The 98,190-nt window shown below is 65.7% G+C and carries 89 protein-coding genes (1 of these 89 only partly in view); 39 read left to right on the top strand and 50 right to left on the bottom strand.

Annotated features, from left to right (window positions below):
* Window positions 1-119: 119 nt before the first annotated feature.
* Window positions 120-1,676 carry an MFS transporter gene (locus tag AC25ND_RS20265; RefSeq protein ID WP_486976553.1) on the bottom strand — a complete coding sequence of 519 codons (1,557 nt, stop codon included), beginning with the start codon at window positions 1,674-1,676 and terminating at the stop codon, window positions 120-122.
* A 149-nt stretch (window positions 1,677-1,825) separates the two neighbouring features.
* Here AC25ND_RS20265 and AC25ND_RS20260 point away from each other — a divergent pair, with 149 nt between their 5' ends.
* The 3 genes from AC25ND_RS20260 to cysC are packed head-to-tail and all read left to right on the top strand — an operon-like array spanning window position 1,826 to window position 4,336.
* Window positions 1,826-2,698 carry a LysR family transcriptional regulator gene (locus tag AC25ND_RS20260; protein WP_486971348.1) on the top strand — a complete coding sequence of 291 codons (873 nt, stop codon included), beginning with the start codon at window positions 1,826-1,828 and terminating at the stop codon, window positions 2,696-2,698.
* The gene (locus AC25ND_RS20255) at window positions 2,688-3,704 is read left to right on the top strand and encodes a hypothetical protein (RefSeq protein ID WP_486971347.1); all 1,017 of its coding nucleotides are present in this window, start codon (window positions 2,688-2,690) and stop codon (window positions 3,702-3,704) included. The genes AC25ND_RS20260 and AC25ND_RS20255 overlap by 11 nt, the downstream gene beginning before the upstream one ends.
* A 56-nt stretch (window positions 3,705-3,760) precedes the next feature.
* On the top strand, window positions 3,761-4,336 hold the full coding sequence (gene cysC, locus AC25ND_RS20250) for an adenylyl-sulfate kinase (RefSeq protein WP_486971346.1): 576 nt from the start codon (window positions 3,761-3,763) through the stop codon (window positions 4,334-4,336).
* A gap of 32 nt (window positions 4,337-4,368) precedes the next feature.
* Here the strand turns inward: cysC and AC25ND_RS20245 are convergent, their stop codons facing one another.
* From AC25ND_RS20245 to AC25ND_RS20185, 13 genes are all read right to left on the bottom strand, one after another.
* Window positions 4,369-5,865, bottom strand: coding sequence for a TolC family protein (locus AC25ND_RS20245; protein ID WP_028692044.1), 1,497 nt, complete (start codon window positions 5,863-5,865; stop codon window positions 4,369-4,371).
* Between the two features lie 62 nt (window positions 5,866-5,927).
* A complete protein-coding gene (locus AC25ND_RS20240) occupies window positions 5,928-13,310 on the bottom strand; it encodes an Ig-like domain-containing protein (protein ID WP_486976552.1) in 7,383 nt (2,460 codons plus the stop codon).
* Window positions 13,311-13,447: 137 nt separating this feature from the next.
* Window positions 13,448-14,038: a phage tail protein gene (locus AC25ND_RS20235; RefSeq protein ID WP_062362022.1), complete on the bottom strand. Its 591-nt coding sequence runs from the start codon at window positions 14,036-14,038 to the stop codon at window positions 13,448-13,450.
* Between the two features lie 73 nt (window positions 14,039-14,111).
* On the bottom strand, window positions 14,112-14,420 hold the full coding sequence (locus tag AC25ND_RS20230; RefSeq protein WP_062362019.1) for a DUF6916 family protein: 309 nt from the start codon (window positions 14,418-14,420) through the stop codon (window positions 14,112-14,114).
* 13 nt (window positions 14,421-14,433) lie between these two features.
* Window positions 14,434-14,928 carry a GNAT family N-acetyltransferase gene (locus AC25ND_RS20225; RefSeq protein ID WP_062362016.1) on the bottom strand — a complete coding sequence of 165 codons (495 nt, stop codon included), beginning with the start codon at window positions 14,926-14,928 and terminating at the stop codon, window positions 14,434-14,436.
* Window positions 14,929-15,103: 175 nt separating this feature from the next.
* Complete coding sequence (locus AC25ND_RS20220) at window positions 15,104-16,087, bottom strand: sulfotransferase (protein WP_028692048.1); 984 nt, start codon at window positions 16,085-16,087, stop codon at window positions 15,104-15,106.
* Entirely contained in the window at window positions 16,075-16,875 is an 801-nt protein-coding gene (locus AC25ND_RS20215) for an aspartyl/asparaginyl beta-hydroxylase domain-containing protein (protein WP_028692049.1), read from the bottom strand. Before AC25ND_RS20215 ends, AC25ND_RS20220 begins: the two co-directional genes overlap by 13 nt.
* 25 nt (window positions 16,876-16,900) lie before the next feature.
* Window positions 16,901-18,997 (bottom strand): site-2 protease family protein, encoded by a 2,097-nt coding sequence (locus tag AC25ND_RS20210; RefSeq protein WP_486976551.1) that lies wholly within the window; start codon window positions 18,995-18,997, stop codon window positions 16,901-16,903.
* Window positions 18,994-20,313, bottom strand: coding sequence for an efflux RND transporter periplasmic adaptor subunit (locus AC25ND_RS20205; RefSeq protein ID WP_028692051.1), 1,320 nt, complete (start codon window positions 20,311-20,313; stop codon window positions 18,994-18,996). Before AC25ND_RS20205 ends, AC25ND_RS20210 begins: the two co-directional genes overlap by 4 nt.
* Window positions 20,310-21,086 carry an efflux RND transporter periplasmic adaptor subunit gene (locus AC25ND_RS20200; protein WP_207851889.1) on the bottom strand — a complete coding sequence of 259 codons (777 nt, stop codon included), beginning with the start codon at window positions 21,084-21,086 and terminating at the stop codon, window positions 20,310-20,312. Before AC25ND_RS20200 ends, AC25ND_RS20205 begins: the two co-directional genes overlap by 4 nt.
* A gap of 141 nt (window positions 21,087-21,227) precedes the next feature.
* Window positions 21,228-22,622, bottom strand: a complete 1,395-nt coding sequence (gene gabP, locus AC25ND_RS20195) for a GABA permease (RefSeq protein WP_028692053.1) — start codon at window positions 22,620-22,622, stop codon at window positions 21,228-21,230.
* Between the two features lie 352 nt (window positions 22,623-22,974).
* Window positions 22,975-23,991 (bottom strand): magnesium transporter CorA family protein, encoded by a 1,017-nt coding sequence (locus AC25ND_RS20190; protein ID WP_486976550.1) that lies wholly within the window; start codon window positions 23,989-23,991, stop codon window positions 22,975-22,977.
* A gap of 12 nt (window positions 23,992-24,003) precedes the next feature.
* Window positions 24,004-25,590 carry a RimK family protein gene (locus AC25ND_RS20185; protein WP_028692055.1) on the bottom strand — a complete coding sequence of 529 codons (1,587 nt, stop codon included), beginning with the start codon at window positions 25,588-25,590 and terminating at the stop codon, window positions 24,004-24,006.
* Between the two features lie 92 nt (window positions 25,591-25,682).
* Here AC25ND_RS20185 and rimI point away from each other — a divergent pair, with 92 nt between their 5' ends.
* Window positions 25,683-26,789, top strand: coding sequence for a ribosomal protein S18-alanine N-acetyltransferase (gene rimI / locus AC25ND_RS20180; protein ID WP_028692056.1), 1,107 nt, complete (start codon window positions 25,683-25,685; stop codon window positions 26,787-26,789).
* 141 nt (window positions 26,790-26,930) lie between these two features.
* Window positions 26,931-27,824 carry a GNAT family N-acetyltransferase gene (locus tag AC25ND_RS20175; protein ID WP_486976549.1) on the top strand — a complete coding sequence of 298 codons (894 nt, stop codon included), beginning with the start codon at window positions 26,931-26,933 and terminating at the stop codon, window positions 27,822-27,824.
* Window positions 27,825-27,920: 96 nt separating this feature from the next.
* Here AC25ND_RS20175 and AC25ND_RS20170 read toward each other — a convergent pair whose 3' ends face one another.
* The 4 genes from AC25ND_RS20170 to AC25ND_RS20155 all read right to left on the bottom strand — a co-directional run bounded on the left by AC25ND_RS20170 (window position 27,921) and on the right by AC25ND_RS20155 (window position 31,143).
* Window positions 27,921-28,931, bottom strand: coding sequence for a zinc-dependent alcohol dehydrogenase family protein (locus AC25ND_RS20170; protein ID WP_028692058.1), 1,011 nt, complete (start codon window positions 28,929-28,931; stop codon window positions 27,921-27,923).
* Window positions 28,932-29,025: 94 nt separating this feature from the next.
* Window positions 29,026-29,616, bottom strand: a complete 591-nt coding sequence (locus tag AC25ND_RS20165) for an HAD family hydrolase (protein ID WP_028692059.1) — start codon at window positions 29,614-29,616, stop codon at window positions 29,026-29,028.
* On the bottom strand, window positions 29,613-30,482 hold the full coding sequence (gene tesB, locus AC25ND_RS20160; RefSeq protein ID WP_062361994.1) for an acyl-CoA thioesterase II: 870 nt from the start codon (window positions 30,480-30,482) through the stop codon (window positions 29,613-29,615). The genes AC25ND_RS20165 and tesB overlap by 4 nt, the downstream gene beginning before the upstream one ends.
* Before the next feature lie 91 nt (window positions 30,483-30,573).
* Entirely contained in the window at window positions 30,574-31,143 is a 570-nt protein-coding gene (locus tag AC25ND_RS20155) for a GNAT family N-acetyltransferase (RefSeq protein ID WP_028692061.1), read from the bottom strand.
* 167 nt (window positions 31,144-31,310) lie between these two features.
* On the opposite strand from AC25ND_RS20155, the gene pmrG reads away from it, so the two are divergent.
* The 3 genes from pmrG (at window position 31,311) to AC25ND_RS20140 (ending at window position 34,385) form a co-directional block, all read left to right on the top strand.
* Window positions 31,311-31,997, top strand: a complete 687-nt coding sequence (gene pmrG / locus AC25ND_RS20150; RefSeq protein WP_062361992.1) for a lipopolysaccharide core heptose(II)-phosphate phosphatase PmrG — start codon at window positions 31,311-31,313, stop codon at window positions 31,995-31,997.
* 82 nt (window positions 31,998-32,079) lie between these two features.
* Window positions 32,080-32,994, top strand: coding sequence for a histone deacetylase family protein (locus AC25ND_RS20145; protein ID WP_486976548.1), 915 nt, complete (start codon window positions 32,080-32,082; stop codon window positions 32,992-32,994).
* 149 nt (window positions 32,995-33,143) lie between these two features.
* Window positions 33,144-34,385: a TIGR03862 family flavoprotein gene (locus tag AC25ND_RS20140; protein ID WP_028692064.1), complete on the top strand. Its 1,242-nt coding sequence runs from the start codon at window positions 33,144-33,146 to the stop codon at window positions 34,383-34,385.
* Between the two features lie 34 nt (window positions 34,386-34,419).
* Here the strand turns inward: AC25ND_RS20140 and rhlE1 are convergent, their stop codons facing one another.
* Window positions 34,420-35,751: an RNA helicase RhlE1 gene (gene rhlE1, locus AC25ND_RS20135; protein ID WP_028692065.1), complete on the bottom strand. Its 1,332-nt coding sequence runs from the start codon at window positions 35,749-35,751 to the stop codon at window positions 34,420-34,422.
* A 64-nt stretch (window positions 35,752-35,815) separates the two neighbouring features.
* Window positions 35,816-36,736, bottom strand: coding sequence for a drug/metabolite exporter YedA (yedA, locus tag AC25ND_RS20130; protein ID WP_028692066.1), 921 nt, complete (start codon window positions 36,734-36,736; stop codon window positions 35,816-35,818).
* 153 nt (window positions 36,737-36,889) lie between these two features.
* Between yedA and AC25ND_RS20125 the strand changes: the two genes are divergently transcribed.
* Window positions 36,890-37,348: an Lrp/AsnC family transcriptional regulator gene (locus tag AC25ND_RS20125; protein ID WP_028692067.1), complete on the top strand. Its 459-nt coding sequence runs from the start codon at window positions 36,890-36,892 to the stop codon at window positions 37,346-37,348.
* A 41-nt stretch (window positions 37,349-37,389) separates the two neighbouring features.
* Here AC25ND_RS20125 and AC25ND_RS20120 read toward each other — a convergent pair whose 3' ends face one another.
* Together AC25ND_RS20120 and AC25ND_RS20115 are read right to left on the bottom strand one after the other, a co-directional pair.
* Entirely contained in the window at window positions 37,390-37,869 is a 480-nt protein-coding gene (locus AC25ND_RS20120; RefSeq protein WP_028692068.1) for an NYN domain-containing protein, read from the bottom strand.
* A 108-nt stretch (window positions 37,870-37,977) separates the two neighbouring features.
* A complete protein-coding gene (locus AC25ND_RS20115; RefSeq protein WP_028692069.1) occupies window positions 37,978-38,703 on the bottom strand; it encodes a DUF2076 domain-containing protein in 726 nt (241 codons plus the stop codon).
* Between the two features lie 157 nt (window positions 38,704-38,860).
* Between AC25ND_RS20115 and AC25ND_RS20110 the strand changes: the two genes are divergently transcribed.
* Window positions 38,861-39,517: a YciC family protein gene (locus AC25ND_RS20110; RefSeq protein WP_028692070.1), complete on the top strand. Its 657-nt coding sequence runs from the start codon at window positions 38,861-38,863 to the stop codon at window positions 39,515-39,517.
* 19 nt (window positions 39,518-39,536) lie between these two features.
* On the opposite strand, the gene hrpB is transcribed toward AC25ND_RS20110, so the two are convergent.
* The gene (hrpB, locus tag AC25ND_RS20105) at window positions 39,537-42,065 is read right to left on the bottom strand and encodes an ATP-dependent helicase HrpB (RefSeq protein WP_486976547.1); all 2,529 of its coding nucleotides are present in this window, start codon (window positions 42,063-42,065) and stop codon (window positions 39,537-39,539) included.
* A gap of 119 nt (window positions 42,066-42,184) precedes the next feature.
* On the opposite strand from hrpB, the gene AC25ND_RS20100 reads away from it, so the two are divergent.
* Entirely contained in the window at window positions 42,185-42,604 is a 420-nt protein-coding gene (locus AC25ND_RS20100) for a hypothetical protein (protein ID WP_028690416.1), read from the top strand.
* A 24-nt stretch (window positions 42,605-42,628) separates the two neighbouring features.
* A complete protein-coding gene (locus AC25ND_RS20095; RefSeq protein WP_486976546.1) occupies window positions 42,629-43,498 on the top strand; it encodes a cation diffusion facilitator family transporter in 870 nt (289 codons plus the stop codon).
* Window positions 43,499-43,519: 21 nt separating this feature from the next.
* Here AC25ND_RS20095 and AC25ND_RS20090 read toward each other — a convergent pair whose 3' ends face one another.
* Window positions 43,520-44,356: a DUF6515 family protein gene (locus AC25ND_RS20090; RefSeq protein WP_028690414.1), complete on the bottom strand. Its 837-nt coding sequence runs from the start codon at window positions 44,354-44,356 to the stop codon at window positions 43,520-43,522.
* Between the two features lie 470 nt (window positions 44,357-44,826).
* Here AC25ND_RS20090 and AC25ND_RS20085 point away from each other — a divergent pair, with 470 nt between their 5' ends.
* The gene (locus AC25ND_RS20085) at window positions 44,827-45,303 is read left to right on the top strand and encodes an Lrp/AsnC family transcriptional regulator (protein ID WP_011535815.1); all 477 of its coding nucleotides are present in this window, start codon (window positions 44,827-44,829) and stop codon (window positions 45,301-45,303) included.
* Window positions 45,304-45,356: 53 nt separating this feature from the next.
* Complete coding sequence (locus AC25ND_RS20080) at window positions 45,357-45,560, top strand: DUF2788 domain-containing protein (protein ID WP_028690413.1); 204 nt, start codon at window positions 45,357-45,359, stop codon at window positions 45,558-45,560.
* 59 nt (window positions 45,561-45,619) lie between these two features.
* On the opposite strand, the gene AC25ND_RS20075 is transcribed toward AC25ND_RS20080, so the two are convergent.
* From AC25ND_RS20075 to AC25ND_RS20060, 4 genes are all read right to left on the bottom strand, one after another.
* Window positions 45,620-46,249: a pseudouridine synthase gene (locus AC25ND_RS20075; protein ID WP_028690412.1), complete on the bottom strand. Its 630-nt coding sequence runs from the start codon at window positions 46,247-46,249 to the stop codon at window positions 45,620-45,622.
* 6 nt (window positions 46,250-46,255) lie between these two features.
* A complete protein-coding gene (gene amn / locus AC25ND_RS20070; protein ID WP_028690411.1) occupies window positions 46,256-47,719 on the bottom strand; it encodes an AMP nucleosidase in 1,464 nt (487 codons plus the stop codon).
* Window positions 47,720-47,796: 77 nt separating this feature from the next.
* Window positions 47,797-49,449: an acyl-CoA dehydrogenase family protein gene (locus tag AC25ND_RS20065; RefSeq protein WP_062361975.1), complete on the bottom strand. Its 1,653-nt coding sequence runs from the start codon at window positions 49,447-49,449 to the stop codon at window positions 47,797-47,799.
* Window positions 49,450-49,587: 138 nt separating this feature from the next.
* Window positions 49,588-51,579, bottom strand: coding sequence for a sensor histidine kinase (locus tag AC25ND_RS20060; protein ID WP_486976545.1), 1,992 nt, complete (start codon window positions 51,577-51,579; stop codon window positions 49,588-49,590).
* 265 nt (window positions 51,580-51,844) lie between these two features.
* Here AC25ND_RS20060 and AC25ND_RS20055 point away from each other — a divergent pair, with 265 nt between their 5' ends.
* The 8 genes from AC25ND_RS20055 (at window position 51,845) to lnt (ending at window position 59,360) form a co-directional block, all read left to right on the top strand.
* On the top strand, window positions 51,845-52,642 hold the full coding sequence (locus AC25ND_RS20055; RefSeq protein WP_028690408.1) for a hydroxymethylpyrimidine/phosphomethylpyrimidine kinase: 798 nt from the start codon (window positions 51,845-51,847) through the stop codon (window positions 52,640-52,642).
* A 14-nt stretch (window positions 52,643-52,656) separates the two neighbouring features.
* A complete protein-coding gene (gene thiE / locus AC25ND_RS20050) occupies window positions 52,657-53,280 on the top strand; it encodes a thiamine phosphate synthase (protein ID WP_028690407.1) in 624 nt (207 codons plus the stop codon).
* 17 nt (window positions 53,281-53,297) lie between these two features.
* Window positions 53,298-54,581, top strand: coding sequence for a glutamate-1-semialdehyde 2,1-aminomutase (gene hemL, locus AC25ND_RS20045; RefSeq protein WP_028690406.1), 1,284 nt, complete (start codon window positions 53,298-53,300; stop codon window positions 54,579-54,581).
* A gap of 197 nt (window positions 54,582-54,778) precedes the next feature.
* Window positions 54,779-55,324, top strand: a complete 546-nt coding sequence (locus tag AC25ND_RS20040) for a tetratricopeptide repeat protein (protein WP_050707046.1) — start codon at window positions 54,779-54,781, stop codon at window positions 55,322-55,324.
* A gap of 179 nt (window positions 55,325-55,503) precedes the next feature.
* A complete protein-coding gene (locus AC25ND_RS20035) occupies window positions 55,504-56,502 on the top strand; it encodes a PhoH family protein (protein ID WP_028690404.1) in 999 nt (332 codons plus the stop codon).
* Window positions 56,495-56,968, top strand: a complete 474-nt coding sequence (gene ybeY / locus AC25ND_RS20030; RefSeq protein ID WP_069016282.1) for an rRNA maturation RNase YbeY — start codon at window positions 56,495-56,497, stop codon at window positions 56,966-56,968. Before AC25ND_RS20035 ends, ybeY begins: the two co-directional genes overlap by 8 nt.
* Before the next feature lie 26 nt (window positions 56,969-56,994).
* The gene (locus tag AC25ND_RS20025) at window positions 56,995-57,834 is read left to right on the top strand and encodes a CorC family transporter (protein ID WP_028690402.1); all 840 of its coding nucleotides are present in this window, start codon (window positions 56,995-56,997) and stop codon (window positions 57,832-57,834) included.
* 8 nt (window positions 57,835-57,842) lie between these two features.
* Window positions 57,843-59,360 carry an apolipoprotein N-acyltransferase gene (gene lnt, locus AC25ND_RS20020; RefSeq protein ID WP_486976544.1) on the top strand — a complete coding sequence of 506 codons (1,518 nt, stop codon included), beginning with the start codon at window positions 57,843-57,845 and terminating at the stop codon, window positions 59,358-59,360.
* Between the two features lie 145 nt (window positions 59,361-59,505).
* Here the strand turns inward: lnt and AC25ND_RS20015 are convergent, their stop codons facing one another.
* Together AC25ND_RS20015 and AC25ND_RS20010 are read right to left on the bottom strand one after the other, a co-directional pair.
* Entirely contained in the window at window positions 59,506-60,267 is a 762-nt protein-coding gene (locus AC25ND_RS20015; protein ID WP_062361959.1) for a YdcF family protein, read from the bottom strand.
* Window positions 60,268-60,393: 126 nt separating this feature from the next.
* Window positions 60,394-60,708, bottom strand: a complete 315-nt coding sequence (locus AC25ND_RS20010) for a hypothetical protein (RefSeq protein ID WP_028690399.1) — start codon at window positions 60,706-60,708, stop codon at window positions 60,394-60,396.
* A 240-nt stretch (window positions 60,709-60,948) separates the two neighbouring features.
* On the opposite strand from AC25ND_RS20010, the gene leuS reads away from it, so the two are divergent.
* From leuS to AC25ND_RS19985, 5 genes are all read left to right on the top strand, one after another.
* The gene (gene leuS, locus AC25ND_RS20005) at window positions 60,949-63,555 is read left to right on the top strand and encodes a leucine--tRNA ligase (protein WP_486976543.1); all 2,607 of its coding nucleotides are present in this window, start codon (window positions 60,949-60,951) and stop codon (window positions 63,553-63,555) included.
* 62 nt (window positions 63,556-63,617) lie between these two features.
* Window positions 63,618-64,223: an LPS-assembly lipoprotein LptE gene (locus AC25ND_RS20000; RefSeq protein ID WP_028690397.1), complete on the top strand. Its 606-nt coding sequence runs from the start codon at window positions 63,618-63,620 to the stop codon at window positions 64,221-64,223.
* Between the two features lie 37 nt (window positions 64,224-64,260).
* Complete coding sequence (gene holA, locus AC25ND_RS19995) at window positions 64,261-65,298, top strand: DNA polymerase III subunit delta (protein ID WP_486976542.1); 1,038 nt, start codon at window positions 64,261-64,263, stop codon at window positions 65,296-65,298.
* A gap of 102 nt (window positions 65,299-65,400) precedes the next feature.
* The gene (arfA, locus tag AC25ND_RS19990) at window positions 65,401-65,565 is read left to right on the top strand and encodes an alternative ribosome rescue factor ArfA (RefSeq protein ID WP_028690395.1); all 165 of its coding nucleotides are present in this window, start codon (window positions 65,401-65,403) and stop codon (window positions 65,563-65,565) included.
* 61 nt (window positions 65,566-65,626) lie between these two features.
* Complete coding sequence (locus tag AC25ND_RS19985) at window positions 65,627-66,940, top strand: lytic murein transglycosylase (protein ID WP_028690394.1); 1,314 nt, start codon at window positions 65,627-65,629, stop codon at window positions 66,938-66,940.
* Between the two features lie 72 nt (window positions 66,941-67,012).
* Here AC25ND_RS19985 and AC25ND_RS19980 read toward each other — a convergent pair whose 3' ends face one another.
* From AC25ND_RS19980 to AC25ND_RS19920, 13 genes are all read right to left on the bottom strand, one after another.
* Window positions 67,013-67,951, bottom strand: a complete 939-nt coding sequence (locus AC25ND_RS19980) for a S66 peptidase family protein (protein WP_028690393.1) — start codon at window positions 67,949-67,951, stop codon at window positions 67,013-67,015.
* A gap of 102 nt (window positions 67,952-68,053) precedes the next feature.
* Window positions 68,054-69,070, bottom strand: a complete 1,017-nt coding sequence (gene lipA / locus AC25ND_RS19975; RefSeq protein WP_028690392.1) for a lipoyl synthase — start codon at window positions 69,068-69,070, stop codon at window positions 68,054-68,056.
* Window positions 69,071-69,072: 2 nt separating this feature from the next.
* On the bottom strand, window positions 69,073-69,720 hold the full coding sequence (gene lipB, locus AC25ND_RS19970) for a lipoyl(octanoyl) transferase LipB (RefSeq protein WP_028690391.1): 648 nt from the start codon (window positions 69,718-69,720) through the stop codon (window positions 69,073-69,075).
* A complete protein-coding gene (locus tag AC25ND_RS19965) occupies window positions 69,720-69,995 on the bottom strand; it encodes a DUF493 domain-containing protein (RefSeq protein ID WP_011535839.1) in 276 nt (91 codons plus the stop codon). The genes lipB and AC25ND_RS19965 overlap by 1 nt, the downstream gene beginning before the upstream one ends.
* A gap of 73 nt (window positions 69,996-70,068) precedes the next feature.
* On the bottom strand, window positions 70,069-71,229 hold the full coding sequence (locus AC25ND_RS19960; protein WP_062361950.1) for a D-alanyl-D-alanine carboxypeptidase family protein: 1,161 nt from the start codon (window positions 71,227-71,229) through the stop codon (window positions 70,069-70,071).
* Window positions 71,230-71,494: 265 nt separating this feature from the next.
* A complete protein-coding gene (locus tag AC25ND_RS19955; RefSeq protein WP_028690389.1) occupies window positions 71,495-72,493 on the bottom strand; it encodes a septal ring lytic transglycosylase RlpA family protein in 999 nt (332 codons plus the stop codon).
* Window positions 72,494-73,504 (bottom strand): lytic murein transglycosylase B, encoded by a 1,011-nt coding sequence (gene mltB / locus AC25ND_RS19950; protein ID WP_028690388.1) that lies wholly within the window; start codon window positions 73,502-73,504, stop codon window positions 72,494-72,496. It abuts the gene before it with no gap.
* A gap of 17 nt (window positions 73,505-73,521) precedes the next feature.
* Window positions 73,522-74,625: a rod shape-determining protein RodA gene (gene rodA / locus AC25ND_RS19945; RefSeq protein WP_051555660.1), complete on the bottom strand. Its 1,104-nt coding sequence runs from the start codon at window positions 74,623-74,625 to the stop codon at window positions 73,522-73,524.
* 38 nt (window positions 74,626-74,663) lie between these two features.
* A complete protein-coding gene (gene mrdA / locus AC25ND_RS19940) occupies window positions 74,664-76,562 on the bottom strand; it encodes a penicillin-binding protein 2 (RefSeq protein WP_046857281.1) in 1,899 nt (632 codons plus the stop codon).
* A gap of 17 nt (window positions 76,563-76,579) precedes the next feature.
* Window positions 76,580-77,047: a 23S rRNA (pseudouridine(1915)-N(3))-methyltransferase RlmH gene (rlmH, locus tag AC25ND_RS19935; protein WP_023631106.1), complete on the bottom strand. Its 468-nt coding sequence runs from the start codon at window positions 77,045-77,047 to the stop codon at window positions 76,580-76,582.
* 9 nt (window positions 77,048-77,056) lie between these two features.
* Window positions 77,057-77,476, bottom strand: a complete 420-nt coding sequence (gene rsfS / locus AC25ND_RS19930) for a ribosome silencing factor (protein WP_028690385.1) — start codon at window positions 77,474-77,476, stop codon at window positions 77,057-77,059.
* 44 nt (window positions 77,477-77,520) lie between these two features.
* Window positions 77,521-78,180 (bottom strand): nicotinate-nucleotide adenylyltransferase, encoded by a 660-nt coding sequence (gene nadD / locus AC25ND_RS19925; protein ID WP_028690384.1) that lies wholly within the window; start codon window positions 78,178-78,180, stop codon window positions 77,521-77,523.
* 1 nt (window position 78,181) lies between these two features.
* Complete coding sequence (locus AC25ND_RS19920; RefSeq protein ID WP_028690383.1) at window positions 78,182-79,453, bottom strand: glutamate-5-semialdehyde dehydrogenase; 1,272 nt, start codon at window positions 79,451-79,453, stop codon at window positions 78,182-78,184.
* 295 nt (window positions 79,454-79,748) lie between these two features.
* Here AC25ND_RS19920 and AC25ND_RS19915 point away from each other — a divergent pair, with 295 nt between their 5' ends.
* Together AC25ND_RS19915 and AC25ND_RS19910 are read left to right on the top strand one after the other, a co-directional pair.
* A complete protein-coding gene (locus AC25ND_RS19915; protein ID WP_069016293.1) occupies window positions 79,749-80,441 on the top strand; it encodes a DNA-3-methyladenine glycosylase in 693 nt (230 codons plus the stop codon).
* A 3-nt stretch (window positions 80,442-80,444) separates the two neighbouring features.
* The gene (locus AC25ND_RS19910) at window positions 80,445-81,761 is read left to right on the top strand and encodes a bifunctional DedA family/phosphatase PAP2 family protein (RefSeq protein WP_028690381.1); all 1,317 of its coding nucleotides are present in this window, start codon (window positions 80,445-80,447) and stop codon (window positions 81,759-81,761) included.
* Between the two features lie 35 nt (window positions 81,762-81,796).
* On the opposite strand, the gene AC25ND_RS19905 is transcribed toward AC25ND_RS19910, so the two are convergent.
* The 3 genes from AC25ND_RS19905 to AC25ND_RS19895 are packed head-to-tail and all read right to left on the bottom strand — an operon-like array spanning window position 81,797 to window position 83,472.
* On the bottom strand, window positions 81,797-82,387 hold the full coding sequence (locus AC25ND_RS19905; protein ID WP_028690380.1) for an LON peptidase substrate-binding domain-containing protein: 591 nt from the start codon (window positions 82,385-82,387) through the stop codon (window positions 81,797-81,799).
* 9 nt (window positions 82,388-82,396) lie between these two features.
* A complete protein-coding gene (locus AC25ND_RS19900; protein ID WP_028690379.1) occupies window positions 82,397-83,113 on the bottom strand; it encodes an LrgB family protein in 717 nt (238 codons plus the stop codon).
* Window positions 83,110-83,472 (bottom strand): CidA/LrgA family protein, encoded by a 363-nt coding sequence (locus AC25ND_RS19895; protein WP_028690378.1) that lies wholly within the window; start codon window positions 83,470-83,472, stop codon window positions 83,110-83,112. The genes AC25ND_RS19900 and AC25ND_RS19895 overlap by 4 nt, the downstream gene beginning before the upstream one ends.
* Window positions 83,473-83,623: 151 nt before the next feature.
* On the opposite strand from AC25ND_RS19895, the gene AC25ND_RS19890 reads away from it, so the two are divergent.
* The 3 genes from AC25ND_RS19890 to AC25ND_RS19880 all read left to right on the top strand — a co-directional run bounded on the left by AC25ND_RS19890 (window position 83,624) and on the right by AC25ND_RS19880 (window position 86,573).
* On the top strand, window positions 83,624-84,079 hold the full coding sequence (locus AC25ND_RS19890; RefSeq protein ID WP_028690377.1) for a MaoC family dehydratase: 456 nt from the start codon (window positions 83,624-83,626) through the stop codon (window positions 84,077-84,079).
* A gap of 88 nt (window positions 84,080-84,167) precedes the next feature.
* Window positions 84,168-85,901 carry a C13 family peptidase gene (locus tag AC25ND_RS19885; RefSeq protein WP_028690376.1) on the top strand — a complete coding sequence of 578 codons (1,734 nt, stop codon included), beginning with the start codon at window positions 84,168-84,170 and terminating at the stop codon, window positions 85,899-85,901.
* A 27-nt stretch (window positions 85,902-85,928) separates the two neighbouring features.
* On the top strand, window positions 85,929-86,573 hold the full coding sequence (locus AC25ND_RS19880) for an oxidoreductase (protein WP_028690375.1): 645 nt from the start codon (window positions 85,929-85,931) through the stop codon (window positions 86,571-86,573).
* Window positions 86,574-86,637: 64 nt separating this feature from the next.
* Here AC25ND_RS19880 and AC25ND_RS19875 read toward each other — a convergent pair whose 3' ends face one another.
* The 4 genes from AC25ND_RS19875 to AC25ND_RS19860 all read right to left on the bottom strand — a co-directional run bounded on the left by AC25ND_RS19875 (window position 86,638) and on the right by AC25ND_RS19860 (window position 90,928).
* Entirely contained in the window at window positions 86,638-86,925 is a 288-nt protein-coding gene (locus AC25ND_RS19875) for a YceK/YidQ family lipoprotein (protein WP_028690374.1), read from the bottom strand.
* Entirely contained in the window at window positions 86,922-87,551 is a 630-nt protein-coding gene (ubiX, locus tag AC25ND_RS19870; RefSeq protein WP_028690373.1) for a flavin prenyltransferase UbiX, read from the bottom strand. Before ubiX ends, AC25ND_RS19875 begins: the two co-directional genes overlap by 4 nt.
* Entirely contained in the window at window positions 87,548-88,897 is a 1,350-nt protein-coding gene (mpl, locus tag AC25ND_RS19865) for a UDP-N-acetylmuramate:L-alanyl-gamma-D-glutamyl-meso-diaminopimelate ligase (protein WP_486976541.1), read from the bottom strand. The genes ubiX and mpl overlap by 4 nt, the downstream gene beginning before the upstream one ends.
* A gap of 66 nt (window positions 88,898-88,963) precedes the next feature.
* On the bottom strand, window positions 88,964-90,928 hold the full coding sequence (locus AC25ND_RS19860) for a sigma-54-dependent Fis family transcriptional regulator (RefSeq protein WP_486976540.1): 1,965 nt from the start codon (window positions 90,926-90,928) through the stop codon (window positions 88,964-88,966).
* A 267-nt stretch (window positions 90,929-91,195) separates the two neighbouring features.
* Between AC25ND_RS19860 and exaC the strand changes: the two genes are divergently transcribed.
* From exaC to AC25ND_RS19825, 7 genes are all read left to right on the top strand, one after another.
* Window positions 91,196-92,716: an acetaldehyde dehydrogenase ExaC gene (gene exaC, locus AC25ND_RS19855; RefSeq protein WP_028690370.1), complete on the top strand. Its 1,521-nt coding sequence runs from the start codon at window positions 91,196-91,198 to the stop codon at window positions 92,714-92,716.
* 180 nt (window positions 92,717-92,896) lie between these two features.
* The gene (eat, locus tag AC25ND_RS19850; RefSeq protein ID WP_028690369.1) at window positions 92,897-94,345 is read left to right on the top strand and encodes an ethanolamine permease; all 1,449 of its coding nucleotides are present in this window, start codon (window positions 92,897-92,899) and stop codon (window positions 94,343-94,345) included.
* Window positions 94,346-94,394: 49 nt separating this feature from the next.
* Window positions 94,395-95,789 (top strand): ethanolamine ammonia-lyase subunit EutB, encoded by a 1,395-nt coding sequence (locus tag AC25ND_RS19845; RefSeq protein ID WP_028690368.1) that lies wholly within the window; start codon window positions 94,395-94,397, stop codon window positions 95,787-95,789.
* Window positions 95,790-95,797: 8 nt separating this feature from the next.
* Window positions 95,798-96,616 carry an ethanolamine ammonia-lyase subunit EutC gene (gene eutC, locus AC25ND_RS19840; RefSeq protein WP_028690318.1) on the top strand — a complete coding sequence of 273 codons (819 nt, stop codon included), beginning with the start codon at window positions 95,798-95,800 and terminating at the stop codon, window positions 96,614-96,616.
* A 107-nt stretch (window positions 96,617-96,723) separates the two neighbouring features.
* Window positions 96,724-97,182: a GNAT family N-acetyltransferase gene (locus tag AC25ND_RS19835; RefSeq protein ID WP_028690317.1), complete on the top strand. Its 459-nt coding sequence runs from the start codon at window positions 96,724-96,726 to the stop codon at window positions 97,180-97,182.
* Between the two features lie 289 nt (window positions 97,183-97,471).
* Window positions 97,472-98,119, top strand: coding sequence for a DedA family protein (locus tag AC25ND_RS19830; RefSeq protein WP_028690316.1), 648 nt, complete (start codon window positions 97,472-97,474; stop codon window positions 98,117-98,119).
* A 7-nt stretch (window positions 98,120-98,126) separates the two neighbouring features.
* Window positions 98,127-98,190 carry the 5' portion of a M90 family metallopeptidase gene (locus AC25ND_RS19825; RefSeq protein ID WP_186596806.1) on the top strand. Its footprint extends 752 nt past the window's final position, so 64 of the gene's 816 nt are visible here — the first part of the coding sequence; it begins with the start codon at window positions 98,127-98,129; its stop codon lies beyond the right edge, outside the window.

The following is a 98,190-nucleotide window of genomic DNA, read 5'->3' as shown; positions in this document are numbered from 1 at the left end:
AGCACCTCCGCCACCCTCTTCAACAATCAACTCTTTGATATTCAAGGAGTTTTTCGTCCCGATGTCGCTGGAAGTGGGGCGCATTATAAGGGGATCTGAAAGCCCGTCAACCGTTTATTTCATATATTTGCAATGTCCGGCGCTGTCTGATGAGGAGCCTCCCCGATCGGCAAGGGCTTGTTCAGCAATACCCCCACCAGCACCGCAAAAATCAGCGCCGCGACACCCGCGCTGCACAGCACCGCCTCGAAGCCGCCGATGAACGCCTGGCGCGCCAGTGGTGCCGCCACCTCTCTCAGCCTTGGGTCGAGCAACGCCAACGCGGCATGCAGATCCCCCGCTGCCACCCGCGTAGCCATCTCCCCCGCCACACCCAACGCCTCGGGTCCCTGGACCGTCAGGGCATCGCGCAGCAGTTGCCCACTGCGCGCCGCAAGGATGCCGCCAAGAATGCCTATGGCAAGGACGATGGCCCCGAAGCGCGTGGTGGTGCTCAGCCCCGAAGCCATACCGGTGCGCTCACGCGGCACGCAGGCCATGATGTTCTTCTGCGTATCACCATTGAGCAGCCCGGCTCCGGCGCCCAGCACGACACTGGCCAGGGCGAACGCGGCATAGCCACTCTGGCCGGTGGCCCAGGCGCAGGCCAGGTTGCCCACCCCGACCAGGACCAACCCCAATGCGAACACCTGGGCCGGCGACAGGCGCGCAGCCATGCGCATGCCCAACCGAGGCGTGAGCAGCATGGCCACGGCGAACGGCAGCATGCCCGCGCCCGCGACCAGGGCCGAGAGCTGCAAGCCGCTCTGCAGGTACAGCGGCAGCAAGGTCATCATCACCTGCGCACAGGCGGCATAGGCGAGCATCCCCAGCAAGGCCCCGATGAAACGCCCGCTGCGCATCAGGCCGAGGTCGACCATCGGCCGCGCCTGGCTGCGCTCGACCATCACGAACAAGCCAAGCAGGAACACGCCGATCAGCAGACGCCCCAACGTGGGGGCGCTATCCCAACCAACCCGATTGGCGTCGATCAAGGCCCAGGTCAGGTAGCCCAGGCCTCCGGCGAAAGTCAGGCTGCCCAGTGGATCGAACCGCGCCGCCGAACCGTCGCGGGACTCCTCGATACTGCTTGCGACCATGAACGCCAGCACGATCACCAGCGGCAGGTTGATATAGAAGATCCAGCGCCAGCCCAAGGTACTGGCGATCAGCCCACCGAGCAGCGGTGCGAAGGTGATGGTCGCGCCCATGCAGGCGCCCCAGAAGGCCCAGGCCCGCATGCGTTCCTGCGGTGCGTGGAAACGGTGGCCGATGGCGGCCAGCGCGGCAGTCAGCAACAACGCGGCACCGATGCCCTTGGCTGCGCGGGCCAGATCAAGGAACAACAGGCTGGGCGCGGCGCCGCACGCCAGCGAGGCAGCGCCGAACAGCGCCAGGCCGAGCAGCAGCATGCGCCGCCTGCCGAAGCGGTCGGCCAGGCTGCCAGCGGGTAGCAGACAGGCAGCGAACGCCAGCAAATACGCACTGACCACCCATTCGATGTTGCTGAACGAGCCGGACAGATCACGGGCAATGCTGGGCAGGCTAACCGCGACGATGTTGGTGTCGAGGATGATCAAGGCGCACACCGCCGAGGCGGTGAACAGGGTGAAGCGCGGTGAGGCGGCGGCAGGCATGAAGGCTCCGTTACAAAGAGCAGGCGGGTCGTCGCCGCTTTACCGCCACGACGCCAGCCTTGTAGTGTTGCCTTCACCATAACGCCGCCGGGCACCTGGCTTGTTAGCCAGCACGTCCCGCGTCATTAGCGCCTGGCTAACGAGGCCCCATGGAGATACGTCACTTCCGCTACTTCCTTGCCGTCGCCCGTCACGGCCACTTCACCCGCGCCGCCGAGCAACTGGGCATCGCCCCGCCGACCCTGAGCCGGCAGATCCAGGACATGGAGCGTGAGCTGGGAGTGCGGCTGTTCGAACGCAGCCAACGCGAGGTAAGCCTCACCGCCGCCGGCCATGCCTTGCTTACCGAGGCCGAACAGGCGGTGCAGCAGTTCGACGCAGCACAGTTGGGTGCGCAGCGTGCAGGTCGCGGCGACAGTGGGAGGATCGAACTCGGCTACGTTGCCTCGGCAGCTTACTCCGGTACCCTGCAGCAACAGGTCAGTCGGTTTGTCCAGGCCTATCCCGACGTACAGCTGAACATTCGCGAAGTGCCCATGCTCGAGCTCCCCTCTCTTGTCGACGAGGGGCAACTCGACCTCGCCTACTTGCGTTCACCGATGGAGCTGCCGCAGCCCCTGAAAGCCGTCGCCTTGCATCAGGAAGGTTTCGTCCTGGCGCTACCGGCCAGCTCGCGCCTCAACGAACTGAAGACCATCCCGGCCTCACGCCTGGCCGACGAAACCTTCATCTTGCCCGAGCAGGTCTCCGGCACACTGGCAATTGCCACCCAGGGCAACTTCACCCCGCGCCTGGGGCCGCAACCGGGCAGCCTGGTGGCGGTACTCACCCTGGTGTCACTGGGCCAGGGCGTGGCCGTGGTACCGGCGTCGGTGTTCCAGCGTATCAGTTTGCCCCAGGTCAACTACCGGCCCATCGCCGACGCCCAGGCAAGTTCATGGCTGAGCCTGGTGCACCGCCGCTTCGAAAAGTCGCCCGCAGTGCTGCGCTATATAGAAGGAGTGCGCCAAGGTGCCAAATGATCAACTACGTACCGGTTATCGAGTGCTGCTGGCGTTGCTCGCCTGCCTGGCCTGGCCCGCGTGGGCCGGCGACGCCATGCAGACGATGGCGCTGGGCAAGCCTGCGCCCTACCCTTTCTTCACCTATGCCAATGTCAGGCTCGACATCCGCCTGCCGGTCCAACACGCAGTGATCGTGCTCCATGGCGTGCACCGTGATGCCGACCACTACTATCGCAACGGCCTGATCCTGCTCGGCAATGCGGGACTCACCCAGGACGACACGCTGCTGCTGGCCCCCCGCTTCTTCAGCGAAGACGATCCCCAGACAACGCCCACTGCGCCCTTGTGGGTAAAAAACCAATGGCTGCAGGGCCACGAGTCCGTGGCCGGACGCACCGGCATCTCAGCATTCGCGGTGCTCGACGACCTTCTCGCCTACCTTGGCGATCGTCATCGATTTCCACACCTTGAAGACATCACGTTGATCGGTCATTCCGCCGGCGGCCAACTGTTGCAGCGCTACACGCTGCTCGGCACGGGCGACCAGGCGCTGCGAGCCCTTGGGATCCACGTGCGCTACATTGTCGCCAGCCCCTCCACCTACCTGTACCTGGATGCCAACCGCCCCCTTGGCGAAGGCTTCGCCCCTTTAGCTGCCGCGCAGTGCCCCGACTACGACCGTTACCGCTATGGCCTGCCGGGCGCACCGGACTACTTCGCCACGCAGCATCTCGATGCCCGCCAGGTGCTCAGCCGCTACGCCGCACGCGACGTGACCTACCTGGTCGGCGAGCGCGACCGTCACCCGCACAGCCGGATCATGGACCGCAGCTGTGCAGCCCAGGCCCAGGGCCGTGACCGGGTCGAGCGGCAACTCAACTACCTGCGCTACGAGGCTTTACTTTCCCAGCGCTGGTCGATAGCGCTCGCGCATAGCCAGTACGTACTGCCGGGCATTGGCCATGACCCCGCCCACCTGCTGACCGATCCAAGCGTTGCCCAACTGCTGTTTTCCGGCCACTGACATACCACCACGCCGCGCAGTACACTGGGCCCCTCCCCCTTTCGGAGACGCCCAAGGTGCATCACGCAGGAAGCGATGAACATCCACCGGCACGTGCCCGATCTGGCGCGGTCATCTGGCTTACCGGACTCTCAGGCGCGGGAAAGTCGACACTGGCCCAGGCCCTGGCCCGAGAGCTCCATGAGCTGGGACATGGCTGCTACGTGCTCGACGGTGATGTATTACGCACAGGGCTAAATGCCGACTTGGGATTCTCACCCGAGGATCGCCATGAAAACATCCGCCGCACAGCCGAGGTGGCGGCGCTGTTCGCCGATGCCGGGCTGATATGCATCGCCGCGTTGATCTCACCTTATCGCGCGGGGCGCGCCGCCGCACGCCAGGCCTGCAAGGCGGGCTTCCACGAGGTGCACGTCAACGCTGATCTGGCCATCTGCGAGGCCCGCGATCCCAAAGGCCTGTATCGCCGCGCCCGAGCGGGAGAGCTGGCGGCCTTTACCGGGATCGATGCGCCCTACGAAGTACCGGAGCGGCCGGAGCTGGTGGTGGAGACGGCACACGTGCCGCTGTCGATAGCAACGGCGCAACTGCTGGCGTACGTACAGCAGCGGGTACTGTACCAACCGCAGTAGGCGCGGGCTGGCCCCGCGCCTGCTGGTTGCGCTCAGCTGCCCGGGGCGATATCGCCACGCTGCCAGCGCGCCTCATTGTTGCTCAAGGCCTGGGCAATATCGGCCAGCTCATTGGACGGCAGGCTCTGCGGCAACGGGTCGAGGCCGGCGCTGGCGAACAGCTGGCCATAACTGTTGCGCAGCTCGGCATAAGCCAAATCGCGACGCAGGTCGGCCTGCAGCGCGTTCAACTCGCCCTGGATCAGCTCGAGCTCGCCGATCCCTTGTGCCTGGTGGCGGTTACGCAGTTGCTCGACGATCTGCTGGTCGAGGCTCACCAGTTGCTGGCTGGTGGTGAACTGGCGACGGGCTTCATTGTAGTTGGCGTTGGCCACGTACAACTGTGCAAGGATAGCCATGGACATGGCCTGGCGCCGTGCCTCGACCACCTGCTCGCCGGCCTTGGCCACATCTATGGAGGCAGGCCCCGACAGCACGTTGAACAGGTTCCAGGTGACCTTCACGCCATAATCGGCCCAATGCTGGTTGATCAGGAAGCTGTTGCTGTCGTAGTGACCGCCGGCCGAAAACTCCAACCCCGGCAACATGCGCAGCATCGACTTGCGCACCTCGGCGGCACTGATACGTGCCTGATAGTCCTGCTCACGCAGCTCGGGACGGGTCGCCAAGGCCTGCTGCTCCAGCGCTTCGAGGCCCACCTTGAGCTCCGGCACGCTGTAGTCATCGGTGGCGGCGAGGGTCAGCTCGGTGCCGGGCGGCAGGTTGATCAACGCGCCCAGCTCGGTCTTGGCCAGCGACAAGGCCCGACGTTGCTCTTCCAACTGGCGGGTGGCCTCGATCAGCGCGCGCTGGTAGCCAAGCGCCTGGATCGGATCGCCGATGCGTTGCTCGCCCAGACGCTGGCTGTTGTCCCTGGCCTGGTCGACGCGCACCATCAGCGCATCGATCTGCTTGAGCAGGCGTTCGGCAGCCACGGCCCGCCAATAGGCCGAGCGCACGTCCTGGATGATGGTCTGCACCACCTTGCGCCGACGCTCCTGCACGATCAGGCGCTGGTCGCCCTGCTGCTTGGCGCTGACGTAGCTGACGCCGAAGTCGAGAACGTTCCAGACCATGGTCAGGTCGGCCACGTCGCGGTCACGGTCCTGGGAGGTCGACGGCTCCAGGGACTGGGTGTTGGTCAGCACGCTACGGCTGCTCGACGCGCTGACGTTACTGCGCCCGGCATAACCGGCCGACAGGGCCATGCGTGGCAGCATGTCGAAGCTGGCCAGGTCAACCTGGCGCTGGGCCAGGGCCTCCTCCATGACTTTCAGGCGGGCTTCCAGGTTGTACTTGACCGCCCTGGCCATGGCCTGGTGCAACGTCAGCGGCCCGTGCAGCGCCTCCTGGCCTTTGAACATACTGGCCAGGTCGGCCTTTGCCCGCTGCTCGCTGACGCTGCGGTCAATGGGCTGGGTCTTGACCGCGCACCCCGTCACCGCCAACGCCAGCACGCTTACCGCGAAAATCCTCGATGCTCTGCTCATCCCTGTCCGCCCCCTTGGTACGGCACTGCTGTTCTTCTAATGGATAGCTTGCGTCCGCTGGCTCATGCCTGCGGCGCGGGTACCTCTACCTGCCCCAACGCCTGCGCCAGTTGCCTGGCCTGACGTTGCTCCCCCTCCCGGAAGGCCTGCAGTTGCTGCCCCAGGGTTGGAGCCCCGGTCAAACCCTTCTCTGCCTCCGCTCCCTGGCGGAACGGCTTGCCGCCGCTGAGCTCGAACTGGCCACCGTCATCCGGCAGCGTCTTGTCGAAGATGTTGGCCAGGCTGCTGGCCCCGAAGACATTGGCGTCCCCACCGCCAAAGCCGAGGAAGCCGGCCCCAGAACCATTGCCGATGGCACTGTCACCCTGGTGACCGGCGAATACCTGGGCCAGATAGCTCGGCGCCAGCGCGCCGTTGTGGATGAACAGGTTGCCCAAGGTCGGCAGCCCGCCACCCGATGTCGGAACCTCGAACAACGGTTGTGGCAACAGCGGTGACTGGTATGGCGCGGTCACCGGTAGGGGCGAGACCGACACAGGCATGCCCGGGCTGACCTGCACCGGCTGCGCGGGCGGATAGGCCCGGAACTCCGGATCACCATCGTTCGACTGCAGGGCCACGCCTTGCCCGATAAAGCCGCCGACCAGCGCGTTGCCCGCAGCATCGGTAATGCCGGTACCACTGGATCTGAGCGCCAGGGCCAGGCTACCGGCGCCGGCCACACCGCCGACGTTGATTTGCCAGGTGCGACCGTCGAGACGCACCAGCGATTGCAGGGTGCCGCTGGCGTTGCCATTGCCCACCAGCTCGAAGTCTGCCAGGTCGACACCGCTGACATCCTCACTGAAGGTCACGGTAAACGACTGGCCACCTGGTGTCGGCGAGGGGTTGGCCACGATCGACACCACGGTGGGTGGCGTACCATCGACGACCACACCATGGGTGTCACCGACATTTTCAAGAGCCGGTGTCAGCGCGTTGCCGGCGGCGTCCCTCAGGCTCGCCCCGTTGGCCGACAGCCCCAGCACCTGGATGCCGTCGGCATCGTTGTCACCGGCCTGGACTTGATATTGGAACACCAGTGTCGGCGTGCCCGAGCCGGCCACGAAGTCGGCGTACACCGTGCGCCCGCCCACATCCAAGGCAAGACGGGGTACCCCGTCGACCACCACCGCTTCGCTGGTGTTGACCACGAAGGTGAGCACATCGCCGGTGTTGTAGAGGACGCCGACCGGCACACTGACACTGCCCACCGTGGGGGCATCGCGGTCGATGCTGTACACGGCACCGGTGAGCCCCCCGACCAACGCGTTGCCAGCCACATCGGTGATGCCGGTCGCACTGCCATTGAGGTTCAGGCCCAAGGTACCGGTCCCGCTCACACCGCTGACGGTGATCACATAGACACCGCCGCCCAGCGCTTGCAGGCCACTGAGCGTGCCGGATGCCGAGCCACTGCCGACCAGCGTGAAGTCGGCCAGGTCGACACCGCTGACTTGTTCACTGAAAGTCACCGTGAAACGCACACTCTGTGCATTGCTCGGCGACGGGTCGAGGGTGACGATACCGACCGCTGTCGGCGCCTGGGTGTCGACCAGCACCTGATGGGTGTCGGACACACCATTGAGGGTCAGGTTCATGGCGTTGCCCGCAGCGTCGGTGAGGGTCGCGCCATTGGCGGTGAGACCGGTGACGGTGACACCATCGCTGTCGTTGTCGCCGGGCTGGATGGTGTACTGGAACACCAGGGTCGTGGTGCCGGCCCCAGCCACCAGGTCGGCGAACACCGTGTGGCCGCCGATGTCCAGGGCCAGGCGCGGCGAACCCGCCACCTGCACAGCTTCGCTGGCGTTGACCACGAACACCAGAGCGTCGCCTGCGTTGTAGGAAACCCCGGCCGGGCCTCCGACGCTGGTCACGCTGGGCGCTCGGGTGTCGATGGCATAGTTGTTGGAGTCGGTGCTGCCTATCCCGGCGTTGCCGGAGCTCGCACCCACGACGCCGGTATTGTCCAGGGTGATCAGGTTGCTGGTGTCCTCGACATTGCTGGTTGGGGTCAGGGTCGCGGTCCAGGTGATGCCGCCATCGCTGCTGCTCAACCCGCTCAAGGTACCGTTGGCCACGCTCAGGTCGGCCAGGGTAAAACCGCTGACCGTTTCGCTGAAGGTGATGGTCACCAGTGATGTCTCGCCAACGCGCAGGGCCGTGTCGGCGACCACGACGGTGGCCGTGGGGACGACGGTGTCGACTGTGTAGTTGGCCGACGAGGTAGTGCCGACACCGGCGTTGCCGGCCAGGTCGCTGACACCGGTATTGTTCAGGGTGATCACATTGCTGAGGTCCCTCACCCCATTGCTCGGGGTGAAGGTGGCAGTCCAGGTGATACCGCCGTCGCTGCTGCTCACGGCGCTCAGGGTGCCATTGGCCACCGAGAGGTCGGCGTTGGTGAAACCGGTCACCGCTTCGCTGAAGGTGAAGGTTACCGTGGTGGTCTCCCCCGCTGTCAGATTGGGGTCGGCGATCACGATAGTGGCTGTCGGGCGCTGGCTGTCGATGGCGTAGTTGTTCGAATCGGTGCTGCCGGTGCCGGCGTTGCCCGCGATATCCGTCACACCTGTGTTGTCCAGGGTGATCAGGTTGCTGGTGTCGGTGATACCGGCGGCCGGGGTCAGGGTCGCGGTCCAGGTCACGCCGCCGTCGCTGCTGCTCACCGCGCTCAGGGTGCCGTTGGCGATCGTCAGGTCGGCATTGGTGAAGCCGGTCACCGCCTCGCTGAAGGTGATGGTCACCAGTGACGTCTGGCCGATGGTCAGGTTGCTGTCGGCCACCACGATGGTGGCGGTCGGGCGCTGGGTGTCGATGGCGTAGTTGTTCGAGCTGGTGGTGCCGGAGCCAGCGTTGCCGCTGCTCGCGCCGACCACGCCGCTGTTGTCGAGGACGATCAGGTTGGTGCTGTCGGTGATGTTGCCGGTCGGGGTGAAGGTGGCGGTCCACGTGATGCCGCCGTCGCTGCTGGACACCGCGCTCAAGGTGCCGTTGGCCACCGTCAGGTCGGCATTGGTGAAACCGGTCACCGCCTCGCTGAAGGTGAAGGTCACCTGGCTGGTGTCGCCCACGCGCAGGGCCGGGTTGCTCACCACCACCGTCGCCGTGGGCTGCAGGGTACTGACTGTGTAGTTGGCGGAGCTGGTGGTACCGGCACCGGCATTGCCGGCCAAGTCGGCCACCCCGGTGTTGTTCAAGGTGATGACGTTGGTGGTGTCCTGCACGTTGACCGTCGGGGTAAAGGTGGCCGTCCAGGTGATGCCGCCGTCGCTGCTGGACAGCCCGCTCAAGGTGCCGTTGGGCGCCGTCAGGTCGGCCAGGGTGAAGCCGCTCACCGCTTCGCTGAAGGTGATGGTCACCGTGGTGGTCTCACCCACGGTCAGGTTGCTGTCGGCCAACACGATGGTCGCGGTCGGGCGCTGGGTGTCGATGGCGTAGTTGTTCGAGTCGGTGGTCCCGGCGCCAGCGTTGCCGGCGGCATCGGTCACCCCAGTGTTGTCCAGGGTGATGACGTTGGTCGCGTCGGTGATGGCGCTGGTCGGGGTAAAGGTCGCCGTCCAGGTGATGCCACCATCGCTACTGGACACCGCGCTCAGGGTGCCGTTGGCCACGCTCAGGTCGGCATTGCTGAAGCCGGTCACCGCCTCGCTGAAGGTGATGGTTACCAGCGACGTCTGGCCGATGGCCAGGTTGCTGTCGGCCACCGCGATGGTCGCGGTCGGGCGCTGGGTGTCGATGGCGAAGTTGTTCGAGTCGGTGGTACCGGCCCCAGCGTTGCCGGCGGCATCGGTCACCCCAGTGTTGTCCAGGGTGATGACGTTGGTCGCGTCGGTGATGGCGCTGGTCGGCGTGAAGGTCGCCGTCCAGGTGATGCCGCCATCACTGCTGGACACCGCGCTCAAGGTACCGTTGGCCACGTTCAGGTCGGCATTGGTGAAGCCGGTCACCGCTTCGCTGAAGGTGATGGTCACCAGCGAGGTTTCACCGATCCTCAGGCTGCTGTCGGCCACCACGATGGTCGCGGTCGGGCGCACGGTATCGATGGCGTAGTTGTTCGAGTTGGTGGTGCCGCTGCCGGCGTTACCCGCCAGGTCGGTCACGCCGGTGTTGTCCAGGGTGATGACGTTGGTCGCGTCGGTGATGGCGCTGGTCGGGGTAAACGTCGCCGTCCAGGTGATGCCGCCATCACTGCTGGACACCGCGCTCAAGGTGCCGTTGGCCACGTTCAGGTCGGCATTGGTGAAGCCGGTCACCGCCTCGCTGAAGGTGATGGTCACCAGCGAAGTTTCACCGATGGTCAGGTTGCTGTCGGTGACCACGATGGTCGCGGTCGGGCGCACGGTATCGATGCTGTAGTTGGCCGAGCTGGTGGTGCCGGCGCCAGCATTGCCGGCCAGATCGGTGACGCCTGCGTTGTTCAGGGTAATGACGTTGCTGGCATTGGTGAGGTTGTTGGTCGGGGTGAAGGTGGCGGTCCAGGTCTTGCCGCCATCGCTGCTGGACACCGCGCTCAAGGTGCCGTTGGCCACCGTCAGGTCGGTATTGGTGAAGCCGGTCACCACCTCGCTGAAGGTGATCGTCACCGTGGCGGTCTCGCCCACTTTGAGGGCCGTGTCGCTGAGTGTGATGGTGGCGGTGGGCGGGACGGTCTCGTGGATGGCCACCGACACCGATGCCGCGCTCGAAGTGCCACCATCGCCATCGTTGACCGTGACCGACAAGGTACGGGTGGCCTGGCCGATGCTGTTGGCGGCATTGCTGTTGTCGTAGGTGAGGTTGCGCACCACCGCCTGGACCGCCGCCGCCGTGGCATTGCCGTTGAATGTCAGCACCAGGTTTGCGCCCCCCGTGCCTCCGGTATAGGTGCCGATGGCCACGCCGCCGTAGCTGACCGTGTTGCCGCTGACGCCGATCTGCCCGGCGCCATTGCCCTGGTTGCGAATGCCCAGCACATCTTCGCCGGCTACGCCGTTGGCGCTCACCGCCACGGTCAGGTTGCCGCCGGCGAAGTCGACCGAGTCGCTGTCGGTGACGGTGGCATTGCCGCCGCTGTCGAGCAGCACCGAGCCTGCGCCTTGGGTGAAGGTCTGACTGTCGCCGTTGAGGTTGGCGATCACCGGCGCGGCGTTGAGTGGCTGGACCACCACCGAAGCGGTGCGGGTGGTGCTGCCCATGTCGTCATTGACGCTGACCGTTACGCTGCGCGTGCCGCTGGTGTATGCCCCGGTGCTGTTGCCGTAGGCGACCACGGCGAGGATCGAGCGGTACTGGGCCAGGGTGGCCACACCGCTGAGCGACAGCACCGTGGTGCCGGAGCCGCTGATGGTGATGCCGTAGCTGGCCGCGGTGGCGATCTGCCCGGCGCTGAGCGACAAGGTTTCGTTGCCGCCGTCGAGCACGCCACCGAGGGTCAAGGTCGCACCGCTGACCTGGGTGTCGCCGTCGGTCTGGGTGAGGCTGATGTTCGGCACGATGGCCACCGGGCTGCCGGTGAAGTTGACCGTGCTGTCGTTGCCCCCGGTGCCGGTGTCCAGGTCGACCACCGGCGGCGCCGAATACAGCACCTCGTAGGCGCCGATATCAACGCCACCGCCACGGGGCCGGTCGAAGCCGCGCAGGTCGGTGAGCGGTGCGCCGGCGAGGGTGCCCTGGTCGATGGCGTTGCTGGCGGTGCTGGCCAAGCGGTAGTCACCGGTGGCGGTGTTGACGAAGTTGACCGCGGTACCGATCAAGTTGGTGGTGCTGGTGTAGCCGCCGCCAACGCCACCATTGGTGGCCGCATCGAGCTGGGTGCCGTTCACGGTATTGCCGGTGAAAATGCTGTTCTGCACCGTCACCGTGCCGGCCTGGCCGCTGACCCAGCCGAGGCCGCCCGAGGCGATGCTACCGGTACTGGTGTTGAGGAACACGTTGTTGGCGATGGTGCTGTTGGTGATGCGCACCGTGCCCCCGCTGTTGCTCAGCACGATGATCGAGCCGGCCGCCACCGTGCCGGTGGCGCCGTAGGTGCCGGTGTTGTTGTAGATGGCGACGTTTTCCAGCACGTGGTTGTTGGCGCCGCCCAGGCGCACGAGCGTCGACATGGCGGTGCCGCCGACAATGCTGGCGCTGTTGTCGTGGATCGTCGTGTTGCGCACCACCACGGTGGATCCTGCGGTGGTCGCCGAGTTGATCACCGTGCCGGCGTTGCTCTCGAAGTTGGAGTCCTCGACGGTGATCGAGCCGCCGTTGGCGCGGATCGCGCCGCCAGCGATGTTGCTGGAGAAATGACGGAAATCCAGGTTGCGCACGGTCAGCACGCCCCCGCCGTTGCTTTGCAGGCCCGAGGCTTCGAGGGTATCGCGGGTACCGTTGTTGTTGACGTCACCGCTCAAGATGATGTCGCCCTTGCCGTCGCCGTCGACATCACCGTTGATGGTGATGTTGCTGGTCACCGCCAGTGCCGTGGCCGAGGACCAGCGGATGGTCTGCCCTTTCAGGTTCTGGTGGAACACGATGATGTCGCTGCCGCTGCCTGCGGCCGAGCCGTCCACCGAGGTGTCGGTGTTCGCGGCCTGGATGGCCTCGGCCAGGGACACCTGGCCATCGTTGGTGATGGCCGACGCATCGGTGGTGGTGACGGTGATGGTCGCAAGCGAAGTGTTGAAAGCCGACAGGTTGCCACGCTGCACGCCGACGTCCGTTGCAACCACCCCGGAGACGGTCTCCAGCGCCCAGTCCTCGCCGGCGCGGTTACCGGTGGCGTCGGACGAAGCGCCTACATCCGCACCGCTGAGCCGCGCCACTTCGTTGACGAACAGCTGGCCGTCGCTGCCGGCCCCGGTGTTGCAGGCAAAGAACCGGATGTCACCGCCCGGCGCCAGGCTGCTGCCAATACGCGCAAGGTCCGCGCCATGGCTGGCCAGCTGGTTGGCCCAGATGGCGTTGCCGGCCAGGTAGACATAGCCCTTGTCACCGTGGCTGATGATATCGATCGAGGTCACGTCGTTGCGGCCATCGAGGTAATCGGCGATCTGCTTGAAACCATCCTTGCCGTTCTCCAGCACCACCACTTCGACCCCGGCGGGCAGGCCGGCAATGAGCTTCTGGTAGTCGCTGACGGCGGAGTCGACGAACACGACTTCGTGGTTGCCCGAGGCTGCCGTGACCGGCGCGGTGGCGGGCGCCGCCTCGTGGACGGGCTCGTGGGTGGCGCTGTCGCGGGTGCTGGCCGCATCGCTGGCGGCGCTGGTGTCCTTGGCTGCGGCAGCCGCCGTCTCGACTGCCTGAGCCCCCTGGTCGGCGACCACGCCCACCGAGGCGTCGAACATCATGCGTGGCTCCAGGGCCTGGATAAGGCTCGGGCGGCTTGTGGAAACAGTGGTTGTGTGGGTGGCCTTGCCGCGTTTCCAGAATGCCATGATGCCCTCGCTCAGCCCTGGGGCTGGTTATGCTTGCCATCCTTGCGAATGAGGACGGCCTGTCCTTGTTGGGAAATCCTGAACAGACGGCGGGGCGCCGATGTGCGCCCCGCAGTCCTCCTGCTACCTGCCCGACATCAGTTGCGCGACGGGAAGATACCGCTGGTGGCGATGATGAAGTTGATGCCCAGGTAAGGGCTCTGGATCGAGAACGGCTGGTTACCGCCGCTGGTCACGCCCGTGGAGGCCGGGATGGTGACGTTGAATGGCTTGAGCGTCGTGTTGCTGGTGGTCGAGGCGTAGATGTCGATTGCGGCGCCGGAACCGGTGGTGTCCTTGGGTTTGGCCAACACGCCAGTGGTCGAAGGCGCGGGCAGATCGGCATCACCTTCGGCGGCCGGAATGGCGACCGACACGGTACTGGCCGGAATGTTCACCGCCTGCGGCACCATGTTCAGCGATGTCAGGGTGACCGTTGGCGTACCGGCCGCCTCGCCGAGGTCGACAATCGGCAATCCGGGGCCCTGTCCCTGCTGGACCGGCGCACGACCACGCAGATCAGGCAGCGCGAACGTGGTCTGACCGTTGCCACCGTAGGTGGTGCCCAGGATCGAGAACAACGCAGTGTTCTGGGCAATGCTCAGAATCTGCCCTTGGCAAAAGGCCCAGCCCCGTGGGGCGAAGTTGCCCGCGAACAAGGTGATCTGACCGAGATACGGCTCACTCATTTGCTGCACTCCTCTGACAACACCGCAAGAGCGGGCCCCATGGCCCGCGGGAAATCACGCATGACAGCCGCCCTCAGAGCGGCCGCTCGACGTGGAAAATCGCTTCAAGCACCGGTCGCCCATCGCTGTCGGGGCCTACCGGGGTCATCATCAGTAGCCAGCCCTCCTCGCCCGGTGGCGACAGGCGAAACAGCGCTTGCGGCAGCACCGTGCCGGCCGGCAGGGCGAACTCCGCGGCATAACGCTGGTGACGCGGCGACATGGCCGGTCCTTCGGTCACGGCCAGCAGTTGCGCCTGGAGCGCCTGTTCGTCGCTGATCCACAGCTGGAAGTGGCTGCCGGTGGCCTGATGCAAATCGGCGAAGCTGGGCATGGCATGCATGGCGGCTGATCCTTCAGGCACGAATGGCAAGGGCGGACGCCGGGCGGCGCATCTTCAGAGACAGGCCGGTCTCGCCGACCACCTCGAACCCGCAGCGCTGGTAAAGCCGCAAGGCCGGGTTATGAGGGGTGACATGCAGGCCGGCGCTGAGGCCGTCGGCATCGGCGTGTGCCAGCCACTGCCCGAGTAACCGGCTGCCGATGCCGCGCCCGCACCAGGCGGGCAGCAGGGCCATGTCGATGAACTGCACGTGGCTGTCGGTCCAGTGCAGGTAGACGCGGCCAATGGGCTCGCCCGCCACTTCGATGATGAAGAAGTCGGCGTCGGCGAACTGGACTTGGTAATAGTCGTGCTGGGCTTGGAACTGCTGGTCGAGGAACACATCGATGGCGGCCTGGGGCCACGGCAGCAGGGCCATTTCGGCGGCACGGGTGGTGCCGTAGAGGGTGCGCAGGAACGCCCGGTCGACGTCCACGATGGGACGGAGGCTCACCTCGGAAATGGACATCGGGTATGGCTTCCCTGCATAAGGTTACCCCATGGTGAGGGGCGCACATCCAAGTGAATTGTCCTACACAATCTGCAGCAGCGTAGCCGAAGAGCAAGGCAAATAGCCACTACCCAAACAGGGTCTTTTCAACTTTTTTCTCAAACACCCGTTCGAGGTCGTTTGACGCCATTTCCTAGACGTTTCGCAACCGTATGGATTCCAACGCGTTGTAAGGCGCCTGGGCCCAACGGATGACCGCAGCCCGTATTTCGTCGTCGGCCTCCTCGCGCTTGCGCTGGCTGTCGGCGCTGAAGTTCATGGCCGGCTGCTTGGCGTCGAAGGCCGCGACGGCGCGCAGGTCAGCCACATCGCCTGGCTGGATGCCGAACAGTGGCCCGAGGCGTCCCCAGACGGCGTCGGGCAATTCGCTGTAGTTCACGGCGATGGCGCCGTGGCGTTCGCACAACGTTAGGCCAGCCGCGAGAATTTCGCCAATCATCCGGCAGGTGTATTCCACCGTGCCCATGGCTTGGGGGGCTGGCAGCAGGCTGTCGAGGCCCGAAGCACCAAGCAGCCCCGGCACCCGGTGCATGCCCGCCTGGCGCAGTTGCGAGACAACGATTTCCAGTGGGTCGCGGTAGAGGAATACCCGGGCCGCATCGGGATACAGCGCCGTCAGCAGCGGTGCGTCGAAGATGTTCCAGGCGTCGAGCTTGATCAGCAGTTGCTGCTCGTCACCCTGGCGGCGCTGGCCATAGGCCGAGCACAGTGCGCGCAGGGCCTCGGCTTGCCAGCTTGCAGCGGCTGGATCCTGGCGCGCGGCGCGCAGCAGGTTGTCCAGCGGCGCAGGTTCGGACAGCACGATGTTACGGGGCTGGCTGGCCAGCAACTGAGCGACCAGGGTCGAACCACAACGTGAAGCGTGGAACAGCAGGGCCGTGGGGCTCAGGCCCGGACTGCGTGCATACCCGTCGAGCAGCGCCTGGACATCGGTTTCACGGCGCATCGCCTGGTTGAACGGCAGGCGCAGCGCCAGGTCGACATCGTCGCGGAAGAATGGCCGGGTCAGGCGCCGCTCGCCAAACCAGCACCAGTCCACCCGCCAGCCGGCGTCGCCTTGCCAGAGGCGAATGGGCAGCCAGCCCTGGAAGTCCAGCGGAGTATTCATACGCGCCATTGATCGCTCCATGCCTGCTTGCCCCGGCGCATGGCGGCCAAGACCTCTGCGTCGGAAAAAAACTGCCCATGCTCGGCGCCCAATCGCACGGCCTCGGCGACGAATGCTCGAGGGTCCTCAAGTGCCTGCAGGCGTGCGGCCAACGCCGCAGACTCGGCCACCTGCTGACGGAACCGTTCGAATGCCTGCCCCGCCCTGCCCACCTGCAACGTTGGCGTGCGCGCCAGCCCCTCCTCGATCAGTGCCAGCAGCCAAGGGGCTGGCGTGCAGTCGAGCACCAGGTGGATGCGTTCGCCGGGCCCGGGGTTGTTGACTCGGTGAGGTCGCGACAGGTCGATGAACCAGCATTCGCCGGGGCACATCGGCACCTGCAGGTCGTCCACCAGAAATTCAACGCCGGGCGGGCTGATCAAAGGAATGTGCAGGCGCAGGCAGCCGCCGGGGCGCCCCAGGTCGGGGTCGCGGTGCTCGTGGATCCTGGCACCCTCCCCCAGGCGCAGCAGACGGGCGGCGCGCAGCGAGGACTGGAACGGCGCCAGCACTGCTTGCCAGGCTGCTTCGCCCTGCCACCAGATCAGGTCTTTGGGAGCGCCCAGGCCAGGAGCCAGTGGCACCGAGGCATCCTCGGCGGTGACCAAGGCCACACCACTCCAGTCCCCCTCGTGATACCCCCTGTTGAAATGCGCCTGCCAGGCCTCGGCCCGTACCCGGGCCAATGCCTGCAGCAATGCCGGTAAGTCCGTGGCCAAAGCCAGTCGGGAACAACGCGGCAACGTGACCTCACTCATGCAGCGCCCTCGCAGTGAATGCTTACTAGAAACCGCTCTCGCGCACGCCCAATGCCGCCAGCCGACGCCAGGCGCTGCCCAGCAGCGACTCCCGGGCCCCATCGAGCACCACCACCCCGCGCAGTGGCTGGTTCACGTCGGGCATCTCGGCCAGCGGGCTCAAGCGTACGCCGTATTGCGCCTGCACCGGCTCCGCGCGCTGCTGGGCATCGCGACGCACGGCCACCGGCCCATGGCGATCGGACGCCAGCGCCTCGAGCTCCAGCACCGCCACGCCAGTGGCATCGACCTGCTCGACGCGCACCGGCAACGCCGGCCGCCCCGGGTCATCGGCGATGAAACGTCCCTCGCTGCCAACCGCCACGCGCCACAGATCGGCCTCGGCCAGATAGCCCCGCAGGCGCAGGCCTGGCTCGACCACACGGCCGAGTGTCTGTGCCGGGCTGACCCATTGTCCTGGGGCCAGGTCGGTCGGCAGGTCACGCAGTACCCCCGCACGCGGCGCCCGCAGCTGTAGGCGCTCACGCTGGGCCGCCAGCCCGCGGTATTCGGCTACGGCCTCGGCCAACTGCTGCTCAAGCACGCCGGCATCGCCCGCCGTCTCGCTGCGGCCGGCCTGACGCCGCAACAGCAACTGCAGGATGTCGATCTCGCGACGCACGATGGACTGGCGCGAAGCCAGGTCGGGTGACTCCAGCTCCAGTAGTAACTCCCCCTGGGCGACCACCTGCCCTTCACGCACCGGCAGACGCTTCACCCGAGCCGCCACGGGCGCGTGCAAGGCGCTGACCCGGGACGCCTCGAGCATCGCCGGCACGTCCACCGCGCCGCGCCAGGGCACCACCAGCACGGCCAGCAGCAGCGCCAGCACGGCTGCGCCCCGCAATGCCTTGCCCGGCGCCGCCTGACCACGGCGCAGCCACCACTGCTGCAGCTCCTTCCACACTGGCAGGCCGATGAACCACACCAGTTCCACCAGCATCAGGAAGATGCCCAACACCTTGAAGAACAGGTGATACACCGCCAGGGCGATACCGAAGAACAAGACCGCGCGCCATAGCCAGGCGCCATACCCCCAGACCAGCAATCGCCGGCGCATCACCGGCGGCCAGGCTTCTGGAGCCGGCTCGCCATAGCCGAACAGGGCCTCGCGCAGACGCCAGCGACACAGGGCGAAGGCGCGCTGCTGCAGGTTCTCGACACCCCACAGGTCACTCACCAGGAAGTAGCCATCGAAGCGCATGAACGGGTTGAGGTTGACCAGCAAGGTGGTGATCCAGGTGGCACTGGCCAGCATGAATGCCGCCGTGCGCGCCGGGCCATCGGGCAACAGCGACCAGGCCAGCAGCGCCAAAACCGCCAGCACCAGCTCGGCGAACACCCCGCCGGCGTCGATCAGCAGCCGCGAACGGCGGTCACGCACCCGCCAGGCATCGCTGACATCGGTATAGAACATCGGCAGCAGCACCATGAACGCCAGCCCCATGCTCTGCACCCGGCAGCCGGCACGCTTGGCCATGAACGCATGGCCGAACTCGTGGCAGAGCTTGGCGAACCCCAGCGCCACGCCGAAGGCGAGGATGCCGCCCAGGCTGAACAGGTGCGGGAAGGTGGCGATGAAGCGCGACCAGTCGCGCGCCACCAGGAACACGCCCAACGCCAGCAGCAGCGGCAGGGCCACGCGCACCATCCAGCCGCCATAACGTTCGAGTACCGGCCAGGCACGATTGAGGAAAGCGTCCGGACGCCACAACGGAATCCGGAAGAACAGGTACTGGTGCAGCACGCGCGTCCACAGGCTCTGACGGCTCGCGGCGGCCTTGGTCGCATAGCTGTCGCGCTGGCGGGCGTCCTCGGCGCTGATCAGATCGTGCTGGCCGAGGAACAGCAACAGTTCTTCCAGCGCCTGCTGGTCGACGGCCAGGCCGGGTTCGGCATTGGCCGCCGCCAGCACATGCTGCGGGTCGCCCAGGCGCCAGTGTTGCAGCAAGCGCACGGCAATGGCACCGAGTTTGAAGTAGCGCCCGCGCAACGGGTCGGCGAGGGTCCACTGGGGCGCGCCATCGTGGCCAGGCGCCGCCGCGGACAGTTGCAGGTCGGCCCGCAGCGGCGGCAGGTTCATAGCCCTAGCCCCTGGCGCAATGCCGCCAGTGGTCGACGCAGCAGGTAGTAGACCAGCGGCGCGCGCTCGCCATACAGCTTGGCGGTCCCGCGCAGGCCGATCCGCGGCGGCGCCTCCTCGAAACCGGCATCAAGCCGGTAGGCGAGCTGCCCGGCGGCAGTCGCCTGGGCCTCGTAGGCGGCGCGCTGCAGACGAGCACCATGGCGATGCAGCGGATCGCTGTCGAGAAACAGCGCCACCTCGGCGCCAGGCTGCAAGGCGATGGCATCGCCCACCGGCAGTTCCAGGCGCAGCTCGGCCTGCTGCGGATCAGCCAGTTGCATCAGCCGCTCGCCGGTCTGCACCGGCTTGCCGGTCCAGCGCTCGGCATCGGCGAACACCGCGATCCCCGCGCGCTCGGCGCGGATCTCGCTGCGGCCGAGGAGCTGGCGGGCGTAATCCAGCTCGGCACGCTTCTGCTCCACACGAGCAGCCAGCAGATCAAGGCGTGCGTTGGACTCGGCGTCGCTGAAGGCGCGCTGGGTGCTGGCCTTGAGCTCAGCCTCGGCCACGCCAAGGGCGCGCCCGGCGACGTCGGCCTGGGCCTTGAGCGTGGTGGCATCGAAGCGCACCAGCACGTCGCCAACGGCGACCGTCTGGTTGGGCTTGACCAGAAATTCGGCGATCACCCCGTCCAGCGGCGCGGCGACCACCCGTCCCGCCCGTGGCACGACCTCGGCCGGTGCCAGCACCGACTGGCGCACCGGCACCAGCAATACCAGCAACAGTGCTGCGGCCACCGTCAGCAGACGCCGCCGTGGCCAGCGCAGGCGCCAGGGGCGGACCGGGTGCAGGGCCAGCCAGGCATGGGCGTAGGTATCGCCCAACTGGTTGAGCAGGGCCTGCTCGGCGGGGGTGAAGGCTTGATCACGGGCCAGCCACAGGCCACCGAACACGTCGCCGTTGCGGTCGAGCAGCGGCAACCAATAGGCATGAGCGGCCGACAATGATTGCCAGTCGGCCAGTGCCTGGTCATCCAGCCTGGCCGGGTCTACCACGGCGGCCTGAGCAGCCAATCCAGCCCTTTGCAAACGGTGAGCGGCGCGCTCGACGAACGCCACGAACGGCGCATGGGGCTCCACCACGCTGATGCCGGTCAGCGCCCGAACCTTGCCAGCGATCAGCAGCGCGGCATGACGAAAGCCGAACAACGCCTGGCCGTCATTGACCATGCTGTAAGCCAACTGCTCGGTGCTGGCGGCCTGGCGCGCCTGGCGCTGCAAACCGAGAAAGTGGGCGAAGGCATGCTCGGCCACACCTGCGGCAGCGGCGGTCATGGCTGTTGCGCGAAGTGGGCGGTACCGCTCATGCCGGCCAGCAGCCCTTGGCTGTCGCTGGGCAGTTCACCGATCAGTTGCAGGGTCTGGCTGCCTTCGTCGATCCGCGCGCCGACACGCTTGACCTGCGCCTGCAGCGGGCTGCCGGTTTCATCCGGAACGAATTCGAACGGCTGACCGGGCTTGAGCCGCCCCAACCAGCGTGAGGGTACCAGCAGATGGATTTCCAGCGAGCGATTGTCCACCACCTCGATCAACGGCGCACCGCTGGGCACGCTTTCATGGGGCTGGGCTCGGCGCTGCACAACCCGCCCGTCGAACGGCGCGCTGACCACGCAGCGTTTGATCTGCACCTGGTACACCTGAGCTTCGGCCTGGGCCTGGGCCTGCTTGGCCTCGGCCAGCGACACTTCGAACTGGCCGACTGACTTCAGGGCAGCCAACTGGCGGTTGTGCCTGAGTTCCTCACTGGCGGCACGCACGGCGGCCTGGGCGGCGTTGAGCTGGGCTTGATAGGCGCTGCAATCGAAGCGGGCCAGGGTGCTGCCCTTTTTGAAGTCCTGGCCATCGGCGAAAGGCATTTCGACGATGCGCCCGGCCAGTTCACTGGACAACACGGCCTGGTCACGGGCCCGCAGCACGCCACGGGGATTCTGTTCGGCGCTGCTGCTGGAGGCGGTGTCGAGCAAGGGGTCGGCAGGCGACTCGTCGGCATGCGCCAGCGGCAGGTGCAACACACACAAGATCAAAGCCAGACGGATACCGTGAAGCATGTTGCGCACTCCCTTGCGAGCTGGTTGCCGGGAGTGTAAGGCAAAAAATGATGGCACGGATACATCACCTGGATGAAGAACCGGGCGACTCGAAGGATCCGGCAAATCCTCCGAGTGGCGGTCAACGCCGTCGCAATGACCTCAACCCAGCGAACGCGCTCCCACGGCCCTGCGGGAATGTCCACGGGTGGTGACGATCCCCAGGAACGAGATCACGATCGCCAGGCTCAAGGTGGCGGTCACCTCGGCGCGGTGCTCCTCGGTGAACATCATCACGGCCAGGGCACCGCTGATGAACAGGATCACCGCCCAGGTCAGCCAGGGGAACAGCCACATGCGGAACTTGAGGTTGGCGTTCTCGCGCTCCAGCCGACCACGCATGCGCAGTTGCGAAATGGCGATCACCAGGTACACCAGCAGCGCGATGGCGCCGGAGCTGGCGAGCAGGAACTCGAACACGCCCTTGGGTGCAAAGTAGTTGAGGATGGCGATGGCTGCGCCGATCAGGGTGCTGCCGAATACCGCGGCGCGCGGTACACCCACCTTGGATGTGTGCTTCAGCAAGGCCGGGGCATCGCCACGCTTGGCCAGCGAGTACATCATCCGCGAAGCGATATAGATCGATGAGTTCATGCAGCTGGTCACCGCGATCAATACCACGATGTCGACCATCAGCGCCGCGTTCGGGATGTTCATGATTTCCAGCGCACGCTGGTAGGAACCCACTACCGCCAGTTGCGGGTCATTCCACGGCACCACCGAGATGATCACGAAGATCGACAATATATAGAACGTACTGATACGCCAGATCACCGAACGGGTGGCCTTGGCGATGTTGCGTGCCGGATCGCTGGACTCGGAGGCGGCGATGGTCACCGCCTCGGTGCCGATGAAGCTGAACATCACGGTGATGAAGGCACCGACCACCGCGGACCAGCCCTTGGGCGCGAAACCGCCGTGCTCGTCCATCAGCGTGCTCAGCCCACTGACCTCGCGCTCAGGCAACCAGCCCAGCAGCGCGGCGAAGCCCAGGCCGATGAAGCCGAGGATGGCGGTGACCTTGAGAATGGCGAACCAGAACTCGAACTCACCGTACTTGGCCACGCTGAACAGGTTGGTGCAGGCCAGCAGCAGCACCGAGGCCAGGGCGAAGATCCAGCTGTCCACCTGGGGGAACCAGGCGTTGAGCACATGCCCGGCGGCCAGCGCCTCGATGGGGATCACCAGTACCCAGAACCACCAGTACAGCCAGCCGATGGTGTAGCCGGCCCAACGACCGATGGCCTGGTCGGCGTAGGTGGAAAACGAGCCGGTGTCGGGGTGGGCCACGGCCATTTCGCCGAGCATGCGCATGACCAGCACCACCAGGGTGCCGGCCACGAAATAGGAGAGGATGGTGGCCGGGCCGGCCGCCGCGATGGCGTGCCCGGAGCCGACGAAGAGCCCCGCGCCGATGATGCCGGCGATGGACAGCATCGTTACGTGACGTGGCTTGAAACCTTGAGCAAGGTTGCCATCAGTTCCCACGGTGTTCATTGGTCTTGTTCTCTTTTTGCTGACACAAGGAAGGGACGGGCAGGGGCAGGCGAAACGGTCTCCTCGGCAAAGGGCGGAGTACGTTGCGCACGCTCTGTTACGGCCTTCTCACGCGCCCGGGCAACGCACCGTGGGGATGCGGGCTTCACTTTAAGCCGGGCGCGGCGCGAGCAAAATGCTCGAAAACGTCAGACAACTGTTCGATCACGACACCGCGTGCCCACGCACGTCAGTCAAGCCCCCGGACGTGCCTGTTTGCGTCAGTCGCGGTCACGCCGGTAGTGCCAGTAGAAGTTCACCACCGCGAACACCACGATCACCGTGACGATCATCAGGCCGATCTGCAGATTGCTCATGGTGTTCTCCAACTGGCGATTCCAGGGAATGAAGGGGTGGGCCGCACAGCAGGGCGCTCGGTTTGCGCAGGGGACGCGACAGGGCGACGCCCCCGGGCCAGACGCTTGAGCGCCAGCACCATGAGCACGCCCAGCAGCACCATCGCCAGCACCAGCAAGGCATAGGCCAGCCACCAGGGCACGCCCGCGGTCATCATGCTGAACTCGGACATGCCGCCAATGCTGGCGATCAGGTTCAGCGGCAGGAACACCACGTTGATCAGGGTGAGCTTGCGCAGAGTCTCGTTCATCGCATTGTTGGCCAGGTTGCCACGGGCGTCCATCAAGCCCGCGAACACCGTCGAGTAGATCTCGGCCTGCTTGTGGCACTGGTCGTTCTCGATGACCAGGTCGTCGATCAGCGCCAGCACCTCAGGGTTGAAATGGCGCTTCTCACCATGGGCGCGCAGGCGCGAGAGCACCGCGCCATTGCTGTGGATGGCGTTGATGTAGTGAATCAGGCTCTCGCTGAGGTTGAACATCTGCATCAGGTGGTGGTTCTCCAGCGACTGCTCGAAGCGTTGCTGCAGCTCGCGGGCGACCATCTTGATCACCTTCAGGTGCCCCAGGTAGTGATGCAGGTTGTCCAGCAGGATGGCCAACAGCACATCCATCGGATCGTGCAGCGCATGGCGCTGCCCGAGGCCGTCGAGTAAAGAGGCATCCGGGGCGATCAGCACCAGGTGGCCGTCGACCATCAGCATGCCGAACGAGGACACCTGGAAGACGAAGCTGTCGCCACCGGTGTAGCTCTGCGGACGCTTCCAGATCAGGAACAGGCCATCGCGATGCAATTCGATGCGCGACACCTCGTCCGGATCCAGCGCCGAAGCCAGGGCATGGGCATCCAGGTGGAACCAGGCCTGCAGCAGCTCACGCTCGGCACTGTCCGGTTCGACGAACAGCAGCACCTCGCGATCGAGCCCCTCGCGCTTGCGCAACTGACCATGGGCCAGGCTGTAGCTTTCGATCATGCCAGCACCTCGTTACCAGGCTTGCCCCCGGCGCTTCTGCTCCAGGCGGCGGATGAATTCCTCCAGCACCAGGGTGTAGAGGTCGTCGTGCAGGTAGGCGTCCTCGATGCCGGCGTCGAGGTTGGGGTTGTCGTTGACCTCGATCACCACCACCCGGTCACCGACCTGCTTGAGGTCGACGCCGTACAGGCCATCGCCGATCAGATTGGCGGCCTTCACCGCCAAATCCACCACCGCGCGTGGCGCTTCGTGCACAGCCAGAGTGCGGCATTCGCCGTTGACCTCGTCGCGCTGGGCCTGATGGTTGAAGATCTGCCAGTGGCCCTTGGACATGAAGTACTGGCAGGCGAAGATCGGCTTGCGGTTGAGCACGCCGATGCGCCAGTCGTATTCGGTGTAGAGGTATTCCTGGGCCAGTAGCAGCACCGAGTGCTCGAACAGTTCGGCGGTGGCGGCCTGGAGTTCGGCGGCGTCCTTGACCTTGATCACGCCCCGCGAGAAACAGCCGTCAGGGATCTTCAGCACCAGTGGAAAGCCCAGCCGCTCGCCAATACCTTCCAGCGCCTGGGGGTTGTCGCGGTAGAGGATTTCGCTGGCCGGCATGGCCAGGCGATGACTGCGCAACAGGTCGGTCAGGTAGACCTTGTTGGTGCAGCGCAGGATCGACGCCGGGTCGTCCATCACCACCAGCCCTTCGCTCTCGGCCTTCTTGGCAAAGCGATAGGTGTGGTTGTCGACGCTGGTGGTCTCGCGGATCAGCAGCGCGTCGTATTCGGCCAGGCGGGCGTAGTCCTTCTTGCCGATCAGCTCGACGTCGACCCCGAGCTGGCGACCGGCACGAATGAAGTGCTCCAGCGCCTTGGGGTTCGACGGCGGCAGCGCCTCATCAGGGTCGTGGAGGATCGCCAGGTCGTAGCGCGCCACCCGCCGCGAGCGCGGTTGACGCCAGATCCGCCGGCTGAAGCCATCGAGGGCATTGGCGAAGGGGTCCTGCTGGTCTTCACGCAACTTGTGCAGCGCGCCGACCTTGACCCCGGCGATATGCCAGGTGCTGGTCTTGCGGAACTCCACCAGCAGGATCGGGCACGGGAAGCTTTCGAACAGCTGGCGGGCAATGTCTTGCAGCGGTTCCAGATCGGTACGGCCGAAATACAGGGTCAGGGTGAACCCTTCGGTTTCGCCGTAGGGGTGATTGGCCAGGGCACTTTCCAAGCTGCGCGCCATGTCGTCCAGGGCCAATCCATATAACGACTTGCGGGTCAATTCACTGATACTTCTGACCGAAGGAATGACTTTGTGTCCGCGCGCCTCGGCCAACAACGAACAATAATAACCGTGGCCTAGATACTTATAATTACGACATAGGTTTATTACCTGGACACGCTTGCCGTTATCGGCTTCGCGTGGCGCCTCCAGGTATTCCTGGGCCGTCACGACATCCTCGCTGGGCAGGTACGAAGCCCAGTCCTCACGCCGCTCCACGATGATAACCAGCTGACTTGACTTGTTATCCAGGGTCAGTGGATAAATAACACCAGCCGTACGTGAGTGTGAACTTTCCCCGGGCCAGCCAGGTAAGGGTTCCTGAAACGATGACATATTTGAAGCCCTGTGTTGGGTAGACACGGTTTCTATTAAGCACGAAGTTTTTCGAATGTCCCGTTTCATTACGCAACTTTTACGGCGGCCCTATGCACATCGAATTTCGCCTGGCAACTGTTGACGACCTGCCGGCCCTGCTGGCGCTGGAGAACCAGTGCTTCGCGCTCGACCGGCTGACCCCGCGCAGCTTTCGCTGGATGCTGTCCCACGCCAACGCCAGCCTGCTGGTGGCGCAACGCGACGGCCAGTTGATGGGTTATGCGCTGTTACTCTTCCACCGTGGCACCTCGCTGGCCCGGCTGTATTCCATCGCCATTGCCGAACAGGCGCGTGGCCATGGCCTTGGTGCCAGGCTGCTGGAACAGGCCGAGCGCTGCGCCCTGGAGCATGACCGTGCCTACCTGCGTCTTGAGGTACGCACCGACAACCCCAAGGCCATCGCCCTGTATGAACGCCATGGCTATCGCCGCTTTGCCCTGGTCGATGACTACTACGAGGACCACACCAGCGCCCTGCGTTACGAGAAGCGCATCCTCCCACACCCGGCGGGCGAGACGCGCTTGGTCCCCTACTACGCCCAGACCACCGACTTCACCTGCGGCCCGGCCTGCCTGCTGATGGCCATGGCCGCCCTGCAACCGCTGCGCCCGCCAAGCCGGCGCGAGGAACTGCGCCTGTGGCGCGAGGCGACCACCGTGTTCATGACCTCCGGCCACGGCGGTTGCAGCCCCCATGGCCTGGCCCTGGCCGCCTGGCGCCGGGGCTTTCGCGTACGGCTGCTGCTCAATACCGAAGGGCCGCTGTTTCTCGACGGTGTGCGCCAGCCCGGCAAGAAGGAGGTCATGCGCCTGGTCCATGAGGACTTCTGCGCCGAGTTGCAGGACAGCGACGTGGTCATCGCGCGGCAGGCGCCCAACCTGCCTCGGGTGCTGGCCGAAGGCGGCCTGGCGCTGGTGCTGATCAGCAACTACCGGCTGACCGGCAGCAAGGCACCGCACTGGGTGCTGGTCACCGCCTGCGACGACGACTTCGTCTACCTGCACGATCCCGACACCGACCACGCTCGTCACCGCCAGGCCCTGGACTGCCAGCACCTGCCGGTCAGCCACCAGGCGTTCCAGCGCATGAGCCTGTTCGGCGGGCGCAAGTTGCGGGCGGCGGTGGTGGTGTATGCAGGGGGTGAAACTGCGGTGTAAACAGAGACCCCCCCCCTTGACCTCGGTGCGGGCGGCCACCTTTCTGCGCCTGCCCCCGACCGCGATAGCACAAACCCTTACAACTTTTCATCCGCGCAACGGTTAACGTTCACCCTCAAATTACGGACAGGTATGGACGCCATGGCACTCCTCGCCGACGACCCCTCCCTCGCGCAAGTCGAGCACTATCGCGACGACCCGCACCTGCGCGCCGAACTCAATGCCCTCACCCGTCAGACCTACGGCTTCGACTTCGAAGATTGGTACCAGGCTGGCTTCTGGCAAGAAGACAACCAGCCGTGCTCACTGGTTCGCAGCGGTAAAATGCTGGCCGACGCCTCGGCCAACCTGCTCGACTTCACCCTCGATGGCCAGCCTCTGCGTTGTGTCCAGATCGGCACGGTGATGACAGCGCCTGCGGCACAAGGCCGTGGCTACAGCCGCTACCTGATGGAAGTGCTTGTAGAGCGTTGGGCAGGTAAATGTGACCTGTTGTACCTGTTCGCCAATAGCACCGTGCTGGATCTCTATCCCCGGTTCGGCTTCCGCCGGGTGATCGAACACGAATATTTCCAAGCCAGGTCGACGCCCCCTGAGGTCAGCACGTTCCATCCTGTGGATCTTGGCGACAGCACACAACGTGAACACTTCATGGCAGCGGTAATGAAGAGTTGCCCACAGGCACGGTTGAGCCTCGTGCCGAATGTACCGTTGACAATGTTCTACTGTGACGGCCCCTACCGAGAAGCCTTGTTCCATTCCTCAAGACACGAGGCATACGTGGTGGTGGAGCACGACGGCGAGCGGATGGTGCTGGTGGATGTATTCTGCGAGCGCGAACTGGTGCTGGCCGATGTGGTGGCCGAACTGGTCAGGGCAACGACCCGGGAGGTGCTGCTGGGGTTTGCGCCGCTGAGCAGCGAGGGCTTCGCGGCGCGGGTTGTGGATAACGATGATGCACTGTTCGTCTGGGGTGCATCGAAAACCTATGTCGATGGACAGGTGCTGATGTTTCCGCTGCTGTCCCACACCTGAATGGGTACTGGGGCTGCGTGGGAGCATCGGCGCGCCCCCGCCCCCGCCCCCACACCAAACCAGGCGCTTGCTCACTCCAACACCTTGGGGAGAGCGTCACCAGGTCAGGCAGATCTTGCCGAAATGCCTGTTGCTCTCCTGGTACTTGAAGGCCTCGACCATCTGCTCCAGCTCGAAATGCTTGTCCACCACCGGCCGCAGGCCATTGGCGTCGATAGCGCGAACCATCGCCTGCTGCTGAGCGCGGCTGCCTACCAGCACGCCCTGCAGGCGAATCTGCCGCACCAGCGCCTGCACCAGCGGCAACTGCCCGGCCACGCCAGTGAGGATGCCGATCAGCGACACATGTCCGCCGATCCGGGCGGCAACCATCGACTGCTCCAGCGTGGCCGGGCCGCCGACTTCGATCACATGATCCACACCGCGTCCGCCGGTCAGCGCACGAACCTTCTCGCCCCAGGCGGGCGTGGTCTTGTAGTTGATCAGGTGATCCGCGCCCAGTGCCTTGAGACGCTCCAGCTTGGCATCGCTGGACGAGGTGGCGATCACCATGGCGCCGGCCAGCTTGGCGAATTGCAGGGCGAAGATCGACACGCCGCCGGTACCCTGCACCAGCACGCTATCGCCGGGCTTGAGGTGGTCATCGCCCATCAAGGCGCGCCAGGCGGTGAGGCCGGCGGTGGTCAGGGTCGCCGACTCGGCATGGCTGTAGCCCCTGGGCGCCAGGGTGAAGGAGCTGGCCCGGGCGGTCACCTGTTCACGGGCATAGCCGTCGATGCCGTCGCCCGGCACGCTGGCAAAACCCTCGACCAGTGCCTGACCATCGAGCCAGTCGGGGAAGAAGGTGCTGACCACCGCATCGCCGACCTGAAACTCGCTGACCCCGGCGCCCACCGCGACCACTTCGCCGGCACCGTCAGCCATGGGGATGCGCCGCTCGCTCGGCCCCCACATGCCGCTGACCACGGCGAAATCGTGATAGTTGAGGGAGCTGGCATGCAGGCGCACGGTGATCTCGCCGGCCTTGGGCGCGGCGGTTTCGCAAGTGCCGACCTGGACCTTGTCGTAGCCGCCGCCGGGCAGGACATAAAGGGCCTTGGTGTTCATGGGTGAGGTCTCCATCGTGGCAAAAGGTGCAGTGCAGCTTAGCCCTTTCGCGGCACAAGGCCGCTCAGAGGGAGCGCGCAGGGCATGAGGGATGTCAGCCGAGCAACGCCCTCAGCGCCCGGCAATCGGCCGCATGCCAGTCGGCCAACTGCGGCCATGGGTTGTCCGGCAGGTTGACCAATACAGTGCGGGTGCCTGCGGCCCGGCCGCAGTCCAGGTCGAAGCGGTAGTCACCGACCATCACCATCTCAGCGGGGCTCACGCCCCAGGCCCGGGCGATCTGCAGCAGCCCGTCAGGGCTGGGCTTGGGCGCCGCCTCGTCGCGCCCCAGAATATGCTCGACCGGGAAGCAGTCAGCCAGGCCGATGGCCTCGAGGGTGACATGGGCCAGTTCGCGGGCATTGCGGGTGAGGATGGCCAGCCGGCAGTCACGCCCGGCCAACTCACGCACCAACTCCACCGCGCCGTGCGCGGCCTTGGAGGCGATCGCCAGGTCGCGTTCGTGCTCCAGTAGCCAGGCATGCTTGGCCGCCGCCTCCTCCGCCGGCAAGGCGGCCAGGTGGGTGAGGATGTCGTGGTCGGACGGAATGTCGAGCGCCTCGCGGATGGCCGCGAAGTCATGCACGGCGACCGTCAGGGTGCCATCCATGTCGAATACCCAGTGGCGAATATCCCGGAGGCTCATGCCCAGTCCTTGCGATGGCGGATCAGGCCTTCCTGGGTGGACGAGGCCACCAGTTGCCCGGCGCGGTTGAAGATGCTGCCACGGCAGAAACCACGGGCATTGCCGGCCCAAGGGCTGTCGGTGGCGTACAGCAGCCACTCGTCGGCGCGCAGGTTGCGGTGGAACCACAGCGAATGGTCGAGGCTGGCGATCTGCATGTCCTTGCGCCACACCGACTTGCCATGGGGCAGCAGGGAGGTGGTCAGCAGGCCGAAGTCCGAGGCGTAGGCCAGCAGGTACTTGTGCAGCGCCGGGATGTCCGGGAGGTTGCCGTCGGCACGGAACCAGGCGTACTTGATCGGCTCGCCGGGCTTGGGATCGAACGGATCGCGCTCGGTGACCGGGCGGATCTCGATGGGCTTCGCGCACAGCACCTTTTCGCGGATGCGCTCGGGCAGCTTGTCGGCCATGGCGCTGGCCAGCTCGACTTCGCTGGGCAGGTTTTCCGGGCCGACAACGTCCGGCATCTGCGCCTGATGCTCGAAACCCTCCTCGTCGTACTGGAACGACGCGCTGCAGGTGAAGATCGGCTGGCCCTTCTGGATCGCCGTGACCCGCCGGGTGCTGAAGCTGCCGCCGTCGCGCACACGGTCCACCGAATAGACCACCGGCATGCTGGCATCGCCCGGGCGCAGGAAGTAACCGTGCAGCGAATGCACATGGCGGGCGTCCTCGACCGTCTGGCTGGCCGCCGACAGCGACTGGCCGAGCACCTGGCCACCGTACAGCTGGCGGAAGCCCAGGTCCTGGCTGCGTCCGCGGAACAGGTTCTCCTCGATGGACTCGAGGCTCAGCAAGTCGACCAGATCGTCGAGTACATGGCTCATGGGGTTCTCCTGGCAAGGCAATACGGCGCGGTTATACCGGCGAATGATACAGGGTTTTGCCGTTCGTCCCGTCGTACGAATGGCGACCTATTCAGCCGCGCAGGTTCTGTTGCCAGCGATCACGGTCGATGCGGTACAGCACATGGGGGCGCAGTGGATCGCCGACGGGCAGGCGCGGATGCTCGAAGCTGCCCGCCAGGTCCTGGACCATGCCAATGGCTTGCATCACCTTCTGCGACGGCAGATTGCCCTCGGTGGTGAACGACACCACCTCGTCCAGGTGCAACTGGGCGAAGGCACAGCGCAGGCAGGCCCAGGCCGCCTCGCTGGCGAAGCCCAGCCCCCAGTGGCGGCGGGCCAGGCGCCAGCCGATCTCGACCGCCGGGCCGAACGGGGCGTCGAAGTTGACGTGGAGCAGGCCGGTCATGCCGATGAAGGCGCCGCTGTCCTTGCGCTCCAGGGCCCACAGGCCAAAGCCGTACTCGTTGAAATGGCCACGGATCCGGCCAATCAGCGCCGCCGCCTCGACCCGGGTCATCGGCGCGGGGAAGTAGCGCATCACCTGCGGGTCGGCGCACAGGGCAGCGAACTCGCGCAGGTCGTCGTCCTGCCATTGGCGCAACACCAGGCGCGGACTTTCCAGTTCGAGAAGGGGGGTCATGGGCACGGCTCCGAAATCACGGTCTGGCAGTGTACAGCGTAGGCCGCGCGCATCAGTCAACCGATGCTTTTTTCACATCGGCTTCACCGCCCCCCGACAGGCCGCTTCGCACAATGCCGGCACATACCGCGGCCTTCGTCGACGCCGCACTGCCATCGGAGTGACGCATGCACCCCAGCAACACCCTGCACAATCCGGCCCTGCTGGCCCCCCGCAAACGCCGCCGCTCGCGCACCGCGGTCGGCGCCGCCATCGGCCTGCTCCTGGCACTGGCCGGGGCCAGCACCTGGCTAGCGACGAGGACGCACATCGTGAACCTTGGCAACGAGCAACAGTTGAGCGACAGCGGCCTGCTGCAGGATTGGAAGGAAGGTGCGGTGATCGTGATGATCCGCCACGCCGAACGCTGCGACAGTGCCCCTGGGCCGTGCCTGGACGATCCGACCGGCATCACCGTGTCCGGCAGCCAGGCGGCGCAACGGGTCGGCCAGGGCCTGCAGCAACTGGGGTTGGCCGGCGCCGACCTGCTTAGCAGCCCGAAGCTGCGCACCCGCCAGACCGCGCACTTCATCCTCGGCCAGGCCGTGACCAGCGAAGACTGGCTGGAGCGCTGCGAGCACCCGTTCCCGGCCGAGGCCATGGCCCGCAAACGGCCCGGGCACAACCTGGTGCTGGTGACTCACAACGGTTGCATCGATCACTTCGCCCGCCAGCAGCATGTACCGGGCGGCGAACGGGAGAGCGGCTACGTCAGTGCGCTGTTCGTGTCGGTGGATGGCAACGGCAAGGCGCGGATCCTCGGGCGGATGAACGAGCCGGACTGGCAGAGGGTGCTGGCATCGGCAGGTCAATGAGCGAATAGCAGGCCCAGATTCGGTTGGCATCGGAGCCACCAAAGCTGGCAAGATCGGTGCTCGCCCCCATCGCGTCGACACCATGCCCCTGCCGCTGATCTACCACGACGACTACAGCCCGGAGTTCCCGCCGGACCATCGCTTCCCGATGGACAAGTTCCGCCTGTTGCGCGACCACTTGGTGGACAGCGGCCTGACCACCGACGCCGCCTTGCTGCGCCCGGAGATCTGCCCCAACGACATCCTCGCCCTGGCCCATGACCGCGACTACATCGAGCGCTACATGAACGGCGAATTGTCCCGCGAGGACCAGCGCCGCCTCGGCCTGCCCTGGAGCGAAGCCCTGGCCCGGCGCACCGTGCGCGCCGTGGGCGGTTCGCTGTTGACCGCCGAGCAGGCGCTGCAACACGGCATCGCCTGCCACCTGGCCGGCGGCACCCATCACGCCCACTATGACCACCCGGCCGGTTTCTGCATCTTCAACGACCTGGCGGTGATCAGCCGTTATTTGCTGGAGGCCGGTCGCGTGCACCGGGTGCTGATCTTCGACTGCGACGTGCACCAGGGCGACGGTACCGCGCGCATACTCCAGGACACTCCGGAAGCGATCACCGTGTCACTGCACTGCGAGCAGAACTTCCCGGCACGCAAGGCCCAGAGCGACTGGGACATCCCCCTGCCCCGCGGCATGCACGACAGCGCCTACCTCAAGGTGGTCGAGGACGCGCTGAACTACCTGCTGCCGCTGTACCAGCCCGACCTGGTGCTGTACGACGCCGGCGTCGATGTGCACAAGGACGACGCCCTGGGCTATCTGAACCTGACCGACGCAGGCCTGGCCGCCCGCGACGAACACGTGTTGCGCCAGTGCCTGGGCCGCGACATCCCGGTGGTGGGCGTGATCGGCGGCGGCTACAGCAAGGACCGCGAAGCCCTCGCCCGGCGCCACGGTATCCTCCACCACAGCGCGGCGCGGGTGCTCGGTTGTTCACAATGACTGTGGAACCGCTTGTGGATAACCTGCGGGAAAGCCGCTCCAGCCCTCTAGCTTCCTGAGCTGCAGAAAATTGATCGTTTTTTGAGCTGTGTCGTGGCAGGCCCCGCTGAGGTAGAATGCGCGGCCTTTTCCACAGCCTGTCGCCCGCCATGAACGATCCCCGCCCCGCTTCCAGCCCCCTTGTCGCCGTGATCGGCGGCGGCCCTGCCGGCCTGATGGCCGCCGAGACCCTGGCCCGGCGCGGGATGGCGGTGCAAGTGTTCGACGCCATGCCCTCGGTGGGCCGCAAGTTCCTGCTGGCCGGCGTCGGTGGCATGAACATCACCCATTCCGAGCCCTACCCCGCCTTCGTCGGCCGCTACGGCGCGCGCCAGGGCGAGATCGACACCCTCCTGCGCGACTTCGATGGCCAGGCCCTGCGCCAGTGGATTCACGGCCTGGGCATCGAAACCTTCGTCGGCACCTCGGGCCGCGTGTTCCCTCGCGACATGAAGGCCGCGCCACTGCTGCGCGCCTGGCTCAAGCGCCTGCGCGAGTCCGGCGTGGTTATCCACACCCGGCACCGCTGGCTGGGCTGGACAGCCGAAGGCGCCCTGCGGATGAGTTATCCACAAGGCGAGCTGCAGGTACGGGCCGATGCCGTGATACTGGCCCTGGGTGGCGGCAGCTGGGCGCGCCTGGGCTCGGACGGCGCCTGGGTGCCGCTGCTGGCTGAGCGGGGTGTGGATATCTCTGCGCTGCGGGCGAGCAACTGCGGTTTCGAGGTCGAGGGTTGGAGCGATCTGCTCAAGGACAAGTTCGCCGGCGCCCCGCTGAAAAACATCGCCCTCGGCATGCCCGGCACCGCCTCGCGCAAGGGCGAATTCATCCTCACCGCCCAAGGGGTGGAGGGCAGCCTGGTGTATGCCTGGTCGGCGGCGCTGCGCGAAGCGATCGAACGCGACGGGCGGGCGACGCTGCTGCTCGACCTGCTGCCGGACCGGCCTGTGGACAAGATTGCACAGGCCCTGGCCAAGCCCAGGGGATCGCGCTCGATGGCCAAGCACCTGCACGGCCAGCTGGGGATCGACGGGGTGAAGGCGGCCTTGTTGCGCGAGCTGACCGACCAGGCGACCTTTGCCGACCCCGAGCGCCTGGCGGCGGCGATCAAGGCGTTGCCGATCATGCTGGTGCGGACCCGGCCATTGGACGAGGCGATCAGCAGTGCCGGTGGCGTGCGCTTCGAAGGGTTGGATGAAGGGCTGATGGTGCGCAACCTGCCTGGGGTCTTCTGCGCGGGCGAGATGCTGGATTGGGAAGCGCCGACGGGGGGCTACCTGCTGACGGCGTGTTTCGCCAGTGGTTTGCGGGCGGGAAATGCGGCGGCGGATTGGCTGGCGCGCCTGGCCTGAGCAATGCCGGGGCTGCTACGCAGCCCCGGTGACTTCAAGGTTTGCGCTTGCCAGGCTTGCCGCCAAAGCTCGGCACCTTGCGCACCGCCTTGACCGCCGGTGCCGAAGCCCCCGCCTCCTCGCTGTCCATCCAACGCCCCAGGCCGCGCTTGGCACTGTTCTCTTTCGGCTTCTTGGGTTTCTTCGGTTTCTTCAGCACCTGACCACTGGCGTCGGTCACCGGCACCCGGTGATCGGGGATGAAGTCCGGCTCCTCATGGCGCGGCAGCACCTGGCGGATCAGGGTCTCTATCGACGCCAGCAGTTGCACCTCGTCGGCGCACACCAGCGAGATCGCCTCGCCCTTGTTGCCCGCGCGGCCGGTGCGGCCGATACGGTGCACATAGTCCTCGGCGACGATCGGCAGGTCGAGGTTGACCACCAGTGGCAAGTCATCGATATCCAGGCCGCGGGCGGCCACGTCGGTGGCCACCAGCACCTGGACCTCACGGGCCTTGAAGCTGTCCAGGGCGCGCTGGCGGGTAGCCTGCGGGCGATCGCCGTGGATGCCGTCGGCGTTCACGCCTTCGGCTAGCAGGCGCTCGACCAGTTGGTCCACGCCATTGCGGGTCTTGGCGAACACCAGCACCTGCTTCCAGCGCTGCTTGCGCAGCAGGTGGCAGAACAAGTCGGCCTTGCGCTTCTTGTCCACCGGCACCAGCCATTGCTTGACCGTGTTGGCAGCGGCATTTCGCGGGCTGACTTCGATGCTCAGCGGGTCGTTCAGCGCCAGGCCCGCGAGCAGGCGGATCTGGTCGGAGAAAGTGGCGGAGAACAGCAGCGTCTGGCGCTTGCGCGGCAACGCCGCATACACCGCCTGCAGCTCCTCGGCGAAGCCCAGGTCGAGCATGCGGTCGGCTTCGTCGAGCACCAGGGTCCGCACCTGGCCGAACTTGATGGCGTTCTGGCGGAACAGGTCGAGCAGACGGCCCGGGGTGGCCACCAGCAGGTCGACGCCGCGGCGCAGGCGCATCATCTGCGGGTTGATGCTGACGCCGCCGTACACCGCGTAGGTGGACAGTGGCAGGTTCTCGGCGTACTCACGCACGTTGGCGTGGACCTGCTCGGCCAGTTCGCGGGTCGGCACCAGCACCAGCGCACGCACCGAGTTGCTGGCGACCTTCTCCCCTTCCAGCGCCAGGCGCTGCAGCACCGGCAGGGCGAAGCCGGCGGTCTTGCCGGTGCCGGTCTGGGCGGCGGCCATCAGGTCGCGGCCGGCGAGCACGGCGGGGATGGCCTTGGCCTGGACCGGGGTGGGCGTGGTGTAGTCCAGCGTCTGCAGGGTGCGCAGCAGCGGTTCAATCAGGCCGAGTTGGGCGAAATTCATGGCAATACCGTCAGGGGGTTCAGCGAAGGCGGCAAGTTTACCCCAGTGCCACGGTGGCCGGTATTTACTTGCACACCCCTTCTTTAAGCGGCACGGGCGACTCCGGCGCCTTGCGCCACTGCGGCAGGCCGATCAGCACTACCGCGCCGATGATCACCGCCATCGCCACGCATTCCTCGGCGCCGATCTGCTCGCCGGCGAAGACGATCCCCAGCAGCACCGCCACCGCAGGGTTGACGTAGGCATAGCTGGTGGCCGCCGCCGGACGCACGTGCTTGAGCAGGTACATGTAGGAACTGAACGCCAGGATCGAGCCAAAGAACACCAGGTAGGCCAGCGCGCCCCAGCCAGCGGCGGTGGGCATCTGAGTCAGGCGCTCGCCGCTGACGGCGCTGCCGATCAGCAGCGCGGCACCGCCCACCAGCATTTCAGCGGCGCTGGCCATCGGGCCCTGGGGCAGTGGCAGGCTCTTGCTCCACACCGAACCGAAGGCCCAGGCCGCCGCGGCGAACAGGATCAGCGCCGCGCCCATGGGGCTGGCCTGCAGGTTCGAACCCATGTTGAGCATGCCGATGCCGACCAGCCCAAGAGCGATCCCCGCCCACTCCAGGCGCGAGTTGCGATGGCCGAAGAACAGGCCGAACACCAGGGTGAACAGCGGCACCGTGGCCACCGCCAGTGCCGCCACGCCCGAGGCGACCCCGGCGTGCTCGGCCAGGGTCACCCCGCCGTTGCCGCAACTGAGCAGCAGGAAACCGATCGCTCCGGCCGCACGCCACTGAGGCCAGGTCGGCGCAGGCGCGCCGCGCCAGCGCAGAAAGCCGTACAACAGGCTGCCGGCAATCAGGAAACGCACCCCGGCCATCAACATTGGCGGCCAGGATTCCACGCCGATGCGGATAAACAGATAGGTCGAGCCCCAGACCAGGTACAGGGCGAGAAAGGCGCCGACAAGCAACAACGGGAAGCGACGGGAGGAGGACATGGCAAGGGCTCGAAATCCGTTTACGGGTGGATTAGTTTAGAAAGGCCCAGGCGCAAACTTAAGTTACAAAACACGTTTAAAATACCGAAACACTTTGTAATGCATGGTTATGTGGCGCCTTTCCAATCGATTACAAAGTCAGCAGGAGTCCCCATGGACAAGTACGACCGCATGCTCCTCGCCGCCCTGCTGGAAAACGGGCGGGCCACATACGCGCAGTTGGCGCGCCAGGTCAATCTCTCGGCCCCGGCAGTGGCCGAGCGGGTGGCCAAGCTTGAGGCCTGCGGCGTGATCAGCGGCTACACGGCCAAGGTCGACCTGGAGAAGATCGGCCTGCCGATCCAGTGCGTGATGGAACTGCGCCTGGCCAGCCATGGCAATCAGCAGGCCTACGAGGCCCTGGAGAAAATCCCCGAACTCACCGAATGCCATCGGGTGACCGGCGACCCGTGCGTGATCATGCAGGCGGCCGTCACCTCGATGGGCGAGCTGGAGGCGCTGATCAACCGCGTATCTCAGTTGGGCTTCACAAAGACGTCGATCATCCTGTCGAGCGCGGTGGCGCGACGGGTGCCGCTGGGGCATCTGGACAGCAACGGCAAGAAAGGCTGAAGCCCACTCCCTTATACGTGCGCGGCTCGCAGCATCACAGATCAGTGGCGCAGCAGTAGCCGGCCTTCGATAGGCACGTAACGGTTTGCGGCGCGGATCACCGACAACGCGGTCAAGCCCGGCACACCGTATACGACGGTTTCCACGCCATGGCGTTGCATCGCTCGCTCCAGCAACAAGTCAAAATCACCGTCGCCCGAGGCCAGCACCACTTGGTCGACCCGCGCCGCCGCCTCGATGACATCGAGGGTGATGCCCACGTCCCAATCGCCCTTGGCCGAGCCATCGGCGCGTTGGATGAAGGGTTTCAGGCGCACCTCGAACCCCAGGTTGCGCAGGATCTGCTGGAACTGCTGCTGCTTGCTGTCGCCACGGTCGATGGCATAGGCCACGGCTTCGACAATCTGCCCTTCGCGGCTGACCTCGGCCCACAGCGCGGCGTAGTTGAAGTGGCAGCCATGACCTTGGCGAACCGTGTAGTAGAGGTTCTGCACATCGGCGAACAGCGCGATTTTCTTCACCTGGAGCCTCTCACTGGCAGTGGTAAACGCTCGCGGGGCAAGCCCGCTCCCACGCCATGGTGGGAGCGGGCTTGCCCCGCGATAGGAAGCAGCAGTATGCCAGAGCCCTCAGACGTAATCGTCGTCCGAGAAGAAGCCGCCATCGTCACCGCTGTAATCGGCATCGGCATAACCACCCTGGTCATTGCCCCAGCCACCGTTGTCCGCCACCTGACGCTGGCTGTCCTGGTCGTTCCAGCCGCCAGCGTCGCTGGCTGGCGCCGGCTCCTCCTTGATCACCTCGACGATTTCTTCAGGCTGCGAGTGATGGTTGAACAGGCTGCTGATGCCCTGGGCCAGCAACACGCCACCGGCCACGCCCGCGGCGGTCTGCATGGCGCCACCGAGAAAGCTGCTGGCGCCGCTGCGCGCCGGCGCGGGTGGCGCACCGAAACCCTGCTGCTGCGGTGGCGGGGCATACGCCTGGGGCGCCGGTTCACGCCAGCCTCCCGAGGAAGTAGGCGGCGCGGCCGGGCGCTGCGGCTCTGGATTGCGGGCTCCCGCGCCGAAGATACTGGAGAGGAAACCACCGCCACTGCTGGGGCGGCTCGCATCCACTTGCGCACGCGCCTGGCGCAGCTCGGCCTCGAGCTGCTTGTTCTGCTCGTCCAGGCGCTTGATCGCCGCCTCCTGGACCAGGATCGCCTGGGCCATGTAGTAAGGCGCCGCCGGCTGCTGGCGCAGGTGCTCCTCGATGCGCGCCTGGGCCTGGGCATCGCGCGGCTGGGCCGGGTCCTCGGCTTGCTTGAGACGGCCGAACAGGCCGTCGATCAGGGTTTGTTCTTCAGTGTTCATCGGGGCAACCTCGTGCGCTGAACAGGACATCGGACAGCGTCAAAGATGGAGGCCCGGATGTCGCGATTCAATTGTCCGGGCCATGAAACTTTTTTCAGCAAGCGGGCCGACTGGGCTAAAGTTACGCCCTGCTTTTTCTGCCATGCGATGTTGACCGATGAATCCGCTGAGCGTTCTGCGCGACTCCTTGTACTTCTTCCGCCGTCACCTGACGAGCATCCTGCAACTGTGCCTGCCGTTGGTCGTGCTTGAGGCCCTCGGCACCCAATTGCTCTACAGCCAGCTGGGCGAGCAGGCCTCGCCGGTCTACGGCATGCTTGTCAGCCTGCTGTTCTACCCGCTGTATAGCGCCGCACTGATCCTTTACCTCGACACCCGCAGCAACGGCCAGGACACCGCCAAGCGCGACCTGTTCGCCCGCGCGCTGCAGCTTTGGCCGATGCTGGCCCTGCTGATCGTGATCAGCTCGCTGCTGATCATGGCGGGCCTGGCGCTGCTGATCTTCCCCGGCGTGTGGATCATGGTGAACCTGGTGTTCGCCGAGTACCTGCTGGTGCTGCGCGGCCTGCCGGTGATCGAGTCGATGCGCACCAGCGCGCGCATGACCACTGGGCATTTCCTGCGCATCATGGTCTGCATGCTTTCGGTGCTGGCGCCATTGTGGTTGATCGACGGTCTGCTGCTGCAGTTGTTCCCCGAGCCGCAGCCCGGCGTGCAACTGGCCCTGGACAGTCTCAGCGGCTTCCTGCAGCTGTTCAGCACCGTGGTGCTGTACCGCCTGTTCATGCTGCTCGAAGGTGAAGCCGGCGCTTGAGACCGGCATTCACCAAGCGTCAGGCTTTCCTTGGCTTGGCCCTGGCCGTGGCTTCCGCCACCAGTGGATCGTCCGGCCAGTAGTGCTTGGGATAGCGCCCTTTCAGGTCCTTCTTCACTTCGGCATAGGTGGTCCGCCAGAAGTTGGCCAGGTCCTGGGTCACCTGCACCGGCCGGCGCGCCGGTGACAGCAGGTGCAGTTTGACCTGCTGGCGGCCATTGGCAATGCGCGGGGTGTCGGCCAGGCCGAACAGCTCCTGCAGGCGCACGGCAAGGATCGGTGGCTGCTCGCTGTAGTCCAGGCGAATGCTGGAGCCCGAGGGCACGGCCAGGTGCGATGGCGCCAGCTCGTCCAGGCGCTGGGGCAGCGGCCAGGGCAGCAGGTTGCGCAGCATCGAGGGCAGGTCCAGGTTGGCGAAGTGGCTCAGCCGGGACACCTTGCCCAGATAAGGTTGCAACCAGTCTTCCAGGCTGGCGAGCAAGGCGTCGTCGCCCAGATCCGGCCACTCGCTGTGGCCGTCCTTTTCCAGATCCAGCTGACGCAGCAGCGCGACGCGGGCCTGCCACTGGCGAAGTTCCGGGGTCCAGGTCAGCAGGTTCAGGCCCTTGCGCCGCACCAGCCCCAGCAATGCCCTGGCCCGTGCGTCGTCATCCAGCCCCGGCAACGGTTCACGGCTGAGCACCAGCTCACCGACCTTGCGCTGGCGCTCGGCGCGCAGCACCTGTTCACGTTCGTCCCAGTCGAGCAGGTCGAGTTGCTCCACCTGCTCGGCCAGCACACCGTCGAACAGCGCCGGATCGAATTCGGCGGCCAGGTAGATGCGTTCCTCACGCTGTCCCTGGCGGCTGCCCAGGTCGGCAATCACCAACCACGGGCTTTTCATCAGCGCATCGGCTTCGGCGAACAACGCCGCCCGGCCATTGGCCAGGCGGTACTCGGCGCCGCCTTCGCGACGCTGCTGCGCCACCCGGTCGGGGTAGGCCAGCGCCAGCACGGCGCCCAGCCAGCGGGGATGGTCGGGGTCGGCGACCGGGCTGCGCGGTTTGCCACGCAACTGGCCGCGGTACTGCCGAGCCAGTTGCCGGGCGCGCTGCACGCCGCCCTGCCCGCCACGGGAGGCGCGGCTTTCACCGCTGAGCAGCGCCAGCCGGCTGTGCAGGTCGGCACCGCCGCCGCGCAGGATGTCGCGCTCGCCCAGCAGCGCGGCGACATCGCAGGCCATGTCGGTCAATCCGAGATCCTGCCCGCGCAGCAGCAGATGGGCGATGCGCGGATGCGCAGGCAGCTCGGCCATGGCCTGGCCATGTGAACTCAAGTTGTCGCGGCAACCGGGTTTGAAGGCACCGAGCCGGGCCAGCAGGTCCTGGGCCTGGCCGTAAGCAGCGGCCGGTGGCTGGTCGAGCCAGCTGAGCTGCTCCGGTGGCACACCCCAGCGCGCCAGCTGCAGGGCCAGCCCGGCCAAGTCGGCCTGGAGGATCTCGGCGCTGCCATGGGCCGCCAACTGATCGTGCTGCGCCTCAGACCACAGTCGATAGCACACGCCGGGCTCGAGGCGACCGGCACGCCCAGCACGCTGGGTGGCACTGGCGCGGGAAATGCGCTGGGTGTCCAGGCGGGTCATGCCGCGGCCGGGATCGAAGCGCGGCACCCGCGCCAGACCTGCGTCGATCACCACGCGCACACCGTCGATGGTCAGGCTGGTTTCCGCGATATTGGTGGCCAGCACCACCTTGCGTTGGCCCTTGGGCGCCGGCTCGATGGCGGCGCGCTGGGCGCTCAGCTCAAGCTCGCCGTGCAACGGGCAGAGCAGCATGTCCGGGCGCTCGCCCACGGCCTCCTGCAGGGCCTGGTGCACGCGGCGGATCTCGGCCTGCCCGGGGAGGAACACCAGCAGGCTGCCGGACTCGTCGGCCAAGGCCTGGAGCACGCAGTCGACCACCCGCGGCTCGACGAACTCGCCAGGCTGCCAGGGCCGGCTCCAGCGGATCTCCACCGGATGCATGCGTCCCTGGCTGCTGATGATCGGCGCGTCGTCGAGCAGGCGCGAGAGCCGCTCGCCCTCCAGCGTCGCCGACATCAGCAGGATCTTCAGCGGCGGCTCGTCGCGCAGCAGCGCCCGGCCGTTGAGGCTCAGGGCCAGGGCCAGGTCGGCATCCAGGCTGCGTTCGTGGAACTCGTCGAAGATCAGCAGCCCCACCCCCTCCAGCGCAGGATCCGCCTGCAGGCGGCGGGTGAGGATGCCCTCGGTGACCACTTCGATGCGCGTGTTCGGGCCGACCTTGCTGTCCAGGCGGATGCGGTAGCCCACGGTTTCGCCGACCTTCTCGCCCAATTCGCTGGCCAGGCGCTCGGCAGCGGCACGGGCGGCCAGGCGCCGGGGCTCGAGCATGAGGATGCTCTGTCCTTGCAGCCAGGGCTCATCAAGCAGGGCCAGGGGCACGCGGGTGGTCTTGCCAGCGCCGGGAGGCGCCTCGAGCACCGCTTCGTCACGTTGGGCCAGGGCCTGGCGCAGGTCGGACAGTACGGCATCGATCGGTAATGAAATCATGGTGGTCCTCGAACAATCGACCGAGTATAACGGCGAACCGAGGCTGCCCTATCATGGTCTTAACCTCAGGCGTGCACGATTGCCGCGCCCTTGTTTGTCGTTATCTTCCGGAGATTCACATGCGCATCCCTTCCCGCGTCATCGGTGGCGCCCTGATCGCCACCTTGCTGACCCAGCTGACGGCCTGCGGCACCCTGTTCTACCCTGACCGTCGCGGCCAGATCGAAGGCAAGATCGACCCCGTGGTCGCGGCCATGGACGCCATCGGTATCCTGTTCTATGTGATTCCCGGCCTGATCGCCTTCGGCATCGATTTTGCCACCGGCGCCATCTACTACCCTGGCGGCAAGAGCGCGCAGATCGACCCGGCCAAGCTCAAGCCGGCGATCAATGCCGACGGGCAGGTCGACAGGACCAAGCTGCAGGCTATCCTGGAGAGCGAACTGGGCCAGCGCCTGCCGCTGAACGACCCGCGGCTGATCCAGCACCGCGGCAGTGTCGAGCAACTGGCCAGCTACGGCCTGGTACCCGCGGCCTGACCTGATCCGGATGATCCCCTGCGCATGACCGCCACCGCCGAACACCAACGCCTGCTGCGCCTGGCCACCCGCGCCTCGCTGAGCGTCGCCTGTATCCTGGTGCTGAGCAAGGCCGTGGCCTGGTGGCTGAGCGGCTCGGTCAGCCTGCTGGCCGGGCTGACCGACTCGGCGCTGGATGCCGCCGCCTCCTTCCTCAACCTGCTGGCGGTGCATTACGCGCTGCGCCCGGCCGATGACGACCACCGTTTCGGCCATGGTAAGGCCGAAGCCCTGGCCGGCATGGCCCAGGCGCTGTTCATCGGGGTCAGCGCGGTGCTGATCGGGGCGCAGGCGGTGGAGCGGCTGAAGTCGCCGGAGCCCCTGGGCGATACCGCGGTCGGCATCGCGGTGATGTTGCTTTCCCTGGCGCTGACCGTGGCGCTGCTGGCGCTCCAGCGCAAGGTCATCCGCCTGACCGGCTCCACCGCCGTGCGCGCGGACTCGCTGCACTACCGCTCCGACCTGCTGCTCAATGCCAGCATCCTGTTGGCGCTGCTCCTGGCCCGCTACGGCTGGCCTCAGCTCGACGCCCTGTTCGGCCTGGGGATCGCCCTGTACATCCTGTGGAGCGCGCTGCAGATCGCCCGCGAGAGCACGGCGATCCTGATGGACAAGGAACTGCCCGCCGATATCGGCGAGCGCATGCTCGAAGTGGTGCTGGCGATCCCCGGGGTAAGGGGGGTGCATGACCTGCGCACACGGGTCTCCGGCAGCCAGTGGTTCGTGCAACTGCATCTGGAGCTGCCCGGCGACATGCCGCTGCATGCCGCTCATGAACTGTGCATGCAGGCCTCGCAGGTCATTCGCCAGCGCTATCCACGGGCCGATGTGATGGTCCACGCCGACCCGGTGTAGCCGGTTATCGCAAAAGCGCCATCAATTGATGCTGTAGCCACGCCCGCTCAGGCACGCCCCCAAGGCCCGTCGATAGTTGTCCGCCACATTGGCCGGCGGCGCATAGGTGGCGGTCGCCGGATCGAATCCCGACTGGCTCACCGCCCAGCGATGGCATTGATAGCGGTCCTGCTCCTGCTGCTCCGGCCCCTGGCCATACATCGGATAGGCGATCACATCGTAGCCGCCGCCCTGCTGCGGTATTGGCGCAGGCGCCACAGCGGGCGGGTTGACCACCACGTACTCGCGGCTGTCGGCCAGGTACTGGTAGTAGGTGTCGGCCACCAGGAAGAACAGCGCACCGCTCAGCCACACTTCACGGGCGTAGGGCGGCAGGTAGCCGACCCGCACGCCGTAGGGCGGTGTGACCACCACGTAGCCGCCGCCATGGGGGCGGTACCAGTAGCCGCCGGAGTAGAAGTAGTCCTGTCCGCGGTACGGCACCTTCCAATAGCGATCCGGGAAGCGGTCGACGGTATGCCCGGGATGGTACTGCGGCCCTGGCCCCCAGCCATTGCCATGACCATCGGGCCGACCTGACCAGTCGCCACCGGGGCGCTGACCCGGACCGCCCGCTTCCCAGTGACGGTTATCGCCGTAGCGACGGGGAATGTCCTGGTAATAGCCCTGGCGTGGCGGTTGCGTCTGACGCACTTCGTCACGCGAATTGAGCGGCGAGCCACGCCGTTCGCCACCGCCCTGCTCCTGCTGGCCACCATGACCGTCATGCCCTTCTCCAGGCCCTTCGGCCAAGGCGCCCAGGCTGATGCCCAGGCCCAGCAAACCAACACCTGCCAACCGCCAGATGCGCGAACTCATGTTGTTCCTCTCGATGCAAACACCCGCCATTATCGTCGGCAGTCTACTCCGCAGAACGCGACCGGCAGATTAAATTAGCCGACATTCTGGTGCGCCAATTGCTCAAAGGCCTGAATGGGTTGCTCGCTGGCCTGGCAAGCGTAGCCTGCGGCGCAATAAAAAAGGGAGGCCTGCGGCCTCCCTTCGGGAATTGTCGTCCGTGCTCGGCGCTTGTGGCACCGGCTCACCTCGCGCCGTCTTCTGGACAGTGCGTAGCCCGGGGGCCTGGCGGATCCTGTTGGATGGCTGGCCGCGACCGCCCGCCTAGGGCGCGTCGCCGTGGACTGATGTCCGGGCAGTGATTCTGGTGATAAAGATAGGCCAGACGCCGGGGCAGAGGATTGCGAAGATTGCTCTGATAAATAGCGCTTGCGCAATTTTTCACTCAGGATCGATAATTCGCAGCAATCCGAACAGAAAAGGCCTTTTCCATGAGCAAGCTCGACCGCTACGACCTGAGCATCCTCGCCGAATTGCAGCGCGATGCGCGCATCTCCAACCAGGAACTGGCCGAACGCATCGGCCTGTCGCCTTCCCCGTGCTCACGTCGGGTCAAGCAGCTCGAGGACGACGGCTACATCTCGCGCCAGGTGGCCCTGCTGGACCGCAAGAAGCTCGGCCTGAGCCTGACCGCCTATGTGCTGATCGGCATGGACCGGCACACGCCCGAGCGCTTCGAGACCTTCGAGGCGGCGATTCGCAGCCTGCCTCAGGTACTCGAGTGCAGCCTGGTCACCGGGATGGACGCCGACTACCAGCTCAAGGTAGTGGTGCCGGACATGGACCACTACCAAAAGCTGCTGCTGGGCAGCCTGACCCGTATCGAAGGGGTGACCAGCGTGCGCTCGAGCTTCGTGCTCAACCAGGTGCTGGCCAGCACCGAACTGCCATTGACCCACCTGCGTTGAATCCTCGCGCGTGCAGCGTATGATCGGGGGCTCAACCTGCCTGGAGTGAACCGATGGATCCCGCAGTATTCGAAGAATGGATGATGATCGTCCTGGTCACCGTGCTGATCGGTTTCATGGGCTTCATCGTCTGGGACCTGGCGAAGAAGTCCAAGGCCGGGCGCTTTGGCACGCTGATCCTGTTCTTTGTGCTGGGCCTTGGCGTGCTGGCGTTCATCATCAAGAGCGTGGTGGTGGGGTTTATCGAAGGGGTGTAGCGGCGTTGAGGGGGCCTCGCGAAGCAAGCCTGCTCCCGCGACATGCCCCCCAATTGCAGTTACAGCTGCGCCGGCACCTCGCGCCAGCAGCCCTGCTCCAGTCCCTCGATCGTCCAGTCGCCAATCCGCACTCGCACCAGGCGCAAGGTGGGCAATCCCACCGCCGCCGTCATCCGCCGCACCTGGCGATTGCGTCCTTCACGAATCACCAGCTCCAGCCAGGCGGTCGGCACACTCTTGCGAAAACGCACCGGCGGATTGCGCGGCCACAGCTCGGGCTCCTCGAGCAGACGCGCCTGGGCCGGCAACGTGGGCCCGTCGTTGAGCTCGACGCCATCACGCAGGCGCTTTAGCTGCTCCTCGCTCGGCTCACCCTCAACCTGCACCCAGTAGGTCTTGGCCAGCTTGTGCTTCGGATCGGCGATGCGCGCCTGCAGGCGCCCGTCGTTGGTCAGCAGCAGCAGGCCTTCGCTGTCCCGGTCCAGGCGCCCGGCCGGATAGATGCCGGGGATGTCGATGAAGTCCTTGAGCGTGGCCCGCCCCTCGCCGTCGCTGAACTGGGTGAGCACATCGAACGGTTTGTTGAACAGGATCAAGCGCGGCTCGGCCGGCGGCGCCTTGGGCTGGCGACGCGGGCCGGTGGGCCGCGCCGCAGGGCGGCGCGGTGTGCTACGGGGTGGCAGGGACATGGATCCTCAGCGGAACGGCGGCTCATCGAAGCTGCGCAGTTTACGCGAGTGCAGCGAGTTGAGCTCGGTACGCAGCAGATCAAGGGCGGCGATGCCGATCTTCAGGTGCTGGCTGACCGCGCGGTTGTAGAAGGCGTTGGCCGACCCCGGCAGCTTGATCTCGCTGTGCAGCGGCTTGTCGGAGACACACAGCAAGGTGCCGTACGGCACGCGCAGGCGGTAGCCCTGGGCCGCGATGGTGCCGCTTTCCATGTCCACCGCCACGGCGCGGGACAGGTTGATCAACGGACGTTCCTGGGCCCAGCGCAGTTCCCAGTTGCGGTCGTCATAGGTGAGCACGGTGCCGGTGCGCAGGCGCTTCTTGAGCTGCTCGCCACGCTCGCCGGTGACCTGCGCGGCCGCCTCCTGCAACGCCAGCTGCACCTCGGCCAGGGCCGGAATCGGGATGTTCGGCGGCACCACGCGGTCGAGGATGCCGTCGCGACGCATGTAGGCGTGGGCCAACACGTAGTCGCCGATGGTCTGCGACTGGCGCAGGCCGCCGCAGTGGCCGATCATCAGCCAGCAGTGCGGGCGCAGCACCGCCAAGTGGTCGGTGATGTTCTTGGCGTTGGACGGGCCGACGCCGATGTTGACCAGGGTCACGCCATCGCCGTCGGCGGCGATCAGGTGGTAGGCCGGCATCTGGTAGCGGTGCCAGACCACGCTGGCGACCAGGGCCTGGGCCTCGCCGTTGTCCATGCCCTTCTCGATGACCACGTTGCCCGGCAGGACCATGCGCACGAAGCGTGGGTCCTCGCGCAACTGCTCAAGGCCATGGGCGATGAACTGGTCGACGTAGCGGTGGTAGTTGGTCAGCAGGATCCACGGCTGCATGTGCCGCCAGTCGCTGCCGGTGTAGTGCACCAGGCGGCGCAGGGAGAAGTCCACGCGGGCGGCGTCGAACAGCGCCAGCGGCAGGGTCTCGGCGCTTTCCCAGTCGTACAGGCCATCGGCGATGTTGTCGGTGGCAGCCGACAGGTCGGTGCTGGGGAACACCCGCGCCAGTTGCGCGGCGGTGATACCGCTGCCGGCCAGTTCGTCGCCCTGGTCGACCACGTAGGGGTACGGGATGTTCTGCTCGCTGACGCCGACTTCCACGGTCACGGTGTAGTCGTGCATCAGCGGGCGCAGTTGCTCGAGCAGGTAGCCACGGAACGCCGCGGGCTGGGTGACGGTGACGCTGTAGGTGCCGTCCACCTGGACCTTGGCGTAGGCGCGGGTGGTGGCGGCGACTTCGCCCTGGCTGGAGTAGGTCAGGCGCAGTGCCGGGTAGCGGAACAACGCACGCTCCTCGTCGCCCGGCTCGGTGCGGTCCTTGAGGTAGCGCTTGAGGGCCTGGCTCAAGGCCCCGGTGGCCTGTTCATGCAGGGCCGCCAGACGGTCGACGGCCTGTTCGGGGGTATCAACGACTACAAACGCTTGGCTCACACTGGGCTTCCTGTCTTAGGGGATGCATGACAGCCATCTTGCCTGCGTTGCCGGGCAAATACACCCCCACGAGGGCGTTACCCGGCCCACGCAGGCGTGGCCCTGGCCACCAGCGCCTCGGCGTCCACGCCGCGTGGCAACGCGCCATACACCCGCCCGCCGCCGCCCAGGCGACTGCCGATGAACGCATCGCTCACCGTGGCATTGCCCGCCTCGAGCAGCAGCTTGGCCTGCAGCGCCACGGCGATGTCCTCGGTCAGTTGCCGGGCGCGGTACTGGATATCACCGGTATCGGCGAAGGCACCCTTGAGGTTGCCGATGAACGCCGCCAGCCGCGGATCGCCATGGCCGTCGCCCAACTCACAGAACAGCGCCTCGAGCACGCCCGGCTCCTTCGACAAGGCCCGCAGCACGTCCAGGCACTGCACGTTGCCCGAACCCTCCCAGGTCGAGTTGACCGGCGCCTCGCGGTACAGCCGCGGCAGGATGCTGTCCTCGACATAGCCGGCGCCGCCCAGGCACTCGGCGGCCTCGTTGATCATCCCGGGGGCGCGCTTGCAGATCCAGTACTTGCCCACGGCCGTGACCAGGCGGGCAAAGTGCGCCTGCTGCGGGTCGTCGAGGCGGTCCAGGGCCTGGCCCATGCGCAGGCTCAGGGCCAGGGCGGCCTCGCTCTCCAGGGCCAAGTCAGCGAGCACGTTCTGCATCAGCGGCTGCTCGGCCAGCACGCGCCCGCCGACCTTGCGGTGGGCGCAGTGGTGCGCGGCCTGGGTCAGGGCCTGGCGCATCAGGGCGCTGGAGCCGACCATGCAGTCGAAGCGGGTCATGGCCACCATCTCGATGATGGTCGGCACGCCGCGCCCCTCCTCGCCGATCATCCAGGCCAGGGCACCGCGGAACTCCACCTCGCTGGAGGCGTTGGAACAGTTGCCCAGCTTGTTCTTCAGGCGCTGGATGTAGAACTGGTTGCGGTTGTCGTCGGGCCGGTGGCGCGGCAGCAGGAAGCAGCTCAGGCCCTTGTCGGTCTGGGCCAGGGTGAGGAAGGCGTCGCACATGGGCGCCGAACAGAACCACTTGTGCCCCACCAGCTCATAGGGCTGGCCCGGGCCGGGCGTGCCCACCGGGTAGGCGCGGGTGGTGTTGGCGCGAACATCGGTGCCGCCCTGTTTCTCTGTCATCGCCATGCCGATGGTGACACCGGCCTTGTGCCGGTCGCCGACGTTGCGCGGGTCGTATTCACGGGCCAGGACCTTCGGCAGCCAGTAGCCGGCAAGCTCGGGTTGCAAGCGCAGGGCCGGCACGGCGGCGAAGGTCATGGTCAGCGGACAGCCGGTACCGGCTTCGGCCTGGCTGTGCAGGTAGGTCATCGAGGCCCGCGCCACATGGGCGCCGTCCCTTGGCTCGGCCCAGGGTAGCGAGGGCAGGCCGTGCTCGACGGCGGTGCGCATCAGCTGATGATAGGCGGGATGAAACTCCACCAGGTCGATACGGTGGCCATAGCGGTCATGGCTGCTGAACTCGGGTTTGTGGGCATTGGCCAGGAAACCCGCAGCCATCAGCGGACCACCGGCCAGGGCGCCGTAGGCGTCGATCCGCGATTCGGCCCAGCCGGCGCCGAACCGGCGCGACCACTCCTGCAGGGGCTGATCGAGGCGATACAGGTTGGCGCCGTCCAGGGACGGCGGCTGGTTGGTGACTTCGTGGGTTTCAGCGAACTGGTGCAGGTTCATCGGCGGCCTCCTGGATCGGGTCATGCCTGGATAACCCAGTGAAGCACCGCAGGCCCTCGAGTCAAAGTGACAAAACGGACTACATGGGGGCGCTTCGCGCCCTCAAACCCTGCGCAGTCACTGTAACCAACGGACTCGTCAGAAGCGCTCCATCCCCGAAACGGCACGCGTCGGCGGTATCTGCACCTGCGCCACCGCGAGGGCCAGGGTCAGCTCGAAGCGGCTGCCCAGCCCCGGCGTCGACTCATGGGACAGCTGCGCACCGATCAACTCGCCCAGTTGCCGGCAGATCGACAGGCCGATGCCCAGCCCGCCGTAACACCGGGTCATCGAGCCGTCCACCTGCGAAAAGCGCTGGTACAGCACCGCCTGGTCCAGGTCGTCGAAGCCGATGCCGCTGTCGCTGACCGTGAGGCTCAGGACCAAGCTGTCCGGCCCGGTGCGCCGGCCACGGGCCTGCACGGTGACACCGCCCTGATGGGTGAACTTCAGCCCGTTATCCACCAGGCAGACGAGGCAGCGGGCGAGCTTCTGCGCATCGCCGACGAGGCTGTCGGGCAGGTCGGCGGGGATGTCCAGGCTCAGGTACAGGCCCTTGGCCAGCGCCTGGCTGGCATAGCCGGCGCGCAGCTCCTGGAGCAGGCGTCGCAGGCTGAACGCCATGCCCTGGTTGCGCAGGCGCCCGGCCTGCAGTTCGGTGAGGATCAGGATGTCATCGACCATCGCCATCATGTCCTGGGCGGAACCTGTGGCGGTGCGATGGTACTGGGCCTGCTCGGCGCTCATGGGCAAGGTATGCAGCAGCTCCAGCGATCCAATCACGCCGTTCATCGGCGTGCGCAGTTCATGGGTCACGGTGGCCAGGAACTCGTCCTTGAGCCGGTTGCTACGCGCCAGTTGCAGGTTCAGTTGTTCCAGGGTGCGCCCGGTCTCGCGCAGGGTCTGTGCCTGCTGCTCGCGCAGGCTGTTGATGCGGTCGGCCAGGGCCAGCGACAGCAGCGCTACCTCCAGTGCCGAGCCGAGCTGGCTGGCGTACATGGTAATGAACACGTTGGGCAGGTAGCCCAACACCATCAGGGTGTTGACCAACCCGCCAACGAGGAAGGCGGTCCAGGCGATGATGAACCAGCGCGCCACGCGCAAACCGCGCCACCAGGCATAGAGCCCGGCGCTGAAGATACTGACGGTGAACAGCAGCGCCAACACCGTGGCCATGCGCAGCGCCACACCGTAGCGCAAGCTCACTGCCAGCACCATGACCAGCGCGCCGCCGGCCATCAACCCCTTGAGCAGGCGGTCGAAGCCCCGGCTGAGGCTGCCAAGTTGCAGGAAGTGGCGGGCGAACTGGCAGCCGAACAGCCCGGCGGCACCGATGAACAACGGAGTGGCGGCGTTGGCCCACCACGGGCTGTCGGGCCAGAAATAGGCGATGCCAGCGCCGTTGACCGACACCTGGTAGAGACCGAACGAAGCGATATAAAGGATGTAGTACAGGTAGCTGACATCACGCACGCTGAGGTAGATGAACAGGTTGTACACCAGCATCACCAGCAGCACGCCGTAAATCATGCCCAGCACGTAAAGGCGTGTGGGCTGGTCTTCCAGGTAGGCCTCGGCCGACCACAAAGTCAGCGGCGCCTGGATCGAGCCCTGGCTGTGCAGGCGCAGGTAGGCGGTGGTCGCCTGGCCGGGCTGCAGCGGCAATTCGAACAGGTAGTTGTTCTGGCGAATCTCCCGGCTGGCATAGGGCAGCGCGTCACCGGTGCGCCGGGCCAGGCGATAGGTGCCCTGAGCATCCGGCAGGTAGAGTTCCAGGTGATCCAGCGGCGGATAGGCGAGTTCCAGCAGCCACTGGCGTGGCGCAGCCGAAGGGGCGGCGGCATAGGCAAGATCGACCCGCAGCCAGAACACCGACGTGGAGTAGCCCGCATTGAGCACGTCGTCCTGATGCGCCTGGAAGCGCCCGGCGAACGCCGCGGAACTGACCTGGGCGATGCTGGCGCTGCCATCGTGGTCTTCATAGACCTGCATGTACCGACCCAGCGGCAGGCGTCCGGTGGCGTCGTCGAATTCGACCGCTCCGGCCAGCACGGGCAAGCAGCCCAGAAGCACAATCAGCAAATAGCGCATACAGCCCCAGCATGGCCTGTCCGGTCGCGTCGCGGTTGCCTCCCATCCCTTTGAGACGACGTGATCCAGCAGAACCCATTTATCGAGTTATCCGAGCACTCTAGCATAGCCTCCAGCACTGGCAATGAGCCACCCAGAATTTGAATGCAGAGGCTCTAGAATGCATATTTCAGAATATACAGCCAGGCCAAACTGACCACTTGATCAGCAATTCTCTCGCCGCGAGCGAACCGCAGAAAAAGGTTTGGTGATAAGCTCGCCGACCATGAATACCTACAGCTCCCGCCCCGTTGTCCTCTGTCTCTCCGGCCACGACCCCAGTGGTGGCGCCGGGCTGCAGGCAGATATCGAAGCCCTGATCGCCCAGGGCTGTCACGCCGCGCCCGCCGTGACAGCCCTGACCGTGCAGGATACCGTCAACGTTTCCGACTTCCGCGTGCTCGACCGCGAGTGGGTCTTGGCCCAGGCCAACGCCGTGCTGGCCGATTCCACGGTGGCCGCGGTGAAGCTGGGCATGCTCGGCTCGATCGAGATGGTCGACACCGTCGCCGAACTGCTCGGCGCCCATCCGCACCTGCCACTGGTCTGCGACCCGGTGCTGCGCGCCGGCGGCGGCGGTCGCCTGGGCAAGGACGAGGTCGGCTACGCGCTGCGCGAACGCCTGCTGCCGCTGGCCACCATTGCCACGCCGAACCTGCCGGAGGCGCGTATCCTGGCGGAACTGCCTGAAGGCACCGCGGACGAATGCGCCGAAAAGCTGCTGCCGTTCTGTAGACACCTGCTGATCACCGGCGGTCACGGCGACGAAGTGGAAATTCACAACCGCCTGTATAGCCGCGACGACCAGCAGCACACCTGGACTTGCCAGCGCCTGCCTGGCAGCTACCACGGCTCGGGCTGCACCCTGGCCAGCGCCCTGGCCGGCCGCCTGGCCCTGGGCGAAAATTTGACCAGCGCCGTGCGCAGCGCCCTGGACTACACCTGGCGGACCCTGCGCGACGCCGAACAACTGGGCAAGGGCCAGTACGTGCCGCGCCGCCTGCCCCTGGATTTCTGTTCCTGACTCGAGGCTACCCGATGACGCTCCGCGGTCTGTATGCCATCACCGACAGCCAGCTGCTCGCCGGCCGTTTTCTGAGCCATGTCGAGGCAGCACTCGAAGGCGGTGTCTGCCTGCTGCAGTACCGCGACAAGAGCGAAGACGCCGGACGTCGCCTGCGCGAAGCTGAAGCGCTGACCAAGCTTTGCGAACGCTACGGCACCCAGTTGATCATCAACGACGACGCCGAACTGGCCGCGCGCCTGGGCGTCGGCGTGCACCTGGGCCAGACCGACGGCCCGCTCACCCCGGCACGCGCCCTGCTCGGCCGCCAGGCGATCATCGGCTCGACCTGCCACGCCAGCCTCGACCTCGCGCAGCAGGCCGCCAGCGAAGGCGCCAGCTATGTCGCCTTCGGTCGCTTCTTCAATTCCGTCACCAAACCGGGCGCGCCCGCCGCCAGCGTCGAACTGCTGGAACAAGCCCGCGCCCAGGTCAAGCTGCCGATCGCCGTCATCGGCGGCATCACCCTCGACAACGCCGCCCCGCTGGTCGCCCATGGCGCCGACCTGCTGGCGGTGATCCACGGCCTGTTCGGTGCCGACAGCGCGCAGGAAGTCACCCGCCGCGCCCGCGCCTTCAACGCCCTGTTCGTTTCCTGATTTCGAGAGAAGACTCCATGTCCCGTTCCGAAGCCCTGTTCGCCCAAGCCCAGAAACACATCCCCGGCGGCGTCAACTCGCCGGTGCGCGCCTTCAAGAGCGTCGGCGGCACCCCGTTGTTCTTCAAGCACGCCGAAGGCGCCTACGTCATCGACGAGGACGACAAGCGTTATGTCGACTATGTCGGTTCCTGGGGCCCGATGATTCTCGGCCACGGCCACCCCGACGTGCTGGATGCCGTGCGCAGACAACTCGAGCACGGCCTGTCCTACGGCGCGCCGACCGCCATGGAAACCGAGATGGCCGACCTGGTCTGCTCGATCGTGCCGTCGATGGAGATGGTGCGCATGGTCAGCTCCGGCACCGAGGCGACCATGAGCGCCATCCGCCTGGCCCGTGGCTACACCGGCCGCGACGCCATCATCAAGTTCGAGGGCTGCTACCACGGTCACTCCGACAGCCTGCTGGTCAAGGCCGGTTCCGGCCTGCTGACCCAAGGCGTGCCAAGCTCGGCCGGGGTGCCGGCGGACTTCGCCAAGCACACCCTGACCCTGCCGTTCAACGACATCGCCGCCGTCGAGAAGACCCTGGCCGACGTCGGCCAGAGCGTCGCCTGCATCATCGTCGAGCCCGTGGCCGGCAACATGAACTGCGTCCCCCCGGCGCCGGGCTTCCTCGAAGGCCTGCGTACGCTGTGCGACCAGCACGGCGTGGTCCTGATCTTCGATGAAGTGATGACCGGCTTCCGTGTGTCGCTGGGTGGCGCCCAGGGCCACTACGGCATCACCCCGGACCTGTCGACCTTCGGCAAGATCGTCGGCGGCGGCATGCCGGTCGGCTGCTTCGGCGGCAAGCGTGAAATCATGGGTTGCATCGCCCCGCTGGGTCCGGTCTACCAGGCCGGCACCCTGTCGGGCAACCCGCTGGCGATGGCCGCGGGCCTGACCACCCTGAAGCTGATCAGCCGCCCGGGCTTCCATGACGAGCTGAGCGCCTTCACCAGCCGCATGCTCGATGGCCTGCAACAACGCGCCGATGCCGCCGGCATCCCATTCGTCACCACCCAGGCGGGCGCCATGTTCGGCCTGTACTTCAGCGGTGCCGACGACATCGTCACCTTCGACGACGTGATGGCCAGCGATGCCGAGCGTTTCAAGCGTTTCTTCCACCTGATGCTCGACGGCGGCGTGTACCTGGCGCCAAGCGCCTTCGAGGCGGGCTTCACCTCCATCGCCCATGGCGACAAGGAACTGCAGATCACCCTGGACGCCGCCGAAAAGGCCTTCGCTGCGCTGAAGTAAATAGCGGCCCCCCCTTTGTGGGAGCTGCCTTGCCGCTCCCGCAAAGGTCAGTACCATCAATAAATCCCCATGCGCAATCAGTTGGCTCCCCCAACCCAGTAGAAATCTGAGTAAAACTTTGTAAGGTAGGCGCTGCTTATCCCATAATGTGCCACCAGAGACATTGGCCGTAGCTTTGCAGAGGTAAGTCGATCCCCATGAACCGCACCGGCCGCGCCCTGACCCTGGGCTGCCTGTTGCTTCTTCAGCCTCTGCTGGCCTTGGCGGAGGGCGGAAACTCGTTGCTGATTCCAACGACGGGCCGCTGCACGCTCGATACCGCACCCGAAGACCTGCAGAACGCCCTGAAGGCCTGCGAGCAGACGGCGGAATCCGGGGATGCCGAAGCGCAGTACGAGCTGGGCGAGTTCTACTACAGCGGCACGCCGCGCCATCTCGACAAGGCGCTCAAGTGGTTCGAAAAGGCCTCGCTGCAGGGCCAGGGCCAGGCCCAGTACCGCCTGGGCTCGATGTTCTTCCATGGCGAAGGGGTCAAGGCCAATAACGTGCAGGCCTACATCCTGCTCAAGATCGCCGCGGTCAACGGCGCCGAAGACGCCCTGGACATGGCCGACGAAGTTACCGAGCAGATGCCCCGCGACGAGCTCGAGCACGCCACCCAGGTGCTCGGCCAGATCTTCCGCAAATACCTGCTGGAACTGCAGAACGCCGAAGGTCGCACGCCTTTCTCGCCCCTGCCCTAAGCCGCCCCGGCCCCTGCACGGCCCACCGGCATCACCGTTTCGTCAACTTGCCCTGCCATGATCGGCACGCGGATCGGAAGCGTCGCACCGACCCTTGATCGTTTCAGTGCTTTCGCCACTGCCACTCAAGGGTTATTCTTGAGTTCACATTCATTGCCGTCGAGCGGCTAAAAACGACCTTGAACGCACCCATACAACCCCATCGTTTCATCCTCGAACCCTTCGAGGCCCATCGTTTCGCCAACCTGTGCGGCCAGTTCGACGAGCACCTGCGCCTGATCGAACAACGCCTGGCCATCGAGATCCGCAACCGCGGCAATCAATTCGAACTGATTGGCGAACCCAAGACCACCTTCGCCGCCGAACAGTTGCTGCGCCGCCTCTATCGCGAGGCCAAGGCCACCGACCTGTCGCCGGAAACGGTCCATCTCTATCTCCAGGAGTCGACGGTCGAGACCCTCGAGAACCCGGCGGTCAACGAAGTCAGCGTTTCGCTGCGCACGCGCAAGGGCAACATCCGTCCGCGCGGCGTCAACCAGCAACGCTACGTCAAAGAGATCCTGGCCAACGACATCAACTTCGGCATTGGCCCGGCCGGTACCGGCAAGACCTACCTGGCCGTGGCCTGCGCGGTCGATGCGCTGGAGCGCGAACAGGTGCGCCGCATCCTGCTGGTGCGCCCGGCGGTCGAGGCCGGCGAAAAGCTCGGCTTCCTGCCCGGCGATCTCGCCCAGAAGATCGACCCGTACCTGCGCCCTCTCTACGACGCGCTCTACGAAATGCTCGGCTTCGAGCACGTGGCCAAGCTCATCGAGCGCCAGGTGATCGAGATCGCGCCATTGGCCTACATGCGCGGCCGTACCCTGAACAACAGCTTCATCATCCTCGACGAGAGCCAGAACACTACCCTCGAGCAGATGAAGATGTTCCTCACCCGCATCGGCTTCGGCTCGACCGCGGTGATCACCGGCGACATCACCCAGGTCGACCTGCCCCGCGGCACCAAGTCGGGTCTGGCCCATGTGATCGAGGTGCTCAAGGACGTCCCGGGTATCAGCTTCACCCATTTCCAGCCCAAGGACGTGGTACGCCACCCGTTGGTGCAGCGTATCGTCGAAGCCTACGACCGCTTCGACGCCCGTCAGGCCAAGCCCGAGGCACCCGGCAAAGATGCTTGAACTCGACCTGCAACGGGCCACGGACGCCGCTACCCCCGATGACGCCGCCTTGCGCCGCTGGTGCGAACTTGCCCTGCGCCAGCGCAGCGCCGACTCGGAAATGACCATTCGCCTGGTCGACGAAGCCGAAGGTCGCGAGCTGAACCACACCTATCGGCACAAGGACTACGCAACCAACGTGCTGTCCTTCCCCGCCGACGTGCCCGACGAGCTGCTCGACATCCCGCTGCTGGGCGACCTGGTGATCTGCGTGCCGGTGGTCGAGCGCGAGGCCGCCGAACAGGGCAAGGCCCTGGAGGCGCACTGGGCGCACCTGGTCATCCACGGCTGCCTGCACCTGCTCGGCTACGACCACATCGAAGAGGATGAAGCCGAGGAAATGGAAGCGCTGGAACGGCAATTGCTGGCGGAACTGGGTCATCCGGACCCTTACGCCGACGACGAAACCGAAACAATCACACACTGATACTGCAAGGATCACGAGTAACCGCCATGAGCGAAGACCGATCGAGCAACGGGCAGAAGTCCTGGCTGGGTAAACTGACCCAGGCTTTTGCCCATGAGCCGAAAAACCGCCAGGAGCTCCTCGAGCTGCTGCGCGAAGCCCATCAGAACAAGCTGCTCGACAGCGAAGCGCTGACCATCGTCGAAGGCGCCATTCAGGTCGCCGACCTGCAGGTGCGCGACATCATGGTGCCGCGCTCGCAGATGATCAGCATCAAGGCCAGCCAGTCGCCGCGCGAGTTCCTGCCGGCGGTGATCGACGCCGCGCACTCGCGCTACCCGGTGATCGGCGAGAGCCATGACGATGTGCTCGGCATCCTGCTCGCCAAGGACCTGCTGCCGCTGATCCTCAAGGAGAACGGCGACAGCTTCAACATCAAGGACCTGCTGCGCCCGGCCACCTTCGTGCCCGAGTCCAAGCGTCTGAACGTGCTGCTGCGCGAGTTCCGCGCCAACCACAACCACATGGCCATCGTCATCGACGAGTACGGCGGCGTGGCGGGCCTGGTGACCATCGAGGACGTGCTCGAGCAGATCGTCGGTGATATCGAGGACGAGCACGATGTCGAGGAAGACAGCTACATCAAGCCGCTGCCCAGCGGCGACTTCCTGGTCAAGGCGCTGACGCCGATCGAGAACTTCAACGGGTTCTTCGACAGCGAATTCTCCGATGACGAGTTCGACACCGTCGGCGGTTTGGTGATGAGCGCTTTCGGCCATCTGCCCAAGCGCAATGAAACCACCGAGATCGGCGGCTACCGCTTCCGTATTCTCAACGCAGACAGCCGGCGGGTACACCTGCTGCGCCTGACCCCGATCAACCGTTAAGGACGAAAATGCGCTGGATCACCCGCCCCGGCTGGCCCGGTAACCTGCTGGCCATGGCGGCCGGCGCTTCCACCCTGCTGGCCCTGGCACCGTTCGACGTCTGGCCGCTGGCCATCCTCTCCATCGCCCTGTTCTACGCCGGCCTGCGCGAAATGACGCCGCGCCAGGCCTTGGGCCGTGGCTGGTGCTTCGGCTTCGGCCTCTACGGCGCCGGCACCTGGTGGATCTACGTCAGCATGAACACCTACGGGGGCGCCTCGCCACTGCTGGCGATCGCCCTGCTGCTGGCGTTCTTCGCCTGCCTGGCGTTCTTCTTCGCCTTGCCCGCCTGGCTCTGGGCGCGCTGGCTGCGCCGCGACGAGGCGCCACTGGCCGATGCCCTGTGCTTCGCCGCCCTGTGGTTGCTGCAGGAGGCCTTCCGTGGCTGGTTCCTCACCGGCTTTCCCTGGCTGTACGCTGGCTACAGCCAGCTCGACGGTCCACTCGCCGGCCTCGCCCCGTTGGGCGGCGTCTGGCTGGTGTCCTTCGTCCTGGCCTTGAGCGCCGCCTTGCTGTGCAACCTGTACCGCCTGCGTGAACGCCGTTCGTTCCTGGCGGTCGGCGCGGTGTTGCTGGTGGCGCCGTGGATCCTCGGCCTGGCCCTCAAGGACCATGCCTGGACCCAGCCGGTGGGCGATCCGCTGAAGGTCGCCGCCCTGCAGGGCAATGTCGAGCAAGACTTGAAATGGGACCCGGCGCACGTCAATGCGCAACTGGCGCTGTACCGCGACATGAGCTTCAGCTCGAAACCCGTCGACCTGCTGGTCTGGCCGGAAACCGCCGTGCCGGTGCTCAAGGACCAGGCCCAGGGCTACATCGACATGATGGGCAGCTTTGCCGCCGAACGGCACTCGGCGCTGATCACCGGGGTACCGGTGCGGCAGATGGTCCGCCATCAGCGCCGCTACTTCAACGGCGTCACCGTGACCGGCGAAGGCGACGGCACCTACCTCAAGCAGAAACTTGTGCCGTTCGGTGAGTACGTGCCACTGCAGGACATGCTGCGCGGCCTGATCGAGTTCTTCAACCTGCCGATGTCGGACTTCGCCCGCGGCCCCGAGGACCAGCCCCTGCTGCAGGCCAAGGGTTACCAGGTCGCCCCGTACATCTGCTACGAAGTGGTCTATCCCGAGTTCGCCGCCAGCCTTGCCGCACGCAGCGACCTGTTGCTGACCATCAGCAACGACACCTGGTTCGGTACATCGATCGGCCCGCTGCAGCACCTACAGATGGCCCAGATGCGTGCCTTGGAGGCCGGTCGCTGGATGATCCGCGCCACCAACAACGGCGTGACGGCACTGATCGACCCGTTCGGCAGGATCACCGCGCAAATCCCGCAGTTCCAGCGGGGCGTGCTGTACGGCGAAGTGGTGCCGATGCAACAGCTGACGCCCTACCTGCAATGGCGCTCGTGGCCGCTGGCGATCGTCTGCGTGCTATTGCTGGGTTGGGCGCTGCTGGCCGGGCGGATTGCCAAGACAGTCTGATCGACGCCCCCCTGTAGGAGCGGCCTTGTGTCGCGAAAGGGCTGCGAAGCAGCCCCAGCGGTCTTTGCGTCGACAATGAGATCCTGGGGCCGCCTTGCGGCCCTTTCGCGACACAAGGCCGCTCAGAGGGTGTGTACACTGGACATCAGTAGAACAACCGATACCCCAGCAACCCCACCGCCTCGTTCAGCAACTGCCCGCTCTGCCACATGGCCCGGCTTTCCGGCAGCAACCCGGCGAACGGTCGCGCATGATCGCGCCCGAGGAAGCCCACCGGCGCCGACACCACCTCGAACCCGGCCCGCTCGAAGCTCCAGCGCGAACGCTGCATGTGCCAGGCCTGGGTCACCACCACCACGCGCCTGATGCCCAGTGGCTGCAACACCTTGGCGCTGAACTCGGCGTTTTCCCAGGTGGTACGGCTAGCCTCCTCCTTCCAGGTGACCTTCACAGCAAAGTCGGCCAGCAGCCGGTCAGCCATCAGCTGAGCTTCACTGGGCGGCGTGCCATAGTGCAAGCCACCGCTGGTCAGCACCGGCAACCCCGAGGCCTTGGCCAGCTGGGCGGCATAGCGCATGCGCTCCAGCGCGATGTAGGTCGGCTGGTCGGTGCCTTCCCACGCTGGATCACCGCGCTCGCGCCCGGCCCCCAGGATCACGATGGCATCGGCCCTGGTCGCCAGACTCGACCATTCATCGGCCCTCAACGCTGGCTCTGTTTCAAGGGCCCGGGCAACCTGCTCGACAGTCAACGGCAGGCTCATCAACCACAAGCCCCCCAAGCCCAGGGCAAAACAGGCCGCCGCCAGACGCGGACGGCGACGGCGCCACCACCAGGCAGCCAGCAACAGCAGGAACAGGATGCCGGGCGGCATCAGCCATTGTTTGATGAAAAAGCGCAGCGGCATCACACACCTCCATGGAAGGCGTGCAGCCTAAGAGGATCGGCACCGGGCCTCAAGGGCAACCGGCGCCGATCGATGCATGCATTGCGTAAAACCGGCGCGTCGATCCGCGCCTGCAACCCTGAACGGCTATCGGAACGGCAACGTCCTGGAGCTGGCTGGAGCGCCGGAGCGCTTGCGGTCCTTGAGCCAGACGATCCTGGCCGAGGAAGGCTCCGGTTGCGGGTAGGCACCGGCACTGGCAAAACGGCTCTCCGGAAGGGTTTCCAGATAGGCCTTGATGACCTCGAACTCGGCATGACTCAGGCCACGCAACTCCAGTTCGGCAGGCATCTCGTCGCGCAATCGCACCGAGGTCCTGGCCACTTCCAGTGCCAGGCCAAGGCGGTCGATCAGGCGTTCATATAGCTCCGGCTTGTTTGCGGTTAGTTGCGACTCTCCCATCCGTTCACCTCATTGAAGGTAAGAATATCTCCCCCCACAGATGAGCTTAGCGTCACTCGCAAAAGCGACCGGGCGCCGCGACCAACGGCCCGGGCGACGGGCAATGCAATCAGGGTTTCCCACGACGCGCGGCGCTCATGTATGCTACGGCGTTCACTCTCATAAGATACCGGAGTGCCGGACGCAGCGAGGTCGAGCTGCCTGGAACATGTCTCTTATTCCTCTCAATACAAAGTAGCCATGCACGAACAATACACGCCCCGTGATGTAGAAGCCGCCGCCCAGAATGCCTGGGACGAGCAACAATCGTTCGCTGTCACCGAACAGCCAGGCAAAGACACGTACTACTGCCTATCGATGTTCCCGTACCCGAGCGGCAAGCTACACATGGGCCACGTGCGCAACTACACCATCGGTGACGTGATCGCCCGCTACCAGCGCATGCTGGGCAAGAACGTCCTGCAACCGATGGGCTGGGACGCTTTCGGCATGCCGGCGGAAAACGCCGCGATGAAGAACAACGTCGCCCCGGCCAAGTGGACCTACGAGAACATCGACTACATGAAGACCCAGCTCAAGAGCCTGGGTCTGGCCATCGACTGGTCGCGTGAAGTCACCACCTGCAAGCCGGACTACTACCGCTGGGAGCAGTGGCTGTTCACCCGCCTGTTCGAGAAGGGCATCATCTACCGCAAGAACGGCACCGTGAACTGGGACCCGGCGGACCAGACCGTACTGGCCAACGAGCAGGTCATCGACGGCCGTGGTTGGCGTTCGGGCGCGCTGATCGAGAAGCGCGAAATCCCGATGTACTACTTCCGCATCACCGACTACGCCGACGAGTTGCTGGAAAGCCTCAATGAGCTGCCGGGCTGGCCCGAGCAGGTCAAGACCATGCAGCGCAACTGGATCGGCAAGTCCCGCGGCATGGAGGTGCAGTTCCCGTACGACCAGGCCAGCATCGGTCACCCGGGCACCCTGAAGGTCTTCACCACCCGCCCAGACACCCTGATGGGCGCGACCTACGTGGCCGTCGCCGCCGAACACCCGCTGGCCACCCAGGCCGCCCAGGGCAACCCGGCGCTGCAGGCGTTCATCGACGAGTGCAAGAGCGGCAGCGTCGCCGAGGCCGACATGGCCACGCAGGAGAAGAAAGGCATGGCCACTTCCCTGTTCGTCGAGCACCCGCTGACCGGCGAAAAACTGCCGGTGTGGGTCGCCAACTACGTATTGATGCACTACGGCGACGGCGCGGTCATGGCCGTGCCGGCCCATGACGAGCGCGACTTCGAGTTCGCCCACAAGTACAACCTGCCGGTCAAGGCAGTGGTGCGCACCAGCGTCGGCGACGAAGTCGGCAGCGAGTGGCTGGCCGCCTACGGCGAGCATGGCCAGCTGATCAACTCCGGCGAGTTCGACGGCCTGGACTTCCAGGGCGCCTTCGACGCCATCGAGGCCGCGCTGATCCGCAAGGACCTGGGCAAGTCGCGCACCCAGTTCCGCCTGCGCGACTGGGGCATCAGCCGCCAGCGCTACTGGGGCTGCCCGATCCCGATCATCCACTGCCCGTCCTGCGGCGACGTACCTGTGCCGGAAGACCAGCTGCCCGTCACCCTGCCGGAAAACGTTGTCCCAGACGGCGCCGGCTCGCCGCTGGCGCGTATGCCCGAATTCTATGAGTGCACCTGCCCGAAATGCGGCACCGCGGCCAAGCGCGAAACCGACACCATGGACACCTTCGTGGAGTCGTCCTGGTACTTCGCCCGCTACGCCTCGCCGAACTACGACAAGGGCCTGGTCGACCCCAAAGCCGCCAACCACTGGCTGCCGGTGGACCAGTATATCGGCGGGATCGAACACGCAATCCTGCACCTGCTGTACGCACGCTTCTTCCACAAGCTGATGCGCGACGAAGGCCTGGTGACCTCCAACGAGCCGTTCAAGAACCTGCTGACCCAGGGCATGGTCGTCGCCGAAACCTACTACCGTGTCGCCAGCAACGGTGGCAAGGACTGGTTCAACCCGGCCGACGTCGAGGTCGAGCGTGACGCCAAGGCCAAGATCATCGGCGCGCGCCTGAAGACCGACGGCCTGCCGGTGGAAATCGGCGGCACCGAGAAGATGTCGAAGTCGAAGAACAACGGCGTCGACCCGCAATCGATGATCGAGCAGTACGGCGCCGATACCTGCCGCCTGTTCATGATGTTCGCCTCGCCGCCCGACATGAGCCTGGAGTGGTCCGACTCCGGCGTCGAGGGTGCCAGCCGCTTCCTGCGCCGCGTCTGGCGCCTGGCCCAGGCCCATGTGGCCCAGGGCCTGCCGGGCCCGCTGGACATCGCCGCCCTGAGCGACGAGCAGAAGGTCATCCGCCGCGCCATCCACGCCGCCATCAAGCAAGCCAGCACCGACGTGGGCCAGTACCACAAGTTCAATACCGCCATCGCCCAGGTGATGACCGTGATGAACGTGCTGGAAAAGGCCCCACAGGCCACCGCCCAGGACCGCGCGCTGCTGCACGAAGGCCTCGAGGCCGTCACCCTGCTGCTGGCACCGATCACCCCGCACATCTCCCACGAGCTGTGGAAGGCGCTGGGCCATGATCAGGCGGCGATCGACGCGGCCTGGCCGACCGTCGACGAAAGCGCCCTGGTGCAGGACACCGTGACCCTGGTGGTGCAGGTCAACGGCAAGCTGCGTGGCCAGGTCGAAATGCCGGCCGCCGCCAGCCGCGAGGACATCGAAGCCGCCGCCCGCAGCAACGAGAACGTCCTGCGCTTCACCGACGGCCTGACCATCCGCAAGGTCATCGTCGTACCGGGCAAACTGGTCAACATCGTCGCCAACTGATGGCAACGCCCGCCTGCACACCCTGCAGGCGGGCGTAATCGGTCCACGAGGGAGCTACACACATGATCAAACGCAATCTGCTGGTAATGGGCCTGGCTGTCCTGCTCAGCGCCTGCGGTTTCCAGCTGCGCGGCACAGGCACCACCGAGCTGACCATCAAGGAACTGGACCTCAGCGCACGCAACGCCTATGGCGAAACCGTCACCCAACTGCGCCGCACGCTGCAGAACAGCGGCGTGAAGGTCTACGCCGGTGCACCATACAAGCTCGTGCTTACCAATGAGCAGGAGACCCAGCGCGCTGCGACCTACACGGGCGGTAACCGCTCGGCCGAATACGAGCTGACCACCGTGCTGAACTATGTGGTCGAAGGCCAGAACGACACCGTGCTGCTGGAAGACAAGCTGCAAGTGCAAAAGTACTACGTGTATGACGGCAACAACATCAACGGCTCAGGCCAGGAGGCAGCGCAGGTCCGCCAGGAAATGCGTCGCGACCTGGTGCAGGGCATGATGGTTCGCCTGCAGCAGCTTACCCCGGCACGTCTGGACGACCTTCAGCGCAAGGCTGACGAGCGCGCCAAAGCCGAGGCACGCGCCCTGCAGGAAGCCCAGCGTATCCAGGACGAGACACCTCAGCAATCGCCACTGGAAGTCCCGGCTCCCTGAGCCTGAACGGGGCACCTGAGGTGCCCCGCCTCTCCCCATGAAGCTCACGCCCGCCCAACTCAACAAACACCTGCAAGGCCCGTTGGCACCTGTCTATATCGTCAGCGGCGACGATCCGCTGCTGTGCCAGGAAGCCGCCGACGCCATCCGCAGCGCCGCGCGCCAGCAGGGCTATGACGAACGCCAGGTGTTCAGCGCCGACGCCAATTTCGACTGGGGCAACCTGCTGCTGGCCGGCGCCAGCCTGTCGCTCTTTGCCCAGCGCCGATTGCTGGAACTGCGCCTGCCCTCGGGCAAGCCCGGCGACAAGGGCGCCGCCGCGCTAATGGAATACTGCGCCAATCCGGCCGAAGACACACTGCTGCTGATCAGCCTGCCCAAGCTCGACGGCAGCGCGCAGAAGACCAAGTGGGGCAAGGCGCTGATCGAAGGCGCGCACTGTCAGTTCATACAGATCTGGCCGGTGGACGCCCAGCAGTTACCGCAGTGGATCAACCAGCGCCTGTCACAGGCCGGCCTGTCAGCCCAGCGTGATGCTGTCGACCTGATTGCCGCTCGGGTCGAGGGCAACCTGCTGGCGGCCGCCCAGGAGATCGAAAAGCTCAAGCTGCTGGCCGAAGGCAACCAGATCACCGTGGAGACCGTCCAGGCCGCCGTCGCCGACAGTGCCCGTTTTGATGTCTTCGGTCTGGTTGACGCCATTCTCAACGGCGAGGCGGCCCATGCCTTGCGCATGCTCGAAGGGTTGCGCGGCGAAGGCGTGGAGCCGCCGGTGATTCTCTGGGCCCTGGCCCGCGAGCTGCGCCTGCTGGCGGGGCTTGCACAGCAGTTCAGCCAGGGCGTACCGCTGGACAAGGCATTCAGCCAGGCCCGCCCGCCGGTGTGGGACAAACGTCGTCCGTTGGTGAGCAAGGCCTTGCAGCGCCTCTCCGCGCAGCGCTGGGCCATGCTGCTGCAGGATGCCCAGCGTATCGATGCGCAGATTAAGGGACAGGCCGAGGGCTCGCCGTGGACCAGCCTGGCTCGCTTGTCCCTGCTCATGGCCGGACAGCGCTTGGCACTGCCTGCCGAATAAAGCGCATCGCGGGCAGTCCGCCGCCATAAACACAATCAATTGGCTCACGTAGCGCGACAGGCCTAAAGTGCGCCCGCCATCCACCCAGACCGGGAACCCGCCATGAGCAAGAAGCCGAAAAAGCACGGCCCCAACAAGGCCAAGTCCATCGTCGCCCAACCGCTGTTCCGCTGCCGCCAGGAACGGCCGGAAAAAGGCAAAGGCAGCTACCGCCGCGAAGCCTTCCAATCGAGAGATTGGGAGGCTTCCTGCTTTATGGCGGCATGAAAGGCATGAAATGCGCAGGCATGGTATGGTCGGCACCTGACCTGCAATTCTGGATCCGTGCATGCCCTCTCGTCTCACTCTCCGCTGGCAACCCCGCCAGCTGATCGCGGCCACAAGCTTCATCCTGCTCGTCGCCTGCGCCGAGAAACCCACCGCCGCCGACGCCCTGCCGCTGGCGCCCGCCCAGCCCGCTCCCGTCGTCACCCTGCCCGGCACCGCGCCCGAGGCAAGCAGTGAAATCCAGCCCCTGCAGACCTTCGCCCAATGGCAGGCCGGCTTCCGCCAGCAAGCCCTGCAGGCCGGTATCAGTGCCAACCTGTTCGACCGCGCCTTCCTCGGCGTCACCCCGGACATGGACGTGATCAAGGCCGACCGCAGCCAGCCCGAGTTCACCCGCCCGGTCTGGGAATACCTGGACGGCGCCCTGTCGCCACTGCGCGTGCGCAACGGCAAGAAACTGCTCGAGCAAAATGCCGAGCTGCTGGCCCGCATCGAGCAGCGCTACGGTGTCGATCGCCAGGTCCTGGTCTCGGTATGGGGCATGGAAAGCAACTTCGGCCAGTTCCAGGGCAGCAAGTCGGTGATCCGCTCACTGGCCACCCTGGCCTATGAGGGCCGCCGCCCACAGTTCGCCCAGGACCAGCTGATCGCCGCCCTGCAGATCCTGCAGAACGGCGACATCCAGCCCGACGCGATGCGCGGCTCCTGGGCCGGCGCCATGGGTCAGACCCAGTTCATCCCGACCACCTATCTTACCCACGCGGTGGACTTCGACGGTGACGGCCGCCGCGACATCTGGAACAGCACCGCCGACGCCCTGGCATCCACCGCGCACTACCTGCAGGCGTCCGGCTGGAAGCGTGGCCAGCCTTGGGGCTTCGAAGTGCAGGTGCCCGCCGGCTTCGACTACTGGCTGGCCGATGGCAGCCAGCGCAAGAGTGTCAGCGAATGGCTGCAGCTGGGCGTGAAACTGCCTGCCGGTACCACGCTGCCCGCCGGCAGCAGCCAGCTGTCCGCCGCCCTGCTGCTGCCTGCGGGCGCCCGTGGGCCGGCGTTCCTGGTGCTGGACAACTTCCGCGCCATCCTCAAGTACAACAATTCGTCGTCCTACGCGCTGGCGGTCAGCCTGCTGGGAGATCGCTTCTACGGGTGGGGGTTCATTGCCGGCAGCTGGCCGAAAGAAGACCTGCCATTGAGCCGCAGCGAACGAATCGAGCTGCAGACCTTGCTCAATGCCAAGGGGCATGAAGCAGGCAATCCGGATGGGATCATCGGCGCCAATACCCGCAAGGCGATCCGCACTGCCCAGCAGGCGCAGGGTTGGCCAGCGGATGGGTATCCGACGCACAAGCTGCTCGATAGCCTGCGTCGCTAGAGGAACGCGGGGGCGCTCTGCGCCCCATTCGCGGTACAGACCGAATTGGGCTGCCAAGCAGCCCAAGCGATCTCAACCCCTGAACAGATCCTGCAACAGCACCAGACTCTGCTCTTCGGCATCCAGCCGCACTTTTGCACCCAACGGCAAGCACACATTCGGATCACAGTGCCCACTGCGCCACCCGGCCAGCACCGGCACCCCGAGCGGACCGAAGATATCCAACAGCAGCGGCGTCAACGCCGCCACCGTGATCCCGGCAAAGTCCCCCACCAGCACTCCTCGCACCCCTTCCAGCTTGCCGGCCAGGCGCAGCTGGGTCAGTAGCCGGTCGACACGGTAGAGCGGCTCGTTGACGTCCTCGATAAACAGGATGCTGTCCTGGGTATCGACTTGCGCCAGCGTCCCCAGCGTGGCACCGAGCAGCGACAGGTTGCCACCCACCAGACGCCCGCTGGCAGCCCCGGGCACCACGCTGGTGAGCGGGAACTCGACAGGATGGCCAATAGCATCGCCCGCCCCCAGACGCCCCCGCAATTGCCCGAACAGTGAGCTGACGGTCGGCTCAAGCTTGCCCCCCAGCAGGTCGGCATTTAGCATGGCGCCATGGAAGGCCAGCATCCCGGCATGTCGGTTGAGCGCCGAATGCAGGGCGGTGATGTCGCTGTAACCTACCAACGGCTTGGGATGGCGACGGATCAGTTCGAAGTCGATGCGGTCCAGCAGGCGCATGCTGCCGTAACCGCCGCGCATGCACAGGATGGCGTCGATATCCGGGGCACTGAACGCATCGTGCAGGTCGCGCAGGCGCTGCTCGTCGCCGCCGGCAAGGTAACCGTCCGCCTGCAGCACTCCAGGGTAGATGCGGCATTGCTGACCACGCTCTTCGAACCATTGACGGGCCTTGTCGGTATCCAGCCGCGCCGGCCCAGCCGGTGCGACGATGGCGAAGCAGGCGTTGTCAGGCAAGGCCTTGGGCAACAGGTATTCAGCAGTTTCCAGGCAGTTCATCGCGCCACTCCTTGCAGCTTGTCGCTTGAAACAGATCGCTCAAAAACAAAAATGCCGATGCCGCCTTCCGGCGCGCATCGGCATGTCCCGCTCAAGCCCGGTTCAGAGCTTGATCTTGGCTTCGTGGGCCTGCTGATCGGCGTGGTACGACGAGCGCACCAGCGGGCCGGAGGCGACGTTCTTGAAGCCCATCTTGTAACCTTCCTCGGCGAACCAGGCGAAGGTGTCCGGGTGCACGAAGCGCTGTACCGGCAGGTGGTTGCGCGACGGCTGCAGGTACTGGCCGAGGGTCAGCATGTCGATGTCGTGCTCGCGCATCCGGTGCATGACCTCGATCACCTCGTCGTCGGTCTCGCCCAGGCCCAGCATCAGGCCGGACTTGGTCGGCACGTGCGGGACCATCTGCTTGAACTTCTGCAGCAGGTCCAGCGACCAGTCGTAGTCCGAGCCAGGACGCGCGGCCTTGTACAGGCGCGGCACGGTCTCGAGGTTGTGGTTGAACACGTCCGGCGGGGTCTGCGCGGTGATTTCCAGCGCCACGTCCATGCGCCCACGGTAGTCCGGTACCAGGGTTTCCAGCTGGACGCCCGGCGACAGCGCACGGATTTCGCGGATGCAGTCGGCGAAGTGCTGGGCACCGCCGTCACGCAGGTCGTCGCGGTCCACCGAGGTGATCACCACGTACTTCAGACGCAAGTCGGCGATGGCGATGGCCAGGTTCTTCGGCTCGTCCAGGTCCAGGGGCTTCGGACGGCCGTGGCCAACGTCGCAGAACGGGCAGCGGCGGGTGCAGATGTCGCCCATGATCATGAAGGTCGCGGTGCCGCCGGAGAAGCACTCGCCCAGGTTCGGGCAGGAGGCCTCTTCGCACACGCTGTGCAGCTTGTGCTTGCGCAGCAGTTGCTTGATGCGGTCGACCTCCGGCGAAACCGGGATGCGTACGCGAATCCAGTCGGGCTTTTTCGGCAGCTCTTCGGTGGGGATGATTTTCACCGGGATGCGCGCCACCTTCTCGGCGCCGCGCAGTTTCACGCCGGCCTCGACTTTTTTGGGCGCAGGGCGCGGAGTCACGTCTTGCGTGGGGATCAGGTTCGGCACGGCTTCTTGCACAGTTGTCATAATCAGTCGATTCCGCCCGTGAGGGTCGTCTGCTCAGCATAGTCGAGGTGCCTGACCAGCTGTCCGCGCAGCCTTGTCCTGACCTCGTCGAGTTCGATCGGGCCTGCCAGGTCACGCAGCTGGGTCATGGCCAGCCCCGCATACCCACAGGGGTTGATTCGGCGGAATGGCGCAAGGTCCATGTCCACGTTCAGGGCAAGGCCGTGGAAGGAACGACCGTTGCGAATTCGAAGGCCAAGGGACGCGATCTTCGCGCCATCGACGTAGACGCCCGGGGCATCGGGCTTGGCCGCGGCCTGCACACCGTAGCTGGCGAGCAGGTCGATGAGCGTCTGCTCGATGCGGCTGACCAGCTCGCGCACGCCGATGCTCAGGCGCCGCACATCCAACAGCAGGTAGGCCACCAGTTGGCCGGGGCCGTGGTAGGTGACCTGGCCGCCGCGGTCAGTCTGCACCACCGGGATTTCCCCCGGGATCAGCAGGTGCTCGGCCTTGCCGGCCTGGCCCTGGGTGAATACCGGCGGGTGCTCGACCAGCCAGACTTCGTCCTGGCTGTCCGGGCCGCGTTGCTCGGTAAAGCGGCGCATGGCCTCCAGCACCGGTTCATAGGGCTGCAGGCCAAGATCGCGAATACCGAGCACACCGGACATCACAGCACCATTTTCACGATGCCGGTGGCACGCAGGGCACTGTTGATGTCGTGCAGCTGGTTCTCGCTCTCGGCAACGATATGCAGTTGTACCGTGGTGTACTTGCCTTCCTTGCTCTGGCGCTCGGCCAGGGTCGACAGGTCGACCTTGGCGTGCTTGCTGAGGATCTCGATCACGGTGTCGCGGAAACCGACAACGGTGTCGCCGATCACCTTGATCGGGTAGTCCTCGCAGGGGAATTCGATCTTGTGCGACTTGACGTCTTCTTCGCTCATGGCGGAAACGGCCTCGTAAGCCGTGGCAGCAACATCGCCCCCGCCTGGTTCAAGGGGGCGTGCAGGTCACGTATCAGTTGAACAAACCGTAGAAGAACAGGCGGATGCTATCCCACATACGGCCGAAGAAACCAGCTTCCTCCACGCCGTCGAGGGCGATGAGGTCAGCGCTGTGAACCACTTTCTCGTCCAGTTTGACTTCCACTTTGCCGATCACGTCACCTTTGGCGATTGGAGCGGTCAGTTGCGGATTCATGGTCATCGAAGCCTGGAGGCGTTTCAATTGGCCTTTAGGCATGGTCATGGTCAGGTCGTTGGCCAGGCCGGCTTTCACCTGATTGGTCGCGCCTTTCCATACCTGGGCCTGGGTCAGCTCGGTACCTTTCTGGTAGAAGGTCTGGGTTTCGAAGAAGCGGAAACCGTAGGTCAGCAGCTTCTGGGTCTCGGCGGCGCGGGACTGCTCGCTGTTGGTGCCGAACACCACGGCGATCAGGCGCTGGCCGTCACGCACGGCCGAGGCGACCATGCAGTAGCCGGCTTCGTCGGTGTGGCCAGTCTTCAGGCCATCGACGGTCTTGTCGCGCCACAGCAGCAGGTTGCGGTTAGGCTGCTTGATGTTGTTCCAGAAGAACTCTTTCTGCGAGTAGATGGCGTAGTGCGCCGGATCTTCGTTGATGATCGCGCGCGCCAGCAGGGCCATGTCGTGGGCCGAGGAGTAGTGCTCCGGGTTCGGCAGGCCGGTCGGGTTCATGAAGTGGCTGTTGGCCATGCCCAGGTCGGCGGCGGTCTTGTTCATCATGTCGGCGAAGGCGTCTTCGCTGCCGGCGATGTGCTCGGACAGGGCGACCGAGGCATCGTTGCCAGACTGGATGATGATGCCGTGCAGCAGGTCGCTGACGGTCACCTGGCTGCCGACCTTGATGAACATGCGCGAACCGCCGGTACGCCAGGCGTTCTCGCTGACGGTCACCGGGTCGTTCTCGCCGATCTGACCGCGACGGATGTCGAGGGTGGCGATGTAGGCGGTCATCAGCTTGGTCAGGCTGGCCGGCGGCAGGCGTTCGTCACCGTTGTTCTCGACCAGCACGTTGCCGCTGGACGCGTCCATCAGTACATAGGACTTGGCGGCCAGTTGCGGTGGTGCCGGCATCATCTGCTCCGCTGCGAACGCAGCGGGCATGATCATCAGCAGAACGGGCAGGCAAAGTCGTTTGGCAAGGTTGGTGATGTTCATCCGTCTCTCGTAAATCGCTAATGGTCTGATGTTCCGTGGGCAAGTTCGTTTGCCCAGCGCCCCGTCAGTCTAGTTTTATGGCCGATGGCCTGGCCCGACAGTGCGACGTAATGCCGCTGCGGGCAAAAGCGGGCATTGTACATGTCATTGCCCGGCAATTCATGAACAAACCGACAGGTCGGCGTGTCGATTCATCGCGGGGCAAGCCCGCTCCCACGCCATCTGCAAGGCGGAACGTGGGAGCGGGCTTGCCCCGCGATTGGTCTCAATCAGTGACGACCTTGGCCTGGCCGAGATTGGCCAGGCGAATGCTGTCCTGCGCCTGCTGGATCTCACCCTGGCTGTTGATCGGCCCCAGGCGCACCCGGTGCAAGGTCTGCTGGTTGCGCACCACCGAGCTGATGAACACCGGTGCGCTGACCATGGTGCTCAGCTTCGAGCGCAGCAACTCGGCAGCATCCGGGTTGGCAAACGCGCCCACTTGCAGGATGCTGCCACCGCTGGCGTTCGGCACGTTGTTGCCACCCACCTGCACCGGCACCACCGGCGCCGCGTGCTGTTGCGGCGGCGGGGTCCACTGCTCGACCCGACCGGTGCTGGCAGGAAGCGGCTGGGCCTGGGCCACCTGCGGCTCCTTGAGCACCATCGGCGGCTGCTGGCCACGCTGGGCCCACCATTGCTGCGGATCGATGCCTTCGACGCGTACATGGGCAGTGCCGATCTCGGCATAGCCGAGCTTCTTGGCCGCGGCGTAGGACAGGTCGATGATGCGGTCGGAGTAGAACGGGCCACGGTCATTGACCCGCAGGATCACGCTACGGCCGTTGGCCAGGTTGGTCACCCGCACGTAGGCCGGCAGCGGCAGGGTCTTGTGCGCCGCGCTCATGCCATACAGGTCGTACAGCTCACCGTTGGCGGTGTTCTGCCCATGGAACTTGGTGCCGTACCAGGAGGCAGTACCCTCGGCGCGGTAGTTGCGCGAGTCCTGCATCGGGTAGTAGGTCTTGCCCAGCACCGTGTAGGGGTTGGCCTTGTAGTTGCCGGTATGCACGGTCGGCGTGGCGTCGGGGATCTTGTTCACGTCCACATCCCACCAAGGCGCGCCGTCCTTGTGCGCGCGGTTGATGTCCAGGCCCGGCTGCGCACGCACGGTGTTGCCGCTCTGCGGGGTGGAGGGCCGGCTCGACGAGCAACTGGCCAGTACCAGGCCGACGGCGACGCAGGTGAGCAGTTTTGCGGTATTGACGGTGAAGAGTTCGCGCATTTACTTGACGCCCCGTGCCAGAACCAGCTGTTCCGAAAGCTGATGCACCGCCATGGCATACATCACGCTGCGGTTGTAGCGAGTGATCGCGTAGAAGTTTTTCAGGCCCATCCAGTACTCGGGGCCATCCGCGCCTTCCAGGCGGAAGGCGGTGACCGGCAGATCATCGCGCAACGCATCATGACCCGACCAGCCCAGCGCCCGCAACTGCGCGACAGTCCTGGTCGGCTCGATGCCGGTGGTCAGGCCTTCGTCGGCCCGCGCGCCGGCCACGTCGGCGCGGCTGACCACAGGCTCCCCGGGCACCCAGCCGTGGCGCTTGAAGTAGCTGGCGACACTGCCGATGGCATCGTCCGGGTTGTTCCAGATATTGATGTGGCCGTCGCCGTCGAAGTCCACGGCATAGGCGCGGAAGCTACTCGGCATGAACTGCGGCAGGCCCATGGCGCCGGCGTAGGAGCCTTTGAGCGTAAGCGGATCGAGCTGTTCCTCGCGGGCCAGCAGGAGGAACTCGCGTAGCTCCTTGCGGAAGAATTCGGCCCGCGGCGGGTAGTCGAAACCGAGCGTGGACAGGGCATCGATGACCCGGTAGTTGCCGGTGTTGCGGCCGAAGAAGGTCTCCACGCCGATGATCGCGACGATGTATTGCGCCGGCACACCGTATTCCTGCTCGGCGCGGGCCAGCACGGCTTCGTGCTGGCGCCAGAAGTCCACACCGCGGGCGATGCGCGCGTCGGTGATGAACATCGGGCGGTACTCCTTCCACGGTTTGACGCGCTCGGCCGGCCGCGAAATCGCGTCGAGGATCGCCTGCTTGCGTTGCACCTCGCGGAACACGCCCATCAGCTGCTCCCCGGCAAAGCCGTAGTCGCGGGTCATCTCGCCAACGAACTCGGCCACCTGCGGCGAGCCATCGTAGTCGCCGGCATTGGCCTGCTGGATTGCGCCGAAAAGCCCCATCGCGCCGAACCACGGCGCCAGGCGGGCAGCCCAGCCACGCACTGCTTGCATGAAATTCTTCACCTTTTTCAAACCTGTGCAATCCACTTGCGGTGCGTATGGATCGACATGAGAACGCCAAACGCTGACAGCAGCGTCACCAACGAAGTTCCGCCATAGCTGATGAAGGGCAGCGGCACGCCCACCACGGGCAGGAGGCCGCTGACCATACCGATATTGACGAACACATAAACAAAGAAGGTCATGGTCAGGCTGCCCGCGAGCAGCTTGCCGAACAGGGTCTGGGCCTGGGCCGTGATCATCAGCCCGCGGCCAATCAGCAGGATGTAGATCAGCAGCAGCAGACAGATGCCGACCAGGCCGAACTCCTCGCCGAGCACGGCGATGATGAAGTCGGTGTGGCTTTCCGGCAGGAAGTCCAGGTGCGACTGGGTGCCCAGCAGCCAGCCCTTGCCAAACACCCCGCCCGAACCGATCGCCGCCTTGGACTGGATGATGTTCCAGCCGGTGCCCAGCGGGTCGCTTTCCGGGTCGAGAAAGGTCAGTACGCGCTGCTTCTGGTAGTCGTGCATGACGAAGAACCACATCGCCACCGCCACCGGCACCGCCGCGGCGATCACGCTGACGATCCAGCGCCAGCGCAGCCCGCCCATGAACAGCACGAAAGCGCCGGAGGCGAGGATCAACAGCGCCGTGCCCAGGTCCGGCTGGCGCACGATGAGGATGAACGGCACGCCAATCAGGACCAGGCTGATCGCCACATGCTTGAGGTGAGGCGGCAAGGTGCGCTTGGACAGGTACCAAGCGATGGTCGCCGGCATGATGATCTTCATGAATTCCGAGGGCTGGAAGCGGATCACCCCAGGAATGTTGATCCAGCGCGTCGCGCCCATGGCGTTGTGGCCCATGACGTCCACCACGACCAGCAGGAACACCCCGGCCAGGTAGGCCAGCGGCACCCAGCGCGCCATGAAGCGCGGCTCGAGCTGGGCGATGATGAACATCGACACCAGGCCGATGCCGAACGAGCTGGCCTGCTTCATCAACAGGTCCCAGTTCTTGCCGCTGGCCGAATACAGCACGAATAGGCTGCCAGCGGCGAGCGTCAGCAGGATGAGCAGCAAGGGGCCGTCGATATGAATGCGCTGCAGGAAGCTGGCGCGCCTGCGCATCACGTCCTCGCTGGAGAGCATGCGGTCGAAGTTGTTCTTCACGGGGCCGATTCCTGGGCGACTGTGGCAGGGGCGAACTCGGGCTTGAGCCGGCCGTTCTCGTCAAGCAGCCAGGCATCCATGACCTGGCGCACCACGGGGGCGGCGACGCCGGAGCCGGACTCGCCGTTCTCGACCATCACCGAGACCACGATCCGCGGATCGTCGGCCGGGGCAAAGGCGACGAACAGCGCATGGTCGCGGTGGCGTTCCTGGAGTTTGTTGCGGTCGTACTTCTCCCCCTGCTTGATCGCCACCACCTGAGCGGTACCGCTCTTGCCGGCGATGCGGTACTGCGAACCAATGGCGGCCTTGCGAGCGGTGCCGCGGGCGCCGTGCATCACCTGCTCCATGCCGTGAGTGACCCTGGCCCAGTCCGACTTGTCGCGCAGGACGATGTTTTCCATGGGGTTCTCGTCCACTGGGGGCTGGCCTTCGATGGTCTTGGCCAGGTGTGGACGGTTCCACACGCCTTTGTTGGCAATCAGCGCGGTGGCCTGGGCCAACTGCAGCGGCGTGGTCTGCATATAGCCCTGGCCGATGCCGAGGATCAGGGTTTCGCCGGGGAACCAGGCTTGGCGGCGGGTGGCGCGCTTCCATTCACGGGAAGGCATCAACCCGGGCGACTCCTCGAACATGTCCAGGGCGACCTTCTGCCCGATACCGAACTTGTTCATGTAGCTGGACAACCGATCGATCCCCATCTTGTGTGCAAGATCGTAGAAGTACGTGTCGTTTGATCGCATGATCGCCACATCCAGATCGACCCAGCCATCGCCGGTGCGGTTCCAGTTGCGGTATTTGTGATCGTAGTTGGGCAGTTGGTAGTAGCCCGGGTCGAACACCCGGCTGCCCGCCGTCACCACGCCGCTGTCCAGACCGGCGATCGCCACCGCCGGCTTGATGGTCGAGCCTGGCGGGTAGAGGCCGCGCAGCACGCGGTTGAACAGTGGCCGGTCGATCGAATCGCGTAGTTCGGCGTAAGCCTTGAAGCCGATGCCGGTGACGAACAGGTTGGGGTCGAAGCTCGGCTGGCTGACCATGGCCAGCACTTCGCCGGTGCGCGGATCGAGGGCGACGATGGCGCCACGGCGCCCGCCCAGAGCCTGCTCGGCAGCCTCCTGCAGCTTGATGTCCAGACTCAGCACGATGTCCTTGCCAGGCTTCGGGTCGGTGCGCTTGAGCACTCGCAGCACGCGGCCACGGGCGTTGGTCTCGACTTCCTCGTAGCCCACCTGGCCATGCAACTCGTCTTCGTAGAAGCGTTCGATGCCGGTCTTGCCGATGTGGTGGGTGCCGCTGTAGTTCACCGGGTCAAGGGTCTTGAGTTCCTTCTCGTTGATCCGTCCGACATAGCCCACCGAATGGGCGAAATGCGCACCCTGGGGATAATGGCGAACCAGTTGCGCCGCCACTTCCACGCCGGGCAAGCGGAACTGGTTGACCGCGATGCGGGCAATCTGCTCCTCGTTCAACTCGAACAGGATCGGCACCGGCTCGAATGGCCGACGCCCCTGTTTCATGCGCTTCTCGAACAGGGCACGGTCGTCGGGGGTGAGTTCGAGCACTTCGACGATCACATCCAGCACGTCTTGCCATTTGCCGGCATTGCCGGCGCGCTCGCGGGTCATCACCAGGCTGAAGCTGGGGCGGTTGTCCGCCACCACCACACCGTTACGGTCGAAAATCAGCCCTCGGGTCGGCGGAATCGGCTGCACATGCACCCGGTTGTTCTCCGAAAGCGTCGAGTGATAGTCGTACTGGATGACCTGCAGGTAATACAGCCGGGCGATCAGCACGCAGACGAGCAGCACCACCGCCACGGCGCCCACGACAACGCGGTTGCGCACCAGGCGGGCGTCTTTCTCGTGGTCCTTGAGGCGGATCTGCTGCGGCATCGGACAGGCTTACAGGTTCATTTGTGGTAGGGATGCCCGGACAACACGGTCCAGGCGCGGTAGATCTGCTCGCCGATGAGTATCCTTACCAATGGGTGCGGCAACGTCAGCGGCGACAGCGACCAGCGCTGTTCGCTGCGCGCGCAGACCTCCGGCGCCAGCCCCTCCGGGCCGCCCACCATCAGGTTGACCGTGCGCGCATCCAGGCGCCAACGGTCCAGCTCGCCCGCCAGTTGCTCGGTGCTCCAGGGCTTGCCATGGACCTCGAGGGTGACGATGCGTTCCCCAGGCTGCACCTTGCTCAGCATCGCCTCGCCCTCCTGACGGATCAGGCGGGCGACATCGGCATTCTTGCCGCGGGTGTTCAGCGGGATTTCCACCAGCTCCAGCGCAAGCTCCGGGGGCAGGCGCTTGGCATACTCATGCCAGCCTTCCTCGACCCACTTGGGCATGCGCGAGCCGACCGCGATCAGACGCAGACGCACGGCGCTTCCTTATTCCCGGTCCTTGAGCTTCTCGGAATACTCGTGGGCGTGTTCCGGGCTGTGGTGCTTGCCATCGGCGGCACGGCTTTGCTCGGCACCCTGCCACAGGCGCTCCAGGTCGTAGAACTGGCGGGCAGCGGCGGTCATCATGTGGACGATGACGTCGTTGAGGTCCAGCAGCACCCAATCACTGTCGCCCTTGCCTTCTTCGCCCAGCGGTTGAGCGCCCTTGGCCTTGACCGCCTCACGGACCTTTTCCGCCATGGCGTTGATCTGGCGGTTGGAGGTACCGGTGGCAATGATCATGTAGTCGGTCAGGCTGTGCTTTTCGCGCACGTCGATGACCTGGATGTCCTGGGCCTTGACGTCTTCCAGCGCGGCCTTGGTCACTGCGACCAGTTCTTCGCCGTAAATTTTCTGCTTGGTCATATAAAACTCGTTCAACTCATTGATTGAGGCACCAGCGGGCGCCGTCAGTTGGACACACGATACAGGTCGTGTGCCTCGATATAGGCCAGTACTGCGTCCGGCACCAGGAACCGCGCCGACTTGCCGCTGGCCAGCAGCTGTCGGATCTGTGTGGCGGACACCGCGAGCGGGGTCTGCCAGACGAACGAAATGTGCCCCGCCGGGCCGGACATGGCGGTGGGATCGCTCTCCGAGCGCGCCGCCAGCAAGTTGCGCAGCGCGTCGGGGGGTTCGACATCGGCATCCGGGCGTTGCAGCACCAGGATGTGACAGTGTTGCAGCAGTTCTTCCCAGCGATGCCAGCTGGGCAGGCCGCAGAACGCGTCCCAACCCAGCACCAGGAACAACTGGTCGTGCGCGTGCAGCTGCGCACGGATCGATTCAAGGGTGTCGATGGTGTACGACGGCTTGTCGCGGGCCAGCTCGCGGTCATCCACGCTCAGGCGCTCGACGCCCTGCACGGCACTACGCACCATGGCCAGGCGGTCCTGGGCCGACACCTGCGGCGTGTCGCGGTGCGGCGGGCGGGCGTTGGGCAGCAGGCGCAGTTCGTCGAGGCGCATGAACTCGGCCACTTCCAGCGCGCTGCGCAGGTGGCCGATATGCACCGGGTCGAAGGTCCCGCCGAGAATGCCGATACGCCGGACTGCCACCGCGTTGCTCAACTCAGCACGACTCCTGGCCGCGCAGCTGGCCGTCACCGATCACCACGTACTTCTCGCAGGTCAGGCCTTCCAGGCCGACCGGGCCGCGGGCGTGCAGCTTGTCGGTGGAGATGCCGATCTCCGCGCCCAGGCCGTACTCGAAGCCGTCGGCGAAGCAGGTCGGGGTGTTGAGCATGACCGATGCCGAGTCGACCTCGGCGATGAAACGCCGGGACTGCCCCTGGTGCTCGGTGATGATCGAGTCGGTGTGGTGCGAACCGTAGTGGTTGATGTGCTCGATGGCCTGCTCCAGACCGTCGACAACGCGGATCGACAGGATCGCGTCGAGGTATTCGGTGTGCCAGTCGTCTTCGCTGGCGGGCTTGGCGTCGATGATCGCCCGGGTGCGCTCGCAGCCGCGCAGCTCGACGCCCTTGTCGTGAAAGCGGCGGGCCATTTCCGGCAGGAAGCGCTCAGCCACGGCCTGGTCAACCAGCAGGGTTTCCATGGCGCCGCAGATGCCGTAGCGGTAGGTCTTGGCGTTGAAAGCCACGCGCCAGGCCTTGTCCAGATCGGCGTGGGCATCGACGAAGACATGGCAGATGCCGTCCAGGTGCTTGATCACTGGCACCCGGGCATCGCGACTGATGCGCTCGATCAGGCCACGACCGCCGCGCGGGACGATCACGTCGACGAACTCCGGCATGCTGATCAGCGCGCCCACGGCCTCACGGTCGGTGGTCTCGACCACCTGCACCACCGCCGGCGGCAGGCCGGCCTCGGCCAGGCCACGCTGGATGCAGGTGGCGATGGCGCGGTTGGAGTGGATGGCCTCGGAGCCGCCACGCAGGATGGTGGCGTTGCCCGACTTCAGGCACAGGCTGGCGGCGTCGATGGTCACGTTGGGGCGCGACTCGTAGATGATGCCGATCACACCCAGCGGCACGCGCATCTTGCCGACCTGGATGCCCGACGGACGGTAGCTCATGTCGCGGATGGCGCCGACCGGGTCCGGCAGGCTGGCCACCTGGCGCAGGCCGGTGATCATGCCGTCGATGCGTGCGGGGGTGAGCGCCAGGCGGTCGAGCAGCGCCGGCTCCAGGCCGTTCTTGCGACCGTTGGCCAAGTCCTGTTCGTTGGCTGCGGTGAGCGCGTCGCGGGCCGCGTCGAGGGCGTCGGCGGCGGCCTGCAGGGCGCGGTTCTTCTGCGCGGTGCTGGCACGGCCGATCACCCGCGAGGCCTCACGGGCGGCGCGACCCAGGCGGGTCATGTAGTCAAGAACGGACTCGGTCATGGGCTCGATGTCTTGGCAAAGGGGAAATCGGCTGATTATAACTGGAGCGCTCGGGTACGCCCAGCGGCGGGTGGCGGATGGTAGAAAATGCTGGAAGGAATGTGTAGGAAAGATGTAACCACCCGTATCGAAAAACACCCCAACCCCAGCAAGGAGAAAGCCGGCGCCCACGCCCTTTGGGGCATGCAGCCCGATGGCGGAAGCGGAAATGCCCTGCCATGGCGTCAATCTGATTCAGCCTCGATTAAGCCATTCATTGCTATCATCGCCGCCTTCACAGCCACGAACCGTGCGTATGTCCGCTCCAGCCCCCTGCCCGGCCCGGGCCTTGCCCGACAGCTTCTTCGACCGCGATGCCCAGACCCTCGCCCGCGAGCTGCTGGGCAAGGTCATCCGCCATCGCCACGGCGATCTCTGGCTGGCGGCGCGGATCATCGAGACCGAGGCCTACTACCTGACCGACAAGGGCAGCCACGCCTCCCTGGGCTTCACCGAGAAGCGCAAGGCGCTGTTCCTCGACGGCGGGCACATCTACATGTACTACGCCCGTGGCGGCGACTCGCTGAACTTCAGCGCCCACGGCCCAGGCAACGCGGTGCTGATCAAGTCCGCCTACCCGTGGACCGACGCCATGTCCGACGCTAACAGCCTGGCCCGGATGCAACTGAACAATCCCGACGCCAGCGGCAACCTGCGCCCTCCCGAGCGTCTGTGCAACGGCCAGACCTTGCTGTGCCGGGCCATGGGCCTGAAGGTGCCGCACTGGGACGCCCGGCGCTTCGACCCCGAGCGCCTGTATGTCGAGGACTGCGCCATACAGGTGCCGAGGGTGATCCAGACCACCCGCCTGGGCATCCCCCACGGCCGCGATGAACACCTGCCCTACCGCTTCGTCGATGCCGACTACGCGCGCTTCTGCACCCGAAACCCGCTGCGCCGCGGCCAGGTCGAAGGGAAAGACTTCTTCATGCTCGAACAAGGAAACTGAACCATGGGCCAATGGCTGGACAGCCTGACCGCCTGGCTTGGCGCCAACCCGCAGTGGCTGGGCCTGGCCATCTTCATCGTGGCCTGCGTTGAATGCCTGGCCATCGCCGGCATCATCGTGCCCGGCACCGTGCTGCTGTTCGCCGTCGCCGTGCTGGCCGGCAGCGGTGCCTTCAGCCTCGGCGAGACGTTGCTGCTGGGCTTCCTCGGCGGCGTGCTGGGCGATGCGATCTCCTACGGCATCGGCAAGTACTTCCACCAGAACATCCGCCGCCTGCCGCTGCTGCGCAGCCACCCGCAGTGGATCGGCAGCGCCGAGGCGTACTTCCAGCGCTACGGCATCGCCAGCCTGCTGGTCGGCCGCTTCATCGGCCCGCTACGGCCGATGCTGCCGATGGTTGCCGGCATGTTCGACATGCCGCTGCCGCGCTTCATCGCCGTGAGCCTGGTGGCCGGCGCCGGCTGGTCGGTGGCCTACCTGCTACCGGGCTGGGCCACCGGCGCGGCCATGCGCCTGCCACTGCCGGAAGGGTTCTGGCTGGACGCCGGAATCGTCGTCGGCACCCTGGCGGTACTGATCGGCCTGAGCCTGAGCACCAGCATCCGCGACCAGCGCCATGGCACACGCCTGATCGCCGCCCTCAGCGGCCTGGCCGTGGCGGCGTTGTTCATCGGCTGGCCATACCTGAACGAGTTCGACCAGGGCGTGATGACCCTGGTCCAGGAACACCGCAGCCAGGTCATCGACGGCGCCGTGGTGCTGATCACCCGCCTGGGCGACTTCCGCACCCAGTTCTTCCTGGGCGGCCTGCTCACCGGCCTGCTGCTGCTGGCCCGGCAATGGCGCCATGCCTTGTTCGCCGGGGCGACGCTGATCGGCACCGCCGCCGCCAATGGCACCTTGAAATGGCTGTTCGCCCGCGCCCGCCCCGAAGTGCTGGTCGATCCGCTGACCAGCTACAGCATGCCCAGCGGCCACAGCTCGGCGTCCTTCGCCTTCTTCCTGGTGCTGGCGGTACTGGCCGGTCGCGGGCAGCCACCGCGCATGCGCCTGACCTGGGTCATGCTGGGCTGCCTGCCGGCACTGGCGATCGCCTTGTCGCGGGTGTACCTCGGGGCGCACTGGCCGACCGACATCCTGGCCGGGGCACTGCTGGCGTGCTGCGTGTGCGCGGCGAGCCTGACCCTGGTACAGCATCGCCAGCCGCTGGTGGCGCTGCCGCAACGGGTGTGGTGGCTGGTGCTGCCGGCCTGCGTCGCGTTGCTGGCGTTCTTTGCCCTGCATGCACTGCCAAAGGCGTTGTTGCGTTACCAGTACTGATGCACTCGCGAGGTGTTGGAGCGGGCTTGGGCAGCTCAGGCGAACAACTCGCCCTGGATCCGCTCGAGCAGCGCCTGGATCGCCTCCAGCCTCAGCTGTGGCGAATCGATGGCCAGCAGGTCGAGCTTGTCCTCTTCCATGAAGGGCAGCAGGTACGCCAGCTGGTTGCCCAGCGACTGGCGCCCGTCCACGTCGCGTGGCATGTCCAGCGCCTCGACCATCGGGTGCTCGCCCAACGCCAGCAGCAAGGCCAGCAGGTCGTCGTCCTGCTCCACCAACGGACTGTCCGGCAGGTCCGCCAGCCATTGCACCTCGGCGAGCATCAGCTGGTCCTTCTGCACCTCGGTCTGCTCGACACGAAACCGCCGCACGCCCTCGACGCGAATACCCAGCAGGCCGTTGTCCTGCTGCACGAAATCGCGGATCAGCGCCTCGCAGCCGAGCGAGGCCACCACCGGCGGTGCCTTGCCCACCTGCTCGCCTTCAAGGATGCACACCACGCCGAAACCGGCACCCTGCTTCATGCAGCGGCCGATCATGTCCAGGTAGCGCGCCTCGAAGATCTGCAGGTCGAGCAGGCAACCGGGGAACAGCACGGTATTGAGGGGAAACAGCGGTAACGTCATCTCGACTCCTCAAGCCACCAGGCTGACCGCCAACGGCAGGAACACCGCCGTGGCCACCCCCATCAGGCTCATCGCCAGCGCGGCGAAGGCGCCGCATTCATCACTTTCCTGCAAGGCCACCGAAGTGCCCACCGCATGGGCGGTCACCCCTAGCGCCATGCCTCGCGCCTCGGGGCTGAGCACGCCGCATCGGGTCAACAGCGCCGGGCCGAAGATCGCACCGATCACCCCGGTGATCAGCACAAACACCGCGGCCAAGGCCGCCACACCGCCGATCTGCTCGGCCACCAGCATGGCGATCGGCGAAGTGACCGATTTCGGCGCCATGGTCATCAGGATCATGTGTTCGGCACCGAACCACCACCCCAGCGCCAGGCACGCCACGGTGGCGAACAGGCCTCCGACTACCAGCGTAGTAAAAGTCGGCCAGAACAGCTGCCGAATGCGCCGCAGGTTGAGGTAGAGCGGTACCGCCAGGGCCACGGTGGCCGGCCCCAGGAGGATGTTCATGATCTCGGTGCTCTTGCGGTATTCGGCGTAGTCGATGCCGCAGGCCAGGAGGATGCCGATCACTACCAGCATCGACACCAGCACCGGTTGCAGGAAGATCCAGCGGGTCTTCTCGTAGCCCGCCAGCACCAGCTGGTAGGCGGCCAACGTGATGCCGATGCCGAACAACGGATGATGGATGACCGCCTCGAGTGCGCCGTGCCAGTCGAGGATCATGGCTGCTCCTCGCGCTTGCCCTGGCGGTGGATCAGCTTCTGCATCAGCACGCCGACGAACACGAGGGTCAGCAGGCAGGAGATCAGCAAGGCCCCGACGATGGCCCAGAAGTCGGCGGCGATGTCCCTGGCGTAGACCATCACCCCCACCGCCGGCGGCACCAGCAGCAGCGGCAGGTAGCGCAACAGGCTGCCAGCGGCCTCGTTGAGCGGCTCGCCAACCTCGCCACGGGTCATCAGGAAGGCCATCAACAACAACAGACCGATGATGGGCCCGGGCAGGATGGGCAGCAACAGGTGGTTGATCGCCGTTCCCAGCAACTGGAACAGCACCAGCCAGGTCAAACCACGCAACAGCATATGGACCTCCCTCAGAGCATGGCGGCCATTATAAGCACGCTAAGCAACTGGCTATAAGGCGATATTCGGCGAAAAGCAGTCAACTTGACTGAAACGGTTCGCCGTGCTGATCTTGCACACTCGTACCAAATGACAATCTGGAGATGTCGCGATGCCCTATGTACCCGTTACAGAGCTTTCGCAGTACGTTGGCAAGGAACTGGGACGTTCCGCCTGGCTGAAGATCGATCAGCAACGCATCAACCTGTTCGCCGAGGCCACTGGCGATTTCCAGTTCATCCATGTCGATCCCGAAAAGGCGAAGAAAACGCCGTTCGGTACCACCATCGCCCATGGTTTCCTCACCCTGTCGCTGATCCCCAAGCTGATGGAAGACATCCTCGTGCTGCCCGAAGGACTGAAGATGGTGGTCAACTACGGCCTGGACAGTGTGCGCTTCATTCAACCGGTGAAGGTCGACAGCCAGGTGCGACTGAAGGTCGACCTGACCGACGCCACCGAGAAGAAACCGGGGCAGTGGCTGCTCAAGGCCACCGTCACCCTCGAGATCGAAGGCGAAGAAAAACCCGCCTACATCGCCGAACCGCTGTCGCTCTGCTTCGTTTGATACGCCCCTGGGGCCGCCACGCGGCCCCGATTCACGCACCCGCGCATTCTGCGGCATACTCGGCGCATCGATTGCCGCGGAACCCGCCATGCGCCCCCTGCTTCCCCTGACCTTGATCCTGTTGCTTGCCGCCTGCGGCGAAGGTGAACCGTTGTCGCCTCCGGACGCCCGGTTGCCCGACGGCGGCCGCTACCGCGGCCAGGTGGTCGATGGGCTGCTGCAAGGCGAGGGACGCATCGACTACCCCAACGGCAGCTGGTATGCCGGCACCTTCAAGGACGGCCAGTGGCATGGCCAAGGCGAATGGCATGGCAGCAACGGCGAGGTCTATCGCGGCCAGTTCAGTGCAGGCCTGTTCCAGGGGCTGGGCGACCTGACCACCCCCGGAAGCCATTATGCAGGCACCTTCAAGCATGGCCGACGCGACGGCGAGGGCACGCTCAAGCAGAACGACCAGACCTACCGCGGCCAGTTCAAGGACGACCAGTACGAAGGCGCCGGCCAACTCGAACTGGCCGACGGCAGCCGCTACCAGGGGCTGTTCGCCAAGGGCAAGCCCAATGGCGCCGGGGTGCGCAGCGACGCCAGCGGCAACCAGTTCAGCGGCCACTTCATCGACGGGCAGTTGCAAGGCGCCGGCACCTATGATAGCGCCGACGGCGAGCAGTACATCGGCGAATTCAAGGACAACCGCCTCGAAGGCCGGGGGCGCTACGAGAGCGCCGACGGCGACGTCTGGATCGGCGACTTCAAGGATGGATCACTGGTCGGCCAGGGCGAACTGCTGGGCAGCGACGGCAGCCGCTACAAGGGAGGTTTTCGCGACTGGCGCTTCGCCGGCAGCGGTACCTTGCAGCTGGCCGACGGCAGCCAGTACGTCGGCGGTTTCGCCGACGACACCTACCACGGTCGCGGCAAGCTGACCCACCCGGACGGACGGATCGAGAGCGGCACCTGGGTCAACGGCGTGCGCGTGCGCGATGCCCAGGGCAAACTGCTGCCCGACCCACTGGACCTGGCCTTGCTCAACCAGGGCAAGCTGCTGGCCGATGCCCTGGCCAAGGTGCCGGCGTCGGTGCCGCCGGTGCAGCTGTACAGCCTGGTGGTAGCCGGCGACGGCCAGCAGAGCGTATTCCTGCGCGAAGCCGACTATGTCAGCAACATGCTCAAGGTGCGCTTCGGCGCCCACGGCCAGGTGACCCTGGTCAACCATCGCGACCACCTGGCCGACCGCCCGATGGCCACCCGCGAGAACCTCACCCGCGCCGCCCGCACCCTGGCCGAGCGCAGCGGCCCCGAGGACCTGGTGTTCATCTACCTGACCAGCCATGGCAGCCATGACCACCAACTGGTCCTCGACCAGCCGCGCCTGCAACTGGCCGACCTCTCCGCGGACGAGCTGGCCAGCGCCCTGGCCCCGCTGAAAGACCGCGACAAGGTAATCGTCATCTCGGCCTGCTATTCGGGTGGCTACATCGCTCCGCTCAAGGACGACCGCACCCTGGTCATGACCGCCGCGCGCCCCGACCGGGTGTCGTTCGGCTGCTCCGAAGAAGCCGACTTCACCTATTTCGGCGACGCCCTGTTCGCCCAGGCGCTGAACCAGACTGACGACTTGAAACAGGCGTTTGAACTGGCGCGTCAAAGCGTTGCCGAAAGAGAACGAAGGGAGGGCTTCGAAGCCTCGGAGCCGCAGCTCTGGGCGCCGCCAGCAGTGATCAGCCACTGGCAGCGCCTGCGCCGCCAACAGGCCGAGCAAGCCCTGCGCAATGAAGCCCAGCCAGCTTCTGGGCAACAGGCAAAAACACCTGGTGCCCACTAAGCTGTGTAGTAACGAGGGAGAGACATCATGTACCTGACGCCTCAACATGTCCTGCTTGCCGGTGCCACGGGTCTGACGGGTGAACACCTGCTCGACCGCCTGCTCAACGAGCCCACCATCAGCCGCGTTCTGGCACCGACCCGCCGCCCCCTGGCCGAGCACCCGCACCTGGAAAACCCGGTGGGCGACCCGGCTGTGTTTCTCCCGCAACTGGCCGGCCGTGTCGATATCGCCTTCTGCTGCCTGGGCACCACGCTCAAGCAGGCCGGCTCGGAAAATGCGTTCCGCGCCGTCGACCTGGACATGGTCGTGGCCTTCAGCAAGCGTGCCCGCGAGATGGGCGCCCGCCACCTGCTGGTAATCAGCGCCTTGGGCGCCGATCCGAAATCGTCGGTCTTCTACAACCGGGTCAAGGGCGAGATGGAAGAGGCGCTCAAGCAGCAGGACTGGCCGCAGTTGACCATCGTGCGGCCTTCGCTGTTGCTGGGCGAGCGGATCGAGCCGCGTCTGGGGGAACGGATGGCGGCGCCCTTCGCCCGCCTGATACCGGGCAAGTACCGGGGCATCGAGGCCTGCACCCTGGCTCGGGCGCTGTGGCGTCTGGCGCTGGAAGAGGAAGATGGGATTCGGGTGGTTGAGTCCGACGAGCTGCGCAAGCTGGGGAAGAAATAGTCAGTCCTGAACCACGCCAATCGCCGGCAAGCCGGCGATTGTGCTGCACAGCAGCCCTTGGCTATCAAAGACCACCGGTGGCGTTAAAGCCCACCCCCGCCGCCGTCAACAACGACAACGGCAGCAGCAAGGTATCCAGCAACGCACTGCCCGGCAGGTCCAGCCCCGGATAGGCCGGCGCTTCGGCGCCAAAGCGGTCCAGGGGACAACAACCGCCGTTGATCACGTACAGGTCCAGGCGCGTCCCGGCATACACCACCGGCGCCCCCGGCTTGTTGGCGTCGAGGGTGCGCACCGTGGCGCAGCCGCCGAGCTGGACCAGTATCACCAGCCCCGCCAGCACCCGCTTCAATCATCGACCCCATAGTGATGCTCGCCCCAGCGCGGCAGCATGTCCTGCGGGATGTTCAGCAGATTGAGGATGCGCGCCACGACGAAATCGACCAGGTCGTCGATGCTCTGCGGCTGGTGGTAGAACCCCGGTGCCGCCGGCAGGATCACCGCGCCCATCTGCGACAGCTTGAGCATGTTCTCCAGGTGGATGGTGGAGAACGGCGCCTCGCGCGGCACCAGGATCAATTGCCGACGCTCCTTGAGGGTCACGTCGGCGGCGCGCTCGATCAGGTTGTTGCAGGCGCCCGTGGCGATCGCCGAAAGGGTCCCGGTGGAACAGGGCACCACCACCATCGCCGCCGGCGCGCCGGAGCCCGAGGCCACCGGCGACATCCAGTCTTCCTTGCCGTACACGCGGATCTGTCCGTCGGCCGCGCCAGTGTACTCGGTGAGGAACGCCTGCATGGCCTGGGGCTTGGCCGGCAGCAGCACGTCGGTCTCGGTGGCCATCACCAGTTGCGCGGCCTTGGAGACGAGGAAGTGCACCTCGCGCTCCTCACGCACCAGGCAGTCGAGCAGACGCAGGCCATACTGCGCGCCGGAGGCGCCGGTCATGGCCAGGGTGATGCGTTCCGGCCCGCTCACTTCAGCGCCTCGGCCAGCTTGCCGTGCAGGCCACCGAAGCCGCCGTTGCTCATGATCACCACATGGGTGCCCGGACGGGCCTGGCCCTTGATGCGCTCGATGATGGCTTCAAGGCTGTCGGCCACCACGCTCGGCACCTTGCACTGCGCGGCGGTGCCCGCCAGGTCCCAGCCCAGGTTGGGCGGCGCGTACCAGATCACCTGGTCGGCGTCGTTGACGCTTTCCGGCAGGCCATCGCGGTGGGCACCGAGCTTCATGGAGTTGGAGCGCGGCTCGATCACCGCAATCACCGGTGCCTCGCCGACGCGCTTGCGCAGACCGTCGAGGGTGGTGGCGATGGCGGTCGGGTGGTGAGCGAAGTCGTCATAGATGGTCACGCCCTGCACTTCGGCGACCTTCTCCATGCGCCGCTTGACGCTCTTGAACGCGCTCAGGCCTTCGATGCCCATGGCCGGCGCCACGCCGACATGACGGGCGGCGGCCAAGGTAGCCAGGGCGTTGGCGACGTTGTGCTGACCGGTCAACGCCCAATCCACCACACCCTGCGCCTGACCTTCGAACAGCACCTCGAAACGCGAGCCGTCGGCGCTGAGCAGCCGCGCCTGCCATTGCCCGCCTTCGCCGGTGGTCTGCACCGGGGTCCAGCAGCCCATGCCGATGACCCGCTCCAGCGCCTGCTCGGTGGTCGGGTGGATGACCAGGCCTTCGCTGGGGATGGTGCGCACCAGATGGTGGAACTGCCGCTCGATGGACGCCAGGTCGGGGAAGATATCCGCGTGATCGAACTCCAGGTTGTTGAGGATCGCGGTGCGCGGGTGGTAGTGGACGAACTTGGAGCGTTTGTCGAAGAAGGCGCTGTCGTATTCGTCGGCCTCGACCACGAAGAACGGCGTTGCGCCCAGGCGCGCCGACACCGAGAAGTTCTGCGGCACGCCGCCGATCAGGAAGCCCGGGCTCATGCCAGCGTGTTCCAGAACCCAGGCCAGCATGCTGCTGGTGGTGGTCTTGCCGTGGGTACCGGCCACGGCCAATACCCAGCGGCCCTGCAGCACATGGTCGGCCAGCCACTGCGGGCCGGACACATAGGTCAGGCCTTTGTTCAGCACGTACTCCACCGCCGGGTTGCCCCGCGACATGGCGTTGCCGATCACCACCAGGTCAGGTGCCGGCTCCAGCTGGGCCGGGTCGTAGCCCTGGGTCAGCTCGATGCCCTGGGCCTCGAGCTGGGTGCTCATCGGGGGATAGACGTTGGCGTCGGAGCCGGTGACGCGGTGGCCCAGCTCCTTGGCCAGCACGGCCAGCGAACCCATGAAAGTGCCGCAAATACCGAGAATATGAATGTGCATGATCGACCTCGCAAAACGTCGAGGCAGGGTAGCCCAGGGCGAGGGAAATCGCACTCGCTGTTTCGCTCATCCGACCCTGGCGATGCCGTGTTTGCGCAGTTTTCGATACAAGGTATTGCGGCTGATGCCCAACTGCTCGGCGACATGGGTCAAGTGCCAGCGGTTTGCCTCCAGTACGGTGAGCAGTGCATCGCGCTCGGCGTATAGGAGCGGCCTTGTGCCGCGACAGGGCTGCGCAGCAGCCCCGGCGTTTTCGGGATCCTGGGGCCGCTCTGCGGCCCTTTCGCGACACAAGGCCGCTCCTGCGGAGGCCGCGCCATTGCGAACAATTGCCGGGAGATCGGAAAACTCGATGTGCGCGCCTTCGCACAACGCCACCAAGGTACGCAGCACATTCCTCATCTGCCGCACGTTACCCGGCCAGGTGAAGTCCAACAGCGCCTGGCGGGTGGCCGGGTCGAGGCCGATGGCCTGGCCCTCGGTCTCCTGCGCCAGCAGGAAGTCCAGCAACTGCGCCTTGTCGCTGCGCTCGCGCAGCGCCGGCAGGGCGACTTCCAGGCCATTGAGGCGGTAGTAGAGGTCTTCGCGGAAACCGCCCTGCGCCACCCGTTCCAGCAGGTCACGGTGGGTGGCGCTGACGATCCGCACATCCACCGCCTGCGGCTCGCCGCCAATGGGCACCACCTGACGCTCCTCGAGCACCCGCAACAGGCGGGTCTGCAGCGCCAGCGGCATGTCGCCGATCTCGTCCAGCAGCAAGGTGCCGCCATCGGCCTGCAACAGCTTGCCGCGCATGCCCTCCTTGCGCGCGCCGGTGAAGCTGCCGCCGCGATAGCCGAACAGCTCGCTTTCGATCAAGCTCTCGGGAATCGACGCGCAGTTGATTGCCACGAACGGCTTGTGCCGACGCGAGCTGGCCTGGTGCACGGCCTGGGCGAAGGCCTCCTTGCCGCAGCCGGTCTCGCCGCGCAGCAGCAGGGGCACATCGCGCTCGAACACCCGCACGGCACGACGAAAGTCCTCGCGCAGGGCTGGGTCGAGCAGGCAAATGCCGGGGGCACTGGCGTGGGGCAAGGCCACCGGCACCGACCACACCGGCGCACGGGCCTGGCCACGCAGGCTGGCGAACACCTGGCGGCCATCGCGGGTGTGCAGCGGCCAGGCGCTGCTGCCCTGGGGCGTGGCGCGACTGAACAGCTCGTCGTGGCTGCAGGCGAAGAACCTGTCCAGCGGCTTGCCCAGCACGCCGCCACGGATGGTGCCCAGCAGGTTCAAGGCGCTCTGGTTGGCGGCGCAGATCCGCCCGTCACCGTCAAAGGCCAGCAACCCTTCGCTGAACAGGCCGACCGACTCCGCCTGCAGGTGGAAGCGCAGCAACCACTGCTGCTCGAAATGACGCAGGAAATAGCAGCTTTCGATCATCTTCGCCGACAGGTTGACCAGGGCCATGGTGTGGAACTGGCTCTGGCGCGACACATCCGGCCGTGCCGACGATACGTCGAGCACCGCCAGCAGCTCGCCATGGGGGTCGAATACCGGGCTGGCCGAGCAGGTCAGGCCGGTGTGTCGGCCACGGAAATGTTCGTCCCGGTGAATGGTCAGGGCCTGGCGCTCGACCAGGCAGGTGCCGATGCCGTTGGTGCCCTCGCGGGCTTCGCTCCAGTCGGCGCCCAACCACAGCCCGGCGCGCTCGAAAATACGCCGCTCGCCGGGGGCGCAGACGCAGTTGAGGATCACCCCGCGGGCGTCGGTCAGCAGCACCGCGTGACCGCTGCCTGAGAGCTGCTGGTGCAGGCTGTTCATCTCGTTGTCGGCGATCTGCAGCACCTGGTGCAGACGCTCGCGGCTCTCCAGCAGGCGGCCGTGCTCGAGCACCACCGGGGCCTGGGCCCGGGCCGGATCGAGGTGGTAATCTTCGAGGCAGCGCAGCCAGGAGCGGGCGATCGACGGGTCGCTGCCCGGCCCGCTGGCCTGGCCGTGGGCGACCGTGAGCACTTGCTGGGCATGGCGACTGAACGGGTTGCTCTGCATTTGTAGTTGTTCTCCGCAGATAGAGCGTGTTGCCAGCATCCTCCAGGCGGCAACGCTTTGCAATGCTGCACTGACCCTGTGGTCACAGGTTGTGTCGTAAACGGTACAAAGTGTCACCCAGGCCGTGTCGGCCCTGGCACAGGGCGGCGCCAGCCACTGCCCGATCTTGACCCAAGTCATTGATACACAAGGCCCTCCAGGCACTGGCCCGACCTTTGCTCTACGCTAGGAAACTCCGCAACAATCACAATGACCAGGAGACACACCATGCGTTACGCACATCCCGGTACCGAGGGCGCGAAGGTTTCCTTCAAGAGCCGCTACGGCAACTACATCGGTGGTGAGTTCGTTCCTCCGGTAAAGGGTGAGTACTTCACCAACACCTCGCCAGTGAACGGCCAGCCGATCGCCGAATTCCCCCGTTCCGGCGCCGAAGACATCGAAAAGGCCCTCGACGCCGCCCATGCCGCCGCCGACGCCTGGGGCCGCACCTCGGTACAGGACCGCTCCAACGTCCTGCTGCGCATCGCCGACCGCATCGAGCAGAACCTCGAACTGCTGGCCATCACCGAGACCTGGGACAACGGCAAGCCGATCCGCGAAACCCTCAACGCCGACATCCCGCTGGCGGTCGATCACTTCCGCTACTTCGCCGGCTGCATCCGCGCCCAGGAAGGCGGCGCCGCCGAGATCAACGAAACCACCGTGGCCTACCACATCCACGAGCCACTGGGCGTGGTCGGGCAGATCATCCCGTGGAACTTCCCGCTGCTGATGGCCGCCTGGAAGCTGGCCCCGGCCCTGGCCGCCGGCAACTGCGTGGTGCTCAAGCCCGCCGAGCAGACGCCGCTGGGCATCACCGTGCTGCTGGAGCTGATCGGCGACCTGTTGCCCAAGGGCGTGCTCAACGTGGTGCAAGGCTATGGCCGCGAGGCGGGTGAAGCCCTGGCCACCAGCAAGCGCATCGCCAAGATCGCCTTCACCGGCTCCACCCCGGTCGGCGCGCACATCATGAAATGCGCGGCCGAAAACATCATCCCGTCCACCGTCGAACTGGGCGGCAAGTCGCCCAACGTCTACTTCGAGGACATCATGCAGGCCGAGCCTGCCTTCATCGACAAGGCCGCCGAAGGCATGGTGCTGGCGTTCTTCAACCAGGGCGAGGTGTGCACCTGCCCGTCGCGCGCCCTGGTGCAGGAGTCGATCTACCCGCAGTTCATGGAAGTGGTGATGAAGAAGGTCCTGCAGATCAAGCGCGGCGACCCGCTGGACACCGACACCATGGTCGGCGCCCAGGCATCCCAGCAGCAGTTCGAGAAGATCCAGTCGTACCTGAAGATTGCCCAGGAAGAAGGCGCCGAGCTGCTCACCGGCGGCAAGGTGGAGCAGCTCGAAGGCGCGCTGGCCAGCGGGTACTACATCCAGCCGACCCTGCTCAAGGGCAACAACAAGATGCGTGTGTTCCAGGAAGAGATCTTCGGCCCGGTGGTCAGCGTCACCACCTTCAAGGACGAAGCCGAGGCCCTGGCCATCGCCAACGACACCGAGTTCGGCCTCGGTGCCGGCGTGTGGACCCGCGACATCAACCGCGCCTATCGCATGGGCCGCGGTATCAAGGCCGGCCGCGTGTGGACCAACTGCTACCACCTGTACCCGGCGCATGCCGCGTTCGGTGGCTACAAGAAGTCCGGCGTCGGCCGCGAAACCCACAAGATGATGCTCGACCACTACCAGCAGACCAAGAACCTGCTGGTGAGCTACGACATCAACCCGCTGGGCTTCTTCTAACAAGAGCAGCTTCAAGTTCCAAGCTTCAAACGACAAGAAAAGCAGGCCGAATGCGGGCTGCTTTTTCTTGAAGCTTGCGGCTTGGGGCTTGCAGCTGCCCCTTGGCCCGCTTTCTGCAAAACGAATCACCAGTGGCCGGCAGTCCCTCCGGCAACCTAAGAAAAACAACAGGTGAACCCTATGCCAAGCGATCATTCCGGCAGCGCGCCGGCGAGCTCCTCCGTCGACTTCGAAAAAGTCGGATCGGACTATTTCCAGCAACGTGAACTGAAAAAAGGCGCCGCCGGCTGGGTCCTGCTGGTGGGCCTGGGCGTGGCCTACGTGATTTCCGGCGACTACGCCGGGTGGAACTTCGGCTTGGCCCAGGGCGGCTGGGGCGGCATGTTCCTCGCCACCCTGCTGATGGCCACGATGTATTTGTGCATGTGCTTCTCCCTGGCCGAACTGTCGTCGATGATCCCCACCGCTGGCGGCGGCTATGGCTTCGCCCGCAGCGCCTTCGGTCCCTGGGGCGGGTTCCTCACCGGCACGGCGATCCTCATCGAGTACGCTATTGCCCCCGCGGCCATCGCCGTGTTCATCGGCGCCTACTGCCAGTCGTTGTTCGGCATCGGCGGCTGGATGATCTACCTGGCCTTCTACATCGTGTTCATCGGCATCCATATCTTCGGGGTGGGCGAGGCGCTGAAGCTGATGTTCATCATCACCGCCGTCGCCGCCATCGCCCTGGCGGTGTTCCTGATCGGCATGGTGCCCCATTTCGATGCAGCCAACCTGTTCGACATCGCCAAGACCGACGCAGTCGGTGCCAGCAGCTTCCTGCCGTTCGGCTATGTGGGGGTGTGGGCGGCGATTCCCTACGCGATCTGGTTCTTCCTCGCGGTCGAGGGCGTGCCGCTGGCCGCTGAAGAGACCAAGAACCCGAAACGCGATCTGCCCCGCGGCCTGATCGGCGCGATGCTGGTGCTGCTGGCCTTCGCCCTGCTGATTCTGGTGGTCGGCCCCGGCGGCGCCGGCTCCGAAGCCCTCAAGGCCTCGGGCAACCCGCTGGTCGAGGCACTGTCCAAGGCCTACGGCGGCTCCACCTGGATGGGCGGCTTCGTCAACCTGGTGGGCCTGGCCGGCCTGATCGCTAGTTTCTTCTCGATCATCTACGCCTATTCGCGGCAGATCTTCGCGCTTTCCCGTGCCGGCTACCTGCCGCGCAAGCTGTCGGAAACCAACAAGAGCAAGGCCCCGGTGCTGGCCCTGGTGATCCCCGGCATCATCGGCTTCGCCCTGTCACTGACCGGCCAGGGCGACCTGCTGATCCTGGTGGCGGTGTTCGGCGCGACGTTGTCCTACGTGCTGATGATGGCCGCGCACATCACCCTGCGCATCCGCCGCCCGAAAATGGAGCGTCCGTATCGCACGCCCGGCGGCATCTTCACCTCGGGCGTTGCCCTGGTGCTGGCCTGCATCGCCGTGGTCGCCGGGTTCCTGGTCGATCCAAGGGTGGTGATTGGCGCTGCAGTGATCTATGCAGTATTAATTGCCTACTTTGCTTTCTACAGCCGTCACCACCTGGTGGCCGGTACCCCGGAAGAGGAATTCGCCGCGATCCAGAAGGCCGAAGAGGCCCTGCACTGATTGCCGACTTGCGCCGCAGGCCAGGCCTGCGGCGCCCTGGAGATTCTGTATGGCAAGTTTCACGCATACGGTGGGCCACCAGGTCTACCGCTTCGACAGCCTCAAAGAGGTGATGGCCAAGGCCAGTCCGGCGCGCTCTGGCGACTACCTGGCAGGGGTCGCCGCCAGCAACGACGGCGAGCGGGTGGCGGCGCAGATGGCCCTGGCCAACATCCCGCTCAAGCACTTCCTCAACGAGGCGCTGATTCCCTATGAACAGGACGAAGTCACCCGCCTGATCGTCGACACCCACGACCCGCAAGCTTTCGCTGCGGTCAGCCATCTGACCGTCGGTGGGCTGCGCGACTGGCTGCTCAGCGAGCAAGCCGACGAGCACAGCTTGCGCGCCCTGGCGCCGGGCCTGACGCCGGAAATGGCGGCGGCGGTTTCGAAAATCATGCGCGTGCAGGACCTGGTGCTGGTGGCGCAGAAAATCCGCGTGGTCACCGCCTTTCGCGGCACCATGGGGCTGCGCGGACGGCTGTCGACGCGCCTGCAGCCCAACCACCCGACCGACGAGCCGGCCGGCATCGCCGCAAGCATCCTTGACGGCCTGCTGTACGGCAATGGCGATGCCATGATCGGCATCAACCCGGCCACCGACAGTATCGCCTCGATCTGCGCGCTGCTGGAGATGCTCGATGCGATCATCCAGCGCTACGACATTCCCACCCAATCCTGCGTGCTGACCCACGTCACCACCTCGATCGAGGCGATCAACCGTGGCATGCCGCTGGACCTGGTGTTCCAGTCCATCGCCGGCACCGAGGCGGCCAACGCCGGCTTCGGCATCAACCTCAACGTGCTTCAGGAAGGCTACGAGGCAGGCCTGTCGCTCAAGCGCGGCAAGGTCGGGCAGAACCTGATGTACTTCGAGACCGGCCAGGGCAGCGCGCTGTCGTCCAACGCGCACCATGGCGTCGACCAGCAGACCTGCGAGACCCGCGCCTACGCCGTGGCCCGCCACTTCAAGCCGTTCCTGGTCAACACCGTGGTTGGTTTCATCGGCCCGGAATACCTGTACAACGGCAAGCAGATCATCCGCGCCGGCCTCGAGGACCATTTCTGCGGCAAGCTGCTGGGCGTGCCGATGGGCTGCGACATCTGCTACACCAACCACGCCGAAGCCGACCAGGACGACATGGACACCCTGCTGACCCTGCTGGGCGTGGCCGGGATCAACTTCATCATGGGCATCCCCGGCTCGGACGACATCATGCTCAACTACCAGACCACCTCGTTCCACGACGCGCTCTACGCGCGCCAGACCCTGGGGCTGAAGCCCGGGCCGGAATTCGAGGCGTGGCTGGAGCGCACCGGCATCTTCACCCAGGCCGACGGCCGCATCCGCTTCGGCGACAACCTGCCGCCGGCCTTCCGCCAGGCCCTGGCGCAGCTTGCATAGGGATGACCATGGACCGACACACCCCCACCCCAGAGAACCCCTGGCTGGCCCTGCGCAACCTCACCCCGGCGCGCATCGCCCTCGGCCGCACCGGCATCAGCCTGCCCACCGGCGCCCAGCTGGACTTCCAGTTCGCCCATGCCCAGGCCCGCGATGCCGTGCATCTGCCATTCGACCATGTCGGCCTGCGCCAGCAACTCGGCGAGCGCGGCCGCGACAGCCTGCTGCTGCACAGCGCCGCCAGCGACCGCCACCAGTACCTGCAACGCCCGGATCTTGGCCGGCGCCTGCATGAGGACTCGGCCCAGCGCCTGCGCGAGCACGCCCAGGCCAACCCCGGCGGCGTCGACCTGGCGATCGTCGTCGCCGATGGGCTGTCGGCGCTGGCCGTGCACCGCCACACCCTGCCCTTCCTGAGCCGTTTCGAGGAGCAGGCCGCCGCCGATGGCTGGAGCAGCGCTCCGGTGATCCTGGTGGAGCAAGGCCGGGTCGCGGTGGCCGACGAAGTGGGCGAACTGCTTGGCGCGCGCATGACCGTCATGTTGATCGGCGAACGCCCAGGCCTGAGTTCACCCGACAGCCTGGGGCTGTACTTCACCTACGCGCCCAAGGTCGGCCTGACCGATGCCTACCGCAACTGCATCTCCAACGTGCGCCTGGAAGGGCTGAGCTACGGCCTGGCCGCCCACCGCCTGCTGTACCTGATGCGCGAGGCGTGCAGGCGTCAGCTGTCGGGGGTGAATCTGAAGGACGAAGCGGAGGTCCACAGCATCGACAGTGAAGAATCCGCCGGCAAAAACGGAAACTTCCTACTCGGCGAAGGGTAAAAAACATGTCACGGAAGGCGGATTGCGCTTCTAGCCTGCTTTAGGCAGCATGCCAGAGGACGCTGCAGGCAATCCGCCGTATCCCCAATGGACTCAGAGGCCCGCCCATGCGCATCATCCAGGCAACCTTGGAACACCTCGACCTGCTCACCCCTTTGTTCGTGAAATACCGCGAGTTCTATGGGCAACTGCCTTACCCGGACAGTTCGCGGGCCTTTCTCGAGAAGCGCCTCAAGCGCAAGGAGTCGATCATCTACCTGGCGCTGCCGGATGACGGCGACGACCGCCTGCTGGGCTTCTGCCAGCTGTATCCGAGCTTCTCCTCGCTGTCGCTCAAGCGCGTGTGGATCCTCAACGACATCTACGTGGCCGAGGACTCACGCCGCATGCTGGTCGCCGACAACCTGATGCGCGAGGCCAAGAAGATGGCCAAGCAATCCAACGCCGTGCGAATGCGCGTGTCCACCAGCAGCGACAACGAGGTGGCGCGCAAGACCTATGAATCCATGGGCTTTCGCAAGGACACCGAGTTCGAGAACTACATCCTGCCGATCAGTCAGGATTGATGCCTGGCGCTCTTGTGCTCGCTGTGGGAGCGGTCGTGTGTCGCGATGGGTCGCGACACACGACCGCTCCCACAGGAACCGCGTTACAGCAAACGCTCCCCCACGACGCCCAGTGACTCTGTCGTAACGCTCCGCTACAAACTCTCCGGGCACAATCCGGACTTCGCCGTATAATCCCCCTCCTGTCATGTGCGAAAAGTTACCCGCCTAGCCGGTAAACCGTCCCCAACCATGGCACTGTCCGTCATCGCGCGCCCGTAGAAGCGGGTCAAGAACACAGGTGCTGTACATGGATTTCAACCCGCTGGACCTCATCCTGCATCTCGATGCCTACCTCGACCTGCTGGTCAACAACTACGGTCCCTGGATCTACGCCATCCTTTTCGCCGTGATCTTCTGCGAGACCGGCCTGGTGGTCATGCCGTTCCTGCCGGGCGACTCGCTGCTGTTCATCGCCGGCGCCGTGGCCGCCGGTGGCGGCATGGATCCGGTGCTGCTGGCCGGCCTGCTGATGGCCGCGGCGATCCTCGGCGACAGCACCAACTACGTGATCGGGCGCACCGCAGGCGAACGCCTGTTCCGCAACCCCAACTCGAAGATCTTCCGCCGGGACTACCTGCAGCGCACCCACGAGTTCTATGAACGCCACGGCGGCAAGACCGTCACCCTGGCGCGCTTCCTGCCGATCCTGCGCACGTTCGCGCCGTTCGTCGCCGGCATCGCCCACATGCACTACCCGCGTTTCCTGGCGTTCAGCGTGGCCGGCTCGCTGCTATGGGTCGGCGGCCTGGTGACCCTGGGCTACTTCTTCGGCAACGTGCCGTTCATCAAGCAGCACCTGTCGCTGATGGTGGTCGGCATCATCATCCTGTCGCTGGTGCCGATGATCCTCGGCCTGCTGCGCGGTCGCTTCGGCCGCACGGCCAAGGCCCACTGACCGGCGCATGTGGTCGTTCAGCGCCTGGCGCCGCCGGCGCACCCTGGCCCGCTATCCAGTCGATCCGCACA

It is taken from the genome of Pseudomonas sp. P110(2024) (assembly GCF_057480795.1).
The sequence above is the reverse complement of the archived record's forward strand: the minus strand, read 5'-3'. Positions and strand labels throughout refer to the sequence as shown.

Coding starts and splice junctions, on each gene's coding strand:
- AC25ND_RS20155 (WP_028692061.1), bottom strand. CDS start 31,143: ATGACCCCCCTTCTCGAACTGGAAAGTCCGCGCCTGGTGTTGCGCCAA.
- eat (WP_028690369.1), top strand. CDS start 92,897: ATGCCAAGCGATCATTCCGGCAGCGCGCCGGCGAGCTCCTCCGTCGAC.
- AC25ND_RS20215 (WP_028692049.1), bottom strand. CDS start 16,875: ATGAGTGAGGTCACGTTGCCGCGTTGTTCCCGACTGGCTTTGGCCACG.
- AC25ND_RS20080 (WP_028690413.1), top strand. CDS start 45,357: ATGGATCCCGCAGTATTCGAAGAATGGATGATGATCGTCCTGGTCACC.
- rsfS (WP_028690385.1), bottom strand. CDS start 77,476: ATGACCAAGCAGAAAATTTACGGCGAAGAACTGGTCGCAGTGACCAAG.
- eutC (WP_028690318.1), top strand. CDS start 95,798: ATGGACCGACACACCCCCACCCCAGAGAACCCCTGGCTGGCCCTGCGC.
- mpl (WP_486976541.1), bottom strand. CDS start 88,897: ATGCACATTCATATTCTCGGTATTTGCGGCACTTTCATGGGTTCGCTG.
- hemL (WP_028690406.1), top strand. CDS start 53,298: ATGTCCCGTTCCGAAGCCCTGTTCGCCCAAGCCCAGAAACACATCCCC.
- AC25ND_RS20230 (WP_062362019.1), bottom strand. CDS start 14,420: ATGCATGCCATGCCCAGCTTCGCCGATTTGCATCAGGCCACCGGCAGC.
- AC25ND_RS20185 (WP_028692055.1), bottom strand. CDS start 25,590: ATGTCATCGTTTCAGGAACCCTTACCTGGCTGGCCCGGGGAAAGTTCA.
- AC25ND_RS19985 (WP_028690394.1), top strand. CDS start 65,627: ATGCCCTCTCGTCTCACTCTCCGCTGGCAACCCCGCCAGCTGATCGCG.
- AC25ND_RS19915 (WP_069016293.1), top strand. CDS start 79,749: ATGTCCGCTCCAGCCCCCTGCCCGGCCCGGGCCTTGCCCGACAGCTTC.
- AC25ND_RS20075 (WP_028690412.1), bottom strand. CDS start 46,249: ATGTCCCTGCCACCCCGTAGCACACCGCGCCGCCCTGCGGCGCGGCCC.
- AC25ND_RS20095 (WP_486976546.1), top strand. CDS start 42,629: ATGACCGCCACCGCCGAACACCAACGCCTGCTGCGCCTGGCCACCCGC.
- AC25ND_RS19880 (WP_028690375.1), top strand. CDS start 85,929: ATGTACCTGACGCCTCAACATGTCCTGCTTGCCGGTGCCACGGGTCTG.
- AC25ND_RS20205 (WP_028692051.1), bottom strand. CDS start 20,313: ATGACCGCCGCTGCCGCAGGTGTGGCCGAGCATGCCTTCGCCCACTTT.
- thiE (WP_028690407.1), top strand. CDS start 52,657: ATGACGCTCCGCGGTCTGTATGCCATCACCGACAGCCAGCTGCTCGCC.
- AC25ND_RS19905 (WP_028690380.1), bottom strand. CDS start 82,387: ATGACGTTACCGCTGTTTCCCCTCAATACCGTGCTGTTCCCCGGTTGC.
- AC25ND_RS20165 (WP_028692059.1), bottom strand. CDS start 29,616: ATGAGCCTCCGGGATATTCGCCACTGGGTATTCGACATGGATGGCACC.
- AC25ND_RS20015 (WP_062361959.1), bottom strand. CDS start 60,267: ATGCCGCTGCGCTTTTTCATCAAACAATGGCTGATGCCGCCCGGCATC.
- AC25ND_RS19890 (WP_028690377.1), top strand. CDS start 83,624: ATGCCCTATGTACCCGTTACAGAGCTTTCGCAGTACGTTGGCAAGGAA.
- AC25ND_RS20055 (WP_028690408.1), top strand. CDS start 51,845: ATGAATACCTACAGCTCCCGCCCCGTTGTCCTCTGTCTCTCCGGCCAC.
- AC25ND_RS20220 (WP_028692048.1), bottom strand. CDS start 16,087: ATGGCGCGTATGAATACTCCGCTGGACTTCCAGGGCTGGCTGCCCATT.
- AC25ND_RS20145 (WP_486976548.1), top strand. CDS start 32,080: ATGCCCCTGCCGCTGATCTACCACGACGACTACAGCCCGGAGTTCCCG.
- AC25ND_RS20065 (WP_062361975.1), bottom strand. CDS start 49,449: ATGAACCTGCACCAGTTCGCTGAAACCCACGAAGTCACCAACCAGCCG.
- tesB (WP_062361994.1), bottom strand. CDS start 30,482: ATGAGCCATGTACTCGACGATCTGGTCGACTTGCTGAGCCTCGAGTCC.
- AC25ND_RS20170 (WP_028692058.1), bottom strand. CDS start 28,931: ATGAACACCAAGGCCCTTTATGTCCTGCCCGGCGGCGGCTACGACAAG.
- AC25ND_RS20115 (WP_028692069.1), bottom strand. CDS start 38,703: ATGAACACTGAAGAACAAACCCTGATCGACGGCCTGTTCGGCCGTCTC.
- AC25ND_RS20240 (WP_486976552.1), bottom strand. CDS start 13,310: ATGGCATTCTGGAAACGCGGCAAGGCCACCCACACAACCACTGTTTCC.
- AC25ND_RS19955 (WP_028690389.1), bottom strand. CDS start 72,493: ATGCGCGAACTCTTCACCGTCAATACCGCAAAACTGCTCACCTGCGTC.
- rodA (WP_051555660.1), bottom strand. CDS start 74,625: ATGCGCAGGCGCGCCAGCTTCCTGCAGCGCATTCATATCGACGGCCCC.
- pmrG (WP_062361992.1), top strand. CDS start 31,311: ATGCACCCCAGCAACACCCTGCACAATCCGGCCCTGCTGGCCCCCCGC.
- AC25ND_RS20245 (WP_028692044.1), bottom strand. CDS start 5,865: ATGAGCAGAGCATCGAGGATTTTCGCGGTAAGCGTGCTGGCGTTGGCG.
- AC25ND_RS20200 (WP_207851889.1), bottom strand. CDS start 21,086: ATGCTTCACGGTATCCGTCTGGCTTTGATCTTGTGTGTGTTGCACCTG.
- AC25ND_RS20000 (WP_028690397.1), top strand. CDS start 63,618: ATGATCAAACGCAATCTGCTGGTAATGGGCCTGGCTGTCCTGCTCAGC.
- AC25ND_RS20225 (WP_062362016.1), bottom strand. CDS start 14,928: ATGTCCATTTCCGAGGTGAGCCTCCGTCCCATCGTGGACGTCGACCGG.
- AC25ND_RS19920 (WP_028690383.1), bottom strand. CDS start 79,453: ATGACCGAGTCCGTTCTTGACTACATGACCCGCCTGGGTCGCGCCGCC.
- AC25ND_RS19830 (WP_028690316.1), top strand. CDS start 97,472: ATGGATTTCAACCCGCTGGACCTCATCCTGCATCTCGATGCCTACCTC.
- rimI (WP_028692056.1), top strand. CDS start 25,683: ATGCACATCGAATTTCGCCTGGCAACTGTTGACGACCTGCCGGCCCTG.
- holA (WP_486976542.1), top strand. CDS start 64,261: ATGAAGCTCACGCCCGCCCAACTCAACAAACACCTGCAAGGCCCGTTG.
- AC25ND_RS20210 (WP_486976551.1), bottom strand. CDS start 18,997: ATGAACCTGCCGCCGCTGCGGGCCGACCTGCAACTGTCCGCGGCGGCG.
- AC25ND_RS20100 (WP_028690416.1), top strand. CDS start 42,185: ATGCGCATCCCTTCCCGCGTCATCGGTGGCGCCCTGATCGCCACCTTG.
- AC25ND_RS20085 (WP_011535815.1), top strand. CDS start 44,827: ATGAGCAAGCTCGACCGCTACGACCTGAGCATCCTCGCCGAATTGCAG.
- gabP (WP_028692053.1), bottom strand. CDS start 22,622: ATGAACACCGTGGGAACTGATGGCAACCTTGCTCAAGGTTTCAAGCCA.
- AC25ND_RS19960 (WP_062361950.1), bottom strand. CDS start 71,229: ATGAACATCACCAACCTTGCCAAACGACTTTGCCTGCCCGTTCTGCTG.
- AC25ND_RS20175 (WP_486976549.1), top strand. CDS start 26,931: ATGGCACTCCTCGCCGACGACCCCTCCCTCGCGCAAGTCGAGCACTAT.
- AC25ND_RS19965 (WP_011535839.1), bottom strand. CDS start 69,995: ATGAGCGAAGAAGACGTCAAGTCGCACAAGATCGAATTCCCCTGCGAG.
- arfA (WP_028690395.1), top strand. CDS start 65,401: ATGAGCAAGAAGCCGAAAAAGCACGGCCCCAACAAGGCCAAGTCCATC.
- AC25ND_RS20260 (WP_486971348.1), top strand. CDS start 1,826: ATGGAGATACGTCACTTCCGCTACTTCCTTGCCGTCGCCCGTCACGGC.
- AC25ND_RS19845 (WP_028690368.1), top strand. CDS start 94,395: ATGGCAAGTTTCACGCATACGGTGGGCCACCAGGTCTACCGCTTCGAC.
- AC25ND_RS19860 (WP_486976540.1), bottom strand. CDS start 90,928: ATGCAGAGCAACCCGTTCAGTCGCCATGCCCAGCAAGTGCTCACGGTC.
- AC25ND_RS19835 (WP_028690317.1), top strand. CDS start 96,724: ATGCGCATCATCCAGGCAACCTTGGAACACCTCGACCTGCTCACCCCT.
- AC25ND_RS20090 (WP_028690414.1), bottom strand. CDS start 44,356: ATGAGTTCGCGCATCTGGCGGTTGGCAGGTGTTGGTTTGCTGGGCCTG.
- AC25ND_RS20025 (WP_028690402.1), top strand. CDS start 56,995: ATGAGCGAAGACCGATCGAGCAACGGGCAGAAGTCCTGGCTGGGTAAA.
- hrpB (WP_486976547.1), bottom strand. CDS start 42,065: ATGATTTCATTACCGATCGATGCCGTACTGTCCGACCTGCGCCAGGCC.
- AC25ND_RS19885 (WP_028690376.1), top strand. CDS start 84,168: ATGCGCCCCCTGCTTCCCCTGACCTTGATCCTGTTGCTTGCCGCCTGC.
- leuS (WP_486976543.1), top strand. CDS start 60,949: ATGCACGAACAATACACGCCCCGTGATGTAGAAGCCGCCGCCCAGAAT.
- rhlE1 (WP_028692065.1), bottom strand. CDS start 35,751: ATGAATTTCGCCCAACTCGGCCTGATTGAACCGCTGCTGCGCACCCTG.
- AC25ND_RS20125 (WP_028692067.1), top strand. CDS start 36,890: ATGGACAAGTACGACCGCATGCTCCTCGCCGCCCTGCTGGAAAACGGG.
- AC25ND_RS20110 (WP_028692070.1), top strand. CDS start 38,861: ATGAATCCGCTGAGCGTTCTGCGCGACTCCTTGTACTTCTTCCGCCGT.
- AC25ND_RS19910 (WP_028690381.1), top strand. CDS start 80,445: ATGGGCCAATGGCTGGACAGCCTGACCGCCTGGCTTGGCGCCAACCCG.
- AC25ND_RS20265 (WP_486976553.1), bottom strand. CDS start 1,676: ATGCCTGCCGCCGCCTCACCGCGCTTCACCCTGTTCACCGCCTCGGCG.
- mrdA (WP_046857281.1), bottom strand. CDS start 76,562: ATGCCGCAGCAGATCCGCCTCAAGGACCACGAGAAAGACGCCCGCCTG.
- ybeY (WP_069016282.1), top strand. CDS start 56,495: ATGCTTGAACTCGACCTGCAACGGGCCACGGACGCCGCTACCCCCGAT.
- AC25ND_RS19895 (WP_028690378.1), bottom strand. CDS start 83,472: ATGCTGTTGCGTGGTTTGACCTGGCTGGTGCTGTTCCAGTTGCTGGGA.
- AC25ND_RS20010 (WP_028690399.1), bottom strand. CDS start 60,708: ATGGGAGAGTCGCAACTAACCGCAAACAAGCCGGAGCTATATGAACGC.
- lipB (WP_028690391.1), bottom strand. CDS start 69,720: ATGTCCGGTGTGCTCGGTATTCGCGATCTTGGCCTGCAGCCCTATGAA.
- lnt (WP_486976544.1), top strand. CDS start 57,843: ATGCGCTGGATCACCCGCCCCGGCTGGCCCGGTAACCTGCTGGCCATG.
- AC25ND_RS20140 (WP_028692064.1), top strand. CDS start 33,144: ATGAACGATCCCCGCCCCGCTTCCAGCCCCCTTGTCGCCGTGATCGGC.
- lipA (WP_028690392.1), bottom strand. CDS start 69,070: ATGACAACTGTGCAAGAAGCCGTGCCGAACCTGATCCCCACGCAAGAC.
- AC25ND_RS19900 (WP_028690379.1), bottom strand. CDS start 83,113: ATGATCCTCGACTGGCACGGCGCACTCGAGGCGGTCATCCATCATCCG.
- yedA (WP_028692066.1), bottom strand. CDS start 36,736: ATGTCCTCCTCCCGTCGCTTCCCGTTGTTGCTTGTCGGCGCCTTTCTC.
- exaC (WP_028690370.1), top strand. CDS start 91,196: ATGCGTTACGCACATCCCGGTACCGAGGGCGCGAAGGTTTCCTTCAAG.
- mltB (WP_028690388.1), bottom strand. CDS start 73,504: ATGCAAGCAGTGCGTGGCTGGGCTGCCCGCCTGGCGCCGTGGTTCGGC.
- AC25ND_RS19980 (WP_028690393.1), bottom strand. CDS start 67,951: ATGAACTGCCTGGAAACTGCTGAATACCTGTTGCCCAAGGCCTTGCCT.
- AC25ND_RS20190 (WP_486976550.1), bottom strand. CDS start 23,991: ATGATCGAAAGCTACAGCCTGGCCCATGGTCAGTTGCGCAAGCGCGAG.
- AC25ND_RS20235 (WP_062362022.1), bottom strand. CDS start 14,038: ATGAGTGAGCCGTATCTCGGTCAGATCACCTTGTTCGCGGGCAACTTC.
- AC25ND_RS20040 (WP_050707046.1), top strand. CDS start 54,779: ATGAACCGCACCGGCCGCGCCCTGACCCTGGGCTGCCTGTTGCTTCTT.
- AC25ND_RS20060 (WP_486976545.1), bottom strand. CDS start 51,579: ATGCGCTATTTGCTGATTGTGCTTCTGGGCTGCTTGCCCGTGCTGGCC.